A 92,692-nucleotide genomic window follows, 5' to 3' on the forward strand; every position below is an offset into this window, starting at 1 on the left:
GCCTGCGCCCGGGCCGGGATCCCCGTGCTGGTCGTGCCCGGCATCACCAGCGCCGTCGCCGTGCCCTCCGCCGCCGGGGTCCCGGTCACCCACCGGGGCGTCAGCCAGGAGTTCCACGTGGTGTCCGTGCACGTGGCGCCGGACGATCCCGCCTCCACCGTCGACTGGCCCGCCATGGCCCGCTCGCAGGGCACGTTGGTCCTGCTGATGGCCGTCGAACGGCTCGCCAAGGTGGCCGAGGCGCTGCTGCGAGACGGACGCTCACCGGAGACTCCCGTAATGGTGGTGCAGGACGGTACCCTTCCGACCCAGCGGACGGTCGTCGCTCCCCTTTCCACCGTGGCCGACCGCGTGTCCGCGGCTGGGATACGGCCGCCGGCCATCGTCGTCGTCGGTGATGTCGTCAGGGTCGGCCAGGAGGTCGAGATGGTTCGAGCGGAGCGCTTGCCGTGAGCACGGCCATGGATGACGGGCGCCCGGAGTCGCCAGGTGAGCAGACGTTGAGCTTCCGCGCCGTCAAGGACGAGGACGCCGCCGAGCCGGAGGCGCAGGCCGTACCTGAGCTTGAATCCGAGCCTGAGGCGGACGCCGTGCCCGGCCCGGACCCGGACCCGGAGGAGGCTCCCGCACCGGAGATCCCCGACCCGGAGGACGTTCTCACAGACACGGACTCCGAGCCGGAGGACGCCCTCACGGACACGGAGCCCGAGCCCGACGCCGCGCCCGAGCCCGAGACCGCGCCCGAGCCCGACGCCGCTTCCGAGCCCGACGCCGCGCCCGAGCCGGAGACCGCCGTCCTGGAGCCGGAGGACGACGCAGAGGCGGAGCCGCAGCCAGAGGAGCCGGAGGAGTCCCCGGAGCCGGAGCCTGAGGCGTCCTCGGAGTCAGACCCGGAACCCGAGCCCGGACCTGAGCCCCAGCCGGAAACCGAACCCGAGCCGGCGACGGGCGACGGCGTGCCCACGGACACGGCCCCCCGCGCCGAGGTGCACGTTCTCCCTCCTGAGACCATCGCCGCCCTCACCTCCGCCCTCGACACCCTCCGCGTCAGCGTCGCCGACGTCCGCTTCGGCCTCGACCTGCCCGGCGCCGACGAGGCCCGGCAGGCGCGCGCCGACCTCCTGGCCCAGCTCCAGGACTACGTGCTGCCCCGGGTGCGCACCAGCACCGCGCCCGCCCTCATCGTGGTGGCCGGCTCGACCGGCGCGGGCAAGTCCACGCTGGTCAACTCCCTGGCCGAGAAGAACGTCTCCCGCACCGGCGTCCGCCGTCCCACCACCGGCGTCCCCGTCCTGGCGTGCCACCCCGACGACGAGCGCTGGTTCGCCGAGGGGGAACTGCTCGGCGGCCTGCGGCGCGTCGACAAGCCGACGCCCGAGGCGGGCCCCGACAGTCTCGTCGTCGTCCCCACCGAGAAGCTGCCCCAGGGCGTGGCGCTGCTCGACACCCCCGACATCGACTCGGTCGTCGAGAAGCACCACGAGATCGCGCAGCGCATGCTCGACGCCGCCGACCTGTGGGTCTTCGTCACCACCGCCGCCCGCTACGCCGACGCGCCCGCCTGGAACCTCCTGCGCATGGCCAAGGAGCGCGGCGCCCGCCTGGCCATCGTCCTGTCGCGGGTCCAGCCGAAGGCGCGCGAGGTGGTGCTCAAGCACTTCGGCCGCATGCTCACCGAGTACGGCCTGGGGGAGATCGACCGGTTCGTCATCGGCGAGTCCAAGGTCGTCGACGGCCGGCTGCCGGACAGCGAGGTGACCGATCTGCGCCTGTGGCTGGCCGAGCTGTCGGTCGACGAGGAGCGGCGCGCCAAGGCCGTACGGGAGACCCTGGACGGCGTGCTGAACAGCTTCCGCACCCGCGTGCCCGCCCTCGCCAAGCATATGGAGACCCAGGTCGCGTTCCGGACCGAGCTTCGCTCGGACGTGGACGCCGCGTACCGCAACGCGCTGGCCGACATCGACCGCGCCTTCCGCGGCGGCTCGCTCATCCACGGTGAGGTGCTCGCGCGGTGGCAGGACTTCGCGGGCTCGGGCGACCTCATGCGCACGCTCCAGTTGCGCAGGCGCGGCCGGGCGGCCCGGCAGGCTCCCGAGCGGGTGCTGGCGTTCCGGGCGGCGCTGCGCTCGGGCCTGGAGTCGGTGATCGTCGCCGCGGCCACGCGCGCCGCCGACGAGGTGGCGGCCCGCTGGCGTCACCGTTCGAAGCTCGGCGCGACGCTGGTCGCGGACCTCGACCGGCCCTCCGACGATCTCGTACGGCATGCCTCCCGCGCCATCGCCGCCTGGCAGGATCACGTCACCGAGCTGGTGCGCACCGATGGGGTGGCCAAGCGCTCGGTGTCCAAGCTGGTGTCGTTCGACGCCGACTCGCTGTCGTTGATCTTCATGGTGGCGATGTTCAGCGGCGTGACCACGGGGGTTCCGCACCGGCTGGTCAACGCGCTGCTGGGCGCCGAGTCGCTGCGCGGCATCGGCGCCAAGGCGCTCAGCGACCTGCGGGCCCGCATCGGGATGCTGTTCGACGAGGAGTCCATGCGGTACGTACAGGCGCTCGACTCGGCGGGGGTCCCGGACGAGTCCATCGCGACGCGCCTCTACCAGGCCACGTACAACCTGGAGGTGGCGCGATGACCCCCGGCCACCCCTCGCAGGGACGCGATGACCCCTCGGCCGTCCGTGCGGGGGACGCGATGCCCGACGCGCCGCCCCCCAAGACCACACCCCTCAGATGACCGATGAACGACACCCCGACGACCCCCGGGACGACCCGATGAGCACGATGACGACGACCCCCGGCGTGAACAGATGAGCCCTGTGACGACGACCCCCGGCGTGGCCCGATGAGCACCATGACCACCAGGCCCGGCCTGGCGCCGCGCCTCGCCGCGCTCACCAAGATCGTCGAGCTGGGCCCGGGACGCCTGGAGCCCAAGCTGCTCGCCGAGGCGAGCACGCTGCTCAAGCGCGCCGGCGAGCGGCTCAAGCTGTCCTCGGAGCACACCGTGGTCGCGCTGGCGGGAGGCACGGGCAGCGGCAAGTCGTCGTTGTTCAACGCCGTCTCCGGGCTGGAGCTGTCGCCCACGGGCGTGCGCCGCCCCACCACGGCCCGTACCCACGCCTGCGTGTGGGGCCTGGAGGGCGCCGGGCCGCTGCTCGACTGGCTGCAGATCCAGGAACGGCACCGGTTCACCCGCGCCAGCGCGCTCGACCGGGGCGAGAGCCAGCTCCACGGGCTGATCCTGCTCGACCTGCCCGACCACGACTCGATCAGGGCGCTCACCGACAACGAGGCCGACCGCCTCATCGGCCTGGCCGACCTGGTGGTGTGGGTGCTCGACCCGCAGAAGTACGCCGACGCCTCCACCCACCGCCGCTACGTCACCGAGCTCGCCGGACACGACGCCGTGACGGTGTTCGCGCTCAACCAGGCCGACAAGCTGAGCCCGGAGGAGCTCGCCGAGCTCGTCATCGACCTCAACGACCTGCTGCGCCGCGAGGGCGTCGAGCACCCGACGGTCGTCCCCACCTCGGCGACCACGGGACGCGGCATCGACAGCCTCAAGAGCGTCGTCGCGGCGGCGGTCTCGCGGCGCCGGGCGGCCATCCAGAAGATGGAGGCCGACCTGCAGCGGCTCGAACAGCGGGTGGCCAAGTCCATGCCGGTGGGGGAGGCGCTGTCCGCCCCCTCGACGGTGGACGACGCGCGGCGGCTCGGGCTGACCGACGCGCTGTGCGACGCGGTGGGCGTCCCGGCGGTGGGCGAGGCCATGGAGAACGTCTACGCCGAGCGTTCCATGCAGTGGGTCGGCTGGCCGTACCCGCGCTGGATCTCCAAGCTGCGCCCCGACCCCGTCAGGACGCTGCGCCTGCAGGACGTCGGGGACGAGATCCGCGGCATCACCACCGGCACGGTCAGCGCGCAGACGGCGGAGGTCGTCAACGCCGTGCAGGCGCTCGCCGACGGGCTGTCGGCCGACATGCACCCGGTGTGGAGGACGTCCCTGCAGCACGCGGCCCGCTCCCACCTCAAGCAGCTCCCGCAGGCCCTCACGGAGGAGCTGTCGGAGGTGGCGCCCCGGCTCGACCACGTGCCGGGCTGGTGGTGGCTGCTGAAGATCTGGCAGTACCTGCTGGTGGCGGCGTTCGTGCTGGGGCTGGGCTGGCTCGTGACCGGCCTGCTGTTCGCCGGCCAGTCGCCGGCGGGCTTCCAGCTCCTGGGCGACACGGCGGCGCTGCCGTGGGTGGGGCTGATGATGGCGTCGGTGCTCGGCCTGGGGGTGCTGTCGGGGATCGCCGCGCGCAACTTCGTGGAGCTGGGGGCGTCGAAGGAACGCGAACGGCTGGAGCGGGAGATGCGGCGCCGGGTCGCGGCCGTGGCCGAGTCGTCGGTGGTGGAGCCGGTGGAAAGCGAACTCGGCCGCCACCACGCCTTCTACACAGCCATGCGCGCCCTCGCGGGCTAGCTTTGACGGTCGTCCCTGGCTGGCCGGACGGTGGTCCGTCCCTGGCTGGCCGGACGGTGGTCGTTCCTGGCCGGCCAGCCGGACGGTGGTCGTTGCGGGCTGGCCAGGCGGTCGTCGTGGGCCGGCCAGATGGTGGTCGCAGGCTGGCCGGGCGGTCCGCCGAGGGGGTGCGGTTGTCCACAAGCCGCCCCGCCCTCCCCACCTCCATCCACAGAACGTCGCTCGGATCCCCGGAGCCACCACCCGCTCCGGCACCGTGATCCCAGGTCGCGGGCACCCCGCCCGCAGGCATGGGAGGCAAACGGATGAACGACATCTACATCACGCTCACCGGCAACGTCGCAGCAGAGCCCCGCCAGTACACCTTCGAGGACGGGGCCAGGGTGACCTCGCTCCGGGTCCTGACCTCGCATCGCTACTTCGACAGGAAGACCGGCCAGTGGACCGACGGTGAGAGGGTCTGCTTCGCGGTGCGCTGCTGGCGCTCCCTCGGTGACAACGTGGCGCGGTCGATCAGGATGGGGCATCCGGTGGTGGTGTCCGGCAAGCTTCGCATCCGCGAGTTCGGTCCGGAAGGCGACCGCCGCTTCATGCCCGAGATCGAGGCCAGCGCGGTGGGCCACGACCTGCGCTGGGGCGCCGGCACCTTCGTCAAGCCGGAGCGCACCGGCGGCCCGGCCACGGTGAGCAAGGAGATGCGCGACCGCCTGGACGCCGAGACCGAGGACTGGGCCATGGGCGGAAGCAGCCACCTGCACGGCGGCAGGACCACCATGGGAGACGGCGGAGCGGCCATGACGAGGGGCGCATCCCCGGCGGAAGCCGTCGCGCCCGCCACGGAAGACCAGCCGACCCCGGCCGACCCGGAAGCGCCAAGGAACGACAACCACCCGGAGCCCGCGCAGAGCAGCGCGACCCCTGCGACGGCGAACGACGAAGCTCAAGGAACCACCACCACCGCTGTCGCTGCCGCCGCTGCCGAGGCTCCCGGCAAGGCGCCCGCCAAGCCTGCCCGCACGAAGAGCCGCTCCTCCCGCCCTGGCAACGCCCCGCTCCACATCCTCGGCGGCGAGGATCACGACGAGCCCGAGCCGGACGACGCGGAGTGGCCCACGAGGGAGCCCATCGCCGCCTGACCCGACCCGTCACAGCCGGCCCGATCCCGCCGACGATCGATCAGCCATCGGGCCGGCCACGGCGGGCACAGGAGTACGCCAGTGAGATCTCCAAGGCGTGAGACGTCCGAGGGGCGGCGATCTCCGAGAAGCGATCGTGAACCATGGCCCGCATGAGCTCCGAAGAGATCAGATGCGGCAGTTCCTACGAGGTTGATGCCGACCGGCTACAGAGGGAAGAGCTCCAGAAGGCTGAATCCGGCGGAGGGGCGGAGAGCGCAGTGGCGGTGGAGGGGCGCAGCGAACACCAAACCGCCGAACTCGACAGGAATCAGCGGATCACAGGAATTGACGACTTCACAGGGGGCGAAGACCCGCACTCCGGGCTCCGGCTCGGCGTCAGGTCCAGGTCACACCTCGCACCAGGGCTGCTCCTTTCCAGCATTCCCCCGCTCGGGACGTGAGCGGAATCTCCCTTAGGAACCACGATGACCCAGGTGGTCCCGGTGCCCAACGTAGCGGTTCCGATCGCACAACGCACACTCCGCAACTATTGTGTTACATATCGTTAGTCAGGGAGGAGACGTGATGGCGGCCCCTCGTCACACCCCGATCACGCCTCGCGACGGAGTGTCCACCCTGGTCGGCCGCTGGCCCCTCCTCGGGCAACGGCGCCCCCTCGTGGTCTATCTCGTCGGGATCGTGACCCTCGATCTTGTCGCGATCGTCCTGTTGGCGGCGTCCACCCCGCTCCGCTGGCCGGACATCATGGCGTTCGTCGCACTCATGGCGTGCGGCGCGGTGTGCATCGAGGCGACCAGACGTCTCGGCATGCCCGCCGGCGTCTCCCGCGACCTGCTGTCGGCGTGGTGGCTGCCGGTGGCGCTGCTGCTGCCGCCCTTGTACGCCCTGCTCGCGCCGATCGTGCTGCAGATCCTCCTGCAACTGCGGGTGAGGGCGACGGTGCTGCATCGCCGGGTGTTCAGCGCGGCGGCGATCGGGCTCGCGGGCTGCGCCGCCTCGATGACGTTCCACCGGCTGGTGCCCGATCCCGCGGCGCTGACCCGGGGCGCCATCGAGCCGATCGGCTGGGCGGTGGCGGCCGCCGTGGTGTTCGCCCTGCTCAACACGTCGCTCATCGCCCTGGCCGCGCACATGGCCGACCCGGAGGTGCCGTGGCGGTCGGTCCTGTGGGACAAGGAGAGCGCCCTGCTCGACGTGGTGGAGCTGTGCCTGGGCGTCAGCGTCGCCATCTCGGCCGGCCTCAATCTCGCCCTGCTGATCCTCGCGCTACCACCGGTCGTGCTGCTGCAGCGCAGCCTCCTGCACGCCCAGCTCCAGGCGGCCGCCCGTACCGACCCCAAGACCGGCCTGCTGAACGCGGCGGCGTGGCAGCGTGAGGCCGACACCGAGATCGTCCGCGCCCGGCGTACCGGCGAGACGCTGGCGCTGCTCATCGTCGACATCGACCACTTCAAGCGGGTCAACGACCGGCACGGCCACCTCGTCGGCGACCAGGTGCTGGCCGCGGTGGCGGCCACGCTGCGAAGCCAGTTGCGCGAGTACGACGTGGTGGGCCGCTTCGGCGGGGAGGAGTTCGTGGTCCTGCTGCCCGGGGCCGACGTCCACGAGGCGCGCCAGGTCGCCGAACGCCTCCGCAACCGCATCAGCCACATGGCAGTCGCCGCCGACGACGCCATGATCACCGTGACGATCTCGGTGGGCGTCGCCATCATGAGCCTGCACGGCGACGACCTCATAGAGCTCCTGGCCGCCGCCGACCTGGCCCTCTACCGAGCCAAAGAACTGGGCCGCGACCGCATCTGCCTCCCGGTCATCCAGCCCACCCACCTCGCCGACACCCAGACGGCCCCCATCCCGGTCCCCGCACTCTCCGAAGACCCACACCCGGAAGACTCACGTCCAGAGGGCTCGCATCAAGAGGGTTCGCATCCGGAGGGTACGGGTTCGGAGGGTTCGGCTACGGCAGAGTCACCCCCGGAAGGCTCAGGCCCGGAAGACTCACACCTGGAATCGCCGATCGTGGACCTCCCCCCGGCACCGGGACGATCACCGATCGTGGAGCTTCATCCGGCACCGGGACATTCGCCGATCGCGGAGCTTCATCCGGCACCGGGACTTTCGCCGATCGTGGAGCTTCACCCGGCATCAGGACTTTCACCGATCGCGGAGCATCACCCGGCACCGGAGCACTCACCGGTCGTGGAGCCTCATCTCACGCCGGAGCGCTCTCTGGGTTCAGCCTTCGGTTCGGCGTCGGACGGTGGTTCACCTGTCCCAGACCTTGATCAAGTGTCTTCCTCTTCACCACCCCCGGAGCCACGTCCAGCGCCTGACCATCCACCGAGCCCGGGGCCGTCGCACTCCCCGAAGCTTTCACCCACCCCCGAGCCCTCTCTGATAGAAGAACCCCTGGCCGCAGAGCCCTCGACCGTTTCGACCCTCCAAGAGCCGCCCCCCACCTCAGAGCCACGAGCATCCGCTGACCCGTCGCAGACGGACGAACCTCAGCCAACCCCGATCCCGGCTCCTCCGCAGCTCTCAGAACACCCTCCACCTGCGACAACGACCCCCAACACCGGTGATCCGGCAACACCCGGCCCCTCGGGTCTTCGTGACAGGCCATCGCCAGCCGATCGGCCGCAGGCGCAGGTCCCGTTCTCTTCTTCTGAGCTTCCCCAAGCCGCCGACTCGCCAGAGGCCGCCGATCCAACGTGAACTCTCGTGGTCGCCCGTCACCCGGTGGCGGGGCCGACCGTCACGCACGGCTGACCGAGCTGACCGTCGCGCATGGTCAGCACGCTGTCCACGGCCGACAAGCTGGCCAGGTCGTGTGTGACCATCACCGTGGCCAGGTCGTTGCGCCTGGTCAGCTCGGCCAGGAGCGACACGACCCGCTCCCCGCGCTCATGGTCGAGCGCGCTGGTGGGTTCGTCGACGAGCAGCACCTCGGGTTCGTTCATCAGGGCACGGGCGATGTTGACCCGCTGCCGCTCGCCGCCCGACAACTGGTGGGGCCGCTTGTGCTCCTTGCCGCCCAGATCCACGGACAACAGCAGCTCGCGGGCCCGGACAGCCGCCGCGCGGGGCGAGCCGCCGGCCAGGTGCGCCACGACCAGCAGTTGGTCGAGGGCGGTGAGGGAAGGCAGCAGGTTCGGCTGCTGGAACACGATCCCGACGTGGTCGCGGCGGACGCGGGTCCTGGCCGCCTGCCCCATGGCCGACACCTCGCGTCCGGCCACGGACACGGTGCCGGAGGTGGGGGTGATCAGGGTGGCGGCCACGGCCAGCAGGCTCGACTTGCCCGAGCCTGACGGGCCCACGACGGCGGTGAACTCGCCCGGGGCGACGGCCAGGTCGACGTGGTCGAGCGCGGTCAGCGTCCGGTCGCCGTCGGGATAGGTCAGGACGATGTCGGTGAGCTTGAGGGTCATCGAGTCGCCCCCAGGGCGGTCAGTGGGTCAGTGGGAGTGGATTGGGGAGTCATGGGGTCGTTCCGGGGATGGTCGGTGGGCCGGCTGAGGTGGGTTGGGGCGTCATCGGGTCGTCCCAGAGAGGTCGGTGAGTGAGTGGGGTGGAAATGGGCGTCATCGGATTGGTCTCGGGGGTGGTCGGTGGGTCGGTGTGGGGGTGTGGGTGTCATCGGGACGTCGGCGGCGGTGCGCAGCGCGCTGCACACGGCCGCGTCTTTGAGGGTGGCCAGGGGGCGATAGCGGTGGGTTCGGGTGTCATGGGGACGCCGCTCTGAGGGTGGCCAGGCGATCGTCGGGGGTGGGTTGGAGGGGTCATCGGGAGGCTCCCAGAGCGGTCAGGGGGTCGACGGAGGTGATCTTGCGGATGGCCAGCGCCGCCCCGAGCGCGCCGAGCACGACCATGACGGCGACCGGCAGCACGGTGGTGGCCACCGACAGCACGAACGGGACGGTGCCCTCCGCCAGTGCCCCGAGCACCGCCCCGAGCGCGCCGCCGATGCCCGCCCCGAGGAGGAGGACGATGACGGCCTGGGCCAGCGCGTCGCGCAGCAGGTAGCCGGTGCTCGCGCCGAGCGCCTTGAGCACGGCGACGTCGCCGCGCCGCTGGATCGTCCAGACGGTGAAGAACGCGCCGATGACCAGCGCGGAGATCGCGAACAGGAACCCGCGCATGAGCTGGAGCGAGCCGTTCTCCGAGGCGAAGGAGCCGATGGCGGCGGGCGCGTCGGACAGGGGGACCGTCATGGTGCCCAGCCGCTCGTCGGCCCCCGCCAGGTCGGGCGTGCCGTCGGTGCGCAGGGCCAGGACCGTCGCCACGGTGTCGGCGCCGCCCTGGCGGCCCAGCCATTCCCAGTCGTCGATGCTGATCCAGGCGACCGGGGTGTGGCTGTAGGAGGCGTCGCCACCGGTGCCGGCGATGGTGAGATCCCGGCCGGAGAGTTTCACCTTGTCGCCGGTCGCGAGGCCGCTGTCGGCGGCGAGCGCGTTCGACAGCACGATCTTGCCGGTGCCGACCGTCGGCGGGGACAGTTCGCCGCCGGGCTGGACGCCGAAGACGGCCGCCGCGGCGCCGTCGTCGCCGTAGCTGAGCCGTCCCATGGAGACGCCGAGCCGCTCGGCGGTGACGCCGCCCACCTTGCGCCATTCCTGCCAGGTCCGGTCGGTGATGCGGCTGTCGGAGAAGGCGGGCTTGTCGCCGCCGTCGAACACGAGGTGGTCGGCGGGCAGGCTCTCCACCGCCGAGATGTTCTCCCGAGCCAGTCCGGCGGTGAGGCCGGACAGCATGGTCACCAGCAGTGTGATGAGGAAGACGACCCCGCCCATGAGGGCAAAGCGCCCCTTCGCGAAACGCAGGTCTCTGAGCGCCACGAACACGGCGCAGCCCCCCGTCGAGTGTGGGTTGGACACGAACTGATCCAGGCTGCGGCAGCCGGGCGGGTCTGGGCGTCGCTCCTTCGGCCCGGCTGGAATACACCTTTTGTACGATGCGGCGCACGGCGGGGCCTCGCCTAGGCTGACCGGGACATGCTGAGCGAGACATGATGGACTTCCCCTTCCCGCCCGCCCTCCGGCTCCTCAGGTGGGCCATCCACGGCACGTTCGCGATCCTCCTGGTGATCGCGGTCGCCGGAGTCGCCCGAGAGGGCCGCGGCGTCCTGGCGGCGGGCGGCGTGCTGCTGCTCGTCCTCTACGCGGCGGGGATCGTCGTCGAGGGGCGGCTGCCGCACTTCGGCGGGCGCACGCACCTGCTGCTGGGCCGGATCTGGCTGGTGGCGGTCACCCTGGGCTGGGCGGCGCTGGTGCTGGCCGCGCCGCAGTTCGTGTGGCTGGCCTTCCCGCTCTTCTTCGCCTACCTCCACCTGCTGCCGCTGGCCGTCGCGCTGCCCGGGGTGGCCGTCCTGACGGTCGGGGCCATCGCGGCGGCGGGCTGGCACACCGGCACCATGACGGCGGCCCAGGTGGTCGGGCCCACGATCGGCGCGGTCGTGGCCACGCTGATGGCGCTGGTCTACAAGGCCCTGTACGTCGAGAGCGAGCAGCGCCGGATCCTGATCGACGACCTGGTACGCACCCGCGGCAAGCTCGTCGAGGCCGAGAGCGACGCAGCCCGGCTGACCGAGCGTGAACGCCTGGCCAGGGAGATCCACGACACGCTGGCCCAGGGCATGTCCAGCATCATCCTGCTGTTGCGGGCCGCCCGCCGCGACCTCGACGAGCATCCGGGCGAGGCCGCCCTGCGCATCGCCGAGGCCGAGCGGGCGGCGCAGGACAACCTGGAGGAGGCGCGCAACTTCGTCAGGGGCCTGGCCCCGCCCGCCCTGCAACACTCCTCGCTGACCGCCGCGCTGCGCCGGATCAGCGACTCAGCCGTCGCCGGCAGCGCCACGCGGGCGCGGTTCGAGGTGTCCGGCGTGCCGGTGCCGTTGCCCGCCGACTACGACCTGGCGCTGCTGAGGGTCGCGCAGGGCGCGCTGGGCAACGTCAGCCGCCACTCCGGAGCCGCCAACAGCCGGGTGACCCTCACGTACCTGGACGACATGGTCGTGCTGGACGTCTACGACGACGGCCGCGGCTTCGACCCGGACCGTCCGGCGCGCCAAACGGATGAGCCAGCGGGCCGCCCGGATCGTCCGGCGGACCGCTCGGATCGCCCGGACCGCTCGGATCGCCCGGGCCGCTCGGATCGCCCGGGCCGCTCGGATCGCCCGGGCCGCTCGGATCGCCCGGACCGCTCGGATCGCCCGGACCGCTCGGATCGCCCGGACCGCCCGGATCGTCAGATGGGCCGCCCGGATCGTCTGGATCGTCCGATGCATCCGGATCGTCCGGCGGTTCATCAGGACTGTCCGATAGACCACCAGGGCCGGCCGACGGGCCACCCGGGCCGGTCGGGGGATCCGCGGGCGGGAACCGGTTACGGGCTGCGGGTCATGCGCGAGCGGGTCACCGCCCTCGGCGGCACCCTCACCGTCGAGTCGGCCCCCGGCGAGGGGACCGCCGTCGCCGCCACGCTGCCGTTGCCCGCCAGGGACGTGCGGTGATCCGCGTCGTCCTGGTCGACGACCACCCCGTGGTGCGCTCGGGCATACGCGCCATGCTCGCCGGGCAACCCGACGTCGAGCTGGTCGGCGAGGCGGCCACCGGAGAGGACGGCGTCGAGCTGGCCCGGCGGCTGGCGCCCGACGTGGTCCTGATGGACCTCCAGCTCGGCGCGGGCATCCACGGGAGCGAGGCGACCAGGCGGATCGTCGCCCTGGGCGGCCCGCGCGTGCTGGTGCTCACCACTTTCGACACCGACGCCGACATCCTGGCGGCGATCGACGCGGGCGCCACCGGCTATCTCCTCAAGGACGCCCCCTCCGACGACCTCCACACCGCGATCCGCTCGGCCGCCGCCGGGAGCAGTGCGCTGGCGCCGAGCGTCGCCTCCCGCCTGCTGGGCCGGGTGCGCGCCCCTGACACGACTCTCACCCCGCGCGAGCTGGAGGTGCTCGGTCATGTCGCCGCCGGGCTCGCCAACCGGCAGATCGGCAGGGAGATGTTCCTGAGCGAGACGACCGTCAAGACGCACCTGGTGCACATCTACGCCAAGCTCGGCGTCGACTCGCGTACGGCGGCGGTCGCCGCAGCCATCAGGAAGGGTCTCATCCGCCCCTCCTGACCGTCCCCGGCCCCTTCTCCTGACCTCCGCCCCGGCCCACCGATGCTCGGTCCGTCACCGGCCCGCCGATGCTCGGTCCGTCACCGGCCCGCCGATGTTTCAGGCCCGGCTGGTGACGGACGGGGAGGTCGCCGGGACGATCTCGGCCATCAGATCCCTGACGCGGCGCGGCTCGGTGGGCAGGAGCGCGGTGAGGTCGGTGTCCCGGGCTTCGAGGAATCCGGCGCCGACGTTGGAGAACAGCGAGATCGTGTGGGTGACCTGGTAGGGCTCGAGGCCGAGGCCGGTCAGCGCGGCGCGGGCCGCCGACAGCGACATCGGGTGGTAGTCCACCCGGCGGCCCAGCGCGACGCCCAGCGCGTCGGCGAGGTCCTGGCCGCCGATCGCCTCGACGCCTTCCAGCTCGTACGTCCTGCCCGCGTGGCGGCCGCAGCGGCCCTCGGCGAGGTCGCGCTGGATCTCCGCCGCCACCCGCACGGCGACATCGGCCAGATCCCGCTTCGCCACCACGGAGACCCGTCCCGCCCCGAACGCGGCGGCGAAGACCCCGGTCTCCGCGGCCGACTCCGCCGCGACCGCGGCCAGGCCGGCGGGCAGCTCGGCGTAGAGGCCGTTGCGCAGGATCGTCACGTCGAACGAGGCATCGGCGAGGCGCGCCTCGGTCCAGCGGTGCGGCAGCGCGATCGTCATGAGGCTGCCCGAGCCCGCCAGGCTGGTGTAGACGACATGCCGGACCCCCGCCGCCTCGGCCGCGTCCACCACGGCGCCGTGGCGGGCGAGCACCACGTCGTCCTCGGCGTACCCGGCCGAGACGAACACCAGGACGTCCACGCCGCGGAAACCCTCGGCGAGCGACGCCGGGTCGTCGAAGTCGATCCGGCGGGCGGCCACCCCGTCACCCGTACGGGTGCCCCCGGCCACGTCGAGGCCCTCCGCACCGGAGAGACCACCGTCACCGGAAAGACCACCCTCACCGGAAAGACCACCCTCACCGGAAAGACCACCCTCACCGGAAAGACCACCCTCACCGGAGAGACCACGGAGGATCAGGCTGCCGAGCTCGCCGGAGATGCCGGTGACCAGAATCATTTGCCGCTCCTTGACGTTGCTGCTGGAGAGAAACAGCACCGATCATCCGCGTCCGGCCACGACGCCGTAAGGAGGCACTCTCGTGTCAGTGACGAACACGGCGGTAAGCCCGCAGGTCGGCGGCCCTGTCCCCGCCGGGCCGTGTGGCGACGACGACTGCGGGATCCGCGACGTGCTCGACCGCCTCGGTGACCGGTGGACCGTGCTCGTGCTGGTCGAGCTGTCGAAGGGCACGCGCCGCTTCCGTGAGCTGGAACGCGCGATCCCCGGCATCTCCCAGCGCATGCTCACGGTGACGACCAAACGCCTGTGCCGCGACGGGCTGGTCGAACGCACCGTCTACGCGACCGTCCCGCCGCAGACGGAGTACCGGCTGACTCCGATGGGCGAGAGCCTGGCGGCCATGGTGTCCGCCCTGGCCGACTGGTCCCGCGACCACAAGGACGCCATCACCGGCGCCCGCGGCCGCTGGGACGAGCAGCAGACGGAGGGCATGGCGCGAGCCGTCGGCGTCACAACCCCGTACCCTGGCCCGGCATCGGCGGCCGACCGGCGGAAGCCCCGTCAGGAGCCCCTAAGCTAGATGTCATGCCGGAGTACATCTACACGCTGCAGCGCGTGCGCAAGGCGCACGGCGACAAGGTTGTCCTGGACGACGTCACGCTGTCGTTCCTGCCGGGAGCCAAGATCGGTGTCCTTGGCCCCAACGGCACGGGCAAGTCGACGCTGCTCCGCATGATGGCCGGCCTGGAGCAGCCGTCCAACGGTGAGGCGCGGCTCATGCCGGGCTTCACGGTCGGCATGCTCCAGCAGGAGCCCCCGCTCAACGAGGAGAAGACCGTCCTCGGCAACGTCCAGGAGGGCGTCGCCGAGACGATGGCCATGCTCGAGCGCTACAACGCGATCGCCGAGCAGATGGCCACCGACTACAGCGACGAGCTGCTGGACGAGATGGGCAAGCTGCAGGAGCAGCTCGAGCACCGCAACGCGTGGGACCTCGACAGCCAGCTCGAGCAGGCGATGGACGCGCTGCGCTGCCCGCCGCCCGACGCCGACGTGACCACGCTGTCCGGTGGTGAGCGGCGTCGCGTCGCGCTGTGCAAGCTGCTGCTGGAGGCCCCCGACCTGCTGCTGCTCGACGAGCCCACCAACCACCTCGACGCCGAGAGCGTGCAGTGGCTGGAGCAGCACCTGGAGAAGTACGCCGGCACCGTGCTGTCCGTCACCCACGACCGCTACTTCCTGGACAACGTGGCCGGCTGGATCCTCGAGCTCGACCGCGGCCGCGCCTACGCCTACGAGGGCAACTACTCCACCTACCTGGAGGCCAAGGCGCAGCGGCTCAAGGTCGAGGGCCAGAAGGACGTCAAGCGCAAGAAGCGCCTGGAGGACGAGCTGGAGTGGGTCCGCTCCAACCCGAAGGCCCGCCAGACCAAGTCCAAGGCCCGTCTCCAGCGCTACGAGGAGATGGCGGCCGAGGCCGACAAGCACCGCAAGCTCGACTTCGACGAGATCCAGATCCCGCCGGGCCCGCGCCTGGGCACCACCGTGATCAGGGCCGAGAACCTCACCAAGGGCTTCGAGGACCGGCTGCTCATGGAGAAGCTCACCTTCGACCTGCCGCGCAACGGCATCGTCGGCGTCATCGGCCCCAACGGCGTCGGCAAGACCACGCTGTTCCGCATGATCACCGGCAGCGAGACGCCTGACAACGGCTCGATCGTCGTGGGCGAGACGGTCAAGATCTCCTACGCCGACCAGAGCCGCGGCGGCATCGACCCCGCCAAGAACGTCTGGGAGGTCGTCTCCGACGGTCTCGACCACATCAAGGTCGGCAACGTCGAGATGCCGTCGCGCGCCTACATCGCCGCGTTCGGCTTCAAGGGCCCCGACCAGCAGAAGAAGGCCGGTGTCCTGTCGGGCGGCGAGCGCAACCGGCTCAACCTGGCGCTGACCCTCAAGCAGGGCGGCAACGTCCTGCTCCTCGACGAGCCCACCAACGACCTCGACACCGAGACCCTGTCGTCGCTGGAGAACGCGCTGCTCGACTTCCCGGGCTGCGCGGTCATCACCTCGCACGACCGGTGGTTCCTCGACCGCATCGCCACCCACATCCTGGCGTGGGAAGAGGGCTCCAACTGGTTCTGGTTCGAGGGCAACTTCGCCGACTACGAGAAGAACAAGATCGAGCGGCTGGGCGCCGACGCGGCCCGGCCGCACCGGGTGACCTACCGCAAGCTCCACCGCGACTGAGCGTTCGCCACGCGCGTCACGAGGGTCTGAGCGCTCGTGCGGCAGGCGGTCTCATCCGCGGCTGACGTGAGGGAGAGCCGCGCCCGCCGTCGTCCATCCGGCACATGGCAGCCGATGGACGACGGTGAGCGCGGCTCTCCCGCGTTTCACCGGGTGGCGTTCGTGACGGGGCAGGTGAGGAGGACGACGCCCCGACGGGTACCGTGGCGGACGTGGTGCAAGAATCCCTCGAAACCCTCGCTCAGCGGCACGTCTTCCACCGGATGGTGCGCTTCGCGGACATCGACTCCCTCGGGCACGTGAACAACGTCCGGTTCTTCGACTACCTGGAGGACGCCCGGCTCGGCATGCTGCACATCGACCCGTACCGGGCGGGTGACGCGCCGTTCAAGAGCCTCGTCATCGCCCGGCACGAGATCGACTACCGCCGGCCGTTGTCGTTCCGGGCCGAGCCGGTGCGGGTGGAGACGTGGGTGACGGAGATCAAGCCGGTGCGCTTCACACTGGCGTACGAGATCCGCGACGACGACGAGGTGTTCGTGACGGCGACCTCGGTCGTCGTGGGCTACGACGTGGAGCGGAGCGCGCCGCGCAGGCTGTCGCCGCAGGAGGTCGCGTACCTCGAACGCTTCAAGATCACCGCGTAGCGGCGTGGCGACTCCCGAGCGGGAACAGAAGCACGGCCGACGGCGCTGGTTGATGCTCGCCCTGGGCGTCAACGCGCACGCGAGCGTCACCCTGGGCCTGTTCGGCCTCCCGCTGGTCATGCCGGACCTGCAGCGCTTCTTCGGCCTGTCGCTGCCGGTGGCCGGCATCGTGGCCAACGCCCCGGCGATCGGCGTGCTGTTCGCCCTCGTCCCCTGGGGCGTGCTCGCCGACCGGCACGGCGAGCGGCTGGTGCTCGGCGTCGGAGTGGGGCTGGCGGCGGTGTTCTTCGGGGCGGTGACGCTGGTCGGCGGCGTCTGGGCGGTCGTCGCGCTGCTGGCGCTCGCGGGCGCCGCGGGCTCGGCCGCGATGGTGGGCGGCGGCCGGATCGTGCTGCGCTGGTTCGAGCCGCCGGAACGCGGCGTCGCCATGGGCGTGCGCCAGGTGTCCTACACGCTCGGCATGGCCGTGGCCGCCTTCGTGCTGCCGCCCGTGTCACGCGCCCACGGCGTCCCCGGGGTGCTGGGCGTCTGCGCCGCCGTGAGCCTGCTCGCCGCCGTGCTGGCCGTCCTGTTCCTGGCCGAGCCACCGCACGACGCCCCCGGTTCGGGGGCCGCGCCGGCCGGCTCGCCGTACCGGCGGCCGGCCCTGTGGCGGGTCCACGGGACGAGCGCGCTGCACGCGGTGCCGCAGATCGTGGTCAGCACGTACGGCGTCGCGTGCCTCGTCCACGTGTACGGCTGGGACGGCGTCGACGCGGGACGGCTGTTCGGCGTGGCGGCGATCGGCGGCGCCGTGGTGCGGATCGCGGTGGGACGCTGGTCCGACCGGACGGGCCTGCGGATGGCGCCGCTGCGGCTCCTGACGTTCGGCAGCCTGGTGGTGCTGACGCTGCTGCTGGCGGGGACCTTCACCGGGTCGTGGCCCGGCACGGTGATGCTGGCGCTGGCCGCGGTCATCACCGTGGCGGGCAACGGCCTGGCGTACCTGGCGGCCGGTGAGCTGGCCGGGCCCGGCGCGGCCGGGCGGGTGCTGGGCACCCACAACACCATCCAGAACGTCGTCGCCCTCGCCGTGACCCCGCTGGCCGGCCTGCTGATCACGCGTGAGGGCTACTGGGCGGGGTTCGCGGCGGGGCTGGTGTGCGCGCTCGTCTCCGTGCCGGTCATCCCGGTACGCGGCGAGCGCGGCGCGCACACCACCCCCACCGGCGTCACCTGACGAGACCGGGCGGCGCCTGGAGCCAGACGGCCGTGTCCGGCGGCAGGAGGTCATCGGTCAGCGGCCCGCTCGCCAGCAGCACCCGCTCGTGCGGCGGCAACGGTACGGCGTCGGTGCCGCAGTTGAGCGCGCACACCAGCGACCCCCGCCGGAAGACCAGCGCGTCCTCGTGCGAGTCCAGCCACTCGATCGCGTGCGGGACGTCCCGCATCACCTCCCGGCGGCAGGCCAGCGCCGCGCGGTAGAACTCCAGCGTCGAGGCCGGGTCGCCGGTCTGGGCCTCGACGCTCAGCGCGCCGAACTCCTCGGGCTGCGGCAGCCACGGCCGCGTGTCACCGGGCGAGAACCCGTGCGACGGCCCCGACGCCTCCCACGGCAGCGGCACCCGGCAGCCGTCACGGCCCGGCAGCTTGCCCTCCGACTGGAAGAAGACCGGATCCTGCCGCGCCTCCGGGGGAAGATTCTTCACCTCGGGGAGGCCCAGTTCCTCCCCCTGGTAGAGATATGCAGACCCGGGAAGCGCCAACATGGCGAGAACTGCCGCTTTTGCCCGGGTGAGCCCGGTTCCCGGGTCGGCGGTCTCGTAGCGGGTGCGATGCCGTACGACATCGTGGTTGGACAGCACCCACGTGGCGAACGGCACGGTCGCCAGCGTGTCGTCGATCACCTTGCGGAACGCCGTCGCCGACCAGGGCGCCTGGAGCCAGGCGAAGTTGAAGCTCTGGTGCAGCTCGTCGGGCCGCACGTAGCGGGCGAGGTCCTCGGGGTCGTCGGTCCACACCTCGCCCACGGCCATCCGCTCGCCCGGGTAGCTGTCGAGCAGCTTGCGCCACGACCGGTAGACCTCGTGCACCTCGGGCTGCCCCCACACCGGCGAGCGCGCCCCGAACGCCTGGTCGTCCACCGCCGGCAGGTCCGGCAGCTCCTCCGCCTTGTACAGGCCCATCGCCACGTCGATGCGGAACCCGTCGACGCCCCGGTCCAGCCAGAAGCGCAGGACGTCGAGGAACTCCTCGTGGACCTCCGGCTCCCGCCAGTTGAAGTCGGGCTGCTCCGGCGCGAACAGGTGGAGGTACCACTGCCCGTCGGCCACCTGTGTCCAGGCGGGCCCGCCGAAGGTGGACTGCCAGTTGTTCGTCCGGTCGCGGAAGATGTAGCGCTCGCGCCGTTCGCCGCGCAGCGCCGCCTGGAACCACGGGTGCTGCGAGGAGCTGTGGTTCGGCACGATGTCGACGAGCACCCGCAGCCCCAGCTCGTGCGCGTCGGACACCAGCGCCTCGAAGTCCGCCAGCGACCCGAACAGGGGATCCACCCCGCGGTAGTCGGCCACGTCGTAGCCGCCGTCGGCCATGGGGGAGGGGTAGAAGGGCGTCAGCCAGACGGCGTCGACGCCCAGGTCGCGGAGGTACGGCAGACGCCGCCGGATGCCGGCGAGGTCGCCGACGCCGTCACCCGAGGCGTCGGCGAAGCTGCGTACATAGATTTCGTAAACGACCGCATCACGCCACCAGGGGATAGTCATGGGGCGGTCATGCCCGTTATGTGGGCGAGTTCACCAGGCTGTGCGCCGCGTAGACCAGGTAGTCCCAGAGCCGCTTCTCCTGCTCCTCCGGCAGCTCCAGCGACTCGACGCCGTCACGCATGTGCTTGAGCCAGGCGTCGCGCTCGGCCTCACCGATCACGAACGGCACGTGCCGCATGCGCAGGCGGGGGTGCCCGCGCTCCTGGCTGTAGGTGTTGGGCCCGCCCCAGTACTGGATCAGGAAGCCGCGCAGCCGGTCCTCGGCGCCGGTGAGGTCCTCCTCCGGGTAGAGGGGACGGAGCAGCGGGTCCTGGGCCACCCCCTCGTAGAAGCGGTGCACCAGCCGGCGGAAGGTCTCCTCGCCCCCGACGGCCTCGTAGAAGGAGGTCTCAGTCACGGTGCAAGCCTACGCGCCGGGCGCCAGTGCGATGCCTGCGGTGTCGAGCGCGCTCTTGACCTTCAGCCGCATCTCCCGCGCGACCTGCGCCTGCTTGGAGGGCAGCGTCTTGGCGGAGATGCGGAAGACGATCGTGCTGTCGGACAGCTGCTCGACGCCGAACACGTCGGGCCGCTCCACGATCACCGTCTCGCGGAACTCGGGGTCGTCCCACATGTCCTTGGCGATCCCCTCCAGCACGTCGCGCACCGCGGTCACGTCGGTGGCGTAGCCGACCGGGACGTCCACGTAGGCCCGCGACCAGCCCTGCGACTCGTTGCCGACCCGGGTGATGGTGCCGTTGCGCACGTACCAGACCCGGCCGTCGGCGTCGCGCAGCCGGGTGATCCGCAGCGTGACCGCCTCGACCGTGCCGACGGCGGCGCCCGAGTCGATCACGTCGCCCACGCCGTACTGGTCCTCCAGCAGCATGAACATGCCCGCGATGAAGTCCTTGACCAGCTCCTGCGCGCCGAAGCCGATCGCCACGCCGAGGATGCCGACGCTGGTCAGCAGGGGAGCGATGGGGATGGTCAGCCGGTCGAGCACGGTGAGCACGGCGGTGCCGAGGATGACGATCGAGGCGATGTGCCTCAGCACCGACCCCATGGTCTCGGCCCGCTGCTTGCGCCGCTCGTGGAGCAGGATGTCGATGCTCTCGGAGCCGACGCCGTTGCGGCGGAAGCGGGTCATGATCGAGCCGCCGGCCGCGGCGCGGGTGACCACGCGGGTGATGACGCGGTGCGCGACCTTCCGGATGACGAAGGCGAGGACCAGGATCAGCACGATCGTGATCAGGGTCGCCACCAGCGGCGCCCACGTCGCTCCGTTGAACAGCCCGGCCAGCGTGGAGCAGAGCAGCGTGTCGCCCTCGCAGACGCTGGACATCTGCTGGTTCAGGCTGTCGAGGCTGGGGATCACGGACGAGGGAGTGGATGATGGCGCCGGCGTCGCCAGGAACACTGGGAGGATCCCCCTTCGGGAATGCGGGAAAGCGGTTCGGTCGGCGGATCTGGACCGATTTCGATCCACAAGATACCCGCCGACCGAACCGGCCGCCGTCACATCACGCCGGGGAAGACGGGGTCATCAGAGCCCGGGGCCGCGGAGGGCGGGGCCTGATGCTCCGGTGACGTGCGGCCCGGCAGGGGCGCGCACCCGGAAGCGCGTCCCATACCGTTTCTCCCGGGGCGTACACCCCGGGACCCTCCGGTGTGACCCGGAGGGCGCCTGTCGAACTGAATGGAACCGGCGGGCCGGCCAGGGCCCCCGCGAACGGGGAACCCTCCGCACCGGCCGCCCCGCCGGCTCCGCGAAGCCGCGGTGGGCGCGGTGAGCCGTGGTGGCTGCGCTCCACCCGGATCACCGCCTGCGTCATTCGCCCACCGCGGCGAGCACCCGGGCGACCTTCGTCGCCGCACCAGCCGGGTCCTCGGCCGTGTGCATCCGCTCCCCCCAGGACCAGCAGTACCACCAGTCCGGTAGGTCGGAGACCGCTGTCGGCCGACAGGTGACGTTCTCCGTCAGGCTCGTCGCGTTCGGGTTGATCACCCGTACGAACAGCCTGCCGGTCTGGGTGCGGACCACGCGTGCGAGCAGACCGCGTGCGTCGAGCTCCGCTACCAGACGCTCCAGGTGCTCGAAGTCGTCGTCCCCCACCTTTCGTCCCTCCCTCGCTCGTAGCCGGTGCGCCAAAGATGACTCAACTGAGCGCGCTACGCAACGAGCACATCCCGATCACAGGGAGTGGCTATTCACCCGTGGGTTGTAAGAAACAGTCCGCCGGAGGACGATCCTTAACCGTAAGCTTCAAGAGGACGTTTTCTTCCCGTCCACAATGGTCCATAGTCTATGGTAGGCGCTCTGCAACCCAGAGACTACGCTCAGTGATCGGTCACGGATCGTACGGGACGTGTGTGAGAGGGGCCGGGATGTCCGGCAGGCAGCACAGGGAAACGGAGATGGCGCGGCGCATCCGGGCCAGAGGTCTCGCCGCCGGCCGTACACCTGCTCAGATCGCGGAAGAAATACACGAGGCCTGCTCGCCTCAGTTCGGCACGACAAAGATCAAGGGCCATCGCCTCTCCTACGGCATCGCCCTGGCCGACGTCATCGAGCAGGTGCGCGCGCTGTTCGAGCGCGACGCCAAGGCGCCGCCCGGCATCGGCGAGACGCTGCTGTCGGCGTACGAGAGCGGCCTGAAACGCCCCGGCCCCGAATACCTCCATTACCTGTGCACCGTCTACCGCGTCGAGCCGGCCGCCCTCGGCTACGACGGCCCCTGCATCTGCGGCCACGGCCACCGGGGGCCGGCCGCGGCCGTCTTCGAGATCGCGGACGGCGCGCCCGCCTCGGTCGACTCCCGCGAGCCGCGCATCCGGCCGTCCTGCGACGAGGAGACGCCGCACGAGGGCCAGGAGGACGAGAACATCCTGCGCCACGCCCTGCTCCAGCTCCAGCTCCTCGGCAGCAAGTCCTCCTCCGCCACCAAGCTCGAAGGGCCGGTGCTCGGCGCCCTGGAGGGCATCAGGCGGCGCATGGACGAGACACTCGTCTGCGCCACGGTCTCGCCGGCCATGCTCGACCAGTGGGAGGAGGTCACGCAGGCCTTCGGCCGGCAGTACACGACCACCGCCCCGCAGCGCCTGCTGTGCGACGTGGCGCTGGAGCTGAGCGCCGTGCGCAACGCGCTCAACCGCCGTCAGCCGATCGACCTGCAGGAGCGCCTGTGCCGCATGGCCGCGCAGCTCGCCGGGCTCAGCGGCATGATCATGATCAACCTGGGCGACCACCGGCTGGCGCGCGCGTTCTTCCGCACCGGCCGCATCGCCGCCGACGAGACCGGCGACCGCGCGCTGCGCGCCTGGGTGACGGCCCGCGAGTCGCTGGTCCCGCTCTACTACGGCGACGCCCGGGAGGCGCTCAACCTGGCCAAGAAGAGCCGCGACCTGGCCGGCACCGTGCCGTGCGCCGCGCAGGCCATGGCCCCGGTCGTGGAGGCGCGCGCGCTGGCCATGCTGTCGGGCACCGACAGCAAGAAGGAGGTCGTCGACCAGGCCAAGCGCGCGCTGGCCCGGGCCCGCAACGCCTTCAGCCACATCAAGGGCGACGAGCGCGAGGACATGGCCTTCGGCTACACCGAGCGCCAGCTCTACTTCTACCAGGGCGACGTGCTCACCAAGCTCGGCCAGACGCTGGAGGCCGAGGTGGTGCTGGAGCAGGCCCTGGACAAGTACCAGGACCACATCTTCGACCAGACGCTGATCAGGCTCGACCGGGCGCAGTGCCGCCTCATCGAGGGCGACCTCGCCGAGGCGCTGCAGATCGCCACCGAGGCGCTGAAGCTGGTCGGGCCCGAGTACCGCACCGAGTTCATCATGCGTCCCGCGCTCGCCTTCGAGCAGGCGGTCATGCAGCGCGACCGCAACCACCCGGGCCTGGCCGACTACCGCGAGCAGCTGCGCCAGGAGGCGCCCGCGAACGATGGAAAGGCCGGTGCATGAACCTGAAGATCCGCCGTTACCGCTGGTCCGACCTGGACACCATCCTGGCGCTGCACCAGATCTGCCTGGCTCAGGTCGGCCTGTTCCCCGGTGACGGGGTCTACTACGACGACGACTTCCCCCGCATCCAGGAGCTCTACCTGGTCTGCGGCGGCGACTTCCTCGTGGGCGAGGTGGACGGCCGGGTCGTCGCCATGGGCGGCCTGCGGCCCATCGACTGCGGCCTGGCCGAGATCTGCCGGCTGCGCGTCCACCCCGACCACCAGCGGCGCGGTCACGGCGCCGCGATGCTGACCGCCCTGGAGGAGCGGGCGGTCGCCCTGGGCTTCCACAGCGTGCGCGGCGACACCACGCTGCGCCAGGAGGCCGCCCTCGCGCTGTACGCGCGGCAGGGGTGGCGGGAGATCTCCCGCGCCCGCGTCGGCGACCTCATCGTGGTGTACGGCGAGAAGCGGCTCGTGCCCGCCGCCGTCCTCGACGCCTGACCCTCCGCTCAGCCCCGTAGTGCCAACGGCCGCCGCCGGACCATGTCCGGCGGCGGCCGGTGGCGTGTGGGACGTCCGGGGAAGAGCGTGACGAGAGAAATGTGGGATTCGATCACGTCTGCGGATATGGATGTACGAGCCCCCGAGTGAGCCCCTTCACTCCCGGTGGTAGAGGAGCATCACCGGCTGCTCGGAGTACATCCGCGGCTGCGTTTCGTAATGAGATGCTTCCGCCATGGCAGTCGTGGCCGCTCCCCGACCCCTCCTGGGAGCCGTGCTTCTGTTGTTCGTCAGCGCCGCATGGGGGTCGGCGTTCCCGCTGATGAAGGATCTCATCGTCCGGTTACCGGTGGAGGACCTGCTCGCCGAGCGTTACGCCCTCGCGGCGCTGACGCTCCTTCTCCTGCGTCCCGGCATGCTGCGGGGGCTTGCGTGGCGCACGTGGGGGCACGGGGTCGTCCTGGGGGTCATGTTCGGCGTCGGCCAGCTCGGGCAGGCCATCGCGCTCCACAGCCTGCCCTCGGCCGTGTCGGGCTTCGCCGTCGGGTGCAGCGTGATCTTCACGCCCATCCTGGCGCTCCTGCTGTTCAGGACGCACATGCCCGTCCGGGTGTGGGTGGGCGTCGGGCTGGCGGTGGCGGGCATGACGGTGTTCACGCTGCTGCGCGGCGTCGGCGAGGGCCCGATCTCGTTGCTCGCGCTCGGCGTCACGCTCGCCGCCGCGGCCCTGTACGCGGGGCACACGCTGCTCCTGGCCCGGCTCACCCGCACCCGCGAGGGCTTCAACGCCTACGCCCTGACCGTCATCCAGCTGGCCACCATCGGCCTCATGACGGGCGGCTACGCGGTCCGCGACGGGCTGAGCCTGCCTGCCGGTCCCTCCGACTGGGCGGCGCTCGGCCACCTGTCGGTGGTGTCGTGCGCGCTGGGGTTCCTGGCCCGCTCGTACGGCCAGACGCACGTGGCCGCCGTGCCCAGCGCGGTGCTCATGTCGTCGCAGCCGCTGTGGGTGGCGGGGATCGCGGTGATCTGGTTCCACGAGCCGGCGGACTGGAGCATGGCCCTCGGCGGCGGCCTCATGGGGGCGGCGATGCTGCTGGCCGTGCCGTCGCGCACCACGGAGTCCCCGCGCCCGGCGTCCGTCCAGCGGGTGGAGCAGCCGCGGCCCGTGGGGGAGGAGGCGTCGCGCCGCAACCACCTGCTCGCCGTGTCCCGCCAGGCGTCGAGGCGGCTGGCCGACCTCAAGGTCAAGCGCGACAGCCGCGAGCAGGCGCACGAGGGGGTCGAGGATCCCGTCAAGGTGGAGGAGCCGCAGGCGCGGCCCGCGTCGCCGGGCGTCGCTCAGGTGTGCGTCGACACCCAGGCGTGCCGGCTGCAGACCCATCAGATCAAGGGCAGCGGCCAGCCCAGCCTGGACCGGCTCATCCAGCGGGCGACGATCATCGTCCGGGCCAGGAACCTGCCCGGCCCGGGCTGCTGCCAGTCGATCACGCTGACCGGTCGCTGTCTGTGCTCGCTGATCGCGGAGGCCGAGCAGAACGGAGAGGCGGCGAAGCCGTGCTGGTTTCGGCCCGGCTGAACGGTGGGGAATCGCTGAACAAACAGCGCATTAGCTATTACCCACTTACTTATACGTCCTAAACCTTGCTATTCGCTGAAGTGGCCGAATAATGGTGGATTAGTCCCAATGGAGGGGTAGGACACCATGAAGCGCATTGTCGTGCACAAGCCGGGCTCAGCGAAGCTCACGGGGACTGCGAGCGTCATCCACAAGGGGTGACCGGGAGCGGTTCGCATTACCGGGTGCAGAGCGATCCGCCCGTCGAAACGGGGGCCGTGCGGCTGCTGATGCCGATGATCGACGGACACCGCCGGCCCCATGGCCCCTACACCGTCGCCTCCGCGCTGCTGCACCACCTCGTTCCGATCGTTGTGGAACGTTCCCCGGACCTGGTCGCCGCCCATGACATCGAGATCAGGGCGGCGGCCCCCGGGCTGCGCGACCTGGTGCCCGCCCGGCGCCCGAGCGTCGACGCGACCCTGCCCGAGGACGAGCGCATCCTCGTGCCCGCGCCCCGCCGCACGTTGCGGCTGGCCAACGGGCTCGCCGAGTTCGTCCGCGCGGCCGTGCCGCCGGGACGCACCTTGGTCGTGTGCAACGGCGCCGAGACCGACCCGACGGACGCCGAGCTGCTCGACGTCATGGCCCGCCGCATCCCGCCCGGCGTGCTCACCGTCGTCGTGTACGAGGGCGGCCCCGAGCCGGCACCGGACCCCCCGCGGCCCCGCCGAGCTGTGGCGGGTCGTGGACCGGTGCGTCCACGAGGGCTTCCTGCACGCCGTGGCCGAGCTCGGCCCGCGCGGTCTGGAGACGGCCGAACCGGGAGGCGAGCTGTGGTGGCGCTTCGCGCAGCGCACCGCGACGGCGCTCGGCGGCCTCGGCCGTACCGAGGAGGCGCGCGAGGTGTGGGCGCGGGCCCGCAGGTCCAGCCAGGACCCGGCGGTCCACGCCGCCGCCGCGTACGGCCTGGCGATGCTCGACGCCCGGCACCCCGACCCGGCGCGGCGCGACCTCGCCCGGGCGCGGGAGTGGGTCAACGAGGCCATCGCCATCTCGACGCTGCTGCCCGACCCGTTCGAGCGGGCGTTCAAGCTGGGCTTCGACCGCAACGGCCTGGCGCTCGTGGAGCTGCGCGAGGGACGTCCGGAGGCGGCGCTCGCGCTGGTGGAGTCGGCCCTGGAGCTGGCCGTCGAGCTGGGGGAGCGGCATCCGCTGCACCGCCTGGTGCTGCACGCCAACCGCGGCCGGCTGCTCGCCGCGCTCGGCCGTACGAAGGAGGCGCTCGCCGAGTACACCACGGCCATCGCCCTCGACCCCGGCTTCCCCGACCACTACCTGGACCGGGGCAACCTGCTGGCCCGGCTCGGCCTGCCGGAGGAGGCGCTGGCCGACTACGAGAGCGCCATCCGGGCCGGCCCGCCGATGCCCGAGGCGTACTACAACCGCGCCGAGCTGCGGATCGTCCGCGGCGACACGGACGGCGCGCTGGCCGACCTCGGGCGCGTGCTGGAGCTCGACCCCGGCTACGTGGACGCCTACATCAACCGGGCCGGGCTGCTGGCCGCCCTCGAACGCGACCAGGACGCCTGGGCCGACGTGCGCGCCGGGCTCGCGCTGGCCCCCGGCGACCCGCACCTGCTCGTCGTGCGCGGGCAACTGGAGACGGCCGACGGCCGGCTGGCGGAGGCGCGCGCGACGCTGGACGCCGTCATCGCCGGGGCGCCGTGGCTGGCCGCGGCGTGGGGCAACCGGGGGGTGCTGCGGTTCGCGGCGGGCGACGCCGAGGGGGCCGTGGACGACCTGGCGCAGGCGATCGGGCTCGACCCGCATCCCGACCTGTACGCCAACCGGGCGGTGGCGCTGCGCGCGCTCGGCCGTACGGCGGAGGCGGAGGCCGACGAGCGACGCGCGGCGGAAGGCTGACGAGCGGGCCGCCGTCTCGCGGCGGGGGCTGGCAGCATGGCGTGCATGGCCGGAACAGGCGCATTCGGAGGTGGGGGCCGCCGTGCTCGCGCGCGGGTGGTCCGGGCGGCGACGGTGTTCGCGGCGCTGGGGGTGCTGTGGTGGGCGAGCGTCCGCGTGGTCTGGACGGCCGCCGGCTGCGACGACTGGGGGTGCCTCGCGCCGGTCTCCGGCCTGGTGGTCCTGGTCACGGTCGCGGTGCTCGCCGGTGGCGGATGGGCCCTGGAGCGCGTGGCGGTCCGTCCCGGCCGGCGGACGGCCGTGGTGGCGGCGGGGGCGCTGGTCTCGCTCGGGCTGCTCGGGCAGGTGCTGCCGTCGTGGGCCTGGCCGCCGGCGCACGCGGTGCTGTCGGCGACGGCGTTCGGGGCGGCGGGCGCGGCTGCGGCCTTCCTCACGGCGCCCGAGCCGCGCGGACGCTGGAAACTGGCGCTGGTGCTGGCCCTGGCGGTGCTGCCACCGGCGACGCTCGTCCTGCTGTGGACGACCGCCTCCTGACCCATGAGGCGAGGAGAGGGCTGACGTCCGGTGAGGAACAGACTGACCTCCGGTGACGGGAGGACTGACGTCCGGTGAGGAACAGACTGACCTCCGGTGACGAGAGGACTGACGTCCGGCGACGAGAGGACTACGGTAGGGCGCGTGGGCTTCGACGAGCTGCTGCGAGAACTCCAGCCGGGCGCCGGCGCGCAGGCCGCCGGCATCAGACGCGGTTACGGCGGGCCGCCACCGCGTTCCCTGGCCCTCACGTCGGGCCCGGACCGGCTGCGCTGCGCCTCCCTGCTGAAACCGCTGTACGCGTGGGCGACGGCCGAGTTGGTCGGCGACCACGAGCGGTGGCGCCGCCACGCGGAGCCGGCCGTGGTCGTCTCCTCCAACACCGACACGCTCGCCCTGTGGCTGTCCGTCGGCCCGCGTGCCGTGCTCGACGGGATCCACCGGCGCACCGGTGTCCGGTGGGCGCCGCCGAACGGCGACCCGTCGAGGTTCGGGTCCGTGGAGGTGTCCGCCGCCGAGGTCGCCGCCGCGTACGTGGAGCTGGCCCAGGCGGCCCTGGCGGGCGAGCCGGTGGCGGGGGCGATCCTGGAGTGGATGCGGCTGGTGGGCGCCGACCAGACGTTCGGCGCGAGGGAGGCACTCGCGGCGCCGGAGGCGGCCGTCAAGTGCGGCTGGTACGGCGGGATGGACGAGACGTTCCTGCGCACCCACGCCGTGGGCGTGCTGACCCCCGAGGCGAACCGGGTGGTGGTCGTGGTCGGCATGACCGCGCAGCCGTACACCGACGAGCTCGAACGCGACATCTACCAGGCGCGGGTGGCCGAGGGGCTGCCGGTCGAGGCGGAGCACGAGAAGGCGGGCGGCGCGCTGCTGCGCGGCCTGCTGCGCACCACCCTGACGGAGCTGGGGGAGGCGCCGGACGGCTGAGCCCCGGACGGCGCGTGGCATGATCGCCCGGGAGCCCTGGTGACGTGAAGGAGAGCGCGTGAAGCTGACGGTGCTGGGTGGATGCGGGGCGTGGCCCGCCGCCGGTCAGGCGTGCAGCGGTTATCTGGTGGAGCACGACGGGTACCGGGTGCTGATCGACCCCGGCTATGCCGTACTGCCCAGGCTGCTGGAGTCGACGGCGGCCGAGGACGTCGACGCGGTGCTCGTCAGCCACGGCCACCCCGACCACTGCGCCGACCTCAACCCGCTGCTGCGGGCCCGCGCGCTGGGCGACAGGCCGCCGGCCGCGCTGCCCGTGCACGCGCCGCCCGGCGCGCTCGACGTGGTGCTCGCGCTGGACCGGCCGGGCATGCTGGCGTCCAGCTATGTGCTGTACGAGCTGGCGCCGGGCGCGCCGGTGGAGCTCGGCCCGTTCCGGGTGGACGCCTGGTCGCTGCCGCACCACGTCCCGAACGCCGGGCTGCGGCTCGCCGCCGGCGGCCGGGTGCTCGCCTACACCGGCGACACCGGGCCCGCCGCGGAGCTGACCGACCTGGCGCGCGACGCCGACCTCCTGCTGGCGGAGGCCACCTATCCCGAGCGGGTGCCCGAGGAGGACGCGCCGTTCCTGTCGAGCGCCCTGGACGCGGGTCGCACGGCGTCGCGGGCCGGCGCGGCCCGTCTGGTGCTCACCCACCTGTGGCCGGACACGCCGCCGGAGCCGGTCCTGGAGGCGGCGGCCAAGGAGTACACCGGCGAGCTCATGGCGGCCACCGGCGGCCTCACGATCGCCTTCTGACCGTCGACTGGGCCGAAGACTGTTTTTTCGCCAGGGTGTCCGGTGCCAGACTGCTGATCATGAGCGGTGTCGTGATCCGGCCCTATCGAGACGAAGACCGTGACGCCATCGTGGCGCTGGCCCCGCGCCTGACCGAGGGCGTCGCGGCCTGGCGGGACGCCGACGCCGTCGCCGCCGCCGTACGCGACTGGGTCACCGGTTCGCTGGACCGGCACGGCAGCGACGGTCACGGGGCGCTCGTGGCGGACCGCGACGGCCCTGGTTCGGCTGAGCAGGCCGGTACGGGATCGATGATCAGGCGGCGTCAGCGGTCTCCCGCGCCGTCGCGTGCGGCGTAGCGCTCGATGGCGCTGATGAACATGTCCTCGGCCAGGGCGTAGAGCTGGTCGATCTCGTGCGGGGCGGCGGTGAAGCGGCCCCCCGCCTCGGAGGCGGCCAAACCCATGCCGACCGTGTCCAGCAGGCGCTGGAGCGGGCTGACGATCTCCTCCGGCACGCCCGCGTCCCGCAGCATCGCCTGGACGGCGTTGCGCGGGCGCCGGGCCTCGGGCGTGACCGTCGGGCGTGTGAACAGCAGCAGGAACAGCTCCGGGTGGCGCCGTGCCACCTCGCGGACGCCCGTGCCGAACGCGCGCATCCGGTCCTGCCACGGCAACGCGGGATCGTCGTCCGGCATCTCCTGCAGGAGCCGTTCCACCAGGCCGTCCAGGAGCCCCTGCTTGTCGCCGACGTAGCGATAGAGCGCCATCGGGGTGACGCCGAGCCGGTCGGCGACCGCGCGCATGCTGACCGCGGGCAGGCCGCGCTCTTCGGCGAGTTCGAGAGTGGCGTCGAGCACCTCGTCGCGGGTCAGCCCGCGGGTGCCGCGACCGCGCTGGGCCGGGGTCTTCACGGATCCCAGTCTAGCCGTTAATATACGCCATATATCTACGCCGTATATTAATGAGCCTCGCCAAGGAGGCCGGAGTTGCCCAGCACTGTCGTCCGCCGTCCCGGCTGGACCCTCGCCATGGCGGCGACCGCCGGTTACCTGCTCGTCCTGGACCTCACCGGGGTGAACGTCGCCCTGCCCGCCATGCAGCGCGATCTCGGCGCGGGGCTGGGCGAGGTGCAGTGGGCCGTCGACGCCTACGCCCTGACGCTGGCCGTCCTGCTCCTGACCGCCGGCGCGCTGGCCGACCGGGTGGGCCGCCGCCGTCTCTTCCTGGCCGGGCTCGGCGTGTTCACGGCCGCGTCCCTGGCGTGCGCCCTGGCGCCCGGCGCGTCGGCGCTGGACCTCTTCCGGGCCGCGCAAGGCTGCGGAGCGGCGATCCTGTTCGGGACGGCCTCGCCTCTCCTGGCGGCCGCCTACCCACCGGGCCGCGGGCGCGACCGCGCCCTCGGCCTGTTCGCGGCGGCCTCAGGGGCGGCCATCGCCACGGGCCCGCTGCTCGGCGGCGCGCTCACCGAGGTGTTCGGCTGGCGGGCGATCTTCTTCCTCAACGTGCCGGTGGGTGTGCTCGCCCTCGTCATCGCGCCGCGGGTGCTGGCCGAGTCCCGCGATGCCCGGCCCCGCCCCCTCGATCCGGTCGCGACGGTGTGCCTGACCGCCGGGCTCGGGGGAGTCATGTGGGCGCTGATCGAAGGACCGCGCATCGGCTGGACTGCACCCGGGACGATCATCTGTGTCGCCCTGGCCACCGCGGCAACGGCCGTCCTGGCACTGCGCCGCGTCCCGGATCCCATGATCGACCTGTCGCTGCTGCGCGACCGGCTGTATGCGGCGAACACCGTCGCCGCGCTGGCCTTCCACGCCGCCGGCGCCGGTGCCCTGGCCTACTTCTCGCTGTACGTCCAGGGGCCGATGGGCGCCCGCCCCGCCCAGGCGGGACTGTGGTTCCTCACCTTCAGCGTTCCGGCCCTGGCCGCGCCCGTGCTGCTCGGACGGATCATGCACCGGCTCCCCTCCGCCCCGCTGGTCGCGGCCGGACCGGCGCTGGCCGCCGTCTCCTCGCTCCTGCTGGCCGCCACCTACGAGCTGCACTCCTGGCCCGCGATGGTGCCCGGATTCGTGGTCGGCGGGACGAGCATCGGGATCGGCAACCTCGTCACCGGCCGAACGGCGCTGGCGTCGGCGCCCGCCGAACGCGCGGGCGTGGCCGCGGGCATCGCCAACACGGCCAAGCAGATCGGCGTCGCCGCGGGCGTCGCCGTCCTCGGCGTCCCGTACCAGCTGGACGGCCTGGGCGCGATGCTCCTCTCGGCGGCGGCCATCGGCGCCGTCGGTGCGATTCCGGCGCTCCGTCTCATGGTCGGGCGCCGGCGGCGCCAGGGAGCCCTCACGCTCCCGCCGGTGGCGTCCGACGGGTCACCCGTCTCCCAGGCTCCTCCGGACCACCGCCCTCTCTGAGGCCGTCAGCCGTCCCCCTCCCCGCCGCCGGTCTCGGCCGGCTCCTCGGCCAGGACGAGGGTGAGCAGGCCGGGGAAGCGGCCCTCGAACTCGTCGCGGCGCAAGCGGTTGAGGCGGCGCGCGCCCTCGTCGCGCTGCTCCAGCAGGCCGACGTTGCGCAGCACCGCGAAGTGGTGGCTGAGCGTCGACTTGGCCACGGGCAGATGGGTGAACGTGCCGCACGGGCGGGTCCAGTCGGGCACCTCGGCCAGCTCGCGCACGATCCGGCGGCGAACCGGGTCGCCGAGCGCGTCGAGGGCCGCCTGGAGCGACACCTCCGCGGGCGAGGTGTGGGTCAGGCTTCTCGACCTGCCGGACGCTGAGGTGTTCGACGACCGTCGAACATCGGTGTAGTGTTCCATCTCGATCGAACATCCTAGTCCCCGGGAGGGCTCATGGACACCGGACACGTCGGCGTGTGGCACCCGCTGCTCAACAAGGCGCCCGCCGGCGAGGTTCGCGCCGTCGCGGCGGAGATCGAACGGCTCGGCTACGGGTCCGTCTGGCTCAACGAGGCGCCCGGGAGCAAGGAGCCGCTGGCCAACGCCGGCGTCCTGCTGGCGGCCACCACGCGCTTGGCCGTGGGCACGGGCATCGCGAGCCTCTGGGCGCGCGACGCCACGGCCATGGCGGCCGGAGCCGCCACGCTGGGCGACGCCTTCCCCGGCCGCTTCCTGCTGGGCGTCGGGGTCAGCCACAGCACGGTCGCCGGACGGCGGGGCCACGACTACGGCAAGCCCTTGACGACGATGCGCGCCTACCTCGACGGCATGGACGAGGCCGCCCGCGACCTGCCCCCGGCCGGCGCGCCACGCGTCCTGGCCGCGCTGCGTCCCCGCATGCTGGAGCTCGCCCGCGACCGCGCCGACGGGGCGCACACCTACTTCGTGCCCCCGGAGCACACGGCCGCGGCCCGCGCGATCCTCGGCCCCGACCGGCTGCTCATCCCGGAGCAGGCCGTCGTCCTGGAGACCGACCCGGTTCGCGCCCGCGAGATCGCCCGCGCCCACATGGCCTACTACCTGACCCTGCCCAACTACACCAACAACCTGCGCGAGCTGGGTTACACCGACGACGACCTCGCGGGGGGAGGCAGCGACCGGCTCGCCGACGCGATCGTGGCCTGGGGCGACGCCGCCGCCATCGCCGCGCGGGTCCGCGCCCACCTCGACGCGGGGGCCGACCACGTCGCCATCCAGCCCCTCGCCGCCGGCGCCCCCGACCTGGCCGAGGTGCTCACGCACCTTCGCCGGCTCGCCCCGGCCCTGGGCGTCCAGCCGGCAACCGGTGCTCAGTCGACGGCGGTCGGGGTCTAGGCGGTCGCCGGCGCCCGGGCGAGGGCCAGGGCCGACCGGCCGTCGGTCTCGTTGACGGTCGGCGTCAGCGCTTCATGGCGCCGGGCCCGGCCCTTCGGTCTCCTGGACGGTCGGCGTCAGCGTTTCATGGCGCCGTCCGCGATGGCGTCCGCGGCCTCGCCGATCGCCATGCCGACGATCTCCAGTCGTCGCACGAGTTCACGCTGCTTGAGCGCCTCCGCGGTGATCTCACCGGAGAAGATGCGGGAGATCTCGTACTGGTACATCCGCCGGATCTGCCCGCCCATCTTCTTGGCCTCCAGGGCGTCGTGCACCACGGCCGACGGGCGGGAGGCGAGGTCGCGCACCGCGTTCTCCAGCGCGTCGATCCCGGCGATCACCTGGTCGAGGAGGGGGCTGAAGCGGATCTGGTCCGGCACCCGGTACAGGTGCGACTCCCGCACGAAGTCGCGCAGCGAGTCCAGCACGTCGTCGATGGAGCGGGAGAGCCGGAACAGGTCCTCCCGGTCGATGGGGGTGACCACGGCGTTGCGCAGTTCGTCGACCAGGCGGCGGCGCTCCTCGTCGCCGAGGTGCTCGATCGTGCGCATCTGCTCGTGCGCCCCGGTACGGCCGACCTCGCCGCCGATCATGGCCATGGCCAGCCAGGCGCCCTGCTTGGTCGCCTCCAACTGGCCGAGCAGGGCCTCCGTCAGCGCGCTGTCCATCCGGCCGGTCATGAGATCGCGGATGCGCCGAAGTCGCTTCATCACACTCCTTCCACGGCTCCCGCCGCATCAAGGCTTGTCAGGGGTTATGCCCGCGTGGGGGACGGATGATCTGGTCGCGGATCGGGGGTGCGGGGGAGTCGGCGCATGGTCAGGTCGAGGAGAGGATGAAGGCGACGCCGGCAGCCAGGAGGGCGCTGGCCGGGAGGGTCAGCAGCCAGGCGACGACGATCTTGACGGCGGCGTACCAGCGCACCCGGCCCCCGCCCGTGGCCACGCCGGCCCCGATGAGGCCGCCGGCCACCGACTGCGTCATGCTCACCGGCATGCCGAGCAGCGCGCAGGCGATCACGGCCGTGCCCGAGGCGAGCTCCGCCGAGACGCCGTGCAGCGGACGGGAGGCGATGATCTCCTGGCCGAGCGTACGGCCCGCTCTGGGCAGGCCGTACAGCGCGCCGAGCCCGAACAGGACCGCGACCAGCGACGTGTACGGCAGCGGCGCGCCCGAGAAGCCGAGTGCGATCATGAACACGGCGAGCATCTTCTGCCCGTCGTTGGCGGCGTAGGCGACGGTCTGGAGCAGGAACCCCGCCCAGTGCCAGCGCCCCAGCCCCCGCGTGCCGGACCAGCGCACCAGCAGCAGCGCGACTCCCCACGCCACCAGCCCGCCCACGAACGGCGCCGCCAGGCCGAAGGCCAGCACCAGTGCGACCGCCCCGGCCGAGACGGGCAGCCCCCAGCCGAGCCCGGCCCCGGTGAGGCCGCCGACGACGGCCAGGGTGAGACTCGTCGGACGGCCTTTCGCGCTCAGCACGGTGACGACGGTGAGGGCGGAGAGCACGGCGACCGTCATCGCGGTCCGCCCGCCGGGTTCGTCGAACGTGGCCAGCCGGTGCACGAACGTCCGCGCCACCGCCTGGGTCGCCAGCGGCACCAGCGCCACCATGACGACGAGGGCCAGGATCCCGGTGGCGGGCCGCACCGTGGGCAGCTTGAGCCCCGTGGCGAGGAGGGCGCCTCCGTCGTTCATGCCGGTGACGAGCGCGAACAGGCAGGCCACTGCGACCAGTACGGCGAAGTCCAACGGTGAGCGTGCCTCCGTTCCGGCCGGCGCGCGCGACCGGCGTCGCAGGGCGCATACCCGTGATCGGCTCGACGATGGGGAGCTTCCATTCTGCTGGAGAACGGGGTTCGATGGGACTACTGGGGCGGAAGCCCTCTCCAGGGGCCTCTGCCCTGGTCGGCGCGGCGGGTACGCTCGGTGGACGCGCTCATCGGCCCGAGGGCCGAGTCCCAGATGCCGAACGGCCGGGTGGGCCCGGCCGCCGGGCGGTAACCTGCCCAGGTCGGCAGCCGGGCCGGCATCCGCCCGGGCCGGCATCGACCGCGCCCGCCATCCCACGTCCGCGAAAGTAATGACATGAGCCCAGCCGAGTACGTCCTGACCCTGTCGTGTCCCGACCGGCCAGGGGTGGTGGCCGCCGTCTCCGGGCTGCTGGCCGGGCACGGATGCAACATCACCGAGAGCCAGCAGTTCGGCGACCAGGCCGCGCGGCGCTTCTTCATGCGCGTCCAGTTCACCTCGCCGCTGCCCGAGGACGAGGTGCGGGCCGCGTTCGCCGCGCTCGCGCCGGAGTTCGGCATGGAGTTCGAGCTGCGCGACAGGGCCAGGAAGCCGCGCGTGCTCATCATGGTCAGCAAGTTCGACCACTGCCTCAACGACCTGCTCTACCGGGTGCGCAAGAAGACCCTGGACATCGAGGTCGTGGCCGTCGCCTCCAACCATCCCGACCTGCGCCCGCTCACCCAGTCGTACGGGATCGACTACCACCACCTGCCGATCACCCCGGAGACCAAGCCCCGGCAGGAGGCCGAGGTGCTGGCCCTGGTGGAGCACTACCAGGTCGATCTCGTGGTGCTGGCCCGCTACATGCAGGTGCTGTCGGAGGACCTGTGCGCCAAGCTGTCGGGCCGGGCGATCAACATCCACCACTCGTTCCTGCCGTCGTTCAAGGGCGCCAAGCCGTACCACCAGGCGCACGACCGGGGCGTGAAGCTGATCGGCGCGACCGCGCACTACGTCACGTCCGACCTGGACGAGGGGCCGATCATCGAGCAGGAGGTCGCGCGGGTCAACCACAGCCACTCGCCGGAGGACCTCGCCGCCATCGGCCGCGACGTGGAGTGCGTGGCGCTGGCCAGGGCGGTGCGCTGGCACGCCGAGCAGCGGGTCCTGCTCGACGGCCACAAGACCATCGTCTTCCCCCGCTGAGCCCGGGAGCCCGCAGGTTCGGGCGCGTGTCCGGTCGTGGCCGCGCGCTCCGACGTCTCCGGTGACGGGAGCCGCACGGGCTCCCGCAGCGGATGACGCGGACAACGCGGAGAAGGAGCGATCGTGAAGTACATGATCCTGCTGTACGGCTCGCAGCGCGACTACGACCTGCTGGCCGGCAAGCCCGCCGAGGCGGGCGAGGTCGGGTGGACCGCCGAGGACGTGGCCGCCATGCACGCGTTCATGGGCCGGTGGAACCAGGAGCTGGTCGAGTCCGGCGAGTTCGTCGACGCGCGCGGCCTCGCGGCTCCGGTCCACACCAGGCGGGTCCAGGGGCTGCGCGACGGCGTGCCGGTCGTGACCGATGGGCCGTACCCGGAGACCGAGGAGGTGCTCGCCGGGTACACGATCGTCGAGTGCGACAGCTTCGACCGGGCCACGGAGATCGCGGCCCGGATCGCGAAGTGCCCGCACCCGGAGGGCGACACGTCCGGCCTGTACGTGGACGTGCGGCCGATCGACGAGGGCCCCGGCGCCGCACTCGACGCCTGACGCGAGACGCCTGACACGAGGCGCCTGGCAAGAGACGCCCCGGCCGGACGAGAGCTCCCGGCCGGGGCGTCGCGGGCTACAGCCCGGTGTGGCGGGCCAGGAAGGTCAGGGTGTCGGCCGACAGGTCCACCGTACGGCTGATCGAGCGGGCCCCGTGCCCCACCTCGGTCTCGTTGCGCAGCAGCACCGGCCGGTCCGACGCGGACGCGTGCTGCAGCGCCGCGCACATCTTCCACGCGTGCAGCGGATGCACCCGCGTGTCCGACTGGAACACCGTGAACAGCACCGCCGGGTACTCCACCCCCTCGCGCACGTGGTGGTACGGCGAGTACGACCGCAGCCACCCGAACTGCTCGGGGTCCTCGGCCGAGCCGTACTCGACGTTCCAGGTCGCGCCCAGCCCGAACAACTCGTAGCGCACCATGTCGAGCAGCGGCGCCGAGCAGACCACGGCCGCGTACAGGTCGGGCCGCTGCGTCAGGGCGGCGCCGACGAGCAGGCCGCCGTTGGAGCCGCCCGAGATGGCGAGCTGCTCGCGCGTGGTGACGCCGGTGGCGATGAGGTGCTCGGCCGCCGCGTGGAAGTCGTCGAAGACGTTCTGCTTGTGGGCGAGCATGCCGGCGCGGTGCCAGTCCTCGCCCTCCTCGCCGCCGCCGCGCAGGTTGGCGATGGCGTACACGCCGCCCGCCTCGACCCAGGCCAGGACGGACGCGGAGTAGCCGGGGGTCATCGACAGGCCGAAGCCGCCGTAGCCGTACAGGATGGTGGGGCGCGGCCCCTCGGCGTCGACCGGGGAGATGACGAGCATCCGCACCTCGGTGCCGTCCTTGGACCGGTAGACCTCCTGGGAGGTGCGCACCGCCGGTACCTCGACCGCGCCCGGCGAGGCCGCCCACAGCGTGGTCTCGCCCGTGCGGGCGTCGTAGCGCTGGATGGTCGGCGGCGTGGTGTTGTCGGTGTAGCCGAACCACGCCTCGAAGCCGCCCTCGGGCCGCTCCGACAGGCCGCCGATCGAGCCGAGGCCCGGCGTGGGCACCTCGCCCAGGCGCTCACCCGTGGCCAGGTCGTGCACCGAGATCTCGCTGATGGCGTGGCGCGTCCAGCTCACCAGCATGACCGGGCGTTCCAGGTCGTCGAGGATGGCGTAGTCGGACAGCACCGCCTCCGGGTCCTCGGGGACGAGGTCGCGCCATCCGCCGGCCCCGGGCGTCGCCGGGTCGGTCACGCAGATGCGGCCCCGGGGCGCGTCGCGGTCGGTGTGGACGTACAGCCGCCCGTCGCGGCCGAACGTCAGCCCGGTCTGCGCGTCCACGCCCTCCTGGACGACCACGAGCTCCGGCCGCTCCGGCGGCGAGGCGGTCAGGTCGGCGACCCACAGGTCGTTGCGCGGGGCCGTGCCCTCGCTGGCGGAGATCTGGAGCCACCGGCCGTCGCGCGAGACCGCGACGCCGTAGTAGTTGGTCATCTTCAGGCCCTGCCCGAAGATCATGACGTCGTCCTCGGTGGACGTGCCGACCCGGTGCAGGTAGACGCGGCGGTGGAACTGCGACTCGTTCTCCGGCACCTCGGTGCTCGGCAGGCGGCGCACGTAGTAGAACGCCTCGCCGCCCGGGAGCCAGGCCACGGGGGAGTAGCGGCAGCGGTCGATCGGGCCCTCGACGCGGGAGCCGGTCGTGACGTCGATGACGTACAGGACCGACTCCTCGGTGCCGCCCACCGAGATCTGGTACGCGAGGAGACGCCCCTCCTTGTCGGGCTGGACCGTGTCGAGCGTGGTCAGCCCGGACGGGTCGAGCGCCATGGGGTCGATCAGCGCCCGCTCGGTGCCGTCGGGCTCGGCGACGTAGTAGACCGCGTGCTCCTGGTCGGGCGTGCGGCGGCTGAAGAACGCGCGCCCGCCGCGCCAGGCGGGGGTGCCCACCGAGCCGGACCTGAGCAGCTCGCCGATGCGCTCCCGGAAGCGCTGCGGCCCGCTCTCCCGCTTGAACAGGTCGGCCTGAGCCAGCAGCCACCCCTGCGTCTCGGGACTGTCGGGATCCTCCAGCCAGCGGTACGGGTCGGAGACGGGCGTCTCGTGCAGGACGTCGATGGTGTCCGCACGGCGCGCGGTGGGATACGGCTCTCGCGTCATGCCCCGAACCCTACTGCGAAGGAACGCGCGTAAAGTCCGGGTGTTACGGGCATAAAACGTATCGTGCGTCCCTCTGGTCATTCCGGGCTGGAGGTTATGGGGTGGCGGGGACCACGCGGGAAACGCCAAACTGGGTGACAGGACGGTGCCGTGGTGTTCATCCGCTGGACCGTCCGGCGGAGGTCCACGTGACGGAAGCATCCATGCCCCAGGAGGGGCCGACAGCCGGGACATGCCATGGCATGTCCCCTTTGATACGCGCGCGGCGGGATGAGGCCCGATGATGCGCCAGGTCCTGCTGCTGAATGCCACCTACGAGCCGCTCACCACGCTCTCCCTGCACCGGGCCATCATCCTGGTGCTGCGGGAGAAGGCCGAAGTCGTGCACCGAGACGGGCGGGGCGCGGTCCTGCGCTCGGCCAGCCGCACGCTGGAGGTGCCCTCGGTGATCCGGCTGAGGCGATATGTCCGCATCCCTTACCGATCACGCATTCCCCTGACCCGGGCGGCGCTCATGCGCCGCGACGACTACCGTTGCGCCTACTGCGGCCAGCGGGCCGAGACCATCGACCACGTCATCCCCCGCTCCCGTGGCGGGGCCCACACGTGGGAGAACTGCGTGGCCTCGTGCACGACGTGCAACCACCGCAAGGCCGACAAGTACCTGGAGGAGCTGGGGTGGACGCTGCGCGTCACCCCGGCGGTGCCACGGGGCGCCCACTGGAGATTGATCGGCGCCTCACTCGTCGGCGACCCCCAATGGGCGCCCTACCTGGAAGAGGCCGCGTAGCGGCGAGGACGGGCCCGCACCCCCGAGGCGCGGGCCCTTCCCTCATCGGCTCATTCGGCGGGCAGCTCGTCGGTCCATTCGGCGTCGATCGTCACCCCCTCGCCGTCGGTGAAGGCGACTCCTCCGGTGAGGGGCACCCATACGGGCGTGTCGCGCACCCGCGCCGTGTCCGGGTCCACGACGACCTCGCGGTCGCCGCCGGACAGCGGAACCCGCAGGCGCCGCCCGCCGCCGCTTTCGCCGAGGTCGGTGACGCCCGGCCGGGCGGCGAGCGCCCGGTAGGCCGCGGCACGGACCTGGGGCGTGACCGGCGCCTCGCTGACCAGCGAGATCAGCGTCTCCACGGCGAAGCCGTCCAGCTCCTTCTCGCTCGGCGCCCCCGCGCTGGTGCGGATGCCGCTGCCCGCGACGGCCGACCGCAGCCGCGTGTAGAGGGCGTCCTCGTCGACGGGCAGTCCGCGCAGCTCGTCGAAGCTCATGCGCAGCGGCCCCAGCGTGAACGGCTGGGGCTTCGTGGTGAAGCGGAAGAGCTTCCCCCCGCCCTTCAGGCCCTTGCCCTTGATCCAGAACTGCCCGTCCCGCCGGTACCAGTACTCACTCGGCGGTCGGCTGCCCACGGTGACCGTGATGTGCCAGTACGTCCCCGAGCCCTCCGGGGTGCGCTCCGCGGTGGTGGCGGCGACGAGCAGCACGTCACGCGCGGTCGTGGCCGCCGGCGGCGCGCCGCCGGGACGGGCGACAGCGACCACGACCGCGGCGGCGACGGCCGCCGCGGCCACCGGGACCAGCAGCAGGCGCGTCCGCCGCCGGGGGGCACGGCCGCTCATCGCGGCGTGGAGCTGCCCGCGCCGCCGGGCGACCACCTCGGGGGACGGCTCGGGCTTGGCGAGCACGGTCCGGATCTCGCGCAGGTCATCCATGGTGGTCCTCCTTGGCCATCGCGTGGTGGATCTTCTTGCGGGCACGGCTGAGCCGGGACCCGACGGTTCCGTAGGAGACGCCGAGGGCGTCGGCCACCTCCTGATGCGTCAGCTCCGCCAGGTAGACCAGCGTCACCACGTCACGCTCGCCCCGGTTGAGCGTGGCCAGGGCGCCGGCCAGGCGGGGCGCCATGCGCTGCGCCGCCACGGACTCCACGACCCGGCCCTCGTGGCTGTCGGCGGGAGGCTCGGCGGCCGTACGGGCCAGCGCCCGGTAGTGGCGCGCCTCCTTGCGCCGGTGGCGGGCGATCAGGTTCGTCGCGATCCCGAACAGCCAGGGCCGCAGCCCTCCGCGCGCCGGGTCGAAGCGCCCGCGGTCGCGGAAGGCCAGGCAGAACGTCTCCGCCGCGATGTCCTCACCGGCCTGCACGTCCACGCGTCCGGCCGCGTACAGGTACACCTCGCGGAAGTAGCGGTCATAGACGGCCGTGAACTCCTCCGCGTCCAGCCGGAAGCGGGCGACCAGATCATGGTCGTCCACCTCCGCGCGCGTCTCGGTCGACACACTCTCACCCTCCTGTGAACGGTTGTCATCCTCCCTTCGCCGGACCCCCGCGGAGCTTTCCCGCCCGGCGCCGAAACCCCGGTGCCCCCGCCCGCCCCGGGGTGGGAGGATCCCGGGCATGTGGCACTTCACGCAGGACGTCGCCGAGTACGCCGCGGCCGCGGAGCCGTTCCTGCTGACCGACCCCGTGCGCAACACCGTCCCGCTGACCGTGCTGGCCAACATCCGCGACGGGATGCCGGCCGAGGGCGCGATCTTCGGCTGGTACACGTCCTGGGGCGAGGTGTGCGGCGCGGCGTTCCGCACGCCGCCCCGCGCGCTGGTGCTCGCCGACATGCCGGGCGACGTGGCGGCCGCGCTGACCGAGGAGTACGACGGCGAGATCCCCGCGCTCGTGGGGCCGCGCGCGGCGGTCGACGCGGCGTGCGCGGCGCTCGGCAGCTCCGGCGACGTCCGCTCCGAGCGCCTCTACCGGCTCGGCACGCTCAAGCCGCCCGGGACACCGGGACGGGGCCGGGTGGCCACGGCCGGCGACCTGCCGCTGATGGTGGCCTGGCTGGACGCGTTCGGCGCCGAGGTGGGCATGGACCTCGGCGACACGGTCGAGGCGGCCACCCGGCGGCTGACCCGGCGCGAGCTGGTGGTGTGGGAGGAGGACGGCGTGCCCGTCTCGATGGCCGGGGTGTCGCCCGCGATGGGCGGGGTCTGCCGCATCGGGCCCGTCTACACGCCCCCCGCCTGCCGGGGGCGCGGCCACGGCTCGGCCGTCACCGCGTACGCCAGCCGCCTGGCCCTCGACGAGCGCGGCGACGAGGTGGTGCTGTTCACCGACCTGGCCAACCCGACGAGCAACGCCATCTACCAGGCCATCGGCTACGAGCCGGTGTCCGACTACGCGCACGTGACGCTGGCCGGCTCGTCGTAATCTGTGCTCATGCCACGCTACGAGTTCCGGTGCCGCGCCTGCGGCTCCACCTTCGAGGTGTCCCGTCCCATGTCCGCCTCCGGAGACCCCGCGACCTGCCCGGACGGCCACGACGACACGGTCAAGCTGCTGTCGACCGTGGCCATGACCGGCGGCGGCTCCGCCCCGCGCCCGGCGGCCGGAGGCGGCGGCGGGTGCTGCGGAGGCGGCTGCTGCTCCTGACCCGGGCCCGCTGGTCCTGACCCGGGCCCGCTGGTCTTGACCCGGGCCCGCTGGTCTTGACCCGGGCGCGCGCCGGGCTGTCGCTCGGGCTCCAGGCGCGCGCCCTCTTGCGGCGACGGCCCGCGGGGTTACGCGGTCGCCGGGCGGCCGTACCCGCCGCCGCCTCCCGACTCGCAGCGCAGCACGTCCCCCGCCGTCACCGGCAGCGCGTTCACCTTGAGCATCCGGCGCTCGTCCGCCCCGCCCGGGTTGAGCGTGACGCGCGGCGGGGCGCCCGCCTCGCCGCCCGCCAGCCCCCACGCCGGGGTGACCGACCGCTCGAACCACAGCGACAGCGAGGTGTCGCCGCAGAACTCGTACTCGCGCACCACGCCGTCACCGCCCCGCCACCGGCCCGCGCCGCCGCTGCCGGGTCGCACCTCGTAGCGGGTGACCCGGACGGGGAACAGCGTCTCCAGCACCTCGATCGGCATGTCGCGCAGCGAGCCGTTGACGTTGTTGATCAGGCAGGTCTCGCCGTCGCCGCCCTCCCAGGCGCCCCAGCCGCCGACCGTGGCCTCCTGCGAGACGTACAGCTTGCCGGTACGCGGGTCGGTGCCCGTGAACTGGACGATCATGGAGTCGCCGTACGACGCCGCGGCGGCCCGCTCCGGCATCACCGGCGCCAGCGCCTTGACCACGAGGTCGATGAGCAGGCCGAGGTGCGAGTAGTAGTACTGGCAGGCGGCGGGGGAGCGGGCGGCCAGCATGGAGCCGGGCCGCGTCTCCACCGTCAGCGGCCGGAAGGAGCCGCCGTTGAGCGGCACGTCGCCCGACACGAGCAGCTTGTAGCCCACCCGCACGGCGGCCACCGCCTGGGCGGCGCCGCAGTTGACCGGGCCGAGCGCCTGGTCGGCGCAGTCGGTCAGGTCCACGCGCATCGACTCGCCCGACACCGTGATCGCGACGTTCACCGGGAGGGGCGTCGCGAGGTCGATGCCGTCGTTGTCGAGGTGGCCGCCGGCCCGGTACACGCCGTCGGGGATGGCGGCGATCGCGGCCCGCTCCATGCGCTCGGTCTGGGCGAAGATCTCGTCGCGGGCGGCCATGACCGTGTCGAGGCCCCACCGGGTGACGATCTCGCTCAGCCGCCGCTGCCCCATGAGGACGCAGCTCACCTGGGCGCGCAGGTCGCCGAGCGTGGCGTGCGGGAAGCGGACGTTGGCGCCGATCACCTCGTGCAGGTCCACGCAGGGCCGCCCGCCCTCGTACACCTTGACCGGGCCGAGCCGCAGCCCCTCCTGGAAGATGGAGGTGGAGTCCATGGAGCCGCCGGGGTCCTTGGAGCCGACGTCCAGCCAGTGCGCCCGCGACGCCGCGAACCCGGCCAGCTCGCCGCCCACGAAGATCGGCCCGTACACGGTGACGTCGTTGAGGTGCGTGCCGCCGATGTAGGAGTCGTTCAGCGCCCACACGTCGCCCTCGCGCCACACCTGCGGCCCGTGGCGGCGCTCGGTCTCGCGGGTGCACACCTCCAGGTTGCCCAGGAAGATCGGCAGGCCGGACGACTGCCCGAGCACGTTGTGGTCGCGGTCGAGCAGCGCGACCGCGCAGTCCTTGGCCTCGTAGATGACGGGGGTGTAGGAGCTGCGGATGAGCGTGGTGTTCATGTCCTCCGCCGCCTGGACGAGCGCGCAGCGGATGATCTCCGTGGTCACGGGGTCGATCACTGGTCCACCTTCACGATGAGGAAGCCGTTGTCGTCGACCGTGGCCAGGCACCCGGGCGGGACGACCGTCGTCGCGGTCTCCTCCACCACGATGGCCGGCCCGGCCAGCTCTCCGTCGAGGTGCGCGCGGCGCAGCACCGGCGTGCGGTGCACGGCGCCGTCGAACACCACATCCCGTACGGCCGCCGCCGCCTCCCCGGTGACGTCCGGGGCGCCGGCCGCGGCCCGGGGGAAGGAGCCGAGCCCGGTGCTGCGCAGCATGACGAACTCCACCGGGGCCTCGGGCGTGGCGTGGCCGTAGCGGCTGGTGTGGGCCTCGGCGAAGCGGGCCGCGATCTCCGCGAGGAACCCCGGCCCGGCCGGTTCGCCGGCCTCGCGCAGCGGGATGGTCAGCGTGTAGTCCTGGCCCTCGTAACGCATGTCCACGGCGTGCTCGACCCGGCGCCGCTCCGCCGGCACGCCCTGCTCGGCCAGCGCCTCCAGGACCTCCGCCTCCAGGTCGGCCAGACGACCGGCCATGTCCGCCCCGTCGAGGACGTCCTGCGGCCGGAAGTAGGGGTGCGTCAGGTCCCGCCGCACCTCGGCCTCCAGCATGCCCCAGGCGGAGAACGCGCCGGGGAAGCGCGGGACGACGACCTCCGAGATGCCCAGCTCGCGGGCGATGAACACGGCGTGCATGGCACCCGCCCCGCCGAAGGCCACCAGCGAGAACTCCCGCGGCTCCACCCCGTGCTCCACCGTGAGCGTGCGGATGGCCTGGGCCATCTTGGCGTTGGCCACGGCGCAGATGCCCTCGGCCAGGCCGAGCGGGTCGAGGGACAGCTCCTCGGCGAGCGTGGCGACGGCGGCGCCGGCCGCCTCCACGTCGAGGTTCATGAGGCCGCCCGCGAACCACTCGGGGTCCACCCGGCCCAGCACCACGTTCGCGTCGGTGACCGTGGGCCGCGTGCCGCCCCGGCCGTAGCAGGCGGGGCCGGGAACGGCGCCGGCCGACTCGGGCCCGACCCGCAGCGCGCCCGCCTCCGCGTACGCGATGGAGCCGCCGCCCGCGCCGATCGTGTGCAGGTTGACGATGGGCATCAGCACGGGATGGCCCTCGATGCGCGCCTCGGCGCTGACGTCGGGCCGGCCGTCCACGACCAGCGACACGTCGAACGACGTGCCGCCCATGTCCACGCAGATCGCGTTGCGGCGGCCGAGCAGCCGGGCCGCGGCGACGCCGCCCATGGTGCCGCCCACCGGCCCGGACAGCAGCGTCTGCAACGGCCTGCGCCTGGCGTAGGCGGCGTTGACCAGCCCGCCGGACGACTGCATGACGTGGACGGGCACGCCCAGGCCGCGCTCGGCGAACCGCCGCTCGATCTCCGCCAGGTAGCGGCGGACGACGGGCCCGGTGTACGCCTCCAGCACGGCCGAGGAGGTGCGCTCGTACTCGCGCCACTCGCGGGCCACCTCGTGCGACAGCACGACGAGGACGTCCTCCCCCAGCTCCTCCCGCAGGATCTCCCCGGCGCGCACCTCGTGGCGCGGGTCGGCGTAGGAGAACAGCAGGCACACGGCGACCGCGTCGAACCCCTCCTCGCGCACCCGGCGGGCCGCCCGCCGCACGCCGTCCTCGTCCAGCGGGACGAGCTCCTCGCCGCGCCAGTCGAGCCGGCCGTCCACCTCGGCCACGTCCTCGCCGGGGACCAGCGGGACGGGTTTGCGGTAACGCAGGTCGAACATCCGGTCCCGGTTGCCGCGGGCGATCCGGTAGACGTCGCCGGCTCCCGTGCCGGCCAGCAGCAGCACCCGCGCGCCCTTGCGCTCCAGCAGGGCGTTGAGCCCCTGGGTGGTGCCGTGCACGAAGTACGAGATCCGCGAGGGGTCGTCGACGACCCGGCCGAGGGCGGCGAACACGCCCTCGGCCAGGTCGTGGGGCGTGGTGGACGCCTTCGACGCCACGACGGACCCGGTCGTCTCGTCGTAGCGGACGACGTCGGTGAAGGTGCCTCCGATGTCCATGGCGACGCGATAGCTCATGCCGTGAACGGTATGCGTTCGGCGCCGCGCCGGCATGTGCGGTGTGCCCGGCCGGGCGCGGCCCGCGGTGCGCCGCGCCCGACGCGACGAGGGTTACGCCGCCCTGGCGCGCTTGCGGCGCTGGAACGGCAGGAAACGGTCGGCCAGGTGCGGACGCGACGGGGTCAGCGTCGGCTCGACCGCGAGGATACGGTCGAACCGGAACGCCCGGATGGCCCGGCGCATCCGGCACACCCCGACGAGATACCAGTATTCGCGGTGGACCAGGCACGTCACCGGCTCGACGTCGCGGACCGTGACGTGGCCCCCGGCGTCGGTGTAGTGCAGGCGGATCATCATGCGGCTGGTGATGGCGTCGGCGATGAGCCGGGCCCGGGAGGCGACCTCCACGGGCAGCGGGTCGGTGAGCGTGGTCAGCGTGGTGGCGATGACGTCGTCGTCGAGCTCCAGGTGCTCGAGAGCGTGCTGCAGGCCGCGCCTGGCGGTGACGGCCTGGGGGCCCGTGCCGAGGTGGGCCAGGGAGAGGGCGAGGGCGGCGATCTCGGCGGTCGTCAGCGGGCGGGTGGTGGGCTTCACGACTCTAGCCATACCCCCACGATAGAGAGCGCCACCGACAATTTTCGAAAGCGTGTACGCAAGGAAGGGGACACTGACCCCGGGGACAGCCGCGCCCGGCACCCTGCCAAGGGGGCGCCGGGCGGCGGAGAGGCGGCGGTCAGCGGGAGAGCTGGGTGAGGTCGCGCGAGGCGCCGGTCGAGGCGGACGTGGTCATCGCCGCGTAGGCCTGGAGCGCCACGCTGACCGGCCGGTTGCGCTCGCGCGGGCGGTAGCCGCCGAGGTCGGCCAGCAGCTTCTCGCGCCGCGCCGCCAGCTCGGCCTCCGGCACCCGCAGCTCCATCGTGCGCGCCGGGATGTCGATGTCGATGACGTCGCCGTCCTCGACCAGCGCGATCGTGCCGCCCTCGGCGGCCTCCGGGGAGGCGTGGCCGATCGACAGGCCGGACGTGCCGCCGGAGAAGCGCCCGTCGGTCACGAGCGCGCACGCCTTGCCCAGCCCCCTGCCCTTGAGGAACGAGGTCGGGTAGAGCATCTCCTGCATGCCCGGGCCGCCCTTCGGGCCCTCGTAGCGGATGACCACCACGTCGCCCTCGCTCACCCGCCCGCCGAGGATGCCCTCGACGGCCTCCTCCTGCGACTCGAACACGACGGCCGGCCCGCTGAAGCGCCAGATCGACTCGTCGACCCCGGCCGTCTTGACCACGGCGCCGTCGCGGGCGATGTTGCCGTAGAGCACGGCCAGGCCGCCGTCGGCGCTGTAGGCGTGCTCAAGGTCGCGCACGCAGCCCTCGGCGCGGTCGAGGTCGAGGGAGTCCCAGCGGTTGTCCTGGGAGTACGGCTTGATGGTGCGGACGTTGCCCGGCGCGGCGTGCCACAGCTCGACGGCCTCGGGCAGCACCTCGGGCGACTGCGGGTCCCAGCGGGAGAGCACCTCGCCCAGGCTGAGCCCGTTGACCGTGGGCACGTCGCGGTGGAGCAGCCCGGCGCGGTCGAGCTCGCCCAGGATGGCGGGGATGCCGCCGGCGCGGTGGACGTCCTCGACGTGGTACTTGTTCGTCGCGGGCGCCACCTTGCACAGGCACGGCACGCGCAGCGAGATCTCGTTGATCTCCTTGAGGCCGAAGTCGACGCGGGCCTCGCGGGCCGCGGCCAGGATGTGCAGGATCGTGTTGGTCGAGCCGCCCATGGCCACGTCGAGCGCCATCGCGTTCTCGAACGCCTCGCGCGTGGCGATCGAGCGCGGCAGCACCGACGCGTCGTCGTCCTCGTAGTAGCGCCGGGTGATCTCGACGAGCTGCCGGCCGGCGTCCTCGAACAGCTTCTTGCGGGCCCGGTGGGTGGCCAGGATCGTGCCGTTGCCGGGCAGCGCCAGGCCGATGGCCTCGGCCAGGCAGTTCATCGAGTTGGCGGTGAACATGCCGGAGCACGAGCCGCACGTCGGGCAGGCCTGCTCCTCCATCTCCAGCAGCTCGGCGTCGGAGACGGAGTCGTCGGCCGAGGCGATCATGGGGTCGATCAGGTCGAGCTTGCGGCCGGGCGCCTTGCCGGCCTCCATCGGGCCGCCGGAGACGAAGATCGTCGGGATGTTGAGCCGGAACGCGGCCAGCAGCATGCCGGGCGTGATCTTGTCGCAGTTGGAGACGCAGATGAGCGCGTCGGCGCAGTGGGCGTTGACCATGTACTCGACCGCGTCGGCGATCAGCTCGCGCGAGGGCAGGGAGTAGAGCATGCCGCCGTGGCCCATGGCGATGCCGTCGTCGACGGCGATCGTGTTGAACTCGCGCGGGATCGCCCCGGCCTCGCGGATCGCCGCCGAGACCACGTCGCCGACCTCGCGCAGGTGCACGTGACCGGGCACGAACTGGGTGAAGCTGTTGGCCACGGCGATGATGGGCTTGCCGAAGTCACCCCCGGCTACACCGGTGGCGCGGAGCAGGGCCCGCGCGCCGACCATGTTCCTGCCGTGGGTGACCGTTCGTGACCTGAGGGCGGGCATTGTGCTTCTCCCATCGCTTTCCGATCCTCACATCGTACGGCCATCGCCCGGCTGTTGAGACAGCGCGTCCAGCACTCGGACATTTCCCTCCCGCCTCCTGGGACGCGGCCGACGCGCCACCACCCACCCCCCAAAACAGTCAAAAATCGGCGTAAGGTATTCTTTGTACTGACCGGTCAGTTCAAAGGGGGAGGAACCGTCGTGATCGTCGCCAAGGGCCTGTCCGTGGAGGGGGTGTACGCCGGCGTCTCCTTCGAGGCCGGGGCCGGCACCCTCACCGCCGTAGCCGGTCCCGCCGGCAGCGGCCGCACCAGCCTGCTCCTCACGCTGGCCGGGCGGATGAAGCCCACGGCGGGCACTCTTGCCGTGGCCGGGCACGTCAAACCTCGCGCCATCCGCAAGGTGGCCGCCCTGGCCCTCCTGGACGGCGTGACCGACCTCGACCGGTCGCTGACGGTGGGGGAGCACCTGCGCGAACGCGGGCGCGGCCCGTACCCGAAGCTGCTCAAGCAGGCCGGCCTGGACGCGGGCGAGCGGACGCTCGTCCGCGAGCTCGACCGGGAGGGGCAGGTGCGGCTCGGCGTCGCCCTCGCCCTGATCGACGACCCCAAGGTCATCGTCGCCGACAACGTGGACGCCGGCCTGCCGCCCGACCGGCAGGAGGCGCTCTGGACCCTGCTCGCCGGGCTCGACCGCGCCGTGGTCGCCTCGTGCGTGACCCCGCCCGCCCGCTACGACCACCTCGTGGAGCTGTGATGAGAGGAATGCTGCGCTCGCGGCTGCCCCGGATGGCGCTGGCGGCGGTCGTCGTGCTGCCGCTGCTGTACGCGGGCCTGTACCTGTGGTCGTTCTGGGACCCGCAGGGCAACCTGGACCGCGTGCCCGTCGCGCTGGTCATGGAGGACCGGCCCGCCATGGCCGGGAACACGAACCTGCACGCCGGCCAGGACCTCGCCGACGAGCTGCGCGAGCGGCACGTCTTCAACTGGCACGAGGCGACGCCCCAGCAGGCGGCCGACGGCGTCAGGGACGGCAGCTACTACCTGTCGCTCACCATCCCCGCCGACTTCAGCTCCCGGCTGGCCTCGCCGTCGGACGACGCCACCACGCCCGCGCCCGCCCAGCTCGGCGTCCGCGTCGACACCGGCCGCAGCTACATCATCGGCAGCATCTCCGACGCGGTGTTCAACGAGGTGCGGGCCGCCGCCGAGCGCACCGCCGTGCACGACTACTTCGACCGGGTGTTCATCTCCATCGGCGACATCCACGACAAGACCACCGAGGCCGCCGACGGCGCCGGCAAGCTGCACGACGGCACGGTCAAGGCCGGCGACGGCGTCTCCAAGCTCAACTCCGGCCTCGGCACCGCCGAGAGCGGCGCCCGCCAGCTCTCCACCGGCCTCGACACCGCCGGGAGCGCCACCGCCCGCCTGCGCGACGGCTCCGCCAAGATCACCGACGGCATCACCCAGGCCCAGCGCGGCATCGGCGCGCTGCGCGGCGGCCTGACCAAGCTGCGCGCCCAGGGCACCGCCCCGCTGCGGCGGGGCGCCCGCGAGGCGGCCGGCAAGGTCCACGCCCAGACCCGCACGGTCGACCAGCTCGCCGACAGGTACGTCCCCCTCCTCAACCAGTACGGCCCCGAGGTGGCCCGCGCCGCCGAGCGGGTCGCCGACCAGGCCGACAAGCTCCAGGATCCGGAGGCGGCCGAGCTGAGCTCCGCCGCCCGCGAGCTGGCCGCCACCGCCCGCAAGATCGCCCAGGTCGCCCCGCAGCTCGGCCCCCGCGTGAGCCAGGTCAGGAAGCAGGTCGACCAGCTCGACGCCGGCCTCGCCAAGCTCGCCGCCGGAGCCGCCAAGATCGACAGCAGCGTCGGCAAGGCCGGTCAGGGCGCCGACAAGCTGTACCAGGGCGCCACCCGGCTGCGCTCCGGCTCGGCCCAGGTCACGAACGGCCTCACGCAGCTCGGCGGCGGCCTGACCCGGCTCGGCGACGGCGCCGACCGGCTCACCAACGGCGTGGACCGGCTGCACGACGGCGCCGGCCGGGTCGACAAGGGCCTGTCGAAGCTGGCCGAGGGCTCCAAGGACCTCGCCAGCGGCCTCGGCGACGGCGCCAAGAAGATCCCCGACTACGACGCCCAGGAGCGCGACGCCCGCGCCGACATGATGAGCGACCCCGTGCGCCTGGACAAGGACGTGGACAACGAGGTGCCCAACTACGGCACCGGCTTCGCCCCGTTCTTCCTGCCCCTGGCGCTCTGGGTGGGTGCGATGATCGCGTACATGGTGCTCAAGCCCCTCAACCAGCGGCGGCTGGCCGGCACGACGGGCGCGGTGCGGATCGCGCTGTCCGGCTGGCTGCCGGCACTCGCGCTCGGCGCGGCGCAGGTCGGCGTGCTGGCGGCCGTGCTGCGGTTCGGCCTCGGCCTGCAGGCGGCCAACTGGGCCGGCGTGATCGGCCTGCTCCTGCTGGCCGCCGCGGCCTTCCTCGCGGTGGTGCAGGCGGTCAACGCGCTGATCGGCCCGCCCGGCCGGGTCGTCGCGCTGGCGCTGCTCATGCTCCAGCTCACCTCCGCGGCCGGCACGTACCCGATCGAGACCTCGCCCGGCTTCTTCCAGACCATCTCGCCGTGGCTGCCGATGAGCTGGGTCGTGGCGGCGTTGCGCCGGCTGATCAGCGGCGGCGACCCGACCGTGGTCTGGCAGGCGTGCGGCGTGCTCACCGCCTTCCTCGTGCTCGGGCTCGCCCTCACCACGCTCGCCGTCGAGCGGGGCCGCACCTGGACGCTCAAGCGGCTGCACCCGGAGCTGTCGCTGTGAGCCGGCAGGACACCCGGTCGAAGGTGTTCGCGGCGGCCGTCGACCTGATCGCCGAGCAGGGCTACACCGCCACGACGGTCGAGGCCATCGCCGAGCGGGCCGGGGTCGCCAAGGGCACCGTCTTCTACAACTTCGGCAGCAAGGAGGCGCTGTTCGGCGCGCTGCTGGAGCACTCGATCGGACGGCTGGCCGACGCCCTGGCCGCCGCCGACACCGGCGCGAGCGCCCTGGAGGCGCTCGACTCCGTCGTCCTCGGCCAGCTCCGCTTCTTCGAGGAGCACGGCCCGCTCGCGCGGGTGCTGCTGGCCGAAATGTGGCGGACCGCCTGGCAGCAGGCCGTGGCGCAGCTTCGCGACCAGGCGCTCGGCGTCTACGCGGGCGTGCTGCGCCGGGCCGTGCAGGCCGGGGAGGTCAGGGCCGACCTCGACGTGGAGACCGCGGCCACCGCCGTGTTCGGCATGGTGCTCACGGTCTCCATCGAACGGCGCGCGCTCTACCCCGACCGGCCCGTGGAGCGCACCCACGCCACGCTGGTGGAGCTGCTGCACGGCCGGATCAGGTGACTCCCCGGGGCGGTCAGTCCTCGCCGTAGCGGGCCGGCAGCACCTCGGCGGCGATCTCGTACAGGCGCTGGATCTCCTCGTCGGTCAGCGCCCGCTCGCGCTTGGTGATCCACTTGCGGGCGCGCCCGCCCTCGTAGACGTCCACCCCGCGGATCGTCATGATCTTCCAGGGTACGGCCGGGCCGTAGATGGCCAGCGAGGGCACGACCTGCACCTCGCGGCCGTACGCCTTGCTGATCAGCTCGCTGGCCGCCGACGCCTCCATCTTCGCCTCGGCGAGACGGGCCTTCTTGTCGAACGGGCCGTGGAAGAGCTTCTTGCCCATCTGCACGCGGACGGGCAGCTGCTTGTCCCACTTCTCGGAGTCGACCGCGTACACGCCGGTCGGCCCGACGACGAGGTGGTCGATCTGCGCCTCGGTGTCGGGGATCGCCCGCGCGTGCAGGGTGCGGTAGCCGTTGCGCTCCAGCTTGCGCAGCTGGGCCTCGGTGCGCCGCTCGGCGACGGAGGCGCGCCGCCAGGCCGGCACGGTCGAGTGGGACCGGGCCCGGTAGACCGCGTCGGCGATGGCCGCGAGGATGCCCGCCGTGACGCCCAGCCGCCAGTCGTTCAGCAGGAAGCCCGCGACCAGCGCCACGGCCACCGTCAGCAGCGCGCGGTTGCGCAGGTTGCGGTAGCGGGGCTGCTCGATCAGGCTGCGCACGGACACGCGCACGACCGGCACGGACGCGGTGTCCGTCTGGTCGGCGCCGGTCCGCGCGGCACCGGCCGGCTCGGCGTCTGTGTCGGTGTCGGGTCGGTCGCTCACCCAGATGGGCGACGTGCTGTGACCGTCATCACGCTGGTGGTCGGAGTCCACGCGACTCACCGTAGCCGGTGGCGATCGTCCATTCCTAGTGTTGGCCCGTCCATAGTTTTATGGCTCAGGTCACCGTGTCCTACGCCGGATTTCCGGGTATCTATTACGTTCTTCGCCGCAGATCCCTAGTGTGCGTAACGTGCGAGACCTTCACGAGCTATCCGCACTGGAGCAGGCGCGGGCCGTCCGCGACCGGGTCGTCTCACCGGTCGAGCTCACCCGCCACTACCTCGACCGGATCGAGCGGATCGACCCGCGCGTGGGCGCCTACGTGACCGTGACCGCCGACCGGGCCCTCGAACAGGCGCGTCTCCTGGAGAAGGAGCTGCCCGAGGGGCCGCTCGCCGGGGTGCCGATCCCGGTCAAGGACCTCAACCTGGTCAAGGACGTGCCGATCATGTTCGGCTCGGCGACGTACCGGGAGTTCGTCTCGCCCGTGGACGACACGGTCGTCGAGCGGCTGCGCGACGCCGGGACGGTCATGCTGGGCAAGACCGCCACCCCCGAGTTCGGGCTGCCGTGCTACACCGAGACCGCCGTCTCGCCGCCCGCGCGCTCGCCGTGGGACCCCGCCACCTCCGCCGGCGGGTCGAGCGGCGGCGCGGCGGCCGCCGTGGCGGCCGGACTCGCGCCCGCCGCGCAGGGCAGCGACGGCGCCGGCAGCATCCGCATCCCCGCCTCCGTCTGCGGCCTGTACGGCATCAAGCCGACGCGCGGGCGCATCAGCTTCGCGCCGATCATCCCCGACCTCGCCGGCCTGTCCACGAACGGGCCCATCGCCAGGACCGTCGCCGACGCCGCCGCGCTGCTCGACGTCATGACGCACAACACCCCCGGCGACCACTACCTCGCGCCGCCGCACGAGGGCACGTTCCTGGAGGCCGCCCGCCGCGAGCCGGGCCGCCTGCGCATCGCCCGTCACGCCGACCCCGTCGTGCCCGGCGCCGTCGTGGAGCCCGCGGTGCTCGCCGCGTACGAGGAGGCGAGCGCCACGCTCGCGGCGCTGGGCCACGAGATCGTCGACATCGTCCCGTCGTACGGGCCCGACCTGGTGCCGCACTTCGTCACCCTGTGGTGCTCCTTCGCCTGCATGCACCCGGTCGCCGACGACATGACCGGGATGCTGCGGCCGCTCACCGCCTGGCTGCGCGAGCGCGGCTTCGCCACCCCCGCGCCCGCCTTCCTCCAGGCGCAGGCGGCGCTCCAGCTCGCCACCCGCGCGGCCCTGGCCGCCACGGCCGGCTACGACGCGATCCTCACCCCGACCGTCACCCAGCCGCCCCGGCCGGTGGGCTGGTTCGAGGACGTGGACGGGCCCGAGGAGACGTTCGAGCGGATGACCCGGTTCGCGGCCTTCCCCGCCCTCTACAACGTCACCGGGCAGCCGGCGGTCAACCTGCCCCTGCACTGGACGGACGGCGGGCTGCCCATCGGCGTCATGCTGGCCGGGCGGGTCGGCGGTGAGGACACGCTGATCTCGCTGTCGGCCCAGGTCGAGGCGACGCGCGGCGGCTTCTGGGGCGAGCGCCGCCCGGCCCTCTGGTAGGCGGCCCGGGAGAGGTCTGGCCGGGGCCGGGAAGCCGGTCTACGTTCGAGGGGTGAACAGCGCGCTGGGAAGCATGGGCGCACTCCTCGGGGTGTCGCTGGGGCTGTTCGTCCTGATCAGCCTGATCGTGATGGCGGCGGCGCGTGGCGCGCCGCGCCGGGAGGAGCCGGGGCCCGTGTGGCTCGGCGGCCCGGGGCGCGGCGAGCACGGCGTGAGCACCTCCGGCCTGGTGCTCGCCGACCGGACACCCGCCTGGGCGCCCGGCACCGGGACCGACTGGGCCGCCGCGGCCGGGACCGCCGAACCGGGCCGGCGCACCGGCGGCGCCTCCGCGGGGTGGTGACGGCGATGTTCGGCGTGACGGTGATGCTCCGGGTGACGGGATGCCGGGGGTGACGGCGAGGGTGGGGTGGTGACGCGATGCGCGGGCTCAGCACGGCCCAGGCCGACGACGTCAGGCAGGCCCTGCGCGCCGCCGAGCGGCGCAGCGGGCTGCGCTTCGGCCTCTTCCTCGGCCCGCCCGCGGGCGGGCGGCGGCACTTCGCCGAACGCCTGCACGCCGCCCTCGGCGAGGAGACCCCCGACGCGGTCGTCGTCCTCGTGGACGTCACCGGCCGGGCGCTGGAGATCGTCACGGGTGAACGCGCCCGGCGGCGGCTGCCCGACGGCGCCTGCCGGCTGACCGCCATGTCGATGGCCACCGCGTTCGGCGCGGGCGACCTCGTGGGCGGCCTGCTGTACGGGATCGCCACGCTGGGGGAGCAGGCCGCGACGCGCGGCTAGCCGGCTGTTCCAGCTTCCGAGGGCGTCGGAGGCCGGAGCCGGGCGGGACGGCGTCGTGGGGCAGGGGCCGGGTGCACCGGCTTCAGACGGCGTCCGTGGGGATGCGGTCGAGCAGGGCGACGACGTGCTCGCTGACCCCGGCCAGCAGCGTCGCGGGCTCGATGGGCGCCTCCGCCACGGCCGCGAACAGCGACGGCAGCCCGGGCAGCGGGAACCCGTCGTCCTTCGAGGCCGCCGCGCCGATCGCGTTCTTGTCCAGGGCCGCACGGCTGCGCTCCCACGCCTCCAGCACCTCCTCGGGCGACGGCACGCCGAACCCGTGGCCGACCGGGGCCGCGTGGCGCAGCCGTACCAGCGGGGTGTCGGCGAACGCCAGCGCGGTGCGCGCCCGCACGGACAGGTTCGCGCGCGGCTCCGGCGGGATCCAGTGCATGGCCGTGCACGGGTTGCGGCACGTGGCCACGCACACGGCCAGCGCGCCGGCCACCTGGCTGTGCTGCCGGTCGAAGTACGCGCGCCAGCCCTCGGCGGGCTCGACCGAGACCCGCAGGGTCCGGTTGGTGGCCGACTGCTCGGACTTGGTGTGGTCGCAGTCGCGGTCGCCGATCACGCCGAAGCGGCTGCCCGGGGCGCTCAGCCCGTCGGGCCAGCGCGCCGGGTCGCCCGCGTGGCCGAGGTGGGGCTCGAAGGCCAGCAGCGGGAGGTACTCGCTGGCGATGTGCACGGCGGCGATCATCGGGCTCAGCTCGCGGCGCTGCCAGCGCACGGCGATGACCTCCAGCAGCAGCCCGTACGCGGGACGCAGCGACTCCAGCGCGCCCCGCGGCTGCTCGCGCGGGGTCTGCGGCATGTGGCACGCCCGCGCCCGCCGCCGCAGCTCCGCCGGCACCGACCGCGCCTCGGCCGCGAAGTCCTCGGCGTCGAGGGAGAGCAGCCGGTGCCCGAACTCGCACACGTCCGCCACCTCGGCCGACGGAGCGAGCGCGGCGAGATCGGCGAACGCGTGACGGCGGGCCAGGGTGACGAGCAGATCGTGCGTGGACTTCACCCGATCACCCTCTCACGCGCCGGACCGTTCCCCGGCAAAGCGGACGTCACCACCACGAACGTCTTGCCACGCCACCCGGCTGATGCCCGGACGCCCGCCGGCGCCGGCCGGGCGCGCACACCCCGCGTCAGTCGCACCGGCGCCCGGCCGGGACGCAGCCCACGGGCAGGGGGAAGGGAGCTCACGGGCAGGGAGCAGGAAGGTGCGGGAGCTCACAGGCAGAGGGAGGCGCGGGGTCAGGGGCAGGGGGAGCGGACGCACTGGATGTCGCCCGGCTCGCGGGTCTGCGTCGGCTCCGGGGTCGGCTCCTGCGGGCCGGGCGTCGTCGGCTCCGCCGTGGGCTCCGGGTCGCGCGTGGTGGGCGTGGCCGTGGGAGCCGTCGTGGTGGGACTCGCCGTGGGCGTGGCCGCCGTCGGCGACACCGTGGGCGTGACGGAGGCGCGCGTGCCGCTCGGCCGCGGAACGGTGGTCGTCTTGGCCGGGGGCGCCGAGCGGCGGCGGGGCGCGGGCGGCTCGGCCGCGCTCGTCGTACGGGCGTGCGTGGCGGGCGCAGGCAGGACGGTGCCCGGGTCGGCGGCGCTCTCCTGACGCGTCCAGACGGACCCGGCGACGGCCACGGTGACCGTGACGGCCGCCGCCACCGACGCCAGCGCGCTCAGCAGCCCGCGACGGCGCCGCGACGAGGGCCGCGAGCCCGGCTCGGCCAGCGCGCGGCGCGCCGCGGCGGCCAGCTCGGCGGCCGACGGCCAGCGCATGTCGGGCGCCTTCGCCAGCGCCCGCTGCACCACCTGGCGCGGCCCCGCGGGCACCTCCGGCGGCAGCGCCGGGACGGGCGCGTGAAGGTGCTTGTAGATGATCTGCACGGGCGTGTCGCCCTCGTACGGCAGGCGCCCGGTCAGGCACTCGTACGCCACCACGCCCAGCGCGTAGACGTCGACCGCGGGCGTGACCTCGCTCGCGGTGGCCAGCTCGGGAGCGCAGTAGCCGGCCGAGCACAGCATCGCGCCGGTGGCGGTGAGCTGCCCGGCCGAGACGGAGTGCGCGATGCCGAAGTCGGTCAGCGCGACCCGCCCGTCGGGCCTGACCATGAGGTTGGCCGGCTTCACGTCGCGGTGGACGATGCCCTGCTCGTGGGCCGCGGCCAGGGCGTCGGCCACCTCGGCGACGAGCCGCATCGTCTCGGCCGCGGAGAGCGCCCTCGCGCGCAGGATCCGGTCGAGCGACTCGCCCTCGACGAACTCCATCACCAGGAAGCTGACCCGCCGCCCGGCGACCTCGCACGTGCCGTAGTCGTAGACGTCGACCACGCCCGGATGCCGCAGCGTGGCCATGGCGCGCGCCTCGTTCTGGAACCGGCGGGCGAACGCCGGGTTCTCGGCCAGCGCGGGCATCATCACCTTGACGGCGACGGTGCGGCCGAGAACCGTGTCGGCGGCACGCCAGACCTCGCCCATGCCGCCACCGCCGACGCGGTCGGCCAGCACGTAGCGGTCGTTGAGCGTGGTCCCGGAGCCGAGCACGCCATCGAGGCTAACACCGGCAGGCCGATGACCTGGCCGGAATCCCCGACGGAGAACCGGCCCCGGGAAAGCCGAGGGGCCCCGGTGCGCGAACGCGCCGGGGCCCCTCCGGCAGCCGGGACGTCAGGAACCTGACGACCCGTCTCGATCACTGGGCCGCGGACTCCGCGTCCTTGGCCCGGTTGCGGAGGGCGCGGCTCACGCCGTCGGCGCCCTCCAGGATCAGGCGGCGCAGCGCCTGCGGCGGCTGGTGCTCGGCGAGGTAGCGCTCGGCCGCCTCCACCGTCTCCTGCTCGATGAGCAGCGCCGGGAAGCACCCCACCGCGAACGTCGACGCCTGGTCGAAGGTCCACTCCTTGTAGATCCGCCCGACCTCCGCGAAGTACTTGCCGCGGTACGCCTCCAGCAGCTCCACGTGGTTGGCGTCCTGGAAGCCGTTGATCGTGGTGCGGGCGATGTGGTTGGCCAGCTTGCCGCCCACGATCCGCTCCCACGCGGCCGCCTTCGCCTCGGCCGTCGGCACGGCGGCCCGGCACATCGCCGCCGAGCGCTCGCCGGTGGCCGTCGGGTCGCGGCGCAGCTCGGCCTCGATGTCGGCCTCGCCCAGCACGCCGCCCGACACCAGCGCGTGGACGAGGGTCCAGCGCAGGTCGGTGTCGACGGTCACGCCCTCGGGCACCGCAGAGCCGTCCAGGATGCCGCCGACCAGCGCGAGGTCGCTCTCGGAGGTGGCCACCGGCGCGAACGCCTGCAGGAACGCGAGCTGCTGGTCCGAGCCGGGCTCGGCGCCCTCCAGCAGCGCGCGCAGCTCGGTGGCGAGCAGGGCCAGGCCCTCGGCCCGCCAGGCCGGGTCGGCGTACTGCTGCACGGCCAGCCGCGCCTGCCGCAGCACGGCCTGCAGGACCGTGATGTCCTTGACCGTGCCCACGCCCGACACCACGAGCCGCACGTAGTCGCGGGTGGACATCTCGCCGTCGCGCGTCATGTCCCACGCCGCCGACCAGCACAGCGCGCGCGGCAGCGACTCGGTGAACCGGGCGATGCCGCCGTCGACCAGCGTGCGCAGCGACCGCTCGTCCAGGCGGATCTTGGCGTACGTCAGGTCGTCGTCGTTGATGAGCACCAGGTCGGGCTGCTCCTCGCCGACCAGGTCGGGGACGGCCGTGCGGGCGCCCACGACGTCGAGCTCGACCCGCTTGACCCGGGTGAGCGCGTCGCCGTCCCGCTTGTACAGGCCGATCGCGACGCGGTGCGAGCGCAGCGTCGGGTAGTCGGCCGGGGCCTCCTGGAGCACCTCGAAGCTGTCGTAGCGGCCGTCCTCGGTGAGCGTGAAGGAGGGGCGCAGGGTGTTGACCCACGCCGTCTCCAGCCACTCCTTCGACCAGGACGACAGGTCGCGGCCGGAGGTCCGCTCCAGGGCGTTGAGCAGGTCCTTCAGCTCGGTGTTGCCCCAGGCGTGCTCGTTGAAGTAGTCACGCACGCCGGCCAGGAAGTTGTCCAGCCCGACGTAGGCGACGAGCTGCTTGAGCACCGAGGCGCCCTTGGCGTACGTGATGCCGTCGAAGTTGACCTCGACCGCCTGCATGTCGGGGATGTCGGCGGAGATGGGGTGGGTGGACGGGAGCTGGTCCTGGCGGTAGGCCCAGGACTTCTCCACGTTCGCGAACGTCGTCCACGCGCCCTTGCCCCAGCGGGTCGCCTCGGCCTGCGCGAGCACCGACATGTACGTGGCGAACGACTCGTTCAGCCACAGGTCGTCCCACCAGCGCATGGTGACGAGGTCGCCGAACCACATGTGCGCCATCTCGTGCAGGATCGTCTCGGCGCGCCGCTCGACCACCGCGTCGGTGACCCGGGAGCGGAAGACGTAGTCCTCGAGGAAGGTGACGCATCCGGCGTTCTCCATCGCGCCGGCGTTGAACTCCGGCACGAAGAGCTGGTCGTACTTGCCGAACGGGTACCGGAAGCCGAACACCTTGTGGAAGAAGTCGAAGCCCTGCCGGGTGACCTCCAGGATGTTGTCGGCGTCGAGGTGCTCGGCGAGCGAGGCGCGGCAGTAGACGCCGAGCGGGATGCCGTCGTGCTCGGAGGTCACCTTGTGGTACGGGCCGGCCACGAGCGCGGTGATGTACGTGGACATGACCGGCGTGGGCGGGAACTCCCACCGCTTGGCGGCCTGCACCGAGCCGTGCTCCTCCGCCAGCTCCTCCACGCCGGCGGCGGCGGCGTTGGAGACGACCTCCCAGTCGGCCGGGGCCAGCACGGTGAGCTGGAAGGTGGCCTTGAGGTCGGGCTGGTCGAAGCACGCGTACATGCGATGCGCGTCGGCGGTCTCGAACTGGCTGTGCAGGTAGACCTTCTGGTCGACCGGGTCGACGAAGCGGTGCAGCCCCTCGCCGGTGCGCATGTAGGCGCAGTCGGCGTCGACGCGCAGCTCGTTGGAGGCGGCCAGGGCGGGCAGCGGGAAGCGGCCCTTCTCGGCGTCGTAGGCCGAGACGTCGAGGTCCTCGCCGTTGAGGGTGACGCGGCGGACCCGGGCGCCGTGCAGGTCGATGAAGGTGGAGGCGCCGGGTTGCGTGCCGGTGAAACGGACGGTGGTGATGCTCTCGAACCGCTCGTCCCCCTCGGTCAGGTCGAGGGCGACCTCGTATGACTCGACATTCAGCAGCCGGGCGCGCTCGCGAGCCTCGTCCCGAGTCAGGTTGCCTGCCAAGTTGTACTCCTTTTCACCACTCCGTCGGGGTTGTCGGTATCCTGTCACGTTGGAATAGGCGCCGACGCACCCAGGTTATGGCCCCACATGACTACCAGGACTCCTGTCGATCTGTGGTTCGATCCCTCCTGTCCGTTCGCGTGGGCCACGTCCCGCTGGCTGATCGAGGTCGAGAACGTCCGCTCGATCGAGCCGCGCTGGCGTCTCATGAGCCTGAAGCTGCTCAACCAGGACAAGGACGTCCCCCAGGACTACAAGGACCGCTCGGTCCGCGCCATGGGGCTCGTCCGCGTGATCGCCGCCGCCCAGCAGAAGTACGGCGACCACGTGACCGGCACGCTCTACACCGAGATGGGCACCCGGCTGCACAACGAGGGCCGCTCGAAGCAGCCCGACCCCTACCGTGCGATCGCCGAGGAGTCGCTGGTGGCCGCCGGCCTCGACCCCGAGCTGGTCTCCGCCATGGAGTCCGAGGAGTACGACGAGGCCATCGCCGCCTCGCACGACGAGGGCATCGGCCTGGTCGGCGACGACGTCGGCACCCCGATCATCCGCGTCGGCTCCAACGCCTTCTTCGGCCCCGTCATCACCCGGATCCCGCGCGGCGAGGAGGCGGGCCGGCTGTGGGACGGCGTGCTCCTGGTGACCGCGTTCGAGGACTTCTTCGAACTCAAGCGCACGCGGACGCGTTCGCCGCGCTTCGACTGAGTCCCTCCACCGGCCCGAGTCAATTCCGGTCAGGTCGTCAAGGGGTGCCCGGGGCGGTTTTCTTACCTCCCGGGCACAAGTTCGTACGCTTCTGACGGGCTGCTTTCATCCGCGCGGCCTCGCCATGGCCGTGCGGGCGCGCGACCATGGGGCCATGCGCAAGCTTTACATCGGCGGCGCCTGGACCGCGTCGGTCTCGGGCGAGGCGATCGACGTCGTCAACCCCGCCACGGAGGAGATCATCGACCGGGTGCCCGCGGGCGCGCCCGCCGACGTCGAGGCCGCCGTCAGGGCGGCGCGCGGGGCCTTCCCCGCATGGTCGGCCGCCGGCCCCGAGGACCGCGCCAAGGTCCTCGCCGCCGCGGCCGAACTGCTCGAACGGCGCTCCGCGGACGTCGCGGAGACCATCGCGACCGACATGGGCGCCCCGCTGCGCTTCGCGCTCAAGGTGCAGACGCTGATGCCCGCCGGGGTGCTCGCCTCCTACGCCCGGATGGCCGCGAGCCACCCGCGCGAGTCGCGCGTCGGCAACTCCCTGGTGCTCAGAGAGCCGGTCGGGGTCGTCGCCGCGATCACCCCGTGGAACTATCCGCTGCACCAGGTCATCTGCAAGGTCGCCCCGGCGCTCGCGGCGGGCTGCACGGTCGTGCTCAAGCCGAGCGAGGTGGCGCCGCTGGCCGCGTACGCGCTGGCCGAGATCCTCGACGAGGTCGGCCTGCCGCCCGGGGTGTTCAATCTGGTGAGCGGGCGCGGCCAGGTCGTGGGTGAGGCCCTGGCGGCGCATCCCGAGGTGGACATGGTCTCGTTCACCGGCTCGACCGCCGCGGGCCGCCGGGTCGCCGCCCTCGCCGCCGAGGGCGTCAAGCGCGTCGCGCTGGAGCTGGGCGGCAAGTCGGCCAACATCATCCTGCCCGACGCCGACCTGACCAAGGCCGTCACCGCGGGCGTGGCCAACTGCTTCATCAACTCCGGCCAGACCTGCACCGCCTGGACCCGCATGATCGTCCACCGCGACCAGTACGACGAGGCGGTCGGGCTGGCCGTCGAGGAGGCCCGCACGTACACGGTCGGCGACCCCTTCGACGACGCCACGCGCCTCGGCCCGCTCGTCTCGGCCGTCCAGCGCGACCGCGTCGTCCGCTACATCAACCGCGGCCAGGAGGAGGGCGCCCGGCTGGTCGCGGGCGGCACCGAGCGGCCCCTGCCCCGCGGCTACTACGTCGAGCCGACCGTCTTCGCCGGGGTCGAGCCGGGCATGGCCATCGAGCAGGAGGAGATCTTCGGCCCGGTGCTGTCCATCATCCCGTACACCACCGAGGACCAGGCCGTCCGCATCGCCGACGGCACCCGCTACGGCCTGTCGGGCGCGGTGTGGGCGGGCACGGAGGAGCGCGCCGTCGCCGTGGCCCGCCGCCTGCGCACGGGGCAGGTCACGGTCAACGGCGGCCGGTTCAACCCCTCGGCCCCGTTCGGCGGCTACAAGCAGTCCGGCCTCGGCCGTGAGCTGGGCGAGGCCGGACTCGCGGAGTACTTCGAGCTCAAGAGCCTGCAGCTCTGACGCCTGCGGCTCTGACCCGCCTGCGGCTCTGACGCGCCCGCCGCTCCGACGCCTGCGGCTCTGGCCCGCCCGGGGCTCTGGCCCGCCCGCGCGGGTCAGAGCATCAGGCCGCCGGTGGCCAGGAGGTTCTGCCCGGTGATCCAGCCACCGTCCGGCCCCGCCAGGAACGCGACCACCGAGGCGATGTCGTCCGGACGGCCCAGCCGGCCCAGGGCCGTGAGCGTCGTCGCCCGCGACAGCGCCTCCGGCGCGTTGCCGGCCCGCAGCAGGTCCGTGTCCGTGGCGCCGGGCGAGACGGTGTTGGCCGTGATGCCGCGCGGGCCCAGCTCGCGTGCCGCCACCTTGGCGAACTGCTCGACCGCCGCCTTGCTGGCCGCGTACAGGCCGACGCCCGGCGCGGCCATCGCGGTGTTGAGGGTGGAGATGTTGATGATCCGGCCGCCGTCGCGCATGACGCGGGCGGCCCACTGGACGGCCAGGAACGTGGCGCGGGTGTTGACGGCGAACACCCGCTCGTACGTCTCGTCCGTCACCTCCGCGATCAGCCCCTGGCCGGTCTCGGCCGCGTTGTTGACGACGACGTCCACGCCGGGCAGCAGCTTCTCCGCCTCGGCGAACAGCCTCTCCAGGTCGTCGCGGCTGCCCTGGTCGGCCTGGACGGCGTGCGCCCCGGTCCGCTCGGCGACCAGCGCCGCCGCCTCCGCGTTGCTGTGATAGCTGAAGACCACCTCGGCGCCGTCGGCGCGCAGCCGCTCGACGATCGCCCTGCCGATGCCCCGGGACCCGCCCGTGACCAGTGCGCCTTTTCCGGAAAGCTGGCTCATGCCGCCAATCTATGCCTTCAGCATGATCTTGCGGGCTTCGTCCCGGGGCAGCCGGTCGACGTACAGCCTGCCGTCGAGGTGGTCGGTCTCGTGCTGGAAGCAGCGGGCCAGCGAGCCCCGGGCCTTGACCCGCACCGGGCGGCCGAGCCGGTCGAGCCCCTCGACCGTGACCCCGGCGGCCCGGGCGACCGGCGCGTAGATCGGCTTGCCGCTGCGCCGGTCGGGCACCGACAGGCAGCCCTCCTGGTCGAGGATCTCCTCGGAGTCGTCCACGGTCAGCACGGGGTTGATCACGTGACCCTTGCGGCCGCTGATGTCGTAGACGAACAGCCGCCGCGACACGCCGATCTGCGGGCCGGCCAGGCCGACGCCGTCCACCGCGTACATCGCCTGGAACATCTCGTCGATCAGGCGGCGCAGCTCCTTGTCGAAGCCCTCGACGGGCTCGGCGGGCGTACGCAGGACCGGATCGCCGATCGCGCGGATCTCACGCATGGACGCTCAACTTCCGTAAGGGGCGGTCATGGTTGGCAGTCCTTACTGTAGCGAGTGGCCGCGCCACCCACATCTCCTCGCGGCGGCCTGTGGAAGACTGGTCGCGTGCGCGTCTACATCGGTGCCGACCATGCCGGCTATGAGCTCAAGAACCATCTCGTGTCGTGGCTGAAGGACCACGGCCACGAGGTGACCGACTGCGGTCCCTTCGTCTACGACGCCGAGGACGACTACCCGGCGTTCTGCCTGCGGGCGGCCGAGGGAGTGGCGGGCGACCCGGCGAGCCTGGGCATCGTGATCGGCGGATCCGGCAACGGCGAGCAGATCGCCGCCAACAAGGTGCGCGGCATCCGCGCGGCGCTCGCCTGGAGCGAGGAGACGGCCAGGCTCGCCCGCGAGCACAACGACGCCAACGTGGTCAGCGTCGGCGCCCGCATGCACTCCACCGAGGAGGCGACCAGGTTCGTCGAGGTGTTCCTGACCACGCCGTTCTCCGGGGCCGAGCGGCACAGCCGCCGCATCGCCCAGGTCGAGAGCTACGAGACGATCGGCCAGCTCCCCTCGCTGCCGTAGGGCTCCTGTCGCTAGGTCCGGCGCCGGGGCTCGCGCCTCGGCATCTCGTCACGCAGGGGCCGCCGGTCGGCGGCCTCCTGCTGCTCCTTCGACGGCCGTGACACGTCGCGGGCCCGCATCGCGGTGACCGCCGTGATCTGCAAGCTCTGCAGTGCCATACCGCCGAGACTACGTCAGGGGGGTGTCACCCAATAACCCCTGGATGATGATCAAGGCGTTGGTCAAGTGGGCTGCCCAAACCGGGGTCAGACCGATACAGTCACACGCATCATGAGTTCCCGACCGGCGCCGCTGATCCCGCCACGGCTCCGCGCGCTCCTGGTGCGGGTGCCGCTGCTGGTGCCCGCCGTCCGCTTCCTCCGCCGAACCCTGTCCCGCGACCGCAACCTGCTCGTCACGCTCACCATGCTGACGCTCCTCGTCGGCCTGCTCGCGGCGCGCGTGTCCACCGAGTGGTTCTCGCCGTCGCTGCTCATCCTCATCACCCTCGTCGGCGGCCTCCAACTGCGGCTGGCGAGCCTGGCCAAGCTGCTCGGCGCGGTCGCGGTCGCCCTCGGCTACATCGCCCTCACCCTGGGCGTGGGCCGCATCGGGCTCGGGCTCATGGTGACGATCGGGTTCACGACCGTGCTCGCCGTGCTCATGGCGCGCACCCGCGGCAAGCTCGGCGTGCAGGGGCTGCGCGGCGACGCGATGCTGCTGGAGCTGCGCGACCGGCTGCGCGGTCAGGGCGAGCTGCCGCCCCTGCCCAAGGACTGGGGCGGCCGGGTGGTGCTCAAGCAGGCGGGCGGCTCCTCCTTCGGCGGCGACTTCCTCGTCTCCAAGCGCGACGGCGACCAGGTGGACATCGCCCTGGTCGACGTCTCCGGCAAGGGTGTCGACGCGGGCACCAGGGCGCTGATGCTGTCCGGCACGTTCGGCGGCCTGCTCGGCTCGGCCGACGACTTCCTGGCCGCCTGCAACGCCTACCTGCACCGCCAGCGCGGCGACGAGGGCTTCGTGACCGCCGTCCACGTGCGCCTCGACCTGGCCTCCGGTGACTACACGATCACCTCGGCCGGGCACCCGCCCGTGGTGAAGTTCGACGCGGGCACCGGCAACTGGCGGGTCGCCTCGGCCAAGGGAGTGGTCCTCGGCGTGGTGCCCGACCTGCACTGCGAGCCCGACAGCGGCACGCTGCGCAGGGGCGACGCCCTGATGTTCTTCACCGACGGGCTGATCGAGCAGCCCGGGCGCGACATCGACGCGGGCCTGGACAAGCTGCTCGGCGAGGCGGAGCGGCTGCTCACCTCCGGCTTCCACGACGGCGCGCGGGCGCTGGTCAACGCCATGTCCTCCGGGCACAACGACGACTGCGCGCTGGTGCTCATCTGGCGGCCGTGACGCTCCGGCCATGACGAACCACACGGGTGAATGGTGAACACCGTCACTGGCCGCCGGATCTCCGTCCTGAGATCGTCGTACTGCTTGCCCATGTGCCCGGGCCCCGGGGGAGCGGCGCGGCTTCTTCCGGGGTCCGGCTTCTTCCCGGAAGACGGGCGCCGGCTCAGAGCCAGCCGGAGTCGCTGGCGATGCGGATCGCGTCGACCCGGTTGCGGGCCCCCGTCTTGCAGATGACCCGCGACAGGTGGTTGCGCACCGTGCCGACCGACAGGCAGAGCTGGTCGGCGATCTCCGCCGAACGGGCCCCGCCGGCCGCGGCGCGCAGCACGTCGAGCTCCCGCCGGGTCAGCGGGTTGGCCGCCGACTGGAGCGCGGCGGCGGCCAGCTCGGAGTCGACCGCGCGCCGGCCCGCCGCGACCTGCCGCAGCCCGTCGGCCAGCCGCTCGGGCGCCACGTCCAGGCTCATGAAGCCGAGCGCGTGCGCGGCGAACGCCCGGCGCACCTGCCCCGGGCTGGGCTGGGCGGACAGCACCAGCGCCCGGCAGCCAGGCGCCTTCTCGTGCAGCGCCGCCAGCACGGGCAGGCCGCCCGCGCCGGGCAGGTCGAGATCGACGACCGCCGTGTCGGCCCCGGACGCCAGCGCCGCCGGCACCACGTCCTCGGCGCCGCCGACCTCGGCCACGACCCGCATCCCGGGCTCGGCGCCGAGGGCGGCCACCAGGCCGCGCCGTACCAGGGGCAGATGCTCGGCGACCAGGATCCGGATCAAGGCGCTCCCTTCGTCATACCCCAGGGTGATCGTATGATCGCATACTGTCAACGAAGTCTCTCGGTTCCCCAAAGGGGGCGCAAGCCATTCAGGTGCGGAGAGTTCGACTAGTCTTGGGTGGTCGGGACCGTCCGTTTACCTGGAGAGCGCCTAGATGAACTGGCTGTTCGTGGCCGGGATCGCCGTCTTCTTTCTCGGACTGATGGCCTCCATCGCGCTGCATGAGCTGGGACACCTCGTGCCGGCCAAGATCTTCGGCGTCCGGGTGCCCCAGTACATGGTGGGCTTCGGCGCGACCGCATGGTCGATCCGCCGGGGCGAGACCGAGTACGGCATCAAGTGGATCCCGCTGGGCGGCTACATCCGCATGATCGGCATGCTGCCACCGCGGCCGGGCGACGCTCCGGGCAAGCTCCGCGGCACCTCGACCGGGCCGTTCCAGGGCCTCATCGAGACCGCCCGCGAGGCGTCCATGGAGGAGGTCCGCCCCGGCGACGAGGACCGGGTGTTCTACCGCAAGAAGTGGTGGCAGAAGGTCATCATCATGTCCGGCGGCCCGGCCATGAACTTCGTGTTGTCGTTCATCCTGTTCTCGATCCTGCTCGTCGGCATCGGCCTGCCCACCTACGCCCCGATCGTCTCGCCGCAGACCAACACCTGCGTCATCCCGGCCAGTGAGAAGCGCGCCGACTGCCGTCCCACCGACCAGCCGACCCCCGCCGCCAAGGCAGGGCTCAAGCCGGGTGACCGGATCGTCTCCTTCGACGGTCAGAAGATCGCCACCTGGGACGACGCCACCCGCCTCATCCGCGGGCACGGCGCCGGCACCGTCTCGCTGGGCATCGTGCGGGCCGGCAAGCCGATGACGCTGCCCGTCACGCTCATCGCCCAGGACCGGCCCTCGCTGACCGACCCGAATAAGATCGACAAGGGCGTCGGCTTCCTCGGCGTGCTGCCCGACCGGGTGATGGAGAAGCAGAGCTTCGGCATGGTCGTCGGCTACATGGGCGAGCTGACCGGCCGGGTCGCCGGGTCGCTGCTCAACCTGCCGGAGAAGATGGTCGGCATCTGGCACGCCGCCTTCTCCGGGCAGGAGCGCGACCCCGAGGGGCCCGTCGGCGTCGTGGGCGCCGGTCGGCTGGGCGGCGAGATCCTCTCCTCGGACATGACCACCGAGATGAAGATCTTCAACGTGGTGAACCTGCTGGCCGGCTTCAACCTCGCGATCGGCATGTTCAACCTCATCCCGTTGCTGCCGCTCGACGGCGGCCACATCGCGGGCGGCCTGTGGGAGGGCCTCAAGCGGGGCTTCGCCCGGATCACCCGCCGGCCGGAGCCCGCGTACGTGGACATCGCCAAGGTGCTGCCGCTGACGTACACGCTGGCCCTCGTGATGATCGTCATGGCCGGGCTGCTCGTCTACGCCGACCTGTTCAACCCCCTCAAGCTGGCCGGCTAGGCGGCCGCCCGCCGCCCGCGCCGGGCCCGTGGGCGGCGGAACAGGAAGAACGTGCCCACCCCGCACAGCACGCCGACGCCGATCGCCCCGCCGCCCACCCAGAGCATGGTCTGGTCGATCGGCGGATGGCCGACGGGCGAGCCGACCGGCCCGTCCCCGAAGTACTGCTTCCCCTTGTACGGCACGGCCGCGATCTTCGCCGCCGTGGCCGTGGACGCCGCCTTCACCGCCGCCTCCGCGTTCACCAGCCCGAAGCCGAGGAACGGCGTGTAGCCGGCCGGCGGCTTGCGGGCCGTCCTGACGAGGATGTCGCGCACCTGCCGGGGCGTCAGCTTCGGGTTGGCCGACAGCATCAGCGCCGCGGTGCCCGCCACCAGCGCGCAGGCCGGCGAGGTGCCGTCGCCCGCCTCGTAGCCGCCGGTGTTGCGGGCGGCGTAGATGTCGACGCCCGGAGCGGCGATCGTGTTGTACGTGTGCACCTGCGAGAACTCCGCCCGCACACCGTCCGGCGCCAGCGCCGCCACCGCGATCACCCCCGGATAGCCGGCCGGGTACGACATGGTGTTGTTGGCGTCCACCTCCAGCGGGTCGGTGGAGCCGCCGTTGCCGGCACTGGCCACGAGGATCACGCCCTTGCCGACCGCGTAGTCCACGGCCGCGGCCGTGTCGTCCTCGTAGCCGCCCCAGCCCCACTCCGCGGTGCCCAGCGACATGGAGACGACCCGCGCGCCGTGATCGACGGCGTAGCGGATGCCCTTCGCCAGGGCGTTGCCGGCGCGCTCGCTCTCCTTGTCGGCTCCGATCTTGCCGTCCTTGGCCGCCTTCTCCGCCCGCTTGCGGGCCGGGTCCTCGCGGTCCCAGATCACCCGTACGGACAGCACCCGCGAGTCCGGCGCCACGTGCAGCACACTGGAGGCCATGGCCGTGCCGTGCCCGCCCCAGTAGCTCTGGCCGGGACGGGCGCCGCCGCCGATGAAGTCGGGGCCGCTCGTCACCCTGCCCCTGAACTCCGGGTGGCCCTTCATCACGCCCGTGTCGAGGACCGCGACGGTGACGCCCTTGCCCTCGGCGATCCGCTGGGCGCCCGGCACGCGCATGGCCGCCTGCTCCCAGCCGTGCGGCGCGTCGGCGAGCTCCCGAGCATGCTGTGCGTCGGCGAGCTCCAAGCCACGCTGCGCGTCGGCCGCGCCCGGGACCGCCGCGGCGGCGACGAGCCCGGCGGTCAGGACGGCCGTGGCCGCCACTCTCCTCATCAAGCACCCACCTTCGGGATCTGGTTGGCCAGCCGGGTGGCCACGTTCTCGGCCAGCCCCTCGGCCGTGGAGCTCCAGGCCGAGCGGTCGTCCTTCTGCTCCAGCGGCCGGTTGCCCCAGGGGTCGGGCAGCCGGCCGGGGCGCCTGCCGTCGGCCGGGCCCGCGGTGACCGCCACGAACATCGGTGTGTACATGTCGAACACCGCCCTGCCGCCGTCGCCCGTGCGGGCCGCGTCCTTCCACTGCGTGCCGGGCGCCGCGAGGGCGCGCACGACGTGGTCCGCCTTGTCCCGTCCGTCACGGATGTGGTCGCCGAGGTCCTCCTTGGCGGACAGGTCGCGGAAGGCGATGATCGCGACGGTCGCGGCCGTGCCCCCGGTGTCGTCGACGTACGTGGCGCGAAGGGCCGCGACGCAGCCGCGCTGGGCGGCGAGCTTGACCAGGCCGCCGGACAGCGCGGCGTCGCACGAGGTGCTGGAGGAGATGGCGGCCCTGGTCCAGCCGCGCTCGTCGTCGGGGCCGTCGCTCTTCTTCTCCGGGTCCTCGCGGCCGATCGCGGCGGGGAACATCTTCTCGACGGGCACGTTGCGCCACAGGTCCATGGAGTACTGCTTGTTGCGGATCTTCTGGTCGCTGTTGCGGACGGCGTGCTGGACGAGCAGGCCGCCGCCGAGCGCGGACACCAGGCCGAACCCGGCCACGAGCACCCCGGCGACGATCCGCCCGACCCCCCGCTTGGGCGGCCCGGACTCGGGCGCCTGCGGCGGCGGCCCGTAGGCTCCCGGCCCGCCCTGACCGTAGGGTCCTGGTCCGCCCTGGGGCGGCCCGTAGGGTCCCGGCCCGCCCGGCGGTGGACCGTAGGGCTCCGGCCCGCTCTGCGGCGGTGGCCCGTAGGGTCCCGGTCCGCCGGGCGGCTGGACGTACGGTCCCGGCGCGCCCTGCGGCGGCCCGTACGGTCCCGGCGCTCCCGGCGGCGGGTACGCCTGCGGATGGTACGGGGCGGGATGTCCGCCGGACGGCTGCGGGGCGGGATATCCCGGCCCCTGACCAGGCGGCGGGTACGTCATCGGCTCTCCAGTGGTGCGTCCCAGACGCCCCTCAGACCACAGGGGGCGCTCACGGCTTTTTGGACCTTATCGGTCACAAACGACATCGCGGGCCGAGGGGTTCCCGGCTCGCGACGCGGCTTCGAAACCCGTACAGGCGCGGGCAAACGCCATGCAACCGCCACGCAAGCGGTCCCGTGTCTCCTGTGATCGCACAAGTCGTCCAGGCGAGTAAGGAACGCAGATGGCGAAGAAGGGAAAGCTGCTCCCCGTCGGGGCGGCCGTGGTGGGGAGCGGCCTCGTCCTGCTGGGCGCCGGGGTCCTGGGGATGACGATGTGGCCCATGCCCGGATGGGCCGGCGTGGCCTTCTCCGCCGGCATGACGCTCACCGCCCCGGGTGCCTTCCTGGTCGTCTTCGGCCTGGTCAACCGGTCGATGGGCGCGGCCATGTCGTCCATGGACGGCGCCCTCAGGCCGGCCGGCTCGGGCGGCGTGTTCGGCATGATCAAGGACCTGGCCGGGGGCAACCGCGACCTCCTCCTCAACGGGTCGCCGGCCAGCGCCGTCGTCCTGTCGATGCGCGACACGGGCGTGACGGTCAACGACCTGCCCATGGCCGTGTTCGAGCTGGAGGTCCGCCGGCCCGGCTCGGAGCCGTACCGCGTGGCGCACCGCGAGCCGATCCCGCGCCTGCTCGTGGGCGCCGTCCTGCCCGGATCCCCCCTCGCCGTCCGCGTCGACCCGCACGACCCCGCCCGCCTGGCGATCGACTGGTCGCAGGCCGCGGGCCCGGCCTCCCGGCCCGCGGCGGCCGGTCAGCAGGTGTCGGCCGCCGACATCCTGGCCCGTGGCGTGCCCGCCACCGTGACCATCCTCGGGACGTTCACGATGAACGGCATGACCTCCGGCGACGGCGACCCGGTCGTGGGCTTCGACCTGCGGGTGACCGGGCCGTACCGGCCGTACGAGGTGCGCCTGGCCCACCGGGTCCCGCGGCCGCACCTGACCCGGCTCGTGCCGGGCACCGCGCTGCCCGCCAAGATCGCTCCCGAGGACCCGCAGAAGGTCGCCATCGACTGGGAGGCGGACAGCCCGGTCGGCGAGCCGCAGATGCTCTGAGCCGGGGCGCCCCCGGGGTACACCTCGAAGGAAGGACCCTGGGGGAGGGGGCGGCTCGGGCATGACGGCGCTGCTGGTCACCGCTGCGGCGATCTTCCTGTGGGGGGTCGTGTCGGGGCGCCTCCAGCGCGCCGACCTGACCGCGCCGATCGTCTTCGTCGCCGCGGGCTGGCTCGTCGCCGAGGCCGGCCTGGTCGGCCCGCAGCCCGTGACCGCCCGGACGTTGAAGCCCCTGGTCGAGATCACCCTGGTGTGGGTGCTGTTCTCCGACGCCGCGGGGGTGCCCCTCAGCCAGGTGCGCCGCGACCTCGGCCGGTACCTGCGCCTGCTGGCCGTCGGGCTGCCCCTCACCGTCCTGGCCGGATGGGCGCTGGCGGACCTGCTCTTCCCGGCCCTCGGCGGCTGGCTCGCCCTGCTGGTGGGGGCCGCCCTGGCGCCGACCGACGCGGCCCTGGGGCTTCCGGTGGTCACCAACCCGGCGGTGCCGGTGGACGTCCGGCGGCTGATCACCGTCGAGAGCGGCCTCAACGACGGCGTCGTCACGCCCGTGGTCGTCCTGGCCATCGCCGGGGCCGCCTCGGCGGAGGGGCTCGGGGGCGTCCACGGCTGGGCGGCGCTCGCCGAGCTCGGCATCGGCGTGCTGGTGGGCGCGGTCAGCGGCCTGGCCGGCGGCGGGCTGCTGCGGTGGGCGCGCCGCCGGGGATGGGCCGCCGACGACTGGGCGGGCGTCGCCGTCCTCGCCCTCGCGATCGTCGCCTACACGGCCTCGCTCGCCGTCCACGGCAACGGTTTCGTCGCGGCCTTCTGTGCAGGTCTCGCCTTCGGCGCGGCGGCCGGTCCGCGGGGCCCCGCCGAGCTGGTCTTCCTGGAGCAGGCGGGCGGCCTGGTGTCGCTGCTGGTCTGGCTCGCGTTCGGCGCGGTCGCCGTGCCGATGGTGGCCGGCCGGGTCCAGCCCGCCGTCGTGGTGTACGCGCTGCTGAGCCTGACCGTGCTGCGGATGGCGCCCGTCGCGCTGGCCTGCGCCGGTGCCGGGCTCGGCCGCGCCACCGTGCTGTTCGTCGGCTGGTTCGGGCCCCGGGGACTCGCCTCGCTGGTCTTCGCCCTGCTCGCGGTCGAGGAGCTCGGGACCGCCGCGGGTGACGCCGCCGCCGTCATCGGCCTGACCGTGCTCCTGAGCGTCCTGCTGCACGGCCTCAGCGCCAGACCCCTGGCCGCCCGGTACGTACGGGCCGTCACCGGGGCCGGCGACGGCCATGACCACCAAGGCTGACAGACCATCCGCCGGGTGTGAACTGGGACGAACTGGGCAATGCGTCTAATCGCACGGTCGGGGTAGGTGCCCCAACAGGCGACGTCCGCGATGGCACCGCAGGAGCGGCACACGACATGGTGCTTGTCCTCCACCCGTGACTCGCAGCGGGCGGTCGTACCGGCGGGCCGGATGCGCAGTTCCGCTCGTACCAAGGCGATCACCCGGTAGATCCGGCATTACGGAGGGACAGATGAGCGACACCCAGAACAACCCCCCTTCCAGCGCGCAGGGCGTGGACGAGAAGGCGGCGGCCGGCTGCCCGGTCGCGCACGACTCCGTGACCGCGCACGGCAGCGAGAGCGAGAACCCGGCCATCGACTCGCCGACTCCCAAGACCGGCGGCCGTCCGCGCACGAACCGGGACTGGTGGCCCAACCAGCTCGACCTGTCGGTGTTGCGCGCGCACTCGTCCAAGGGCAACCCGCTGGGCGAGGGCTTCAGCTACGCCAAGGAGTTCGCGAAGCTCGACGTCGAGGCGCTCAAGCAGGACATCATCGAGACGCTCACCACCTCGCAGGACTGGTGGCCGGCCGACTTCGGCCACTACGGCGGTCTCATGATCCGGATGAGCTGGCACGCCGCGGGAACCTACCGCATCCATGACGGCCGCGGCGGGGCCGGCGACGGCGCCCAGCGTTTCGCGCCGCTCAACAGCTGGCCCGACAACGCCAACCTCGACAAGGCCCGCCGGCTGCTGTGGCCGGTCAAGCAGAAGTACGGCCAGAAGATCTCGTGGGCCGACCTGCTCGTGCTCGCCGGCAACGTCGCCCTGGAGTCGATGGGCTTCAAGACCTTCGGCTTCGGTTTCGGCCGCGAGGACGTCTGGGAGCCTGAGGAGATCTTCTGGGGCCCGGAGGACGCCTGGCTCGGCGACGAGCGGTACGTCACCGACAGCGAGATGGTGCCGAACTTCGGCGCGACCGAGATGGGCCTCATCTACGTCAACCCGGAGGGTCCCCGCGGCAACGCGGACCCGGCCGCGGCGGCGCACTTCATCCGCGAGACCTTCGCCCGGATGGCGATGAACGACGAGGAGACCGTCGCCCTCATCGCCGGCGGCCACACGTTCGGCAAGACCCACGGCGCCGGCGTCGCGGACGACCACGTGGGGCCCGAGCCCGAGGCCGCGCCGCTGGAGGCGCAGGGACTGGGCTGGCTGAGCAGCCACGGCACCGGCAAGGGCGCTGACACGATCACCAGCGGTCTGGAGGTGACGTGGAGCGACCGGCCGACGCAGTGGAGCAACCGCTTCTTCGAGATCCTCTTCGGCCACGAGTGGGAGCTCACCACGAGCCCCGGCGGCGCCAAGCAGTGGGTCGCGAAGGACGCCGAGGCGATCATCCCGGACGCCCACGACCCGTCGAAGAAGCACCGGCCGACGATGCTCACGACCGACCTGTCGCTGCGCGTCGACCCGGTGTACCAGAAGATCTCCCGGCGCTTCATGGAGAATCCCGACGAGTTCGCGCTGGCCTTCGCCAAGGCCTGGTACAAGCTGCTGCACCGCGACATGGGCCCGGTCAGCCGCTTCCTCGGGCCGTGGGTCGCCGAGCCCCAGCTGTGGCAGGACCCGGTGCCGGCCGTCGACCACGAGCTCGTGGGTGACGCCGAGATCGCCGCACTCAAGACGAAGGTCCTGGAGTCCGGCCTCACGACCGCCCAGCTCGTCTCCACTGCCTGGGCCTCCGCCGCGAGCTTCCGCTCCACCGACAAGCGCGGCGGCGCCAACGGCGCCCGGATCCGTCTCGAACCGCAGCGCGGCTGGGAGGTCAACCAGCCCGAGCAGCTCGCGACGGTCCTGGACACCCTCGAGGGCATCCGGCGCGAGTTCAACGAGGCCGGCGGCGCGAAGATCTCGCTCGCCGACCTGATCGTGCTGGCCGGATCGGCGGCCGTCGAGAAGGCGGCACGCGACGCGGGGGTGACGGTGACGGTGCCGTTCCGGCCGGGCCGCACCGACGCCACCCAGGAGCAGACCGACGCCGAGACCTTCGCGGTCCTCGAACCGCGGGCCGACGGGTTCCGCAACTACCTGCGCGCCGGCGAGAAGACCCAGCCGGAGGTGCTGCTCGTCGACCGCGCGTACATGCTCAACCTGACCCCGCCCGAGATGACCGTCCTGGTCGGCGGCCTGCGTTCGCTCGGAGCCAACGTCGGTGGTTCGCGGCACGGCGTCCTCACGGACCGGCCCGGCGTGCTCACCAACGACTTCTTCGTCAACCTGCTCTCCCCGGGCACCCGGTGGAAGGCGTCGGAGTCCGAGGAGCACGTCTACGAGATCCGCGACGTGGCCACCGGCGAGGTGAAGTGGACCGCCACCGTGGTCGACCTCATCTTCGGGTCCAACTCGCAGCTGCGGGCCCTCGCCGAGGTCTACGCGAGCCGGGACGCCCGGGAGAAGTTCGTGACCGACTTCGTCGCGGCCTGGACCAAGGTCATGGAGCTCGACCGGTTCGACCTCGCCCGGCCCTAGACGCGGAGACGCCCCCGCCGCCGCCGAGGACGGCGGCGGGGGCGTCGTCCCGGGTTCAGTTCATCGAGATGTGCACGTGGTCGAAGTGGTTCTCGGTGATGCTGCCGCGATCCTCCATGGCCCGCCAGCCGGAGCCCATGTTGATGCGCTGCTGCCAGATCACGTACTTCACCCCGAGCTTGGCCCGGTTCTCCAGCGCCCAGGCCGCGACGCGGTCGCCGAGGGCCTTGTTGGCCGCGCTGGGCATGGTGCCGCCCGTGCTCATCATGAAGTCGCACGCCCGCCCCAGGGGGTGCTCGCCGCTCGACCCCGAGCGGAAGCAGCCGACCGTGAACGGCAGGGAGAAGTTCTTCTCGACCAGCGCGCGCATCGCCCGGGTGCGAGGGGTGATGTTGTCGGAGCCCGAGGGCAGCTCGGGCGCCCAGGTGCCGTCGGAGCGGCGGCCGGTGCTGACCGGGACGAGGTCCTTGAGCTTCTTCTCGATGGCGTCGATGACGTCCTGCGCCTCGTCGCGCCGCCTGGCGACGTCCGCCGCCTCGGTGCGGATCCGGGCGGCCAGGGCGGTGGCCTCCTCGGCGGCCTCGCGCTGCTCGTCGCGGGCCCGGGCGACATTGCGCACGACCGCCTGCTGCTCGGCGATCATCTGCTCCAGGACGGCCGCCCCGGTGGTGTTGCCGGGGAAGACGAAGCCGAGCACGGCCGGGTCGCCGCTCTGGTAGCGCATCTGGGCGATCTGGGCGACCCGGCTCTCCGCCGCGGCGACGGCCTGTTCCGCGGCGGTCAGCCGCTTGCCGGCCGTCTCGGCCGCCCGCTGGGCCTCGGCCAGCTCGACCCGCTTGGCGTTGTAGCTCTCGATGAGCTTGTCGACCTTGGCGTTCAGGTGCTTCAGCTCGGCGCGCAGCTCGGACTCGCTGGGCTTGGGGGCCGCGGTCGCGCTGGCCGCGCCGAAGGCGACGACGGCGATCACGAGGCCGATGACGAAGTTGATGGCAAAGCGCGTGGGGGGCGCGGACGCCACGAAGGATTCCTCTCCCTCTGCCGGCCGGGTTAGCTGACGGGTTCGGGATGGGAGGTCCCTACCACGGACGACGTGGATTCACCCCAGGTACGGTGGGTCCCCGGCTCCCGGGCGACGCGCCCGGGATTAGGCGGGTCCCGGCCGTGACGACCGGGACAAAAGGGATGTTAGTGGTAAAACCCCAGTAATGCGACTCCAAGCGGAGATCAATCAGTGATCTACCTGTGATCGGAGCAGCCGCGCCGCCTCCTCGGGCAGCACGTCGTTGACGAAGGCGCCCATCGCCGACTCCGACCCCGCCAGGTACTTCAGCTTGCCGGGCGCCCGCCTGATGCTGAACAGCTCCAGATGCAGGTACGCCAGCTCGCGGTCCTGCCGTACCGGAGCCTGGTGCCAGGCCGACACGTACGGCATGGCGACGCCGAACATCCCGTCCAGCGCCCGCAGCACCGAGGTGTAGAGCGGCGCGAAGGCGGCCCGCTCCTCCTCCGCCAGCGCGGCGAGGTCGGGCACCTGCCGGTGCGGATAGACGTGCACCTCGTACGGCCAGCGCGCCGCCGCCGGCACGAACGCCGTCCACAGCTCGTTGGCGGCCACCACCCGCGTCCCGGCGGCGCGCTCGGCCGCCAGCACGTCCGCGAACAGGTTGCCCCCGTGCCGGGCCGCGTGCCGCGCGGCGGCGCCGAGCTGGAGCCGCGTGCGGGGCGTGACGAACGGGTAGGCGTAGATCTGGCCGTGCGGGTGGGTCAGCGTGATGCCGATCTCCTCGCCGCGGTTCTCGAAGCAGAAGACCTGCTCCACGCCGTCGATCGCGGACAGCTCCGCCGTGCGGTCCGCCCACGCCTCCATCACCAGCTCGACCTGCGCGTCGGAGAGCCGGGAGAACGACGAGGAGTGCTCCGAGGTGAAGCACACCACCTCACACCTCCCCACGCCCGGACGCACCTCGCTCAGACCGCCCACGTCCCCATAAATCCCGAGATTCATGGAGAAGGACGGGAAGCGGTTTTCGAAGACGACCACGTCGTAGTCGTGCGCCGGGATCTCCGAGGCGCGCGTGTCCGACGACGGGCACAGCGGGCACTCGTCAGCCGGCGGCATGAACGTGCGCGTCTGCCGGTGCCCCGCGACCGCGATCCACTCCTCGGTCAGCGGGTCGTAACGCAGCTCGGACGCCACCGGACGCGGATCGAGCGGCCGGCGGTCGATCGCGCCGCGGTCGGCGTCGTCCCGGCGGTCGAAGTAGATGAGCTCCCGGCCGTCGGCCAGATGGGTGATGGTGCGCTTCACGGCTACCCCTCAGCGATGATCAGTTGTCCGGCCCGTTCGGCCAGCTCGGTACGTGCGTCCTCGGGCAGCCCCGCGTCGGTGATGACGACGTCGGCCTCGGCCAGCTCGGCGATCGTGCTGATGCCGACCGTGTTCCACTTCGTGTGGTCGGCGGGGACCACCAGCCGGTGGGCCGCGGCCACCAGCTCCCTGTCGGTCTCCGCCTCCAGCAGGTTCGGCGTGGTGAAGCCCGCCCGCACGCTCATGCCGTGCACCCCGAGGAACAGCGTGTCCACGTGCAGCCTGCGGATCGCGGCCACCGCGACCGGCCCCACCAGCGCGTCGGACGGCGTGCGCACGCCCCCGGTCAGCACGACCGTGCGGTCGGGGCGCGGGTTGCGGTGGAAGACGTCGGCCACGGGCACCGAGTTCGTGATGACGGTCAGCTCCGGCACGCCCGTCAGGTGGTGGGCCAGCGCCCACGTCGTGGTGCCCGCCGACAGCGCCACCGCGGTGCCGGGCCGGACGAACTCGGCGGCGGCCCGCGCGATGGCCTCCTTCTCCCGCTGCTGGCGGGCCGACTTGGCGGTGAAGCCCGGCTCCTCCGTGGACCCCTGGTCCAGGGCCGTCGCGCCGCCGTGGACCTTGGCCAGCAGGCCGCGCTCGGCGAGCACCTCCAGGTCGCGGCGGATCGTCATGTCGGAGACGCCGAGCTCACGCACGAGGTCGGCCACCCGGACGCCGCCGCTGCTGCGCACGCGCTCCAGGATCGTCTGCTGCCGCTGCTGTGCGAGCACGCCCGCTCCTTCCAACAGATTCCACCAAATTATGACATGGCGGTGTTGGGGAATGTTGACCAGCCTCACTCTTGTGCCGCGAGCGGCGGCGGGAGACGTTGGAGACGCGCGCGCATCCGACGCGCGCGCATCCGCTCCCGCAGGAGGAGGCCCGCATGGCCAGGCGCGCACGCAAGGGCAGGGCACGCAAGAAGAAGAGGGCCAACCACGGCAAGCGCCCCACGGCACGCTGACACCCGCCCGGCTGAGGGCCCGCACGGGCTCGCTCAGCCGGGAAGGGGTTCCTGTGGGCGGGAAAGGGCGGCGGGTCAGCCGGGAAGGCGGGCCAGCGCCTCGTCGATGCGCTCCTGCGGCAGCGCGAAGTCCTCCATCGCGCCCGACAGGTAACGGTCGTAGGCGGCGAGGTCGAAATGGCCGTGACCGCACAGCGCCGTCAGGATCACCTTCGCCTCGCCGCTCTCCTTGCAGCGCAGCGCCTCGGCGATGGTCTCGGCCAGCGCGTGCGTCGGCTCGGGCGCGGGGACGATCCCCTCGGTACGGGCGAAGCGGACACCGGCCTCGAAGCACTCGATCTGCGACCTGCTGACCGCCTCGAACATCCCCAGCTCGTACATGTGCGACAGCAACGGCGACATGCCGTGATACCGCAGGCCGCCCGCGTGGATCGGGTCGGGCACGAAGTCGTGGCCCAGCGTGTGCATCTTGAGCAGCGGGGTGAACCCGGCGGTGTCGCCGAAGTCGTAGGCGTACACGCCGCGCGTGAACGACGGGCAGGCGGCCGGCTCGACGGCCCGGATGACCGGGTCGATGCGGCCGGCCAGCTTCTCCCGCAGGAACGGGAACACCAGCCCCGCGAAGTTGGACCCGCCGCCGGTGCAGCCGATGATGACGTCGGGCGCCTCGCCGAGCTGCGCGAGCGCCTCCTCGCCGATCACCGTCTGGTGCAGCAGCACGTGGTTGAGCACCGAGCCGAGCGCGTACCTGACGTCCTCGCCCGCGCCGGCCACCTCGACCGCCTCGCTGATCGCGATGCCCAGGCTGCCCGTCGAGTCCGGCGCGTCGGCCAGCACCCGCGCCCCGGCCTTGGTGACGGTCGACGGGCTGGCGTGCACGGTCGCGCCGTACACCCGCATGAGCGAGCGGCGGTACGGCTTCTGGTCGTAGGAGGCGCGCACCATCCAGACCTCGCACTCCAGCCCGAACTGCGCGCACGCGAACGCCAGCGCGCTGCCCCACTGCCCGGCGCCGGTCTCGGTGGTCAGCTTCCGCACGCCCTCGCGGGCGTTGTAGTACGCCTGCGGTACGGCGGTGTTCGGCTTGTGCGACCCGGCGGGGGAGCCGCCCTCGTACTTGTAGTAGATGCGGGCGGGGGTGCCGAGCGCCTTCTCCAGCCGGCGCGCCCGCAGCAGCGGCGTCGGCCGCCACAGCCGGTAGACGTCCAGCACCTCCTCGGGGATCGCGACGAACCGCTCGCCGCTCACCTCCTGGCCGATCAGCTCCATCGGGAAGAGCGGCGCGAGATCGCCGGGACCCACGGGCCGCCGGGTCGCCGGGTGCAACGGCGGCGGAGGCGGCGCGGGCAGGTCCGGCACGATGTTGTACCAGTGGCTCGGGATCACCTCTCCAGTCTGCGCCGGAGCGGGCCGTCGTACCAGGCCACGCGCCGCGTCCGGCTCTTCGAGTGGTGTGTGGGCCCGGCTCCTCGAGTGCCGCGTCAGCCCGGCTCTTCGAGCGCCGGGTGTCCGGGGCGGTCCGCCCGCACGACGACGTCGGCGCTCTCGCGGGGCCGCGCCTCGCACTCGTAGCGCGCGTAGGCGGGCAGCCGCCACCGCTCGTCCGCGCCGGTGCCGCGCGCCAGCGCCGCCTCCGACAGCCACAGGTGGACGCTCAGCTCCGCCGGCAGCCCCCGTCCCAGGAGCAGCGTCCCGTCGAGCAGCAGCACCCCGCCCGCGGGCAGGCTCTCGTACGGCAGGCGGTAGGCCCGGTCGGCCCGGCTGTCCCACAGCGCCGGCAGCACCTTGCCCGTGCCGCCCGGCTCCAGGGGGCCGAGCACCTCCCGCACCAGCGCCCCGGTGTCGAGCCAGTCGTCGTAGAAGACGTCGGGGTCGGTCCGTCCGTACTCCAGGCGCAGCGACGCGGGCCGCAGGAAGTCGCCGGCGCTCACCCGCACCACCGCCCGGCCGCGCACCCTGAGCGGTGCGACCAGCGCGTCGGCCAGCCGTCCGGGCCCGCTGGGCGGCGCCCCGTCGATCAGCACCCGCGCCGGCCGCTCACGCGGCAGGGCGTCGATCCGCCCGGCCAGCTCCTCCGCCAGCGCCTCCGGCGAGATCGGTCGCACACGCATCGTCCCGAGCCTACGCGCTCTTCCGCGGGGCGATCAGTTCCAGGAGGCGACGGCGGACGGCGTCCAGACGTACTCGATCACCGGAAGCTCGAAGCCCGCGGGGAGCAGCTCCATGAACTCCCTGGCGGGGCTGCCGCCGCACCGCTCGTAGAAGGCGATGGCCGGCGCGTTGTCCCTGAGCACCTCCAGGTAGACGGCCCTGCCGGGATGGCACTCGGCCGCCCAGGTGAACGCCCGCCCCATGAGCAGGCGGCCGATGCCGGAGCGCTTGCGCGCGGGGCGTACGTGGAGGTTGTCCAGCAGGACACGCCCGTCGGGCTGCGGGGCCAGGTAGACGAACCCCTCGACGGCCCCGTCCTCCTCGGCGACCAGCAGGAGGTCCTCGCCGGAGCCGGCCCGGCCGGGCGCGAGCCGGTCGGCCCACAGGGCGGTCCGCTCCTCCAGGAGGGGGCCGTCGAGGTAGGAGCCGGGCATGATCCCGGCGTAGGCGCTCCGCCAGCTCTCCGTGTGCAGGGTCGCGATGACCTCGACGTCGTTCAGTGTGCCCGTTCTGAAGTGCATAGGGGCACATTGTTCCACGATGGACGATCTGCGAAGGATGCCGGTATCGGGATCATCGGGAAGCGCGCGACCCCCGGACGCGACAAGGCCCAGGCTCGGGATCATCTCCCTGACCTGGGCCTTCGTGCTGGGAGCGGACGACGGGAATCGAACCCGCGTAGCTAGTTTGGAAGACTAGGGCTCTACCATTGAGCTACGTCCGCACGAACCGGTCGTGGTCTGGTCTAGACTTCAACCGGTCGTCAGGGCGTAAGCGTACCGGAGTCCCGGAGCGTGTGCGTACCCGACGCGAACGGGGCGTGGCGCAGCTTGGTAGCGCGCTTGCTTTGGGAGCAAGAAGTCGCAGGTTCAAATCCTGTCGCCCCGACTTTGCCACGTACGTGGCAACCCGAGAGGGGCCCGTGGCCTCCTCTTGAGGGGGCGGCCCCGAAGCTTTCAGGGGTGACCGGACCCCGTGATCCCAGAGCCCGCGACTCAGGAGTCGGCGCGGAACAGCGCCCAGACGGCCTTGCCGCCCCGCGCCAGCGGGTCCCAGCCCCAGCACTGGCTGTAGGTCTCGACGATGTACAGCCCGCGCCCGTTCTCCGAGACGAAGTCGGGCTCCTTGGGCGTCGGCACCTCGTCGCTCGGGTCCGCCACGGCCAGCAGCACGTGCGGCGCCACTCTCATCAGCAACAGCTGGATGCCCTGCGGCGCCGTGGAGTACATCGCGTACCTGACCGCGTTGGTCACCAGCTCCGACACCACCAGCGCCGCGTCGTCGCTCAGCTCTGACAGGCCCCAGCTCCGCAGCGTCGAGCGCGTGACGTCGCGCGCGGTCTTCACCGAGTCGGCCTGGAAGGGAAGGGGACACGACGTGGTGTACGGCTTGCCGGCCGTCAGCAGGCTGTCGAAGCCCACCTCGCGGGTGATCTGCAGGCAGTCGGCAGTGGCCAAGGAATCCTCCACCATCCCGCCGATACCTCCCGCAGCCCTCGATTTAGTGCATGTTTGGCCAAAATGCACTAGACCATCATGGGTCACGGATCCGGGAACCTGCAAGACCCAAATGCACGTGCATGTGCAATGTGCAACAGCATGAGCGGTTACTGGTATGGCTAACCGAATCGGACACCAGGTTGGGACCTTGTCATACCCGTCGATGTGGTGTCACTGTGTGTGCGGACCTTGATAGGAGGCAGAGTGACGCAGAACCAGCCGGGTTCCGGCCCTACGGCGCTGCGCATTCTCCTGGGCTCCCAACTGCGCCGGCTCAGGGAGGCGAAGGGCGTCACCCGCGAGGAGGCGGGCCACCTGATCAGGGGTTCCGAATCCAAGATCAGCCGCATGGAGCTGGGACGCGTCGGGTTCAAGGAGCGCGACGTCGCCGACCTGCTCACCCTGTACGGCGTGACGGACGCCGAGGCCCGCGCCGCCGTCATCGACCTGGTGACCAAGGCCAACGAACCCGGCTGGTGGCACCGCTTCAACGACGTCCTGCCCACCTGGTTCCAGGCGTACGTCGGTCTAGAGGAGGCCGCCGAGCGGATCAGGACGTACGAGGTGCAGTTCGTGCCCGGCCTGCTGCAGACCAAGGAGTACGCCCGGGCGGTCGTCACCGCCGGAGCGGCCGGCGTCGGCCCCGACGAGATCGCCCGCCGCGTCGACCTGCGGCTCGAACGCCAGCGCATCCTCGACCGGCCCGGCGGCCCCATCTTCTGGGCGGTCATCGACGAGGCGGCGCTGCGCCGGCCCATCGGCGGCGCCGAGGTCATGCGCGCCCAGTTGGAGCACCTGGCCGACCTGATGCGCCAGCCCAACATCACGATCCAGATCATGCCGTTCAGCTTCGGCGGACACAGCGCCGAGGGCGGCGCCTTCAGCATCCTGCGCTTCCCCGACCGCGAGCTGCCGGACGTTGTGTACGTCGAGCAGCTCGCCAGCGCCCTCTACCTCGACAAACGCGAGGACGTCGACCGCTACACCGAGGTGATGGAGCGGCTGTGCGCCGTCAGCACCACCCCCGACGAGACGGCCGCGTTGCTGCGGACGATCGCCGAGGAGTTCTGAGGCCTGTTCGGGGGCCCGTCACGTCGCTGTCGGGTGCGCACCTGCCCTAGACTGGCCATCGGCGCTCGTATCCCGCCGTTGCGGAGCATGCCTCAGCGCCGCTCATGTGGGCGCGGCGCGTGAGCCGAACCGAATGGACGCGCCCGCGATCACTCGAAGCTTGATCAAGGAGACCACCCCGTGAAGACCGCTGTCGAGGAGCTCAGCCCGACTCGGGTGAAGCTCACTGTCGAGGTGCCGTTCGACGAGCTGCGCCCCAGCCTGGATGCGGCGTACAAGAAGGTCGCGCAGCAGGTGCGGGTCCCCGGGTTCCGTCCCGGCAAGGTCCCGGCTCGCATCATCGAGCAGCGCTTCGGCCGCGCGGTCGTGCTGGAGGAGACGCTCAACGACGCGGTGCCCAAGCTGTACGGCCAGGCCGTCGACGAGGTCGACGTGTTCCCGGTCAGCCAGCCCGACATCGAGGTCACGAAGATCGACGACGGTGAGCAGATCGAGTTCACCGCCGAGGTCGACATCCGGCCCAACTTCGACGTCCCCGACTACAAGGGCGTCGAGATCACCGTCGACTCCGCCGAGGTCACCGACGCCGACGTCGACGCCCAGCTCGACGCGCTGCGCCAGCGCTTCGCCACGCTGACCGGCGTCGAGCGCCCGGCCACCTCCGGCGACTTCGTCGTCATGGACCTGCGGGCCGAGATCGACGGCAAGAACATCGAGGAGCAGCAGGCCAGCGAGGTCTCCTACGAGGTCGGCGCCGGCTCGGTGCTCCAGGGCCTCGACGCCGCGCTCGAGGGCATGTCCGCGGGCGAGGAGAAGACCTTCCGCACCGAGCTCGTCGGCGGTGAGAACGCCGGCGAGGAGGCCGACGTCATCATCAACGTCAAGTCGGTCAAGGAGAAGGTCCTGCCCGAGCTCGAGGACGAGTTCGCGCAGCTCGCCAGCGAGTTCGACACGCTGGAGGAGCTCAAGGCGAGCATCCGCGAGCAGTCCCGCCGCAACAAGCTCATCGACCAGGTCGTCCAGGCCCGCGACAAGGCCCTCGACGCGCTGCTGGAGCAGATCGACATCCCGATCCCCGACAGCGCCCTCAAGGCCGAGGTCGACGCCCGCAAGCACAACCTCGAGCACCAGATCGCCGAGAGCGGCCTGAGCCGTGACGCGTTCTTCCGTCTCTACCAGACGACCGAGGACGAGCGCTTCGCCGAGTTCGAGACGAGCTCGCGCAAGGCGATCAAGGTCGGCTTCGTCCTCGACAAGATCGTCAAGGCCGAGGAGCTGGGTGTCAGCGAGCAGGAGCTGACCAACTTCGTGGTGCGCCGCGCCATGGAGATGGGCGTCCAGCCCAACCAGCTCGCCCAGCACCTGGCCGACAACGACCAGCTCACGCTGGCCATGGTCGAGATCGTCCGTGACAAGGCCAAGGCCGTGCTCGGCGACTCCGCCAAGGTCGTCGACAGCGACGGCAACGAGGTCGACCTCAAGGCCATCTACACCGAGATCAACGGTGAGCCGGTCGAGGAGGACGCCGAGGCCGACAGCGCCGAGGCCGCCGAGGCCACCGCCGAGGCCGAGGACAAGCCGCAGGCCTGACGCCCGTCGCGGCGCGCGCCCTGAGCCGCGCCGCCGCACGGCTGAGCGCCCGCACGGCTGAGCGCCCGCACGGCTCCGCACGCCGATCGTCGGCACGCCGAGGGTCCGTACGCCGAGGGTCCGGCGGGCATGGCGGTCGCACCGGCGTGTGCGGCCGCGTCGGCCACGCGTGAGTCCCGCGCCGGCGCCGTGTGCACAGATGCGCGATGAAGCCCCCAAATCCCGCGATTTGGGGGCTTCATCGTTTTATCCGGCAGAAATCCCTTTTCTTGGGCAGAACAGGGCCCATGGGAGACCACCCGTTCGTCGCGATCCTGGCCTTCGGCGTCGCGCTGCTCGTCCCCGGCGTGCTGTCCAAACGCCTGAACGTGCCGGGACCGATCCTGCTCGTGCCCTTCGGCGCCCTGGTGGGCCTCCTGCCCGCCATGCGCGGGCTGCACGTGCAGCCCGAGGTGGTCCTCAACGTCTTCCTGCCGCCGCTGATCTACCGGGCGGCGTTCCTGACCGCGCCCCGCGAGACCCGCCAGGACGCCATCCCCATCACCGTCCTCGCCGTCGGCCTGACCACCGCCACGGCCCTGTGCGTCATGGTCGCCGCCGGCCTGGCCGTGCCCGGCCTGCCGTGGGCCGCCGCGCTCGCCCTCGGCGCCGCCATCGCTCCCACCGACCCCGTCGCCGCCACCTCCGTCCTGCAGCGGGTCGGCGCGCCCCGGCGCCTCGTCACGATCCTGGAGGGCGAGAGCCTGCTCAACGACGGCGTCGCCCTCACCCTGTTCGGGCTGGCGCTGTCCGGGCTGTCCGGCCCCGTCACCGCCGCCGACGGCGTCATCGAGCTGCTGCGCGTCGTCTGCGGCGGCATCCTGTACGGCCTGGCGCTCGCGTGGGTCATCGGCAAGGTGCGCCGCGTCTTCCACGACCCCGGCAGCCAGATCACGCTGTCGCTGCTGACCCCGTTTCTGGCGTACCTGCCGGCCGAGCAGCTCCACGTGTCCGGTGTGCTGGCCACCATCGTCACCGGCTTCACGCTCGGCATCAGCCCCCAGGGCGTGCTCCAGCCCGCCTCCCGGCTCACCGGCCAGGTGTTCTGGCGGGTGTTGTCCCATCTGCTGGAGTCGACCCTGTTCGTCCTGCTCGGCGTGCAGGTCATGGACGTGTTCCACGAGGTCCGCGACCGGCCCTGGACCCAGCTCCTCCTGACCGCCGTGGTGATCGTGGCCGTCGTCATCGTGCTCCGCCTGGCCTGGACGGCGCTGGTCCTGGCCTTCGTACGGATGGGGCGGCCCATCGAAGGACGCCAGCGCGTGGTCCTCGGCTGGGCCGGTATGCGCGGGGCCATCACGCTCGCCATCGCCCTGTCGATCCCGCTGGACGCGCCCAACCGGGCCCTGCTGATCTTCCTGGCGGCCTGCGTGGTCCTGGTGACCCTCGGCGGACAGGCCACGACGCTCGCCCCGCTGCTGCGCAGGCTCGGCGTCGGCGAGCCCGAGGAGGAGGTCCAGGAGGAGGCCATGGCCCGCGAGGCGATCCTGGAGGCCGCCCTGGCGCGCCTGGACGACCTGGCCGCCGACGATCAGGTGGACGACCGGACGGCCGAGGTGTTCCGCCAGCTGTTCGAGCTCCGCCTGGACCGGGTCAGGGAGGTCCTCGGCGAGACGGACGGCGGGGAGGGCGAGACGACGCCCGAATCGCACCACAAAGGGCTGCGGAAGGAGCTGGTCAGGGCCCAGCGCGAGAAATTGCGGCACCTTTACCGCAAGGGCGTGATCGGCGCCGACACCATGCGCAGGCTCGACCATGAGCTGGACGTCGAGGAGCGCCGCAGGGTCTCCGGAGGGGCCTGACCCTACCTGCGCCGTCAGCGAACAGTCGATGGACCGGGCATGACCTGTGGGCGCCGCGCGTTAAGGTCACAAGCAAAGCCAATCGATTACGACGCATCGGAAGGTGACGCTGTGACCAGCCCGCCGACCTTCTATCAGCCTGAGTCGCGAGGCCGTGAGAACGGCTCGTCCTTCCGGCTTGAGGACCAGCTTTACCAGCGCCTGCTGCGCGAGCGCATCATCGTGCTCGGCCAGGAGGTCAACGACGAGATCGCCAACCGCATCTGCGCTGAGCTGCTCCTGCTCGCCGCGGACGATCCCCACCGCGACATCACGCTCTACATCAACTCGCCGGGCGGCTCCGTCAGCGCCGGCATGGCGATCTACGACATGATGGAGTACGTGCCGAACGACGTCTCCACCGTCGTGATGGGCATGGCGGCCTCGATGGGCCAGTTCCTGCTCACCGCCGGAACCAAGGGCAAGCGCTACGCCCTGCCGCACGCCCGCGTCATGATGCACCAGCCGTCGGGCGGCATCGGGGGCACCGCGGCCGACATCGCCATCCAGGCCGAGCAGATGCTGTACGTGAAGAAGACGCTGGCCGAGCGGATCGCCTTCCACACCGGTCAGCCGCTGGAGCAGATCGAGTCCGACTCCGACCGTGACCGCTGGTTCACGGCCGACGAGGCCAAGGACTACGGCTTCATCGACCACGTCGTGCGCAGCGCCCGGCAAGTGCCCTCGCAGGGCCCGGTCTCCTAGGGGGAGCTGAAGTGAACATCGACAGTCGTTACGTCCTCCCCTCGTTCGTCGAGCGCACGTCCTACGGCGTGAAGGAGATGAACCCGTACAACAAGCTCTTCGAGGACCGCATCATCTTCCTCGGGGTGCAGATCGACGACGCGTCGGCCAACGACGTGATGGCCCAGCTCCTGACGCTGGAGTCGCTCGACCCCGACCGTGACATCAGCATCTACATCAACTCGCCCGGCGGGTCCTTCACGGCCATGACGGCGATCTACGACACGATGCAGTTCGTCCGGCCGGAGATCCAGACCGTCTGTCTCGGCCAGGCCGCCTCCGCCGCGGCCGTGCTGCTGGCCGGCGGCACCCCGGGCAAGCGCTTCGCGCTGCCCAACGCCCGGGTCCTGATCCACCAGCCCTCCACCGAGGGCGGCGGCCAGGGAAGCGACATCGAGATCCAGGCCAGGGAGATCCTTCGCATGCGGTCCCTCCTCGAGGAGATCGTGGCGAGGCACTCCGGAAAGTCTCCTGCCGACGTCCGCAAGGACATCGAACGCGACAAAATTCTCAACGCGGACGAGGCAAAGGCGTATGGTCTGATCGACGACATCATCCCGTCGCGGAAGAAGCGAGCTCAGGCGGTTGCTTCCTGACGAGATGTGACGCACCGGGGCGCTGCCCAATAGGGCACGTTCCGGTGCGACTCGCCGCCAGGGGGCTCACTGAGGGCCCAGAAGACGGTAACGTCGAAACCTGAGCGGTTCGGACCGGGTCCGGAGGACACGGATCGCGGCAGCAGGGCGGTCCCACGCAAAGGAGTATCTGGGGTGGCACGCATCGGCGACGGGGGAGACCTGCTGAAGTGCTCTTTCTGCGGGAAGAGCCAGAAGCAAGTCAAGAAGCTCATTGCCGGTCCAGGCGTCTACATCTGCGATGAGTGCATCGATCTCTGCAACGAGATCATCGAGGAGGAGCTCTCCGAGTCCTCCGAGCTCAAGTGGGACAACCTGCCCAAGCCGAGGGAGATCTACGAGTTCCTCGACGCCTACGTCATCGGTCAGGACAAGGCGAAGAAGGCCCTCTCGGTGGCGGTCTACAACCACTACAAGCGGGTGCAGTCCGGCGACCGGGGCAGAGACGACGGCCTTGAGCTGGCCAAGAGCAACATCCTGCTCCTCGGGCCGACGGGCTCCGGCAAGACACTGCTCGCGCAGACACTGGCCAAGATGCTCAACGTGCCGTTCGCCATCGCCGACGCCACCGCGCTCACGGAGGCCGGCTACGTCGGCGAGGACGTCGAGAACATCCTGCTCAAGCTCATCCAGGCCGCCGACTACGACGTCAAGAAGGCCGAGACGGGCATCATCTACATCGACGAGGTCGACAAGATCGCCCGTAAGAGCGAGAACCCGTCGATCACCCGCGACGTCTCCGGCGAGGGCGTCCAGCAGGCGCTGCTGAAGATCCTGGAAGGCACCACCGCCTCGGTGCCGCCGCAGGGCGGCCGCAAGCACCCGCACCAGGAGTTCATCCAGATCGACACCACCAACGTCCTGTTCATCTGCGGCGGGGCGTTCGCGGGCCTGGAAAAGATCATCGAGTCGCGGGTCGGCAAGAAGGGCATCGGCTTCAACGCCGTCATCCGCTCCAAGGAGGAGATCGACACCGTCGACATCTTCTCCGACGTCATGCCCGAGGACCTCCTCAAGTTCGGCATGATCCCCGAGTTCGTCGGCCGCCTGCCGGTCATCACCTCGGTGCACAACCTCGACCGCGAGGCGCTCGTGCAGATCCTCACCGAGCCCCGCAACGCGCTCGTCAAGCAGTACCGCAAGCTGCTGGAGCTCGACGGCGTGGAGCTCGAGTTCACCGACGACGCGCTGGAGGCCATCGCCGACCAGGCGATCCTGCGCGGCACCGGCGCCCGCGGCCTGCGCGCCATCCTGGAGGAGGTGCTCCAGTCCGTGATGTACGAGGTGCCCTCCCGCAAGGACGTCGCGCGCGTCGTCATCACCCGCGAGTCGGTGCTGGAGCACGCCATCCCCACGCTCGTACCGCGCGACCAGCTCGCCGCCAAGCAGCAGCGCGCGCCGCGCGAGAAGTCGGCCTGAGCCACCGGGCCACCGGCCCGAGCTCTCGCCCCGCGTACGCCCCATGGTGGACAACCATGGGGCGTCTCCCTTTTCCGCCTCCCTAGAATGGGGCACTGTGACAACGCCAGAGCTGCCTACCCAGTACACCCCGGCCGACGTCGAGACCCGCAGCTACGAGCGGTGGGTATCCGAAGGCTACTTCCACGCCGACGCCGGCAGCTCGCGCGCGCCGTTCAGCATCGTCCTCCCGCCGCCCAACGTGACGGGCGTGCTGCACGTCGGCCACGCCCTCGACCACTCCATCCAGGACACGCTCACCCGCCGCGCCCGCATGCAGGGCCGGGAGACGCTGTGGCTGCCCGGCATGGACCACGCCGGCATCGCCACCCAGAACGTCGTCGAGCGAGAGCTGGCCAAGCAGGGCCTGTCCCGCCACGACCTCGGGCGCGAGGCGTTCATCGAGCGCGTCTGGGAGTGGAAGGAGGAGTCCGGCGGCCGCATCCTCGGCCAGATGCGCAAGCTGGGCGACGGCGTCGACTGGGAGCGCGAGCGCTTCACCATGGACGAGGGCCTGTCGCGGGCCGTCCACACCATCTTCAAGCGGCTCTTCGACGACGGGCTCATCTACCGCGCCGAGCGCATCATCAACTGGTGCCCGCGCTGCCTGACCGCGCTGTCCGACATCGAGGTCGAGCACAGCGAGGACGAGGGCGAGCTCGTCTCCATCCGCTACTCCGACGAGATCGTGGTCGCCACCACCCGGGCCGAGACGATGCTCGGCGACACCGCGGTCGCCGTCCACCCCGCCGACGAGCGCTACGCGCACCTCGTCGGCACGATGGTGGAGGTGCCGCTGACCGGCCGGATGATCCCGGTCGTCGCCGACGAGCACGTCGATCCGTCGTTCGGGACCGGCGCGGTCAAGGTCACCCCCGCCCACGACCCCAACGACTTCGAGATCGGCCGCCGCCACTCCCTGCCGTCGCTGACGGTCATGGACGAGCGGGGCGTCATCACCGCGCACGGTCCGTTCGAGGGGCTCGACCGGTTCGAGGCGCGCCCGGCGGTGGTCGCCGCGCTGCGCGCCGAGGGGCGGATCGTCGCGGAGAAGCGGCCCTACCTGCACTCGGTCGGCCACTGCTCGCGCTGCAAGACCGTGGTCGAGCCGCGGCTGTCGCTGCAGTGGTTCGTCAACGTGGCGCCGCTGGCCAAGGCCGCGGGCGATGCCGTGCGCGACGGGCGCACCCGCATCCACCCGCCGGAGCTGGCCAAGCGCTACTTCGACTGGGTCGACGACATGCACGACTGGTGCATCTCCCGCCAGCTGTGGTGGGGTCACCGCATCCCGGTCTGGTACGGCCCCGACGGCGAGGTCGTGTGCGTGGGCCCGGACGAGACCCCGCCCGAGGGCTACACCCAGGACTCCGACGTGCTCGACACGTGGTTCTCCTCGGGCCTGTGGCCGTTCTCCACGCTCGGCTGGCCCGACGCCACGCCCGAGCTGGCCCGCTTCTACCCGACCTCGGTGCTGGTGACGGGCTACGACATCCTGTTCTTCTGGGTGGCCCGGATGATGATGTTCGGGCTGTACGCGATGGACGGCGAGCCGCCGTTCCGCGTCGTGGCGCTGCACGGCATGGTCCGCGACCAGTACGGCAAGAAGATGTCGAAGTCGTTCGGCAACGTCGTGGACCCGCTCGACTGGATCGAGCGCTTCGGCGCCGACGCCACCCGCTTCACCCTGCTGCGCGGCGCCAACCCCGGCGCCGACGTCGCGGTCAGCGAGGAGTGGGCGGCCGGCTCGCGCAACTTCTGCAACAAGATCTGGAACGCAACCCGGTTCGCGCTCATGAACGGCGCGACCACCGGGCCCCTCGACGGGCTCGACCTCACGCCGGCCGACCGGTGGATCCTGTCGCGCCTGCAGAGCGTCATCTCCTCGGCCGACACGGCCTTCGAGGAGTTCGAGTTCGCCAAGGTGTCCGACCTGCTCTACCACTTCGCGTGGGACGAGGTCTGCGACTGGTACCTCGAACTCGCCAAGATCCAGCTCGGTGAGGGGCTGGAGCACACCCGGCTCGTGCTCGGGCACGTCCTGGACGCCCTGCTGCGGTTGATGCATCCGCTGGTGCCGTTCGTCACCGAGGAGCTGTGGCGGGCCGTCACCGGCGGCGAGTCCGTGGTGATGGCGCCCTGGCCGGTGGTGGAGTCGACCTACGTCGATCCCGAGGCCGAGCGGGAGATCGAGGCGCTGCAGGAGCTCGTGACCGAGGTGCGCAGGTTCCGCTCCGACCAGGGGCTGAAGCCGGGGCAGAAGGTCGCGGCCCGGCTGGGTCTCGCCGGCACCGCCCTGGCCGGGCAGGAGACGGCGATCCGTTCCCTGCTGCGGCTGACGGAGCCGGGCGACGGGTTCTCGGCCACCGCGCGCCTGGCCGTGGGCGAGGTGTCCGTCGAGATCGACACGGCGGGTGCCATCGACGTGGTCGCCGAGCGCAAGCGGCTGGAGAAGGACCTGGCCGTCGCGCGCAAGGAGGCCGCGCAGGTGGCGGCCAAGCTGGGCAACGAACAGTTCATGGCCAAGGCTCCCGAGGACGTGGTGGCCAAGGTCAGGGGGCGTGCCGAGCAGGCGCAGGCCGACATCGCGCGCCTTGAGGCGCAGCTCGCTGGCTTGGGTGTTTGAGACCTCCCGCGGGCGGGAAGGCTCTCTTCTTACGAAGTTGGGTCTTGGGACCCCGCGCGGACTGGTAGAGTTTTCCGCGCGGGGCCGGTCGGCCCTGATCTCCCTCCAGCTCATCCGAGCTTCGGGCTGCGTTCACCTCAGGTTGGACAAAG

Annotated in this window: 84 protein-coding genes, 2 tRNA genes and 1 riboswitch (1 of these 87 only partly in view); of the genes, 50 read left to right on the plus strand and 36 right to left on the minus strand. The window is 72.2% G+C overall.

Annotated features, from left to right (window positions below; genetic code table 11):
* The 6 genes from cobA to HD595_RS27595 form a co-directional block, all read left to right on the plus strand.
* Positions 1-453, plus strand: partial view of a uroporphyrinogen-III C-methyltransferase gene (cobA, locus tag HD595_RS27570; RefSeq protein ID WP_253773929.1) — the 3' portion only. 780 nt of this gene lie to the left of the window's left edge; 453 of the gene's 1,233 nt are visible here — the last part of the coding sequence; the start codon falls outside the window, past its left edge; the stop codon is at positions 451-453.
* 8 nt (positions 454-461) lie between these two features.
* Positions 462-2,633, plus strand: a complete 2,172-nt coding sequence (locus HD595_RS27575; RefSeq protein WP_253773938.1) for a GTPase — start codon at positions 462-464, stop codon at positions 2,631-2,633.
* Positions 2,634-2,842: 209 nt separating this feature from the next.
* Complete coding sequence (locus tag HD595_RS27580) at positions 2,843-4,465, plus strand: GTP-binding protein (RefSeq protein ID WP_253773940.1); 1,623 nt, start codon at positions 2,843-2,845, stop codon at positions 4,463-4,465.
* A gap of 305 nt (positions 4,466-4,770) precedes the next feature.
* Positions 4,771-5,601: a single-stranded DNA-binding protein gene (locus HD595_RS27585; protein ID WP_253773942.1), complete on the plus strand. Its 831-nt coding sequence runs from the start codon at positions 4,771-4,773 to the stop codon at positions 5,599-5,601.
* Between the two features lie 152 nt (positions 5,602-5,753).
* Positions 5,754-6,044: a hypothetical protein gene (locus tag HD595_RS27590; protein ID WP_253773944.1), complete on the plus strand. Its 291-nt coding sequence runs from the start codon at positions 5,754-5,756 to the stop codon at positions 6,042-6,044.
* A 217-nt stretch (positions 6,045-6,261) separates the two neighbouring features.
* On the plus strand, positions 6,262-8,319 hold the full coding sequence (locus HD595_RS27595) for a diguanylate cyclase (protein ID WP_253773946.1): 2,058 nt from the start codon (positions 6,262-6,264) through the stop codon (positions 8,317-8,319).
* 17 nt (positions 8,320-8,336) lie between these two features.
* Here HD595_RS27595 and HD595_RS27600 read toward each other — a convergent pair whose 3' ends face one another.
* Together HD595_RS27600 and HD595_RS27605 are read right to left on the minus strand one after the other, a co-directional pair.
* Positions 8,337-9,035: an ABC transporter ATP-binding protein gene (locus HD595_RS27600; protein ID WP_253773948.1), complete on the minus strand. Its 699-nt coding sequence runs from the start codon at positions 9,033-9,035 to the stop codon at positions 8,337-8,339.
* A gap of 351 nt (positions 9,036-9,386) precedes the next feature.
* Complete coding sequence (locus HD595_RS27605; RefSeq protein ID WP_253781328.1) at positions 9,387-10,448, minus strand: ABC transporter permease; 1,062 nt, start codon at positions 10,446-10,448, stop codon at positions 9,387-9,389.
* Between the two features lie 164 nt (positions 10,449-10,612).
* On the opposite strand from HD595_RS27605, the gene HD595_RS27610 reads away from it, so the two are divergent.
* On the plus strand, positions 10,613-12,115 hold the full coding sequence (locus HD595_RS27610; RefSeq protein ID WP_253773950.1) for a sensor histidine kinase: 1,503 nt from the start codon (positions 10,613-10,615) through the stop codon (positions 12,113-12,115).
* Positions 12,112-12,735 carry a response regulator gene (locus HD595_RS27615; protein WP_253773952.1) on the plus strand — a complete coding sequence of 208 codons (624 nt, stop codon included), beginning with the start codon at positions 12,112-12,114 and terminating at the stop codon, positions 12,733-12,735. Before HD595_RS27610 ends, HD595_RS27615 begins: the two co-directional genes overlap by 4 nt.
* 99 nt (positions 12,736-12,834) lie before the next feature.
* Here HD595_RS27615 and HD595_RS27620 read toward each other — a convergent pair whose 3' ends face one another.
* The gene (locus HD595_RS27620) at positions 12,835-13,824 is read right to left on the minus strand and encodes an NAD(P)H-binding protein (RefSeq protein WP_253773954.1); all 990 of its coding nucleotides are present in this window, start codon (positions 13,822-13,824) and stop codon (positions 12,835-12,837) included.
* 82 nt (positions 13,825-13,906) lie between these two features.
* Between HD595_RS27620 and HD595_RS27625 the strand changes: the two genes are divergently transcribed.
* From HD595_RS27625 to HD595_RS27640, 4 genes are all read left to right on the plus strand, one after another.
* Complete coding sequence (locus tag HD595_RS27625; protein ID WP_308211245.1) at positions 13,907-14,407, plus strand: winged helix-turn-helix transcriptional regulator; 501 nt, start codon at positions 13,907-13,909, stop codon at positions 14,405-14,407.
* Between the two features lie 5 nt (positions 14,408-14,412).
* The gene (gene ettA / locus HD595_RS27630) at positions 14,413-16,077 is read left to right on the plus strand and encodes an energy-dependent translational throttle protein EttA (RefSeq protein ID WP_253773956.1); all 1,665 of its coding nucleotides are present in this window, start codon (positions 14,413-14,415) and stop codon (positions 16,075-16,077) included.
* Positions 16,078-16,289: 212 nt separating this feature from the next.
* Positions 16,290-16,724, plus strand: coding sequence for an acyl-CoA thioesterase (locus tag HD595_RS27635; RefSeq protein WP_308211246.1), 435 nt, complete (start codon positions 16,290-16,292; stop codon positions 16,722-16,724).
* A gap of 4 nt (positions 16,725-16,728) precedes the next feature.
* On the plus strand, positions 16,729-17,943 hold the full coding sequence (locus tag HD595_RS27640; RefSeq protein ID WP_253773958.1) for an MFS transporter: 1,215 nt from the start codon (positions 16,729-16,731) through the stop codon (positions 17,941-17,943).
* Here HD595_RS27640 and HD595_RS27645 read toward each other — a convergent pair.
* The 4 genes from HD595_RS27645 to HD595_RS27660 form a co-directional block, all read right to left on the minus strand.
* Positions 17,936-19,465, minus strand: coding sequence for a glycoside hydrolase family 13 protein (locus HD595_RS27645; protein WP_253773960.1), 1,530 nt, complete (start codon positions 19,463-19,465; stop codon positions 17,936-17,938). The genes HD595_RS27640 and HD595_RS27645 overlap by 8 nt on opposite strands.
* 16 nt (positions 19,466-19,481) lie before the next feature.
* Positions 19,482-19,862, minus strand: a complete 381-nt coding sequence (locus HD595_RS27650) for a globin (protein ID WP_175593370.1) — start codon at positions 19,860-19,862, stop codon at positions 19,482-19,484.
* 9 nt (positions 19,863-19,871) lie between these two features.
* The gene (locus HD595_RS27655) at positions 19,872-20,822 is read right to left on the minus strand and encodes a mechanosensitive ion channel family protein (RefSeq protein WP_253773962.1); all 951 of its coding nucleotides are present in this window, start codon (positions 20,820-20,822) and stop codon (positions 19,872-19,874) included.
* A gap of 453 nt (positions 20,823-21,275) precedes the next feature.
* Positions 21,276-21,560, minus strand: coding sequence for a hypothetical protein (locus HD595_RS27660; protein WP_175602135.1), 285 nt, complete (start codon positions 21,558-21,560; stop codon positions 21,276-21,278).
* A gap of 302 nt (positions 21,561-21,862) precedes the next feature.
* Between HD595_RS27660 and HD595_RS27665 the strand changes: the two genes are divergently transcribed.
* The 8 genes from HD595_RS27665 (at position 21,863) to HD595_RS27700 (ending at position 29,971) form a co-directional block, all read left to right on the plus strand.
* A complete protein-coding gene (locus HD595_RS27665) occupies positions 21,863-23,404 on the plus strand; it encodes an NsdA family TPR-like regulatory protein (protein WP_253773964.1) in 1,542 nt (513 codons plus the stop codon).
* Entirely contained in the window at positions 23,401-23,889 is a 489-nt protein-coding gene (locus HD595_RS27670) for a GNAT family N-acetyltransferase (RefSeq protein ID WP_253773966.1), read from the plus strand. Before HD595_RS27665 ends, HD595_RS27670 begins: the two co-directional genes overlap by 4 nt.
* A 274-nt stretch (positions 23,890-24,163) precedes the next feature.
* The gene (locus HD595_RS27675; RefSeq protein ID WP_253773968.1) at positions 24,164-25,468 is read left to right on the plus strand and encodes a DMT family transporter; all 1,305 of its coding nucleotides are present in this window, start codon (positions 24,164-24,166) and stop codon (positions 25,466-25,468) included.
* A gap of 726 nt (positions 25,469-26,194) precedes the next feature.
* The gene (locus HD595_RS27680; protein WP_253773970.1) at positions 26,195-27,373 is read left to right on the plus strand and encodes a tetratricopeptide repeat protein; all 1,179 of its coding nucleotides are present in this window, start codon (positions 26,195-26,197) and stop codon (positions 27,371-27,373) included.
* A gap of 45 nt (positions 27,374-27,418) precedes the next feature.
* Positions 27,419-27,907: a hypothetical protein gene (locus HD595_RS27685; RefSeq protein ID WP_253773972.1), complete on the plus strand. Its 489-nt coding sequence runs from the start codon at positions 27,419-27,421 to the stop codon at positions 27,905-27,907.
* A gap of 144 nt (positions 27,908-28,051) precedes the next feature.
* Positions 28,052-28,834 (plus strand): serine hydrolase, encoded by a 783-nt coding sequence (locus HD595_RS27690; protein WP_253773974.1) that lies wholly within the window; start codon positions 28,052-28,054, stop codon positions 28,832-28,834.
* A gap of 58 nt (positions 28,835-28,892) precedes the next feature.
* On the plus strand, positions 28,893-29,633 hold the full coding sequence (locus HD595_RS27695) for an MBL fold metallo-hydrolase (protein WP_253773976.1): 741 nt from the start codon (positions 28,893-28,895) through the stop codon (positions 29,631-29,633).
* A 59-nt stretch (positions 29,634-29,692) separates the two neighbouring features.
* The gene (locus HD595_RS27700) at positions 29,693-29,971 is read left to right on the plus strand and encodes a hypothetical protein (RefSeq protein ID WP_253773978.1); all 279 of its coding nucleotides are present in this window, start codon (positions 29,693-29,695) and stop codon (positions 29,969-29,971) included.
* Here HD595_RS27700 and HD595_RS27705 read toward each other — a convergent pair.
* On the minus strand, positions 29,938-30,525 hold the full coding sequence (locus HD595_RS27705; RefSeq protein WP_253773980.1) for a TetR/AcrR family transcriptional regulator: 588 nt from the start codon (positions 30,523-30,525) through the stop codon (positions 29,938-29,940). The genes HD595_RS27700 and HD595_RS27705 overlap by 34 nt on opposite strands.
* 75 nt (positions 30,526-30,600) lie before the next feature.
* Between HD595_RS27705 and HD595_RS27710 the strand changes: the two genes are divergently transcribed.
* Positions 30,601-32,022, plus strand: coding sequence for an MFS transporter (locus HD595_RS27710; protein WP_253773982.1), 1,422 nt, complete (start codon positions 30,601-30,603; stop codon positions 32,020-32,022).
* A 5-nt stretch (positions 32,023-32,027) separates the two neighbouring features.
* On the opposite strand, the gene HD595_RS27715 is transcribed toward HD595_RS27710, so the two are convergent.
* Complete coding sequence (locus tag HD595_RS27715) at positions 32,028-32,423, minus strand: ArsR/SmtB family transcription factor (RefSeq protein WP_253773984.1); 396 nt, start codon at positions 32,421-32,423, stop codon at positions 32,028-32,030.
* A gap of 33 nt (positions 32,424-32,456) precedes the next feature.
* Between HD595_RS27715 and HD595_RS27720 the strand changes: the two genes are divergently transcribed.
* Complete coding sequence (locus HD595_RS27720; RefSeq protein WP_253773986.1) at positions 32,457-33,377, plus strand: TIGR03620 family F420-dependent LLM class oxidoreductase; 921 nt, start codon at positions 32,457-32,459, stop codon at positions 33,375-33,377.
* Positions 33,378-33,493: 116 nt separating this feature from the next.
* Here HD595_RS27720 and HD595_RS27725 read toward each other — a convergent pair whose 3' ends face one another.
* Both HD595_RS27725 and HD595_RS27730 read right to left on the minus strand, forming a co-directional pair.
* Entirely contained in the window at positions 33,494-34,126 is a 633-nt protein-coding gene (locus HD595_RS27725) for a DUF47 domain-containing protein (RefSeq protein ID WP_253773988.1), read from the minus strand.
* Positions 34,127-34,235: 109 nt separating this feature from the next.
* Entirely contained in the window at positions 34,236-35,168 is a 933-nt protein-coding gene (locus HD595_RS27730; RefSeq protein ID WP_253773990.1) for an inorganic phosphate transporter, read from the minus strand.
* Between the two features lie 336 nt (positions 35,169-35,504).
* On the opposite strand from HD595_RS27730, the gene purU reads away from it, so the two are divergent.
* Positions 35,505-36,356 carry a formyltetrahydrofolate deformylase gene (purU, locus tag HD595_RS27735; RefSeq protein WP_253773992.1) on the plus strand — a complete coding sequence of 284 codons (852 nt, stop codon included), beginning with the start codon at positions 35,505-35,507 and terminating at the stop codon, positions 36,354-36,356.
* 132 nt (positions 36,357-36,488) lie between these two features.
* Positions 36,489-36,908: a YciI family protein gene (locus HD595_RS27740; protein ID WP_253781332.1), complete on the plus strand. Its 420-nt coding sequence runs from the start codon at positions 36,489-36,491 to the stop codon at positions 36,906-36,908.
* A 76-nt stretch (positions 36,909-36,984) separates the two neighbouring features.
* Here the strand turns inward: HD595_RS27740 and HD595_RS27745 are convergent, their stop codons facing one another.
* On the minus strand, positions 36,985-39,039 hold the full coding sequence (locus HD595_RS27745; RefSeq protein ID WP_253773994.1) for a prolyl oligopeptidase family serine peptidase: 2,055 nt from the start codon (positions 39,037-39,039) through the stop codon (positions 36,985-36,987).
* A gap of 283 nt (positions 39,040-39,322) precedes the next feature.
* Here HD595_RS27745 and HD595_RS27750 point away from each other — a divergent pair, with 283 nt between their 5' ends.
* Positions 39,323-39,829: an HNH endonuclease gene (locus tag HD595_RS27750; RefSeq protein ID WP_253781334.1), complete on the plus strand. Its 507-nt coding sequence runs from the start codon at positions 39,323-39,325 to the stop codon at positions 39,827-39,829.
* Positions 39,830-39,879: 50 nt separating this feature from the next.
* On the opposite strand, the gene HD595_RS27755 is transcribed toward HD595_RS27750, so the two are convergent.
* Entirely contained in the window at positions 39,880-40,749 is an 870-nt protein-coding gene (locus tag HD595_RS27755; RefSeq protein ID WP_253773996.1) for a CU044_5270 family protein, read from the minus strand.
* Positions 40,742-41,314 carry an RNA polymerase sigma factor gene (locus HD595_RS27760; protein ID WP_253773998.1) on the minus strand — a complete coding sequence of 191 codons (573 nt, stop codon included), beginning with the start codon at positions 41,312-41,314 and terminating at the stop codon, positions 40,742-40,744. The genes HD595_RS27755 and HD595_RS27760 overlap by 8 nt, the downstream gene beginning before the upstream one ends.
* A 118-nt stretch (positions 41,315-41,432) precedes the next feature.
* Between HD595_RS27760 and HD595_RS27765 the strand changes: the two genes are divergently transcribed.
* Positions 41,433-42,239: a GNAT family N-acetyltransferase gene (locus HD595_RS27765; protein WP_253774000.1), complete on the plus strand. Its 807-nt coding sequence runs from the start codon at positions 41,433-41,435 to the stop codon at positions 42,237-42,239.
* Between the two features lie 9 nt (positions 42,240-42,248).
* A complete protein-coding gene (locus HD595_RS27770; RefSeq protein WP_253774001.1) occupies positions 42,249-42,461 on the plus strand; it encodes an FmdB family zinc ribbon protein in 213 nt (70 codons plus the stop codon).
* 128 nt (positions 42,462-42,589) lie between these two features.
* Here HD595_RS27770 and HD595_RS27775 read toward each other — a convergent pair whose 3' ends face one another.
* The 4 genes from HD595_RS27775 to ilvD form a co-directional block, all read right to left on the minus strand.
* On the minus strand, positions 42,590-44,170 hold the full coding sequence (locus HD595_RS27775) for a hydantoinase B/oxoprolinase family protein (protein ID WP_253774003.1): 1,581 nt from the start codon (positions 44,168-44,170) through the stop codon (positions 42,590-42,592).
* Positions 44,167-46,191, minus strand: coding sequence for a hydantoinase/oxoprolinase family protein (locus tag HD595_RS27780; RefSeq protein ID WP_253774005.1), 2,025 nt, complete (start codon positions 46,189-46,191; stop codon positions 44,167-44,169). Before HD595_RS27780 ends, HD595_RS27775 begins: the two co-directional genes overlap by 4 nt.
* 93 nt (positions 46,192-46,284) lie before the next feature.
* Positions 46,285-46,779, minus strand: coding sequence for a helix-turn-helix transcriptional regulator (locus HD595_RS27785; protein ID WP_253774007.1), 495 nt, complete (start codon positions 46,777-46,779; stop codon positions 46,285-46,287).
* 127 nt (positions 46,780-46,906) lie between these two features.
* Entirely contained in the window at positions 46,907-48,745 is a 1,839-nt protein-coding gene (gene ilvD / locus HD595_RS27790) for a dihydroxy-acid dehydratase (protein WP_253774009.1), read from the minus strand.
* A gap of 201 nt (positions 48,746-48,946) precedes the next feature.
* Between ilvD and HD595_RS27795 the strand changes: the two genes are divergently transcribed.
* Genes HD595_RS27795 through HD595_RS27805 form a run of 3 tightly spaced genes read left to right on the plus strand, consistent with a single transcriptional unit; the run spans position 48,947 to position 52,130 of the window.
* Positions 48,947-49,501: an ATP-binding cassette domain-containing protein gene (locus HD595_RS27795; protein WP_253774011.1), complete on the plus strand. Its 555-nt coding sequence runs from the start codon at positions 48,947-48,949 to the stop codon at positions 49,499-49,501.
* Positions 49,501-51,567 carry a YhgE/Pip domain-containing protein gene (locus tag HD595_RS27800; RefSeq protein WP_253774013.1) on the plus strand — a complete coding sequence of 689 codons (2,067 nt, stop codon included), beginning with the start codon at positions 49,501-49,503 and terminating at the stop codon, positions 51,565-51,567. Before HD595_RS27795 ends, HD595_RS27800 begins: the two co-directional genes overlap by 1 nt.
* Positions 51,564-52,130 (plus strand): TetR/AcrR family transcriptional regulator, encoded by a 567-nt coding sequence (locus HD595_RS27805; protein WP_253774015.1) that lies wholly within the window; start codon positions 51,564-51,566, stop codon positions 52,128-52,130. Before HD595_RS27800 ends, HD595_RS27805 begins: the two co-directional genes overlap by 4 nt.
* A gap of 13 nt (positions 52,131-52,143) precedes the next feature.
* Here HD595_RS27805 and HD595_RS27810 read toward each other — a convergent pair whose 3' ends face one another.
* Positions 52,144-52,989 (minus strand): nuclease-related domain-containing protein, encoded by an 846-nt coding sequence (locus tag HD595_RS27810; RefSeq protein WP_253774017.1) that lies wholly within the window; start codon positions 52,987-52,989, stop codon positions 52,144-52,146.
* A 139-nt stretch (positions 52,990-53,128) separates the two neighbouring features.
* On the opposite strand from HD595_RS27810, the gene HD595_RS27815 reads away from it, so the two are divergent.
* From HD595_RS27815 to HD595_RS27825, 3 genes are all read left to right on the plus strand, one after another.
* The gene (locus HD595_RS27815; RefSeq protein ID WP_253774019.1) at positions 53,129-54,535 is read left to right on the plus strand and encodes an amidase; all 1,407 of its coding nucleotides are present in this window, start codon (positions 53,129-53,131) and stop codon (positions 54,533-54,535) included.
* A 52-nt stretch (positions 54,536-54,587) separates the two neighbouring features.
* The gene (locus HD595_RS27820; protein WP_253774021.1) at positions 54,588-54,878 is read left to right on the plus strand and encodes a hypothetical protein; all 291 of its coding nucleotides are present in this window, start codon (positions 54,588-54,590) and stop codon (positions 54,876-54,878) included.
* A 77-nt stretch (positions 54,879-54,955) separates the two neighbouring features.
* On the plus strand, positions 54,956-55,318 hold the full coding sequence (locus tag HD595_RS27825) for a TPM domain-containing protein (protein ID WP_253774023.1): 363 nt from the start codon (positions 54,956-54,958) through the stop codon (positions 55,316-55,318).
* Positions 55,319-55,400: 82 nt separating this feature from the next.
* Here the strand turns inward: HD595_RS27825 and HD595_RS27830 are convergent, their stop codons facing one another.
* The 3 genes from HD595_RS27830 to pepN form a co-directional block, all read right to left on the minus strand.
* Complete coding sequence (locus HD595_RS27830; RefSeq protein WP_253774025.1) at positions 55,401-56,366, minus strand: hypothetical protein; 966 nt, start codon at positions 56,364-56,366, stop codon at positions 55,401-55,403.
* A 236-nt stretch (positions 56,367-56,602) separates the two neighbouring features.
* Positions 56,603-57,886 (minus strand): serine/threonine-protein kinase, encoded by a 1,284-nt coding sequence (locus HD595_RS27835; RefSeq protein WP_253774027.1) that lies wholly within the window; start codon positions 57,884-57,886, stop codon positions 56,603-56,605.
* 148 nt (positions 57,887-58,034) lie between these two features.
* On the minus strand, positions 58,035-60,599 hold the full coding sequence (pepN, locus tag HD595_RS27840) for an aminopeptidase N (protein WP_253774029.1): 2,565 nt from the start codon (positions 60,597-60,599) through the stop codon (positions 58,035-58,037).
* Positions 60,600-60,686: 87 nt separating this feature from the next.
* Here pepN and HD595_RS27845 point away from each other — a divergent pair, with 87 nt between their 5' ends.
* On the plus strand, positions 60,687-61,307 hold the full coding sequence (locus HD595_RS27845) for a DsbA family protein (RefSeq protein ID WP_253774031.1): 621 nt from the start codon (positions 60,687-60,689) through the stop codon (positions 61,305-61,307).
* 154 nt (positions 61,308-61,461) lie between these two features.
* Positions 61,462-62,865 carry an aldehyde dehydrogenase family protein gene (locus tag HD595_RS27850; RefSeq protein ID WP_253774034.1) on the plus strand — a complete coding sequence of 468 codons (1,404 nt, stop codon included), beginning with the start codon at positions 61,462-61,464 and terminating at the stop codon, positions 62,863-62,865.
* A 95-nt stretch (positions 62,866-62,960) separates the two neighbouring features.
* Here the strand turns inward: HD595_RS27850 and HD595_RS27855 are convergent, their stop codons facing one another.
* Complete coding sequence (locus HD595_RS27855) at positions 62,961-63,689, minus strand: SDR family oxidoreductase (RefSeq protein ID WP_253774036.1); 729 nt, start codon at positions 63,687-63,689, stop codon at positions 62,961-62,963.
* 9 nt (positions 63,690-63,698) lie between these two features.
* Entirely contained in the window at positions 63,699-64,184 is a 486-nt protein-coding gene (gene def / locus HD595_RS27860; RefSeq protein WP_253774038.1) for a peptide deformylase, read from the minus strand.
* Between the two features lie 105 nt (positions 64,185-64,289).
* Between def and HD595_RS27865 the strand changes: the two genes are divergently transcribed.
* Positions 64,290-64,757 carry a ribose-5-phosphate isomerase gene (locus HD595_RS27865; RefSeq protein WP_253774040.1) on the plus strand — a complete coding sequence of 156 codons (468 nt, stop codon included), beginning with the start codon at positions 64,290-64,292 and terminating at the stop codon, positions 64,755-64,757.
* Positions 64,758-64,768: 11 nt separating this feature from the next.
* On the opposite strand, the gene HD595_RS27870 is transcribed toward HD595_RS27865, so the two are convergent.
* Complete coding sequence (locus tag HD595_RS27870; RefSeq protein ID WP_175602173.1) at positions 64,769-64,915, minus strand: hypothetical protein; 147 nt, start codon at positions 64,913-64,915, stop codon at positions 64,769-64,771.
* A 112-nt stretch (positions 64,916-65,027) separates the two neighbouring features.
* Between HD595_RS27870 and HD595_RS27875 the strand changes: the two genes are divergently transcribed.
* Positions 65,028-66,140 carry a PP2C family protein-serine/threonine phosphatase gene (locus HD595_RS27875; RefSeq protein WP_253774042.1) on the plus strand — a complete coding sequence of 371 codons (1,113 nt, stop codon included), beginning with the start codon at positions 65,028-65,030 and terminating at the stop codon, positions 66,138-66,140.
* Positions 66,141-66,303: 163 nt separating this feature from the next.
* On the opposite strand, the gene HD595_RS27880 is transcribed toward HD595_RS27875, so the two are convergent.
* Positions 66,304-66,909, minus strand: coding sequence for a response regulator transcription factor (locus tag HD595_RS27880; protein ID WP_253774044.1), 606 nt, complete (start codon positions 66,907-66,909; stop codon positions 66,304-66,306).
* 154 nt (positions 66,910-67,063) lie between these two features.
* On the opposite strand from HD595_RS27880, the gene HD595_RS27885 reads away from it, so the two are divergent.
* Positions 67,064-68,368, plus strand: a complete 1,305-nt coding sequence (locus HD595_RS27885) for a M50 family metallopeptidase (RefSeq protein ID WP_253774046.1) — start codon at positions 67,064-67,066, stop codon at positions 68,366-68,368.
* Here HD595_RS27885 and HD595_RS27890 read toward each other — a convergent pair.
* On the minus strand, positions 68,365-69,621 hold the full coding sequence (locus tag HD595_RS27890; RefSeq protein WP_253774048.1) for a S8 family peptidase: 1,257 nt from the start codon (positions 69,619-69,621) through the stop codon (positions 68,365-68,367). The two genes, HD595_RS27885 and HD595_RS27890, sit on opposite strands and share 4 nt — an antisense overlap.
* Positions 69,621-70,328 carry a hypothetical protein gene (locus HD595_RS27895; protein WP_253774050.1) on the minus strand — a complete coding sequence of 236 codons (708 nt, stop codon included), beginning with the start codon at positions 70,326-70,328 and terminating at the stop codon, positions 69,621-69,623. The genes HD595_RS27890 and HD595_RS27895 overlap by 1 nt, the downstream gene beginning before the upstream one ends.
* Positions 70,329-70,911: 583 nt before the next feature.
* Here HD595_RS27895 and HD595_RS27900 point away from each other — a divergent pair.
* From HD595_RS27900 to katG, 3 genes are all read left to right on the plus strand, one after another.
* Entirely contained in the window at positions 70,912-71,787 is an 876-nt protein-coding gene (locus HD595_RS27900; RefSeq protein ID WP_253774052.1) for a hypothetical protein, read from the plus strand.
* Positions 71,788-71,848: 61 nt separating this feature from the next.
* A complete protein-coding gene (locus HD595_RS27905) occupies positions 71,849-73,057 on the plus strand; it encodes a cation:proton antiporter domain-containing protein (protein WP_253774053.1) in 1,209 nt (402 codons plus the stop codon).
* Positions 73,058-73,289: 232 nt separating this feature from the next.
* Positions 73,290-75,572 (plus strand): catalase/peroxidase HPI, encoded by a 2,283-nt coding sequence (katG, locus tag HD595_RS27915; RefSeq protein WP_253774055.1) that lies wholly within the window; start codon positions 73,290-73,292, stop codon positions 75,570-75,572.
* Between the two features lie 55 nt (positions 75,573-75,627).
* On the opposite strand, the gene HD595_RS27920 is transcribed toward katG, so the two are convergent.
* The 3 genes from HD595_RS27920 to HD595_RS27930 all read right to left on the minus strand — a co-directional run bounded on the left by HD595_RS27920 (position 75,628) and on the right by HD595_RS27930 (position 78,656).
* Positions 75,628-76,590, minus strand: coding sequence for a coiled-coil domain-containing protein (locus HD595_RS27920; RefSeq protein ID WP_253774057.1), 963 nt, complete (start codon positions 76,588-76,590; stop codon positions 75,628-75,630).
* Between the two features lie 4 nt (positions 76,591-76,594).
* A riboswitch (cyclic di-AMP (ydaO/yuaA leader) is annotated at positions 76,595-76,733 on the minus strand.
* 67 nt (positions 76,734-76,800) lie between these two features.
* Entirely contained in the window at positions 76,801-77,880 is a 1,080-nt protein-coding gene (galT, locus tag HD595_RS27925) for a galactose-1-phosphate uridylyltransferase (protein ID WP_253774059.1), read from the minus strand.
* Between the two features lie 2 nt (positions 77,881-77,882).
* Entirely contained in the window at positions 77,883-78,656 is a 774-nt protein-coding gene (locus HD595_RS27930; RefSeq protein ID WP_253774068.1) for a DeoR/GlpR family DNA-binding transcription regulator, read from the minus strand.
* A gap of 155 nt (positions 78,657-78,811) precedes the next feature.
* Between HD595_RS27930 and HD595_RS47280 the strand changes: the two genes are divergently transcribed.
* On the plus strand, positions 78,812-78,889 hold the full coding sequence (locus HD595_RS47280) for a 50S ribosomal protein bL37 (protein WP_376768103.1): 78 nt from the start codon (positions 78,812-78,814) through the stop codon (positions 78,887-78,889).
* Positions 78,890-78,964: 75 nt separating this feature from the next.
* Here HD595_RS47280 and HD595_RS27935 read toward each other — a convergent pair whose 3' ends face one another.
* From HD595_RS27935 to HD595_RS27950, 4 genes are all read right to left on the minus strand, one after another.
* Complete coding sequence (locus HD595_RS27935; RefSeq protein WP_253774070.1) at positions 78,965-80,275, minus strand: TrpB-like pyridoxal phosphate-dependent enzyme; 1,311 nt, start codon at positions 80,273-80,275, stop codon at positions 78,965-78,967.
* A gap of 95 nt (positions 80,276-80,370) precedes the next feature.
* Positions 80,371-81,000, minus strand: coding sequence for a nucleoside/nucleotide kinase family protein (locus HD595_RS27940; protein WP_253774072.1), 630 nt, complete (start codon positions 80,998-81,000; stop codon positions 80,371-80,373).
* A 33-nt stretch (positions 81,001-81,033) separates the two neighbouring features.
* On the minus strand, positions 81,034-81,561 hold the full coding sequence (locus tag HD595_RS27945; protein WP_253774074.1) for a GNAT family N-acetyltransferase: 528 nt from the start codon (positions 81,559-81,561) through the stop codon (positions 81,034-81,036).
* A 132-nt stretch (positions 81,562-81,693) separates the two neighbouring features.
* Positions 81,694-81,764 (minus strand) — tRNA-Gly (locus HD595_RS27950).
* Positions 81,765-81,854: 90 nt separating this feature from the next.
* Between HD595_RS27950 and HD595_RS27955 the strand changes: the two genes are divergently transcribed.
* Positions 81,855-81,928, plus strand: a tRNA-Pro gene (locus HD595_RS27955).
* A 107-nt stretch (positions 81,929-82,035) separates the two neighbouring features.
* Here HD595_RS27955 and HD595_RS27960 read toward each other — a convergent pair.
* The gene (locus HD595_RS27960; protein WP_253774076.1) at positions 82,036-82,497 is read right to left on the minus strand and encodes an ATP-binding protein; all 462 of its coding nucleotides are present in this window, start codon (positions 82,495-82,497) and stop codon (positions 82,036-82,038) included.
* 246 nt (positions 82,498-82,743) lie between these two features.
* Here HD595_RS27960 and HD595_RS27965 point away from each other — a divergent pair, with 246 nt between their 5' ends.
* From HD595_RS27965 to HD595_RS27995, 7 genes are all read left to right on the plus strand, one after another.
* Positions 82,744-83,610 carry a helix-turn-helix domain-containing protein gene (locus HD595_RS27965; RefSeq protein WP_253774078.1) on the plus strand — a complete coding sequence of 289 codons (867 nt, stop codon included), beginning with the start codon at positions 82,744-82,746 and terminating at the stop codon, positions 83,608-83,610.
* Between the two features lie 180 nt (positions 83,611-83,790).
* Positions 83,791-85,200, plus strand: a complete 1,410-nt coding sequence (gene tig, locus HD595_RS27970; RefSeq protein WP_253774080.1) for a trigger factor — start codon at positions 83,791-83,793, stop codon at positions 85,198-85,200.
* Positions 85,201-85,487: 287 nt separating this feature from the next.
* Positions 85,488-87,041, plus strand: coding sequence for a Na+/H+ antiporter (locus HD595_RS27975; RefSeq protein ID WP_253774082.1), 1,554 nt, complete (start codon positions 85,488-85,490; stop codon positions 87,039-87,041).
* Positions 87,042-87,152: 111 nt separating this feature from the next.
* Positions 87,153-87,785, plus strand: coding sequence for a ClpP family protease (locus HD595_RS27980; protein ID WP_308211249.1), 633 nt, complete (start codon positions 87,153-87,155; stop codon positions 87,783-87,785).
* A gap of 11 nt (positions 87,786-87,796) precedes the next feature.
* A complete protein-coding gene (locus HD595_RS27985; RefSeq protein WP_308211250.1) occupies positions 87,797-88,420 on the plus strand; it encodes an ATP-dependent Clp protease proteolytic subunit in 624 nt (207 codons plus the stop codon).
* A 174-nt stretch (positions 88,421-88,594) separates the two neighbouring features.
* Positions 88,595-89,878, plus strand: coding sequence for an ATP-dependent Clp protease ATP-binding subunit ClpX (clpX, locus tag HD595_RS27990; RefSeq protein ID WP_175593312.1), 1,284 nt, complete (start codon positions 88,595-88,597; stop codon positions 89,876-89,878).
* A 43-nt stretch (positions 89,879-89,921) separates the two neighbouring features.
* Positions 89,922-92,540, plus strand: coding sequence for a valine--tRNA ligase (locus HD595_RS27995; RefSeq protein ID WP_253774084.1), 2,619 nt, complete (start codon positions 89,922-89,924; stop codon positions 92,538-92,540).
* The last annotated feature ends 152 nt before the right edge of the window (positions 92,541-92,692 follow it).

The sequence above is a fragment of the Nonomuraea roseoviolacea subsp. carminata genome, from assembly GCF_024172185.1.
Classification (GTDB): Bacteria; Actinomycetota; Actinomycetes; order Streptosporangiales; family Streptosporangiaceae; genus Nonomuraea; species Nonomuraea roseoviolacea.

Bases quoted from the DNA above. Each gene is read 5' to 3' on its own strand.
- HD595_RS27875 (WP_253774042.1), top strand. From the start codon at position 65,028: ATGAGTTCCCGACCGGCGCCGCTGATCCCGCCACGGCTCCGCGCGCTC.
- HD595_RS27620 (WP_253773954.1), bottom strand. From the start codon at position 13,824: ATGATTCTGGTCACCGGCATCTCCGGCGAGCTCGGCAGCCTGATCCTC.
- HD595_RS27740 (WP_253781332.1), top strand. From the start codon at position 36,489: ATGATCCTGCTGTACGGCTCGCAGCGCGACTACGACCTGCTGGCCGGC.
- HD595_RS27720 (WP_253773986.1), top strand. From the start codon at position 32,457: ATGGACACCGGACACGTCGGCGTGTGGCACCCGCTGCTCAACAAGGCG.
- HD595_RS27580 (WP_253773940.1), top strand. From the start codon at position 2,843: ATGAGCACCATGACCACCAGGCCCGGCCTGGCGCCGCGCCTCGCCGCG.
- HD595_RS27745 (WP_253773994.1), bottom strand. From the start codon at position 39,039: ATGACGCGAGAGCCGTATCCCACCGCGCGCCGTGCGGACACCATCGAC.
- HD595_RS27765 (WP_253774000.1), top strand. From the start codon at position 41,433: ATGTGGCACTTCACGCAGGACGTCGCCGAGTACGCCGCGGCCGCGGAG.
- HD595_RS27855 (WP_253774036.1), bottom strand. From the start codon at position 63,689: ATGAGCCAGCTTTCCGGAAAAGGCGCACTGGTCACGGGCGGGTCCCGG.
- HD595_RS27585 (WP_253773942.1), top strand. From the start codon at position 4,771: ATGAACGACATCTACATCACGCTCACCGGCAACGTCGCAGCAGAGCCC.
- HD595_RS27575 (WP_253773938.1), top strand. From the start codon at position 462: ATGGATGACGGGCGCCCGGAGTCGCCAGGTGAGCAGACGTTGAGCTTC.
- HD595_RS27870 (WP_175602173.1), bottom strand. From the start codon at position 64,915: ATGGCACTGCAGAGCTTGCAGATCACGGCGGTCACCGCGATGCGGGCC.
- HD595_RS27995 (WP_253774084.1), top strand. From the start codon at position 89,922: ATGGTGGACAACCATGGGGCGTCTCCCTTTTCCGCCTCCCTAGAATGG.
- HD595_RS27755 (WP_253773996.1), bottom strand. From the start codon at position 40,749: ATGGATGACCTGCGCGAGATCCGGACCGTGCTCGCCAAGCCCGAGCCG.
- HD595_RS27670 (WP_253773966.1), top strand. From the start codon at position 23,401: ATGAACCTGAAGATCCGCCGTTACCGCTGGTCCGACCTGGACACCATC.
- HD595_RS27785 (WP_253774007.1), bottom strand. From the start codon at position 46,779: ATGGCTAGAGTCGTGAAGCCCACCACCCGCCCGCTGACGACCGCCGAG.
- HD595_RS27825 (WP_253774023.1), top strand. From the start codon at position 54,956: ATGCGCGGGCTCAGCACGGCCCAGGCCGACGACGTCAGGCAGGCCCTG.
- HD595_RS27600 (WP_253773948.1), bottom strand. From the start codon at position 9,035: ATGACCCTCAAGCTCACCGACATCGTCCTGACCTATCCCGACGGCGAC.
- HD595_RS27610 (WP_253773950.1), top strand. From the start codon at position 10,613: ATGATGGACTTCCCCTTCCCGCCCGCCCTCCGGCTCCTCAGGTGGGCC.
- HD595_RS27885 (WP_253774046.1), top strand. From the start codon at position 67,064: ATGAACTGGCTGTTCGTGGCCGGGATCGCCGTCTTCTTTCTCGGACTG.
- HD595_RS27975 (WP_253774082.1), top strand. From the start codon at position 85,488: ATGGGAGACCACCCGTTCGTCGCGATCCTGGCCTTCGGCGTCGCGCTG.
- HD595_RS27645 (WP_253773960.1), bottom strand. From the start codon at position 19,465: ATGACTATCCCCTGGTGGCGTGATGCGGTCGTTTACGAAATCTATGTA.
- HD595_RS27945 (WP_253774074.1), bottom strand. From the start codon at position 81,561: ATGCACTTCAGAACGGGCACACTGAACGACGTCGAGGTCATCGCGACC.
- HD595_RS47280 (WP_376768103.1), top strand. From the start codon at position 78,812: ATGGCCAGGCGCGCACGCAAGGGCAGGGCACGCAAGAAGAAGAGGGCC.
- HD595_RS27770 (WP_253774001.1), top strand. From the start codon at position 42,249: ATGCCACGCTACGAGTTCCGGTGCCGCGCCTGCGGCTCCACCTTCGAG.
- HD595_RS27780 (WP_253774005.1), bottom strand. From the start codon at position 46,191: ATGAGCTATCGCGTCGCCATGGACATCGGAGGCACCTTCACCGACGTC.
- HD595_RS27900 (WP_253774052.1), top strand. From the start codon at position 70,912: ATGGCGAAGAAGGGAAAGCTGCTCCCCGTCGGGGCGGCCGTGGTGGGG.
- HD595_RS27850 (WP_253774034.1), top strand. From the start codon at position 61,462: ATGCGCAAGCTTTACATCGGCGGCGCCTGGACCGCGTCGGTCTCGGGC.
- HD595_RS27800 (WP_253774013.1), top strand. From the start codon at position 49,501: ATGAGAGGAATGCTGCGCTCGCGGCTGCCCCGGATGGCGCTGGCGGCG.
- HD595_RS27590 (WP_253773944.1), top strand. From the start codon at position 5,754: ATGAGCTCCGAAGAGATCAGATGCGGCAGTTCCTACGAGGTTGATGCC.
- HD595_RS27685 (WP_253773972.1), top strand. From the start codon at position 27,419: ATGGCCGGAACAGGCGCATTCGGAGGTGGGGGCCGCCGTGCTCGCGCG.
- katG (WP_253774055.1), top strand. From the start codon at position 73,290: ATGAGCGACACCCAGAACAACCCCCCTTCCAGCGCGCAGGGCGTGGAC.
- HD595_RS27750 (WP_253781334.1), top strand. From the start codon at position 39,323: ATGCGCCAGGTCCTGCTGCTGAATGCCACCTACGAGCCGCTCACCACG.
- ettA (WP_253773956.1), top strand. From the start codon at position 14,413: ATGCCGGAGTACATCTACACGCTGCAGCGCGTGCGCAAGGCGCACGGC.
- ilvD (WP_253774009.1), bottom strand. From the start codon at position 48,745: ATGCCCGCCCTCAGGTCACGAACGGTCACCCACGGCAGGAACATGGTC.
- purU (WP_253773992.1), top strand. From the start codon at position 35,505: ATGAGCCCAGCCGAGTACGTCCTGACCCTGTCGTGTCCCGACCGGCCA.
- HD595_RS27940 (WP_253774072.1), bottom strand. From the start codon at position 81,000: ATGCGTGTGCGACCGATCTCGCCGGAGGCGCTGGCGGAGGAGCTGGCC.
- HD595_RS27700 (WP_253773978.1), top strand. From the start codon at position 29,693: ATGAGCGGTGTCGTGATCCGGCCCTATCGAGACGAAGACCGTGACGCC.
- HD595_RS27890 (WP_253774048.1), bottom strand. From the start codon at position 69,621: ATGAGGAGAGTGGCGGCCACGGCCGTCCTGACCGCCGGGCTCGTCGCC.
- HD595_RS27715 (WP_253773984.1), bottom strand. From the start codon at position 32,423: ATGGAACACTACACCGATGTTCGACGGTCGTCGAACACCTCAGCGTCC.
- def (WP_253774038.1), bottom strand. From the start codon at position 64,184: ATGCGTGAGATCCGCGCGATCGGCGATCCGGTCCTGCGTACGCCCGCC.
- HD595_RS27905 (WP_253774053.1), top strand. From the start codon at position 71,849: ATGACGGCGCTGCTGGTCACCGCTGCGGCGATCTTCCTGTGGGGGGTC.
- HD595_RS27725 (WP_253773988.1), bottom strand. From the start codon at position 34,126: ATGAAGCGACTTCGGCGCATCCGCGATCTCATGACCGGCCGGATGGAC.
- HD595_RS27665 (WP_253773964.1), top strand. From the start codon at position 21,863: ATGGCGCGGCGCATCCGGGCCAGAGGTCTCGCCGCCGGCCGTACACCT.
- HD595_RS27845 (WP_253774031.1), top strand. From the start codon at position 60,687: ATGACTACCAGGACTCCTGTCGATCTGTGGTTCGATCCCTCCTGTCCG.